The sequence below is a fragment of the Saccharopolyspora halophila genome, from assembly GCF_039531955.1.
Classification (GTDB): domain Bacteria; phylum Actinomycetota; class Actinomycetes; order Mycobacteriales; family Pseudonocardiaceae; genus Saccharopolyspora; species Saccharopolyspora halophila.
Genome location: NZ_BAAARA010000003.1, coordinates 398,285 through 480,723, shown reverse-complemented (window position 1 = coordinate 480,723; position 82,439 = coordinate 398,285). Strand labels below are relative to the sequence as shown.

General features: G+C 70.8%; 74 protein-coding genes and 1 pseudogene. 31 read left to right on the top strand and 44 right to left on the bottom strand.

The window, feature by feature from the left end:
* Positions 1-242: 242 nt before the first annotated feature.
* Entirely contained in the window at positions 243-668 is a 426-nt protein-coding gene (locus ABD289_RS07490) for an HAD-IA family hydrolase (protein ID WP_425564598.1), read from the bottom strand.
* A gap of 99 nt (positions 669-767) precedes the next feature.
* Between ABD289_RS07490 and ABD289_RS07485 the strand changes: the two genes are divergently transcribed.
* Positions 768-1,127 carry an Rv3235 family protein gene (locus tag ABD289_RS07485; RefSeq protein ID WP_344128048.1) on the top strand — a complete coding sequence of 120 codons (360 nt, stop codon included), beginning with the start codon at positions 768-770 and terminating at the stop codon, positions 1,125-1,127.
* 1 nt (position 1,128) lies between these two features.
* On the opposite strand, the gene secA is transcribed toward ABD289_RS07485, so the two are convergent.
* From secA to ABD289_RS07450, 7 genes are all read right to left on the bottom strand, one after another.
* Entirely contained in the window at positions 1,129-3,993 is a 2,865-nt protein-coding gene (secA, locus tag ABD289_RS07480) for a preprotein translocase subunit SecA (protein ID WP_344128046.1), read from the bottom strand.
* A 290-nt stretch (positions 3,994-4,283) separates the two neighbouring features.
* Positions 4,284-4,961, bottom strand: a complete 678-nt coding sequence (gene hpf, locus ABD289_RS07475) for a ribosome hibernation-promoting factor, HPF/YfiA family (RefSeq protein WP_344128043.1) — start codon at positions 4,959-4,961, stop codon at positions 4,284-4,286.
* A gap of 415 nt (positions 4,962-5,376) precedes the next feature.
* Positions 5,377-6,060 carry a ComF family protein gene (locus tag ABD289_RS07470; protein ID WP_344128041.1) on the bottom strand — a complete coding sequence of 228 codons (684 nt, stop codon included), beginning with the start codon at positions 6,058-6,060 and terminating at the stop codon, positions 5,377-5,379.
* Between the two features lie 53 nt (positions 6,061-6,113).
* Complete coding sequence (locus ABD289_RS07465; protein ID WP_344128039.1) at positions 6,114-7,832, bottom strand: LpqB family beta-propeller domain-containing protein; 1,719 nt, start codon at positions 7,830-7,832, stop codon at positions 6,114-6,116.
* Positions 7,832-9,529: an MtrAB system histidine kinase MtrB gene (mtrB, locus tag ABD289_RS07460; protein ID WP_344128107.1), complete on the bottom strand. Its 1,698-nt coding sequence runs from the start codon at positions 9,527-9,529 to the stop codon at positions 7,832-7,834. Before mtrB ends, ABD289_RS07465 begins: the two co-directional genes overlap by 1 nt.
* Before the next feature lie 212 nt (positions 9,530-9,741).
* Complete coding sequence (mtrA, locus tag ABD289_RS07455) at positions 9,742-10,419, bottom strand: MtrAB system response regulator MtrA (protein ID WP_344128037.1); 678 nt, start codon at positions 10,417-10,419, stop codon at positions 9,742-9,744.
* A gap of 132 nt (positions 10,420-10,551) precedes the next feature.
* Positions 10,552-11,193, bottom strand: coding sequence for a dTMP kinase (locus ABD289_RS07450; RefSeq protein ID WP_344128035.1), 642 nt, complete (start codon positions 11,191-11,193; stop codon positions 10,552-10,554).
* Between the two features lie 139 nt (positions 11,194-11,332).
* Here ABD289_RS07450 and ABD289_RS07445 point away from each other — a divergent pair, with 139 nt between their 5' ends.
* Together ABD289_RS07445 and ABD289_RS07440 are read left to right on the top strand one after the other, a co-directional pair.
* Positions 11,333-11,803: an OsmC family protein gene (locus ABD289_RS07445; protein WP_344128032.1), complete on the top strand. Its 471-nt coding sequence runs from the start codon at positions 11,333-11,335 to the stop codon at positions 11,801-11,803.
* Between the two features lie 178 nt (positions 11,804-11,981).
* Positions 11,982-14,600, top strand: coding sequence for a hypothetical protein (locus tag ABD289_RS07440; RefSeq protein ID WP_344128030.1), 2,619 nt, complete (start codon positions 11,982-11,984; stop codon positions 14,598-14,600).
* An 80-nt stretch (positions 14,601-14,680) separates the two neighbouring features.
* On the opposite strand, the gene ABD289_RS07435 is transcribed toward ABD289_RS07440, so the two are convergent.
* The 6 genes from ABD289_RS07435 to ABD289_RS07410 all read right to left on the bottom strand — a co-directional run bounded on the left by ABD289_RS07435 (position 14,681) and on the right by ABD289_RS07410 (position 21,057).
* Entirely contained in the window at positions 14,681-16,195 is a 1,515-nt protein-coding gene (locus ABD289_RS07435) for an amino acid permease (protein WP_344128027.1), read from the bottom strand.
* Between the two features lie 355 nt (positions 16,196-16,550).
* Positions 16,551-17,795 carry a mannose-6-phosphate isomerase, class I gene (gene manA, locus ABD289_RS07430; protein ID WP_344128025.1) on the bottom strand — a complete coding sequence of 415 codons (1,245 nt, stop codon included), beginning with the start codon at positions 17,793-17,795 and terminating at the stop codon, positions 16,551-16,553.
* A 100-nt stretch (positions 17,796-17,895) separates the two neighbouring features.
* Complete coding sequence (locus ABD289_RS07425; RefSeq protein ID WP_344128022.1) at positions 17,896-18,975, bottom strand: hypothetical protein; 1,080 nt, start codon at positions 18,973-18,975, stop codon at positions 17,896-17,898.
* Positions 18,976-18,982: 7 nt separating this feature from the next.
* Complete coding sequence (locus tag ABD289_RS07420) at positions 18,983-19,198, bottom strand: Trm112 family protein (protein ID WP_344128020.1); 216 nt, start codon at positions 19,196-19,198, stop codon at positions 18,983-18,985.
* A gap of 48 nt (positions 19,199-19,246) precedes the next feature.
* Positions 19,247-20,596, bottom strand: a complete 1,350-nt coding sequence (locus tag ABD289_RS07415) for a phosphomannomutase/phosphoglucomutase (RefSeq protein ID WP_344128017.1) — start codon at positions 20,594-20,596, stop codon at positions 19,247-19,249.
* A 101-nt stretch (positions 20,597-20,697) separates the two neighbouring features.
* The gene (locus ABD289_RS07410; protein WP_344128015.1) at positions 20,698-21,057 is read right to left on the bottom strand and encodes a DUF3499 domain-containing protein; all 360 of its coding nucleotides are present in this window, start codon (positions 21,055-21,057) and stop codon (positions 20,698-20,700) included.
* A 206-nt stretch (positions 21,058-21,263) separates the two neighbouring features.
* Here ABD289_RS07410 and ABD289_RS07405 point away from each other — a divergent pair, with 206 nt between their 5' ends.
* Positions 21,264-21,737, top strand: coding sequence for a metallopeptidase family protein (locus tag ABD289_RS07405; RefSeq protein WP_344128013.1), 474 nt, complete (start codon positions 21,264-21,266; stop codon positions 21,735-21,737).
* A 35-nt stretch (positions 21,738-21,772) separates the two neighbouring features.
* On the opposite strand, the gene ABD289_RS07400 is transcribed toward ABD289_RS07405, so the two are convergent.
* Positions 21,773-23,767, bottom strand: a complete 1,995-nt coding sequence (locus ABD289_RS07400) for a hypothetical protein (protein WP_344128010.1) — start codon at positions 23,765-23,767, stop codon at positions 21,773-21,775.
* 242 nt (positions 23,768-24,009) lie between these two features.
* Positions 24,010-24,240 (bottom strand): WhiB family transcriptional regulator, encoded by a 231-nt coding sequence (locus ABD289_RS07395; protein WP_344128105.1) that lies wholly within the window; start codon positions 24,238-24,240, stop codon positions 24,010-24,012.
* A gap of 575 nt (positions 24,241-24,815) precedes the next feature.
* Here ABD289_RS07395 and ABD289_RS07390 point away from each other — a divergent pair.
* From ABD289_RS07390 to ABD289_RS07375, 4 genes are all read left to right on the top strand, one after another.
* The gene (locus ABD289_RS07390; RefSeq protein WP_344128007.1) at positions 24,816-25,571 is read left to right on the top strand and encodes a site-2 protease family protein; all 756 of its coding nucleotides are present in this window, start codon (positions 24,816-24,818) and stop codon (positions 25,569-25,571) included.
* Between the two features lie 70 nt (positions 25,572-25,641).
* Positions 25,642-26,631, top strand: coding sequence for a 2-phospho-L-lactate transferase (cofD, locus tag ABD289_RS07385; protein ID WP_344128004.1), 990 nt, complete (start codon positions 25,642-25,644; stop codon positions 26,629-26,631).
* Positions 26,628-27,971 carry a coenzyme F420-0:L-glutamate ligase gene (locus tag ABD289_RS07380; RefSeq protein WP_344128002.1) on the top strand — a complete coding sequence of 448 codons (1,344 nt, stop codon included), beginning with the start codon at positions 26,628-26,630 and terminating at the stop codon, positions 27,969-27,971. Before cofD ends, ABD289_RS07380 begins: the two co-directional genes overlap by 4 nt.
* Positions 27,968-28,513 (top strand): NUDIX hydrolase, encoded by a 546-nt coding sequence (locus tag ABD289_RS07375; RefSeq protein ID WP_425564595.1) that lies wholly within the window; start codon positions 27,968-27,970, stop codon positions 28,511-28,513. Before ABD289_RS07380 ends, ABD289_RS07375 begins: the two co-directional genes overlap by 4 nt.
* A gap of 212 nt (positions 28,514-28,725) precedes the next feature.
* Here the strand turns inward: ABD289_RS07375 and ABD289_RS07370 are convergent, their stop codons facing one another.
* Both ABD289_RS07370 and manB read right to left on the bottom strand, forming a co-directional pair.
* A complete protein-coding gene (locus ABD289_RS07370; protein WP_344128000.1) occupies positions 28,726-29,631 on the bottom strand; it encodes a DNA-3-methyladenine glycosylase family protein in 906 nt (301 codons plus the stop codon).
* A 5-nt stretch (positions 29,632-29,636) separates the two neighbouring features.
* Positions 29,637-30,734: a mannose-1-phosphate guanylyltransferase gene (gene manB, locus ABD289_RS07365; protein WP_344127998.1), complete on the bottom strand. Its 1,098-nt coding sequence runs from the start codon at positions 30,732-30,734 to the stop codon at positions 29,637-29,639.
* Positions 30,735-30,921: 187 nt separating this feature from the next.
* Here manB and ABD289_RS07360 point away from each other — a divergent pair, with 187 nt between their 5' ends.
* Positions 30,922-31,260: a hypothetical protein gene (locus tag ABD289_RS07360; RefSeq protein WP_344128111.1), complete on the top strand. Its 339-nt coding sequence runs from the start codon at positions 30,922-30,924 to the stop codon at positions 31,258-31,260.
* A gap of 358 nt (positions 31,261-31,618) precedes the next feature.
* On the opposite strand, the gene ABD289_RS07355 is transcribed toward ABD289_RS07360, so the two are convergent.
* The 3 genes from ABD289_RS07355 to ABD289_RS07345 form a co-directional block, all read right to left on the bottom strand.
* Positions 31,619-32,482 (bottom strand): glycosyltransferase family 2 protein, encoded by an 864-nt coding sequence (locus tag ABD289_RS07355; protein WP_344127996.1) that lies wholly within the window; start codon positions 32,480-32,482, stop codon positions 31,619-31,621.
* A 90-nt stretch (positions 32,483-32,572) separates the two neighbouring features.
* The gene (locus tag ABD289_RS07350; protein WP_344128101.1) at positions 32,573-33,694 is read right to left on the bottom strand and encodes a glycosyltransferase family 4 protein; all 1,122 of its coding nucleotides are present in this window, start codon (positions 33,692-33,694) and stop codon (positions 32,573-32,575) included.
* Positions 33,695-33,769: 75 nt separating this feature from the next.
* The gene (locus ABD289_RS07345) at positions 33,770-34,873 is read right to left on the bottom strand and encodes a glycosyltransferase family 4 protein (RefSeq protein ID WP_344127994.1); all 1,104 of its coding nucleotides are present in this window, start codon (positions 34,871-34,873) and stop codon (positions 33,770-33,772) included.
* A 42-nt stretch (positions 34,874-34,915) separates the two neighbouring features.
* Between ABD289_RS07345 and ABD289_RS25325 the strand changes: the two are divergent.
* From ABD289_RS25325 to ABD289_RS07330, 3 genes and pseudogenes are all read left to right on the top strand, one after another.
* Positions 34,916-35,455 (top strand): annotated as a pseudogene (locus tag ABD289_RS25325) (glycosyltransferase family 2 protein); the annotation flags it as partial.
* A 414-nt stretch (positions 35,456-35,869) separates the two neighbouring features.
* Positions 35,870-38,386, top strand: coding sequence for a glycosyltransferase (locus ABD289_RS07335; protein ID WP_344128099.1), 2,517 nt, complete (start codon positions 35,870-35,872; stop codon positions 38,384-38,386).
* Positions 38,376-39,422 (top strand): glycosyltransferase family 4 protein, encoded by a 1,047-nt coding sequence (locus tag ABD289_RS07330; protein ID WP_344127992.1) that lies wholly within the window; start codon positions 38,376-38,378, stop codon positions 39,420-39,422. Before ABD289_RS07335 ends, ABD289_RS07330 begins: the two co-directional genes overlap by 11 nt.
* 11 nt (positions 39,423-39,433) lie before the next feature.
* On the opposite strand, the gene rfbD is transcribed toward ABD289_RS07330, so the two are convergent.
* A complete protein-coding gene (gene rfbD / locus ABD289_RS07325) occupies positions 39,434-40,351 on the bottom strand; it encodes a dTDP-4-dehydrorhamnose reductase (RefSeq protein WP_344127990.1) in 918 nt (305 codons plus the stop codon).
* Entirely contained in the window at positions 40,348-41,340 is a 993-nt protein-coding gene (rfbB, locus tag ABD289_RS07320; RefSeq protein ID WP_344127988.1) for a dTDP-glucose 4,6-dehydratase, read from the bottom strand. Before rfbB ends, rfbD begins: the two co-directional genes overlap by 4 nt.
* Positions 41,341-41,719: 379 nt before the next feature.
* On the opposite strand from rfbB, the gene ABD289_RS07315 reads away from it, so the two are divergent.
* From ABD289_RS07315 to ABD289_RS07300, 4 genes are all read left to right on the top strand, one after another.
* The gene (locus ABD289_RS07315) at positions 41,720-43,285 is read left to right on the top strand and encodes an LCP family protein (RefSeq protein WP_344127986.1); all 1,566 of its coding nucleotides are present in this window, start codon (positions 41,720-41,722) and stop codon (positions 43,283-43,285) included.
* 103 nt (positions 43,286-43,388) lie between these two features.
* Entirely contained in the window at positions 43,389-44,603 is a 1,215-nt protein-coding gene (locus ABD289_RS07310; protein ID WP_344127984.1) for an LCP family protein, read from the top strand.
* 108 nt (positions 44,604-44,711) lie between these two features.
* Positions 44,712-45,419, top strand: coding sequence for a TIGR03089 family protein (locus ABD289_RS07305; protein WP_344127982.1), 708 nt, complete (start codon positions 44,712-44,714; stop codon positions 45,417-45,419).
* A gap of 81 nt (positions 45,420-45,500) precedes the next feature.
* Complete coding sequence (locus ABD289_RS07300) at positions 45,501-46,283, top strand: thioesterase family protein (protein ID WP_344127979.1); 783 nt, start codon at positions 45,501-45,503, stop codon at positions 46,281-46,283.
* Positions 46,284-46,393: 110 nt separating this feature from the next.
* On the opposite strand, the gene purE is transcribed toward ABD289_RS07300, so the two are convergent.
* The 3 genes from purE to ABD289_RS07285 all read right to left on the bottom strand — a co-directional run bounded on the left by purE (position 46,394) and on the right by ABD289_RS07285 (position 48,989).
* On the bottom strand, positions 46,394-46,882 hold the full coding sequence (gene purE / locus ABD289_RS07295; protein WP_344128097.1) for a 5-(carboxyamino)imidazole ribonucleotide mutase: 489 nt from the start codon (positions 46,880-46,882) through the stop codon (positions 46,394-46,396).
* Positions 46,883-47,054: 172 nt separating this feature from the next.
* Entirely contained in the window at positions 47,055-48,239 is a 1,185-nt protein-coding gene (locus ABD289_RS07290) for a 5-(carboxyamino)imidazole ribonucleotide synthase (RefSeq protein WP_344127976.1), read from the bottom strand.
* 75 nt (positions 48,240-48,314) lie between these two features.
* Complete coding sequence (locus ABD289_RS07285; RefSeq protein WP_344127973.1) at positions 48,315-48,989, bottom strand: hypothetical protein; 675 nt, start codon at positions 48,987-48,989, stop codon at positions 48,315-48,317.
* Between the two features lie 325 nt (positions 48,990-49,314).
* Here ABD289_RS07285 and ABD289_RS07280 point away from each other — a divergent pair, with 325 nt between their 5' ends.
* Together ABD289_RS07280 and ABD289_RS07275 are read left to right on the top strand one after the other, a co-directional pair.
* Positions 49,315-51,882, top strand: a complete 2,568-nt coding sequence (locus ABD289_RS07280) for a sigma-70 family RNA polymerase sigma factor (RefSeq protein WP_344127970.1) — start codon at positions 49,315-49,317, stop codon at positions 51,880-51,882.
* Between the two features lie 137 nt (positions 51,883-52,019).
* Positions 52,020-52,556 (top strand): GtrA family protein, encoded by a 537-nt coding sequence (locus ABD289_RS07275; protein WP_344127967.1) that lies wholly within the window; start codon positions 52,020-52,022, stop codon positions 52,554-52,556.
* Here ABD289_RS07275 and ABD289_RS07270 read toward each other — a convergent pair whose 3' ends face one another.
* Together ABD289_RS07270 and ABD289_RS07265 are read right to left on the bottom strand one after the other, a co-directional pair.
* Positions 52,557-53,831 carry an ATP-binding protein gene (locus ABD289_RS07270; RefSeq protein WP_344127964.1) on the bottom strand — a complete coding sequence of 425 codons (1,275 nt, stop codon included), beginning with the start codon at positions 53,829-53,831 and terminating at the stop codon, positions 52,557-52,559.
* A 6-nt stretch (positions 53,832-53,837) separates the two neighbouring features.
* Positions 53,838-54,512 carry a response regulator transcription factor gene (locus ABD289_RS07265; RefSeq protein ID WP_344127962.1) on the bottom strand — a complete coding sequence of 225 codons (675 nt, stop codon included), beginning with the start codon at positions 54,510-54,512 and terminating at the stop codon, positions 53,838-53,840.
* 122 nt (positions 54,513-54,634) lie between these two features.
* Between ABD289_RS07265 and hisN the strand changes: the two genes are divergently transcribed.
* Entirely contained in the window at positions 54,635-55,408 is a 774-nt protein-coding gene (hisN, locus tag ABD289_RS07260; RefSeq protein WP_344127960.1) for a histidinol-phosphatase, read from the top strand.
* A gap of 23 nt (positions 55,409-55,431) precedes the next feature.
* Here hisN and ABD289_RS07255 read toward each other — a convergent pair whose 3' ends face one another.
* The 5 genes from ABD289_RS07255 to ABD289_RS07235 all read right to left on the bottom strand — a co-directional run bounded on the left by ABD289_RS07255 (position 55,432) and on the right by ABD289_RS07235 (position 60,458).
* Positions 55,432-57,243: a DUF2339 domain-containing protein gene (locus ABD289_RS07255; RefSeq protein WP_344127958.1), complete on the bottom strand. Its 1,812-nt coding sequence runs from the start codon at positions 57,241-57,243 to the stop codon at positions 55,432-55,434.
* A gap of 68 nt (positions 57,244-57,311) precedes the next feature.
* On the bottom strand, positions 57,312-57,611 hold the full coding sequence (locus ABD289_RS07250) for a hypothetical protein (RefSeq protein ID WP_344127955.1): 300 nt from the start codon (positions 57,609-57,611) through the stop codon (positions 57,312-57,314).
* Complete coding sequence (locus ABD289_RS07245) at positions 57,608-59,662, bottom strand: glycohydrolase toxin TNT-related protein (RefSeq protein ID WP_344127953.1); 2,055 nt, start codon at positions 59,660-59,662, stop codon at positions 57,608-57,610. Before ABD289_RS07245 ends, ABD289_RS07250 begins: the two co-directional genes overlap by 4 nt.
* A gap of 2 nt (positions 59,663-59,664) precedes the next feature.
* Positions 59,665-59,994, bottom strand: a complete 330-nt coding sequence (locus tag ABD289_RS07240) for a hypothetical protein (RefSeq protein ID WP_425564591.1) — start codon at positions 59,992-59,994, stop codon at positions 59,665-59,667.
* Positions 59,991-60,458 (bottom strand): YbaB/EbfC family nucleoid-associated protein, encoded by a 468-nt coding sequence (locus tag ABD289_RS07235; RefSeq protein WP_344127951.1) that lies wholly within the window; start codon positions 60,456-60,458, stop codon positions 59,991-59,993. Before ABD289_RS07235 ends, ABD289_RS07240 begins: the two co-directional genes overlap by 4 nt.
* 185 nt (positions 60,459-60,643) lie before the next feature.
* Here ABD289_RS07235 and ABD289_RS07230 point away from each other — a divergent pair, with 185 nt between their 5' ends.
* Positions 60,644-61,093 (top strand): MaoC family dehydratase, encoded by a 450-nt coding sequence (locus tag ABD289_RS07230; protein ID WP_344127949.1) that lies wholly within the window; start codon positions 60,644-60,646, stop codon positions 61,091-61,093.
* Here the strand turns inward: ABD289_RS07230 and ABD289_RS07225 are convergent, their stop codons facing one another.
* From ABD289_RS07225 to ABD289_RS07215, 3 genes are all read right to left on the bottom strand, one after another.
* Positions 61,094-62,014, bottom strand: coding sequence for a hydroxymethylglutaryl-CoA lyase (locus ABD289_RS07225; protein WP_344128093.1), 921 nt, complete (start codon positions 62,012-62,014; stop codon positions 61,094-61,096). It lies immediately after the preceding gene.
* Between the two features lie 20 nt (positions 62,015-62,034).
* Entirely contained in the window at positions 62,035-62,556 is a 522-nt protein-coding gene (locus ABD289_RS07220; protein WP_344127947.1) for a PH domain-containing protein, read from the bottom strand.
* Between the two features lie 72 nt (positions 62,557-62,628).
* Positions 62,629-63,459, bottom strand: a complete 831-nt coding sequence (locus ABD289_RS07215) for a biotin--[acetyl-CoA-carboxylase] ligase (protein ID WP_344127945.1) — start codon at positions 63,457-63,459, stop codon at positions 62,629-62,631.
* 101 nt (positions 63,460-63,560) lie between these two features.
* On the opposite strand from ABD289_RS07215, the gene ABD289_RS07210 reads away from it, so the two are divergent.
* From ABD289_RS07210 to ABD289_RS07180, 8 genes are all read left to right on the top strand, one after another.
* Positions 63,561-64,193 carry a Maf family protein gene (locus tag ABD289_RS07210; RefSeq protein ID WP_344127943.1) on the top strand — a complete coding sequence of 211 codons (633 nt, stop codon included), beginning with the start codon at positions 63,561-63,563 and terminating at the stop codon, positions 64,191-64,193.
* Positions 64,194-64,312: 119 nt separating this feature from the next.
* On the top strand, positions 64,313-64,393 hold the full coding sequence (locus ABD289_RS25320; RefSeq protein ID WP_425564601.1) for a putative leader peptide: 81 nt from the start codon (positions 64,313-64,315) through the stop codon (positions 64,391-64,393).
* Between the two features lie 184 nt (positions 64,394-64,577).
* Complete coding sequence (locus tag ABD289_RS07205) at positions 64,578-65,879, top strand: dicarboxylate/amino acid:cation symporter (RefSeq protein WP_344128091.1); 1,302 nt, start codon at positions 64,578-64,580, stop codon at positions 65,877-65,879.
* Positions 65,880-65,980: 101 nt separating this feature from the next.
* Positions 65,981-66,367 carry a DUF1707 SHOCT-like domain-containing protein gene (locus ABD289_RS07200; protein WP_344127941.1) on the top strand — a complete coding sequence of 129 codons (387 nt, stop codon included), beginning with the start codon at positions 65,981-65,983 and terminating at the stop codon, positions 66,365-66,367.
* Positions 66,368-66,412: 45 nt separating this feature from the next.
* The gene (locus ABD289_RS07195; protein ID WP_344127938.1) at positions 66,413-67,096 is read left to right on the top strand and encodes a DUF3558 domain-containing protein; all 684 of its coding nucleotides are present in this window, start codon (positions 66,413-66,415) and stop codon (positions 67,094-67,096) included.
* A gap of 172 nt (positions 67,097-67,268) precedes the next feature.
* A complete protein-coding gene (locus ABD289_RS07190; protein WP_344127936.1) occupies positions 67,269-67,643 on the top strand; it encodes a hypothetical protein in 375 nt (124 codons plus the stop codon).
* Between the two features lie 5 nt (positions 67,644-67,648).
* A complete protein-coding gene (locus ABD289_RS07185) occupies positions 67,649-68,485 on the top strand; it encodes a PPE domain-containing protein (protein ID WP_344127934.1) in 837 nt (278 codons plus the stop codon).
* Entirely contained in the window at positions 68,482-69,291 is an 810-nt protein-coding gene (locus ABD289_RS07180) for an ESX secretion-associated protein EspG (protein ID WP_344127932.1), read from the top strand. The genes ABD289_RS07185 and ABD289_RS07180 overlap by 4 nt, the downstream gene beginning before the upstream one ends.
* On the opposite strand, the gene glpD is transcribed toward ABD289_RS07180, so the two are convergent.
* Together glpD and ABD289_RS07170 are read right to left on the bottom strand one after the other, a co-directional pair.
* Positions 69,264-71,000: a glycerol-3-phosphate dehydrogenase gene (glpD, locus tag ABD289_RS07175; RefSeq protein WP_344127930.1), complete on the bottom strand. Its 1,737-nt coding sequence runs from the start codon at positions 70,998-71,000 to the stop codon at positions 69,264-69,266. The two genes, ABD289_RS07180 and glpD, sit on opposite strands and share 28 nt — an antisense overlap.
* An 88-nt stretch (positions 71,001-71,088) precedes the next feature.
* Positions 71,089-71,907, bottom strand: coding sequence for a DeoR/GlpR family DNA-binding transcription regulator (locus ABD289_RS07170; RefSeq protein ID WP_344127928.1), 819 nt, complete (start codon positions 71,905-71,907; stop codon positions 71,089-71,091).
* 403 nt (positions 71,908-72,310) lie between these two features.
* Between ABD289_RS07170 and ABD289_RS07165 the strand changes: the two genes are divergently transcribed.
* A complete protein-coding gene (locus ABD289_RS07165; RefSeq protein ID WP_344127926.1) occupies positions 72,311-73,060 on the top strand; it encodes an MIP/aquaporin family protein in 750 nt (249 codons plus the stop codon).
* A gap of 24 nt (positions 73,061-73,084) precedes the next feature.
* Positions 73,085-74,587 carry a glycerol kinase GlpK gene (gene glpK / locus ABD289_RS07160; protein WP_344127924.1) on the top strand — a complete coding sequence of 501 codons (1,503 nt, stop codon included), beginning with the start codon at positions 73,085-73,087 and terminating at the stop codon, positions 74,585-74,587.
* A gap of 289 nt (positions 74,588-74,876) precedes the next feature.
* Here glpK and ABD289_RS07155 read toward each other — a convergent pair whose 3' ends face one another.
* The 3 genes from ABD289_RS07155 to ABD289_RS07145 form a co-directional block, all read right to left on the bottom strand.
* Positions 74,877-76,073: a macrolide family glycosyltransferase gene (locus ABD289_RS07155; protein ID WP_344127921.1), complete on the bottom strand. Its 1,197-nt coding sequence runs from the start codon at positions 76,071-76,073 to the stop codon at positions 74,877-74,879.
* An 893-nt stretch (positions 76,074-76,966) separates the two neighbouring features.
* Positions 76,967-77,374: a thiol-disulfide oxidoreductase DCC family protein gene (locus tag ABD289_RS07150; protein ID WP_344127919.1), complete on the bottom strand. Its 408-nt coding sequence runs from the start codon at positions 77,372-77,374 to the stop codon at positions 76,967-76,969.
* Positions 77,375-77,396: 22 nt separating this feature from the next.
* Positions 77,397-78,800: an NAD(P)H-quinone dehydrogenase gene (locus ABD289_RS07145; protein WP_344127917.1), complete on the bottom strand. Its 1,404-nt coding sequence runs from the start codon at positions 78,798-78,800 to the stop codon at positions 77,397-77,399.
* Between the two features lie 282 nt (positions 78,801-79,082).
* Between ABD289_RS07145 and ABD289_RS07140 the strand changes: the two genes are divergently transcribed.
* Entirely contained in the window at positions 79,083-79,553 is a 471-nt protein-coding gene (locus tag ABD289_RS07140; protein ID WP_344127915.1) for a gamma-glutamylcyclotransferase family protein, read from the top strand.
* On the opposite strand, the gene ABD289_RS07135 is transcribed toward ABD289_RS07140, so the two are convergent.
* From ABD289_RS07135 to ABD289_RS07125, 3 genes are all read right to left on the bottom strand, one after another.
* Positions 79,550-80,974: an FGGY-family carbohydrate kinase gene (locus ABD289_RS07135; RefSeq protein ID WP_344127913.1), complete on the bottom strand. Its 1,425-nt coding sequence runs from the start codon at positions 80,972-80,974 to the stop codon at positions 79,550-79,552. The two genes, ABD289_RS07140 and ABD289_RS07135, sit on opposite strands and share 4 nt — an antisense overlap.
* The gene (locus ABD289_RS07130; protein WP_344127911.1) at positions 80,971-81,663 is read right to left on the bottom strand and encodes an HAD family hydrolase; all 693 of its coding nucleotides are present in this window, start codon (positions 81,661-81,663) and stop codon (positions 80,971-80,973) included. The genes ABD289_RS07135 and ABD289_RS07130 overlap by 4 nt, the downstream gene beginning before the upstream one ends.
* Before the next feature lie 88 nt (positions 81,664-81,751).
* A complete protein-coding gene (locus ABD289_RS07125) occupies positions 81,752-82,399 on the bottom strand; it encodes a hypothetical protein (protein WP_344127909.1) in 648 nt (215 codons plus the stop codon).
* Positions 82,400-82,439: the final 40 nt, after the last annotated feature.

The following is an 82,439-nucleotide window of genomic DNA, read 5'->3' as shown; positions in this document are numbered from 1 at the left end:
CCAGACGCTTAAGTTCTTCAAAGAGCAGGAGGAAAACCCGTCCGCACCCCGCAGGCACAAAGCCCGCCGAAGCACTTTCCCGATTTCCTCGCCGGTCCACTCAGACTAACACCCGAAGGAAGAAGTCCGAAGGTGGGGCCCGCATCAGGCCCGGCCCGGTTTTTCCCGGTCCGCATCGCGCTGACCTGTAATACTTTACAGACCGCCACAACCCCTTGTTCACCCACCCCCCAATTAAAGGATCAACCCAGGTCAGGCGGGATTTCGAGGCCGAACAACGCGACCAGCTCGGTAACCGTGGATTCGACGTCCCGGTGGTGCACCCCGACCATTCCCGCCTCGACGGCGCCGTCGACGTTGCGACGCAGGTCGTCGACCATCACGCAGTCGCCCGTTTCGAGCTCCAGCCGCCGGGCGGTCAGCCGATAGATCTCGGGACTCGGTTTCGCGACCCCGACAACACCGGACAGCACTACGGCGTCGAAGAGCTCCGGCAAGCCCGGATCGATGAGCCCCTCGGCATTGGACACCAGCGCGGTGCGCAATCCCGCTTTCCGCGCGGACCGGGCGACCACGAGCATCGGCGGTTCTCCACCAGCCCCGCGTCCCGGGTCGTCGAGCACTCCGGCGTAGTCCAGCAACAGCCCCTTGAGTTCCACGGAAGGCACGGTAATGCACACCTTCGAGTGGAGGGGCGCCCGAAACTGACCGGATTCGCGGGCTCAGTTCCTCTGTCACCACAAGACCCCACGACACCGGAGGGACCGATGACCGCAAGCCTCACCGACCCGGTCCGCGCAGCGGACTCCACCGAACCGCAGAAGAGCTCGGCGACCGCGGTGGCGACGTTCCTCGGCGAGCACGTCTTCGCGGTGCTCGCGGGACGCGTTTCCCCGCTGGCGATACGAGAGCACCTCTCCGGACCCGTCCTGAGCTCGATGCTCGGGATCCGGCCGCACGGAGCACAAAGCCCGGACTACCGGCTGCGCTCCGTGCACGCGTGCCCGATCACCCCATCCAGGGTGGAGGCCTGCCTGCTGGTCGGAGCGCACCGGGTCCGGGCCCTGGTGCTGCGTGCCGAGTGGGTCGCCGGGCGCTGGATCTGCACCCGGCTGTCCCTCGTCTAGCTCAGCGCTTGCGCTTCTTCTGCTCGGCGCGTGCGGCGGCGCGGCGCTCGCGGCGAGTACCGCCGCGAGCCTCCGGCCCCTGCTCGTCGCGGGTCGTCTCCGCCTCGCCGGTCTCGTTCGGACCGGAGTAGTTCATCGGCCGCCGGCCGGGGGCCTCGAGTCCCTGACCGCGCAGCGCCGCGGGAACCTCGTTCTGGTCGGTCCCCGGACCACCGGCGAGCTGGCTCAGAGCGGGGCCCGCCGAGGCGGGCTGCGCCCGCCGGCGCTGAGTCGCCTGCTGCCCCTGCGGCTGCGACGACACGTCCGGGGTTCCGGACGAGGCCTGGCTGACCGACACCGGTACCGCGGGTTCTTCCTGAGCCGCCTCCGGCTCGGCAGCCTCCACCTGGACGCTGAACAGGAACCCGATCGACTCCTCCTTGAGCGCCTCGAGCATGGCTCCGAACATGTCGTAGCCCTCGCGGCGGTACTCGATCAGCGGGTCGCGCTGCGCCATGGCGCGCAGCCCGATGCCCTCCTTGAGGTAGTCCATCTCGTAGAGGTGCTCACGCCACTTGCGGTCGAGCACGCTGAGCACCACGCGACGCTCGAGCTCGCGCATCGCTCCGGGGCCGACCTTCCCGTCGACCTCGGCCTCGCGCTTGGCGTAGGCCTCCTTGGCGTCCTCGAGGACGAGCTCGCGCAGCCGATCGCGGCTGAGGTCGTCCTCCTCCTCGAGCACGGTCTCCCAGTCGATCGACACCGGGTAGAGGGACTTGAGCGCCTTCCACAGCTTGTCGAAGTCCCAGTCCTCGGCGTAGCCGGAGGCGGTCTCGGCGTCGACGTAGGCAGTGGTGACGTCGTCGAGCATGTGCATGACCTGCTCGTGCAGATCCTCGCCCTCCAGCACGCGGCGGCGCTCGCCGTAGATGACGGTCCGCTGCTGGTTCATGACCTCGTCGTACTTGAGGACGTTCTTGCGGATCTCCATGTTCTGCTGCTCGACCTGGGTCTGCGCGCTGCGGATGGCGCGGGTGACCATCTTGTGCTCGATCGGCACGTCGTCGGGCACCTTCAAGCGGTTCATCACGGACTCGACCATGACCGCGTTGAACCGCCGCATGAGCTCGTCGCCCAGCGACAGGTAGAAGCGGGACTCGCCCGGGTCGCCCTGACGACCGGAACGGCCGCGCAGCTGGTTGTCGATGCGGCGGGATTCGTGGCGCTCGGTGCCGAGCACGTAGAGGCCGCCGGCGGCGCGGACCTCGTCGGCCTCGGCCTCGGCCTGCGCCTTGATCTTCTCGACGATCTTGGGCCACTCGGCCTCGTACTGCTCGCGGTGCTGGACCGGGTCCAGGCCGCGGCCGCGCAGCTCGTCGTCGGCGAGGTGGTCGACGTTGCCGCCGAGCACGATGTCGGTACCACGACCGGCCATGTTGGTGGCGACGGTGACCGCGCCTCGCCTACCGGCCTCGGCGATGATCGAGGCTTCCTTCTGGTGGTTCTTCGCGTTGAGCACGCTGTGCGGGATGCCGCGCTTGGTCAGCAGCTTCGACAGGTACTCGGAGCGCTCGACGTTGGTGGTACCGACCAGCACCGGCTGGCCGTTGGCGTTGCGCTCTTGGATGTCCTCGGCGACGGCCTCGAACTTGCCGGGCTCGTCCTTGTAGACCAGGTCGGGCTGGTCCTTGCGGATCATCGGCTCGTTGGTCGGGATCGTGACCACGCCGAGCTTGTAGGTCGCGTGGAACTCCGCGGCCTCGGTCTCGGCGGTACCGGTCATACCGCTGAGCCGGTCGTAGAGCCGGAAGTAGTTCTGCAGCGTGATCGTGGCCAGCGTCTGGTTCTCGGCCTTGATCTCGACGCCTTCCTTGGCCTCGATCGCCTGGTGCATGCCCTCGTTGAAGCGGCGGCCGGCCAGGATTCGCCCGGTGAACTCGTCGACGATCATGACATCGCCGTCGCGGACGATGTATTCCTTGTCGCGCGCGTAGAGCTCCTTGGCCTTCAGCGCGTTGTTGAGGTAGCCGACCAGCGGCGTGTTGGCGGCCTCGTAGAGGTTCTCGATGCCGAGCTGGTCCTCGATGATCTCGACGCCCTCTTCGGTGACGCCGACGGTGCGCTTGCGCTCGTCGACCTCGTAGTGCTCGTCGCGCTTGAGCATCGGCGCGAGGCGCGCGAACTCCTGGTACCAGCGCGAGGACTGGTCGGCCGGACCGGAGATGATCAGCGGGGTTCTGGCCTCGTCGATCAGAATGGAGTCCACCTCGTCGACCACGGCGAAGCCGTGCCCGCGCTGCACGCAGTCGGACAAGCTCCAGGCCATGTTGTCGCGCAGGTAGTCGAAACCGAACTCGTTGTTCGTGCCGTAGGTGATGTCGGCGTTGTAGGCCTCGAGGCGCTGCTGCGGGGTCATGTCGGCGAGGATCGAGCCGACCTCGAGCCCCAGGAAGCGGTGCACTCGGCCCATCCACTCGGCGTCGCGCTTGGCCAGGTAGTCGTTCACCGTGACCACGTGCACGCTCTTGCCGCTGAGGGCGTTGAGGTAGGCGGGGAGCACGCAGGTGAGGGTCTTGCCCTCACCGGTCTTCATCTCGGCGATGTTGCCGAGGTGCAGCGCGGCGCCACCCATCAGCTGAACATCGAAGTGCCGTTGGCCGAGCGTGCGCTTGGCGCCCTCGCGAGCGACGGCGAAGGCTTCGGGCAGCATCTCGTCGAGCGACTCGCCGTCGGCGTACCGGCGTTTGAACTCGTCGGTCTTGCCCCGCAGCTCGGCATCGGACAAGCCGACGACGGAGTCTTCGAGCTCGTTGATGTGCGCTGCGATGTGCCGCAGGCGCTTGAGCAACTTGCCCTCGCCGGCGCGGAGCAGTCGGGACAGGACCATCCGGTCGACCTCGCTAGCTGATCGTGACGCGTCCGTCACGGACGCTTTGTGGCCATCGTATTACTGGTGACGGCGGGGACGAGCCGTCCGGTGCGCTCCGCGCGGCGCGGAGCCCAGCACATGGCTGTCCCCCACGCACCACGGTACGCGGGGGACAGCCGTCCGAGTCGGCGTTGGCGCAGACTCGCCCAGTTCGTAATCTTCTGTCATCGCAATCACGGGTCGGTGACCGCGACGTTCGAGCTACTCACCTCCGGAAAGCTCGCGCGGCGGCGGAGCCGCTCGGCACGTCACGCCTCGACGTTGTCGGCGAGTCGGATGACGCCGTAGTCGAATCCCTTTCTGCGGTAAACGACACTGGGACGGCCGCTGTCGGCGTCGGAGAAAAGGTAGAAGTCGTGTCCGACCAGTTCCATTTGGTAGAGGGCCTGGTCGACCGTCATCGGTTTGGCCGAATGTTCCTTTTCGCGCATGATCTGGCCCGGCGCGTACCCGTCGGCCTCGACCATGCGCGGTTCGGGAACTTCGGCGGTGTTCTCAGGAGCTTCCTGGGGCGCTTCGAGCAGCGCGGTGCGGCCTTCTGCCGCTGCCGAACCGGTGATCACGGCCCGGTCGGCGTTCGCTGCGGTCGCCTCTGCCACGGAAGTGGGGTTTCGCTGTCCGTAGTGCACCTTTCTACGGTCATGCATACGACGGAGCCTGTTCTCCATCTTGGTCGCGGCGGCATCGAGAGCGGCGTAGAAGTCGCCTGCGCTGGCTTCCGCCCGGATGGGCGTTCCCTTGCCAACCAATGTCATCTCGACTCGCTGGCAGTTCTTGGCCTGTCGGGGGTTCTTCTCGTGGAACAGTTCCACTTCCGCCCGGATGGCCTTCTTGTTGTACCGCTCCAGTCGGGTCAGCTTCGCATCGACGTGCTCCCGGTAGTGCTCGGGAACCTCGACGTTGCGGCCCTTGACGACGATATCCATTCACGACCTCCGTTCCTTGCAAGCTCCGTAGGCGAGGTGTGCACGGTGGGCGCCCGAAAGGAGATCAGCTCAATTCCGGCGCCAGGGACATGGTTCTCGCTCCTTCCCTCCGCCTTGGTTGGCTGGATTGGTTGGCCACGTTAGCTCGGTTTACTGATTCGTGACACCCCCACAGAAGAGGGAAGTCAAGGGACCACCGAGAGTGATAGACGCAGCCGAACGACCTCGTAGCCGACCACGTGCGAGGCGTGGCCGATCTTGGCCGTCGCGCGGGCAGTTCACCCGTTCGGACGGGTAGCGCAGTAGCTCTGCGCAATGTGGCAACCGGCCTGTTTGAACTGCTCACACCCGCACAACGCGTGCCGGAGCGGTTGAGTTCCTGCTCTCTTCGGGAAACGCACTTCACCCGAGGAGATCAGCCGGCCGTGGCGGTCAGGACGAGCACCGCCGTGACCTCGCGGCCAGCCCCGCCCAGCGCTGCGACGGAGCTCGCGACGGTCGCCGCAGTGGTCACCACGTCGTCCAGCAGCACGATCCGGGCGCCGGCAGGCGGCAACCGATCGGCGCGGACCAGCACCCGCCCGGCGAGGTTGTCCACGCGCTGCTGCGGTTCCAGCCCGGCCGAGTCCGCGGCGCCCGGCGAGATCACCAGGCAGTCCGCGACGCACGCCCGCGGACCCGGTCCGGTGAGCGCGGTGGCCATCCGGCGCGCGATGCGCGACATGTGCGCACCACCGCGCCGCCGCGAAGCGATCGCGCGCGAGGGAGCCGGCACCAACCACCAGTCCCCCGGGCCCTGCTCGGCGGTGATGGCGCGCAGCGCGGTGCACAGCTGTCGCGCCAGCGGTGCCGCGAGCTCACGACGCCCGGCCTCCTTGTAGGCCAGCACCGCGCGCCGTGCCGTACCTCGGTAGGCGCCGAGCGCGTAGACCGGTGGCGCACCGGCCAGCAGGGGTCTGCGCACCCGGTGCAGCCCGCCCAGCCGACCGGCGCATTCCACGCACCAGATGGCGCCCTCGAGCTCGCAACCGACGCAGTGCTGCGGCAGCACCAGGTCGATCAGCCCGGACACCGCGGTGCTCAGTCGTGCCAACCACATGCCGGTGATGGTGGCGCAATCACCGGCCCGACTCACCGGGGCGCGTCGGGGCGTCAGCCCGGGTAGAACGGGATCGAGGCACCGCCGATCGGAACCGGCATCAGCGCCCAGACGTCGTCGGTGTCGCTGGATTCCCAGATGGCGGTGCCGTCGGCCACGACGACCTTGCCGCCCGGGGCGACGGCGACGGTGTTGACCGGTTGCCCCAGGTTGGATGCGGTGTAGGGCTGCCAGCGGAAACCGTCGGCCGAGACGTCGTAGATCGGGACCGTGTTGCTGTCGGTGGCCACGGCCAGCGCTTCGTTGGTCCGCCACTCCAGGGTGGTGACGTTGAGCCGCTGCGGTGCGGGCAGCGCGACGGGGTTCTTCAGCGTCGCGCGTCCGTTCTGCTCGGTCACGCCCGCGACCACGATGGTTCCGTCCACGATCGCGGCGGCCCGGGTTCCGTCGTTGGACAACCGCAGGTCGCTGATCGGCTTGCCCTGGCCGAGCGCACCGGCGTCTACCCGCTGCTGCTGCCACTGGCCCTCGCGTTCGACCAGCCGCACCACGTCGCGACTGTCCACCACGGTCCAGACCTCGGACTCGTCGCTCCAGGTCGGTTTGCTCATGTAGGCACCCGCGACGGCGGTCTCGGGCATGGTCTCGCCGAAGTCGCCGACCCGCAGCACCACACCACCGGGCCTGCGGGTGACCGCGGCCAGCCGGTCGCCTCGCGGCGACTGCCCGGCGCGAACCACGTCGTACTCCCCGGAGCCCGCTGGACCGGGGATCGGGCTGGCGCGCTGGTCGAGGGTCACCAGGCGTTCGGAGACGACGGCCAGGCCTGGCAGATCCGTGCGGGGCTGGTTGTCCAGCTCGTACTGGGCCAGGTCGGTCGGCCGCAGGTCCTTGCCGTCGGCCAGCAGCGGCATGCCCTCCTCCTTCAGCCGCACACGCGCGTTGCTGACGCTCTGCAGAGAGAACACGACCTGCGCGGCGATGAGCCTGCGGGTCTCCGGCGGGACCTCGCCCAGCTGGCTGAGGTTGACCTCCAGCGCGCCGTCGCGGGCTTCGCTGGTGTTGGTCTTGGGTTGCACGCCGCGCGGGATCGCGGTGCGCAGCGAGTCCCGCATCGAGACGGACGGACCGGTGGTGAGCAGGTCGATCACTCGCCGCGGCAACGTGCTGGACGGCTGCGCGACGACGTAGCGCAGATCGGGCGCCACGCCGGTGAGGTCGTGGTCGAGGAAGTACACCGGAACCGGCCGGTAGACCTTGGTGAAGGAGTTCTTGCTGGCCACCAGCTGCGGAGGTGGCGTCACGATGCGCCAGTCGCCGTCGGCCCGGCGCTCCACCCGGACCTGCATGCTGAACTCGCCGTGCTCGGGGATGAACGAGGAATCGGCGAGCAGCCTGCCGACCTTGTCCGCCTGCACGGTCACCAGCTGCACGCCGTCCGGCAGCGGTGCGGGCTGCGCGGTGGGGATGGTGTCGACGTTCTCCACGATGAGCAGCCCGGAAGGCGGGCTCCAGCTGCCGTAGTGCCGTTGGTCGAGGTGCAGGCGGGCGGCTTCGTGGCCGCTCTCCGGGTAGGCGGCCGAGTCGACGAAGCTGCGCACCAGGGCCAGCGGGTCGCTGCCGTTGGGCTTCGGGCTCTGCTGGCGCGTGGTGTTGCCGCCGCCGACGTCCTTGACCGCCCGCGGCTCGGAGCTCTCCGGGATCGACGCGCACGCCGACACCGACAGCAGCAGGACCAGCAGGGCGGCCAGCCGGCTCGCGTTGCGGGTCATCAGGTCTCCTCCCAGGTCTCCTCGGACAGCCGGGCGGGTCCCTGATCCCGGGATTCGGGCTCGTCCGCGTCGTCGGACTGCCGTTCCGCCGAGGTGGCCAGCAACGCCTCGGGTGCGGCGATGCGGCGCGTGCTGGGCAGCGACAGCGGGCTGGCCTCGTACTCCTTGTGCGGGCTGCGCGGCAGGGTCAGCCGGAAGCAGGTCCCCTCCCCCGGCTCGCCCCAGGCGTCGAGGTCACCGCCGTGCAGCCGGGCGTCCTCCTGGCTGATCGACAGACCGAGGCCGGTGCCGCCGGTGCGCCGGTTCCGGGACGGGTCGGCGCGCCAGAACCGGGTGAAAACCAGCTCGGCCTCACCACTGCGCAGCCCGACGCCGTAGTCCCGCACGGTCACCGCGACGGCCTGCTCGTTGCCCGCGAACCGGATCTCGACCGGGCCGCCCTCGGCGTGGTCGATCGCGTTGGCGACCAGGTTGCGCATCACGCGTTCGACCCGGCGGGTGTCGGCGACGATCTCCAGCTGCTCCGACGGGGCGCCCACGCGCAGCTCGACGCCGCTGCTGTCGGCGATGGCGCGCAGTCCCTCCACCGTGCGCTCGACCAGTTCGACCAGGTCCAGCTTCTCCGAGGAGAGGTCGGCCACCCCGGCGTCCAGCCGGGAGATCTCCAGCAGGTCGGCCAGCAGCAGCTCGAAGCGGTCCAGCTCGTCGACGAGCAGCTCGGTGGAGCGCGACAGGCCGAGCGGGAACTCGTCGCGGGAGGCGTGCAGCACGTCGGCGGCCATCCGCACGGTGGTCAGCGGGGTGCGCAGCTCGTGCGAGACGTCCGAGGTGAACCGCTTCTGCAGCTGGCCGAACTCCTCGAGCTGGGTGATCTGGTCCTTGAGGTTGTCGGCCATCTCGTTGAACGACTCGGCCAGCCGAGCCACGTCGTCCTCGCCGATGACCCGCATCCGCTTGTCCAGGTCGCCTTCGGAGAGCTCCTCGGCGATCTGCGCCGCCTGGCGAACCGGGCGGACGACCTGCCTGGTCACCAGGTTGGTGATCGCGCCCAGCAGCGCCAGCAGCACGATGCCGCTGATCAGCAGCGTGCGCTGCACGACGGCGAGGGTGTTCACCTCGGAGGTCAGCGGGAACAGCAGGTAGATCTGCAGCGGACGGGTCGCGCTGGAGACCGGCGTGCCGACGATCACCATCGTGACCGGGTTCGGCGAGCGCTGCACCGTGTGGATCTTGGTGGCCAACTGGCCCCGCTCGACGAAGCGGCGCAGGTCCTGCGGCACGTCCTGGATCGGGCCCGCGGCGGGTTTGCGATCACCGGGGGCGTGCCCGTCCACCAGAACCGGGGTGAACGCGCCCGCGACGGAATCGCTGGTGGACTGCCCGGACGAGGAGGTGGTCAGCCGGTTGAGCGCGGCCTGCAGCTGTTCGGTGACGTTGTCGGAGTTCGGGTCGACCGCGGTGAGCTCGCGCTCCAGGATCGGCAGGCTGGATTCGGCCTGCGCGATCGCGCCCTCCTCCTTGGAGGCCAGCAACCGCGAGGTGATCTGCCACTGCAGGACCATGCCCAGCACGATCACCACCGCCAGCGACAGCGCGAGCGTGGAGACGACCACGCGCAGCTGCATCGAGCGCCGCCACACCGTCTCGAACATGTGCCAGCGGTTGCGGACCTCTTCCCGGACGCGCTCGACCGCCATCCGCACCCAGCGGCTCTGGCGTGTGAACGCACTCACGGCAACCGTCCTTCGGGCGGCGTCTCGACTCGCACCCGGCAACCAACTGTGTCAATCCCCGGGCACCGCGCAACGCCCGGGGTACCCGTTACCTGCACGAGCGAGCGGCGCCACCGACGGTGCGGCGGGTTCGGCCACCCGCGCCGCCGGGCGAAGAGTTCGTCAGGCGAAGCCGGTCACGGCGGGCCCGCCTTGTAACCGACGCCGCGCACGGTCAGGACCACCTCGGGACGTTCCGGATCGCGCTCGACCTTGGAGCGCAGACGCTGGACGTGGACGTTGACCAGGCGGGTGTCGGCGGCGTGCCGGTAACCCCAGACCTGCTCGAGCAGCACCTCGCGGGTGAAGACCTGGCGCGGCTTGCGGGCGAGCGCGACCAGCAGGTCGAACTCGAGCGGGGTCAGCGAGATCGGCTCACCTTCGCGGGTGACCTCGTGGCCGGGCACGTCGATGCTGACGTCGCCGATGGCCAGCACCTCGGCGGGTTCGGCGTCGGTGCGGCGCAGCCGGGCACGCAGCCGGGCGACCAGTTCCTTGGGCTTGAACGGCTTGACGATGTAGTCGTCGGCGCCGGACTCCAACCCCAGGACCACGTCGACCGTGTCGCTCTTGGCGGTGAGCATGACGATCGGCACCACGGACTCGGTGCGGATCGCCTTGCAGACGTCGATGCCGTTCATGCCGGGCAGCATCAGGTCCAGCAGGACCAGGTCGGGCTTGAGCTCGCGCAAGGCCGGCATGGCCTTGGTGCCATCGCTGACGACGGCGGTCTCGAACCCTTCTCCCCGGAGCACGATGGTCAGCATTTCGGCCAGGGCCGGATCATCGTCCACCACGAGCACGCGTGCCTTCATGGACCACATCGTTGCACTAGACACTTGGCGTCCATGCATCCACCCGGCGGGTGTCATCGCAGGTAGCGCCATTCGGACCGGATCGGACCAGTTGATACCGCCGAATGACGCAGCGTGATTGTGGCGTGCGCCTCAGTTGAGGATTCGGTCGGCGAGAGCGCCGAAATCGGCCTCGGCAGCACCATCGACGACCAGCCACGGCGACCACCAGCCCGCGGCGGCGAGCTCGACGTAGACCTCGGCGCACCGCTGCTGCAGCGACTCGTCGGACTCGAAGCGGTCCCGCTTCCGATCGGACTCGGTGCGCTCGCGGTGCTGCGCGCGGCCGGCGGCCAGCTCGGTCGAGACCCGCAGCAGCAACTGCAGGTCCGGCCGGGGCAGGCCGAACCGGTCGATCTCCAGCTCGCGCACCCAGGAGACGAACTCGCCGTCCGAGTGCTCGCGCAGCCGCGCGGCACCGTAGGCGGCGTTGGAGGCGACGTAGCGATCCAGCAGGACGACGTCGTGCGCGGCGATGTCGGCGCGCAGCCGTTCGGCGGCGCCGCGCCGGTCCAGCGCGTAGAGGATCGCCATGCCGTGCACCGAGGACCCCAGGTCGCCGTGACTCCCGTTGAGCGCTTCGGCGACGAGTTCGGCGTGCACGTCGTCGGTGTAGCGCGGGAACGCCGCGGTCGTCACCGTCGCGCCGCGCGCGGTCAGCTCGCTGGTGAGCCCGCCGGTGAGCGTGCGCTTGCCCGCGCCGTCCAGTCCCTCGATGACGATCAGCCGTCCCACGTGGACGACAGTAGCCGAGGACGTTTCCGGGCCGGCGGCGGGAGGAAGGTTCCCCTGCGGCACGTGACAGGAAGGTTCCCTTGCTCGCGTCATCGATATTTCGGTCGCTGCTGAGGTTTCGGCGCTCTATACCGGAGGCATGACCGATCAGCACAGCTACTTGGCGACCGTGACCTGGACCGGCAACACCGGTGCGGGGACCGCTTCCTACCGGTCCTACAGCCGGGAACATCTCGTCGACATCGAGGGCAAAGCACGGCTGCGGGCGTCGGCGGACCCGGCGTTCCTCGGCGATCCGGAGCTGCACAACCCGGAGGAACTGCTGGTGGCGGCGTTGTCGGAGTGCCACATGCTCTGGTACCTGGGCCTGTGCGCGAACTCGGGTGTCGTGGTCACCGCCTACCGGGACCGGGCGCGCGGCTCGATGAGCGAGACACCCGCGACTGGCGGCTGGTTCACCGAGGTCGTGCTGCGCCCGGAGGTGACCGTGGCCGAGCCGGGCATGGTGGCCGCCGCCGAGGAGCTGCACGGGAAGGCTCATCGCCGCTGCTTCATCGCCAACTCGGTGAACTTCCCGGTGCACCACGAGCCCGAGATCGGCACCGGCTGAGCCCGCCGCGTCGCGGTGCCGGGATTTCGCCCGAAACCAGGACAGCCTGGGCGGAGGCGATCAGAATCATCGTCGCAGCGGTCGCCAGACGTCGAACGGCGATGGACAATCACTCCGGCGTCCGATGATCACCAACGCTCGGGAGGATCCTGTGCAAATACCCGGGCCCGACACTCGCGTGGTCGAGGTGCGAGTGCACGGCATCCTCGGCACCACGGGTGAGGACCTGACCGATTCGGTGGCGTCGGTGGACGTGGCCGGCGACGGCATCGGGCGCATCGTGCGTCCGGCCGACCGGCTGCTGCGCCCGGTCCCGGGACCGCAGCTGACCGCGGGCGAGCGGTCGGTGCCGCGCATCGTCGAGGGCTACCTGTGGGGCGCGATGACTTCCGGGGGTCTGGCGAAAGCCGCTTGGGCGCTGCTGTTCCCGTTCGCGCTGGCCAACATGGCGCACTGGATGCTGCCGCCGCGTCCGGCCAACTCCGCCGGCCGCGCGCTGTCCGGGACGCTGCGGGCGCTGCTGCGGGTGTCGGCGCTGTTGCTGACGATGCTGTTCGTCGCGCAGTTGACGGTGATCACGCTGGACCTGGTGGCCGCGCAGTGCCTGCGGCCGGGCGCGCAGTGCATGACCGCGGTACCGGAGGTGGTTCGCGGGTTGGACGTGCTGCGCTCGTCGGTCGCGTTGCTGCCGGTGGCGCTGGTGATCGGGCTGATGTACTGGCTGTCCACTTCGTCCTGGGAGGTCTCGGCGCCGAAGACCGAAGGGGCCAAGCCCTCCGGGCTGGCGCCGGTGCTGCCAGGCGAGAACGTGGTGTCCGATCCGGACACTCCCGCGCTGCGCGTGCTGCACGTGGCCGCGGCCCTGTCCACTGTGGCGCTGCTGGTGCTCGGCGGGCCGTTCGCGGCGGGGCCTGACCCGCGCTGGCTGCTGGCCGCGGCGCTGACGGCCGCGGCGCTCGTCGGCGCGGCGGCGCTGGACGATCCTTCGGGTATGCGGTCGAACCGCACGCTGCGGGCGCTGCTCGGCAGGAAGGTGCGGCGGGCGCTGCTGATCGTCTCCGCGGTGCTGCTCGCGTCGGTCGCGCTGGTCCCGCCGCGGCTCGCGGGCGAGTTGCCGGGTTCCGGCCCCACGATCGACACGATCACCGGCCTGCTCGTGGCCGTCTGCCTGGCCGTGGGCGTGCTGCTGGTTCCGGCCATCCTGCTGGCGCGCTCCGGGTGGAAGTCCAGTCCGCGCGAGCTGCGCCCGTGGGCGGGTGGCTGGATGGCCGCACCGGTGCTGATGCTGGCGGCCATGCTCGGCAACGGCTTCGGAGCAGGGCTGGCGCTGAGCGTGCGCCAGACGCTGGGAGTCTCGAGTTCGCGGGGCACGTCGCTGGTGCTGCCGCGCGCCTTCGACGATGTGACGATCTTCTGGGGAACCGCCGCGCTGCTGCTGGCGGTCACCGCTGCGGTGGCCGTGCCGTGGACCTTGTTCCGGCGCTGGCGGCACGGTGAGCGGGCCCGGTCGGTTCCCGACGAGGTCGAGCTGCTGCACGCCGGTCGCAAGGAGGACCAGCAGGCGGCAGGCTCCGCGTGGACCTGGGCCGATCTGCAGCGCCGCTACTCCCACCAGATGTTCCTGGTGCTCGCCGGGGTCCTGACCGCGAGCACTGCGCTGACCTTGGCGGCGCGCTTCGCGGGCCTGGAGTTCTACGGCTGGCGCAGCGCCCTGGGCGTGGTGGTGCTGGCCGGGCTCGCGGTCGGGCTGATGCGGATCGTCTTCCTCGCCGCGACCAAGCGCAACCGGTCGCGGCAGCTCGGCGTGCTGGGCGATCTCTCGCTGTTCTGGCCACGCGAGGCGCACCCGGTGGTGCCGCCCTGCTACGCGCTGAAGGTGATTCCCGAGCTGGTGGATCGGGTCACCGAGCACCTGTCCGAGCCGAACACCCGAGTGGTGCTGGTCGGGCATAGCCAGGGCAGCCTGTTGGCCGCCGTGACGGCGGCGCGGCTGGTGGACGCGCTGCCGGAGCAGGACCTGGAACGCGTCGGGCTGGTGACGGCGGGCTCGCAGCTGCAGTGGGCCTACCCGAGGGCCTTCCCGGGCGCGGTGCCGCACCAATCGCTGTTGAAGCTCTCCGGTGACCTCGGTGGCCGGTGGCGATCGTTGTGCCGGGGCACCGACCCGCTCGGTGGCGGGGTGACCACCTGGAACCGGCAGGTCTACGGCGGGATGCTCATCGGCGTCGGGTTCAAGGCCGACGGGACCGAAGGGCCCCTCCCGGCCGCGACCCGCGGGCCCACCGGGGCGCTGGTACTGGGCGGCGATCACTGGTTGCCCGATCCGCAGCGCGGCCCGTTCTCCTGCCGTCGCTGGGTGCCCGGCGTGATGGGGCACTCCGAGTACAGCGGGGATCCGGAATGGGACCGGGCCGTGGCGATGGCAGCCGGGTTGGAGACCCCGGTTCGCGGGGCCGCGCTGCCGTTGCAGCCCGAAACCCCCGCCCCGACGCAGATCCCGTCCGCACCGGACTTGGACAAGCGCCCGCTGCCCGTCCGGGGAACCGATGGCGGTTCGCTGGACGAGGAGGTCCCGCACGACCGGGAGCAGCCGCGGTCCGAGGAATCCGAGCGACCGGAACCCGACGAGCCGACGGCCGAGCCCTCCGCGGACGAGTCCGGCGCGGAATCGCTGGTGCCGGAGCAGGACGCGCCGGTGGAACGCTCCGAACCCGCCGTGCTGCCGGAGATCACCGAACCGCGCGGGCGGATCGCCCCGTGGGAGCGCGGCAGCGCGTTGCGGTCCTCGGAGCACTGACCGGTCGACCGAGCCCATCCACGAAAACGGCGCCACCCCGAAGCGCGACGGGGTGGCGCCGTTCTTTGGATCTCGGGCGGTCAGACCTGGCCGCCGTCGCCGATCTCTCCGCGCTCGCGACGGCCGAGCTTGGAGTGCGAACGGCTGTAGAGGAAGTAGATGACCACGCCGGCGGCCATCCAGATCACGAACCGGATCCAGGTGAGTGCGGTCAGGTTCAGCATCAGCCACAGGCAGGACAGGATCGCCAGGATCGGCACCAGCGGGACCAGCGGGGCGCGGAAACCGCGGGGCAGATCCGGGCGGGTGCGACGCAGCACGATCACGCCCAGCGAGACCAGGATGAAGGCGAACAGCGTGCCGACGTTGACCATCTCTTCGAGCTTGTCAGCCGGGAAGAAGCCCGCCGCCAGCAGCACCACGACGCCGACCAGCAGGGTCGCGCGCATCGGGGTGCCGCGGGTCGGGTGGGTCTTGGCCAGGGCGGTCGGCACCAGGCCGTCCCGGGACATGGCGAACAGCACGCGGGTCTGACCCAGCAGCAGCACCATGACCACGGTGGTCAGACCCACCAGCGCGCCGAGCGAGATGATGGTCGCCGCCCAGGTCACACCGTTCAGCTGGAACGCGGTGGCCAGCGTGGCGCGGTCGCCGCCCTCGGGTGTGGTCAGGTCGGTGTAGGGCACCATGCCGGTGACCACCAGCGCGACCGCGACGTAGAGCACGGTGACGATGACGATCGTGCCGAGGATGCCGCGCGGCGCGTTCTTCTGCGGGTTCTTGGTCTCCTCCGCGGTGGTGGCGACGATGTCGAAGCCGATGAACGCGAAGAACACCAGCGAGGCACCGGCCAGCAGGCCGAAGACGCCGAAGGTGCTGGTCTCACCGCCGAGAATCAGGGAGAACAGGGACTGCTCGATCTTCGGGCTGTCCTCGACCGCCGACTGGGCCGGCGGGATGAACGGCGTGTAGTTCTTGGCGTTGATATAGGCCAGGCCGACCACGATCACCAGCAACACCACGGCCACCTTGATCACGGTGATCACCAGGGAGAACCGGGCGGAGAGCTTGGTTCCCAGCGCCAGCAGCGTCACCAGCACGGTCACCAGCAGCACTGCGCCCCAGTCCAGCTGCAGCGGTCCCGCCTGGAACGACGTCGGCAGGTCCACCCCGAACAGTCCCAGGGTCTGCTGCAGGTACACCGACCAGCCCTTGGCCACCGCCGCGGCGGCGACGGCGAACTCCAGGACCAGGTCCCACCCGATGATCCAGGCGATGAATTCGCCGAACGTCGCGTACGAGTAGGTGTAGGCACTGCCGGCGACCGGAACGGTGGATGCGAATTCGGCGTAGCACAGCGCGGCCAGACCGCAGGCGATCGCGGCGAGCACGAACGCCAGCGAGACCGAGGGGCCGGACATGTCGCCTGCGGTGCGCGCCGCCAGGGTGAAGATGCCGGCACCGATCACCACGGACACACCGAAGACGATCAAGTCCCAGGTGCCGAGATTCTTGCGTAGTTTGGTGTCCGGCTCGTCGGTATCCAAAATGGATTGTTCGACCGACTTGGTCCGCCACAGCCCAGTGCCTGGCACTGTCGCCTCCTAAAACTTCTGGTTGAGCGGGGTGGACCCGCACTTTAATCCCTAAGGATCACAGCCATATCCGGCCGCCCACACTTGGCGAGCGGATTCGTTAGCCCGGTGTGACCGGAACACGCCCCACGGCGATCTCCGCTGGTCACCGATCGGCCTGCGGAGTGCCCCGATCGAGCTCCGGTTCCGGGTGGATCAGCCGAGGGGCGGGCGTCTGCTCAGGGACCCGCTGTTCGGCAGCATCGATCTCAGCGGCCGACCGCGCAAACCGGCGGCTCGGCGCAGCGGCCGGACGGAAGCGGGACCGGGCGTCAGCGCCCGGCGGGGAGCGCGGTTTCCGCGCCTGCTCGGCCGGTCAGAACGCTCCGGCGGCGGCCCGGAAGATCTGGGCCTGTCCCTCGCCGTCGAGCTCGGCTGGACGCACGTCGACGGCCGGGTCGGAAGCCGCGAGCCAGACCGATCCGCCGCGGGGCACGTGGACCTCGCGGGTGGGATCACCGGTCGAGCAGCTCAGCCGGACGGTGCCCTTGGTGCACAGCAATATCTGCGGACCGGGCGAATCCACCCGCACGGTTCCGGACTCGGCGGGCGTCCAGTCCAGCCTGGACAGCTCGAACTCCTCGGCGGGGACGCGGTAGGCGGTGCGGTTGGCGTCCAGCGACTCGCCCTTGAGCACGCGCATGTCGCCGCACGAGAAGTCCAGCACCTTCAGCAGCTCCGGCACGTTCACGTGCTTCGGCGTCAGGCCGCAGCGCAGGATGTTGTCCGAGTTGGCCAGGATCTCGATGCCGGTGCCGTGCAGGTAGGCGTGCAGGTTGCCCGCGGGCAGGAAGATCGCCTCGCCGGGCTGCAGCACCAGCCGGTTGAGCAGCAGGCTGGCCAGCACCCCGGCGTCGTTCGGGTACGCCTCGCCGAGCTCGAGCACGGTGCGGCATTCCAGGGCGAACTCACCGCGCTCGCGCACGTGCGCCACGCAGGCGTCCAGCAGCTCCGGCAGCACCTCGCGAAGGTAGTGCTCGGGCAGCGTGATCCAGGTGGTGAACAGCGCCCGCAGCCCGTCGGCGTCCGGCTGGCCCGCCAGGAGTTCGCGATGCGCGCGCAGGCTAGGGACCTGCAGGGCGTCCAGCAGCCGCACGGTGCGCTGGGCGTCGCGGAACCCGGCCAGCGCGTGGAACTCGGTGAGCGCGCACAGCAGCTCGGGCTTGGCCATCGGGTCCGGGTAGTTGCGATTCGGGGCGTTGCGCGGGATGCCCGCGCGCTCCTCCCGCGCGAAGCCCTCGGCGGCCTGCTCCGGGGACGGATGGGCCTGCAGGCTCAGCGGTTCGTCGGCGGCGAGCACCTTGAGCAGGAACGGCAGCCTGCCGCCCCAGCGGCGCACGCACTCCGCACCGAGGTGGTGCGACGGTTGGTCGTCCAGCAGGGACAGCAGCGACATCTCGTCCCCGTCGGGGCCCAGCACCCGGGACGGGTCGCCGGGGTGGGCGCCCATCCACAGCTCGGCTTCCGGATGCGGCGTGGGGACGGGCCGACCGAGCAGATCCGCAATAGCGGTGCGCGAGCCCCAGGCGTAGGGGCGCACCGCGTTGCGCAGTAGCTCCACAGTCGAATCTCGCTTCCTCGTTCTCGCTTGCTCGTCCGCGTCCACCCCAGCACACCGCATGCCTCCGGCGGGTGACATCAGGGTTTTCCTGGAAGTTTCCTCAGTGCATCGCCAGGGCCGGCCAGCCAGGGCCGTTGAGCATGCCCGCGGCCAGCCCGAGGTAGACGGCGGCCAGGTCGAACCGGACGACGAGCACGGCGGCGCGCAGCACCGGGTCGGCGCGCACCGTGTCGCCGGGTGTGACCACGTCGGCGCCGGGCAGGTCGCGAGCGGCGGCGCGCTCGTGAACCTCGCCCTGGTTGTCGTAGTGCGCGTTCACCAGGAACACGCGCAACGCGGCGGCGGTGTTGTCCTCGGGGTCGGCGAAGATGTCGGCTTCCGAACCGACCGAGGAGGCGGCCCGGTGCAGTCCGCGCTGCGCGACGGCCTGCCGGTAGTCGGCGACGTGGCTCGGAACTCCCGCGTGCGCGCCGAGCGCGTAGGCGCCGTGGACGGCGACCGCGGTCGAGACCGGCTCCAGCCCCCACAGCAGCGGGGTGTGATCGGCCAGCCGCAGCGCCAGCGATTTCGCCGGGTTGCTCAGCGATTCATGACCGGGGTGGGCGCGCTCGGCCTCCCGGTCTAGCTGCTCGGCGAGCTCGTCGGAGTCGAAATCGAGCAGTCCCAGGGAGCGCAGCGTGCACAGGCCCGCGGCGAAGACGTAGGCGAAGGACAGCGCGGGCGGCACCGGTACGCGCGGTGGCAGCACCTTGGCGCGGCCCGCTCCGGCGGCGGCGACCGGGCCTTCGTCGGGCACCGCGAGCACGACGCTGGCTCCGCGGCGGCAGGCGGTGGCCACGGATTCGGCGAGGGGCACGTCGCCGACGTCGTCGGTGTGCGCGAAGACCGCGTCCAGCGCACCCACCCAGGACGGCAGTTCCTCGGAGATCACCAGCGGTACCGGGCAGCGCGGGCCGGTGAGCGCGGCCAGCAGCCCGGCGACGCCCGGGCCGATGCCGGGCCGGGTGAGCAGCACGACCGCGCGCGGGCGGTCCTCGGCGAGATCGTCCAGCCCGATCTCGGCGGCGGTCTCGGCGCAGGAGCGCACCTGCGCGCCCGCCAGCGCGGCCAGCCTCAGCAGACCTGCCGAATCGGTGTCGGCCAACCTGGCCGGATCGTCGAAGAGACTGTCGTCCAGCATCCGAGCGTCACCCCTCCCCGACGGCGTCGGGGGTGGGTCCCCCGACCGCCTCTTCCAGCAACAGCACCGGAATACCGTCCTGCACCGGGAAGGCGCGACCGCAGGAAGTGCAGGTCAGGTAATCGGCCTGCGCGTCATCACCACGACCCGGCCGCAATCGGCCGTGCTGCTCGCACGGGCAGGCCAGGATCTCCAGCAACTGCGCTTCCAGGTCAACGGCCACGTTTCCTCCCAAACTCGCCGGGCCCTCCGGTCACCTCGCGCGGCGAGGTCACCCTCGGACGACCGCGAGCACCTCGTCGCGCAACGCGGCCACGGCTTCAGTGTCCCTGGCCTCCACGTTGAGCCGGAGCAGCGGTTCGGTGTTGGACGGCCGCAGGTTGAACCACGACCCGTCCGCGAGTTCCACGGTAAGCCCGTCGAGCTCGTCGACACGAGCACCATTTCGGTCACCGAAGGCCTCCGCGACGGCACGCATCCGGCCCTGCTGGTCGTCGACCGTGGAGTTGATCTCGCCGCTGGCGGTGTAGCGGGAGTACTCGGCCATCAGCTGCGACAGCGGCCGGTCCTGACCGCCCAGGGCGGCCAGCACGTGCAGCGCGGCCAGCATGCCGGAGTCGGCGCGCCAGAAGTCCCGGAAGTAGTAGTGCGCCGAGTGTTCGCCACCGAAGATCGCACCGGTCTCGGCCATCGTCTGCTTGATGAACGAGTGCCCGACCCGGGTGCGCATCGGCTTGCCACCGCGCTCGGCGACGATCTCCGGAACCGCCTTCGAGGTGATCAGGTTGTGGATGATCGTCGATCCCGGCTCCTTGGCCAGCTCGCGGGTCGCCACCAGCGCGGTGATCGCGCTCGGCGAAACCGGATCGGCGTTCTCGTCGACCACGAAGCAGCGGTCGGCGTCGCCGTCGAAGGCCAGGCCCATGTCGGCGCCGACCTCGCGGACCTTGGCCTGCAGGTCGACGATGTTGGCCGGGTCCAGCGGATTGGCCTCGTGGTTCGGGAAGGTCCCGTCGAGCTCGAAGTACATCGGCACCAGCTCGACCGGCAGGTCCGCGAAGACGGTGGGCACCGTGTGCCCGCCCATGCCGTTGCCCGCGTCCACGACGATCTTGAGCGGCCGGATGTCGCGCAGCTTGACCAGGTCGAGCAGGAAGGCCGAGTAGGCGCCGACCATCTCCCGCTCGGAGACCGAGCCCTTGGCGCCGAGGAACTCGGGCACGCCGTGGGCGACCAGCTCCTGGATCTCGGACAGCCCGCTGTCCTGGCCGACCGGGGCTGCACCGGACCGGCACAGCTTGATGCCGTTGTACTGGGCCGGGTTGTGGCTGGCGGTGAACATCGCGCCCGGCAGCTCCAGCTTGCCGGAGGCGAAGTAGAGCATGTCCGTACTGGCCAGGCCGATGTTGATGACATCGACGCCCTGACCGGCTACGCCTTCGGCGAAGGCCTCGGCCAGCCCCGGCGAGGACTCCCGCATGTCATGCCCGATCACCACGGCCGGTCCACCGACCAGCCTGGTGAAGGCGGCTCCGATCTCCCGCACCACGTCGGCGTCCAGGCCTTCCCCGACCACCCCGCGGATGTCGTACGCCTTGACGATCCCCGACAGGTCCCGCACGCTGCACCCTCCCGCTCGCTGTAGAACTGCTGGCAGCCTACCGGCGATCGCGCGGGTGTTGGCAGCAGCGGGAGCGACCCGAGCCGTTCGTCACGATCTCTTCACTCGTCCACGGGGTCGGGCAAGGCCCGCAGGTGCGACCGGCGGCCGGATCCGGAACCGCTGCTCGGCGGGTCCATGGGCCGGTCGGGCCTGCCCGCCTCGCGCACGGCCTCGGCCAGCGCGGTGAGGTCGTCGTCCGACGGCGTCGGTGGCGCGAAGTCGCCTTCGTGCCGGACGACCTCCCAGCCCTTGGGCACGGTCAGCCGCAGCGCGTGCGCTTCACACAGGTCGTAGCTGTGTGGCTCGGAATACGTCGCCAGCGGCCCGACCACAGCGGTCGAGTCCGAATAGGCATACGTGAGCGTGGCAACGGCCGGGTTGGCACACCCGGTCCGCGAGCACCGCCTCACGCTCCGCACGGCAAGCACGATAGCGCCCCCTGTCCACCTCGCGGCGCAGGCACGCGGAATCGGTTTCGCGAACCGCGCCGAACACCAGTTTTCCACCCTCCCACCGACGGTGACGACACCGTGTCCGCTTCCGGCGAACGGCCCGGGGCGATCACCACCGGAAATCCGGGTGGCGGTTGTCCCGAACCGGGGGGCCGGAGGCGTACCCTCGCCACGTGGTTACCGCACGTGGATCTCGGAGTCGTTCCCGCATTCGGCGGGACCGGCGCGGCCGTGGCCTGCGCGGACCGCTGTACCCGTCCTCGGTCCCGGTCTCGCGCAGCCGCGCGCAGCGCTTCGACGCGCTGGTGCTGCAAGCGCTCGAGCCGATCGAGCAGCGCTGGCACGCCGAACTGACCCAGCTGGACGTCGCCGTCGACGAAGTGCCCGAGGTGGGCACCACCCGGCCGGACAAGGTGGTCTGGGACGACGACGTGGTCGTCGACGCGAACGTCCCGCTCGCCCGCCTGGTGCCCGCGGGTGTGGACCGCCGCGGGCTGCCCACCCAAGCTCGGATCGTCCTGTACCGCAGGCCCCTGGAGGCCCGCGCCCGCGACGGCACCGACATGGCCGACCTCCTGCACGACGTGCTGGTCGAGCAGGTGGCCACCTACCTGGGGCTCGACCCGGACGTCATCGAGGGCCAGTAGGCCACCGGGGCGGCTCCGCCCGGAGACCACCGCCGTCATGCCTGCTGCGGCCGGTCCTTGCGCCGCCGACCGGGGATCGAGGCGACCAGGGTGAACAGGACCACGGCCGCCTGCACGACCAGCAGCGTGGTTCGCGGCAGCTCGGTGTAGCCGACCTGCACCTCGGCGGGGCGGTCCGGCAGCTGGACGGCCACCTGGTGGTTCCAGGCCGTGGCCAGCGGCACCTCCCGGCCGTCGATGCGGGCGTACCAGCCGGGCTCGTTCTCCGCGCCCAGCACCAGCGCCCTGCCCACGCCGCCCGCGGACACGCGGACGGTGAAATCGGGCAGGCTCGCGGCCACCGGCAGCGGCCGGGCCTCCGGTGAGGGACCCGCCTCGGTCTGCGCGCGGCGGGCCAGGTCGGGGCCGACCAGGTTGACCGGGGCGCTGGGCAGCAGCAGGCGCAGCGCTCGGCGGCCATCGGGCAACCGCCCCTCCTCGGCGACCAGCCCGGCGCCGAGGTCGGCCAGCCGGGAATCAGCGGGGGCGATGATGCGCCCGGAGCCGCGCGCGGCGACCGCGGCCAGGGCACCGCGGACCCGGTCGCGATCACCGGATCGCAGATCCGCGTCGACCCGGGCGAGCCAGCTGGCCGCCTCACCCGCCGGGGCGAGGGCGTCATCGCCGAAGCGCGGGCCGTTGCCGGTGACCAGGCGGGCCGGTTGCGGCCCCGGATCGAGCAGCAGTCGGGTGCCGGTCTGCTCGGTTCCGGTCTGCTCGGTGTCCGCCGCGACGCGCAGCGGGCCGGTGTTGAGGGCGAACGCGGAGCCCGCGGCCAGCGCTGCGAGCGCGACGCCGAGAACCGGCGCGGCGATCTTGGCGGGCACGGCGGGAACGCGAGCCGACAGCAGGATCCAGGCGCAGCCCGCCGCGACCAGGATCAGAGGTCCACCGGTCCAGCCGGGAGAGGCCGCGCCGCCGATCATCGGCTCGGCGCTGACGGTGCCGACGATCGCGGCCAGCGCCCACCCGAACGTGGCGACGCCCGCGCCGAGCAGCATGCGGCGCCGCCAGCACACGACGAGCGCCACGACGGCGGCCAGCACCAGCAGGCCCCCGGGCAGGCCTGCGAGCGAACCGTCCGGGCTCAGCGCCGAGATCAGCACGGTCGCCGGGTCCTCGATCACGCGGGCGCCGAGCCCGTGCAGCAGCAGCTCGGGATGGCGCAGCCAGGTCACCGGCCACGGCAGCAGGCAGGCCACGGATAGCAGCACCAGGGCGACGAGCCCGGCGGCGCGGCGGCGACCGCGCAGCTGACTGCTGCCCGGGACCAGCACGTAGCCGAGCAGCGCGAGGACGATCAGCGCGAGTTGCACCAGCGGCGCGAAGGCGCCGAGGGTCGCGAGACCGAGCGCGGTCAGGCAGGCGGTGCCGAGCCATTGGCCGTCGGAGCGGCGGATCACCGCGGCGATGCCGCTCAGCAGCGGTGGCACCAGGACGTGCGCCACCACCACGTCCAGGCGTCCCTGTCCCGCCGCGAGCGAGGCCACCGGGACCAGGGCGTAGGCGGCGACCAGCACCCGCCGCAGCGGCGCGCCGGTGATCGCTCGGCTGGCGAGGTAAGCGCTCAGCCCGGCCAGCGGGACGCCGAACAGCAGCAGGATCCAGACCACCACCGCCGGTCCACCGAGGACGGAGCCCAGCAGCGCCAGCACCGCCAGCGACGGTGGCGCCATGGCTCCGGTTCCTCCGGCCACCGGGCGCCAGGACCCCAGGTAGTCCGACCAAGTCGTGCCCAGGTCCGCGACCGGGTGCAACCGGCCGCCGACCAGGTTCGTGCCGAATCGCCCTGCGAACCAGGCGTTCCCGGCGGCGAAGATCGCCAGCGCCAGCACCAGCAGTGCGGGCGGTACGACCTCGCCGCGCAGATCACGCCGGGCGCGCGGTTCGGAATCCGGCTCCCGCGGAGTGGGTTTCGGACGATCCGATCGGGTCCGCTGAACGCGGCGCCGCACCGGCCGCAACCACGCTTTCGACAGCCGTTCGTTCACCAGCGCCGGTCCTCCCGCTAGGCCAGATCGCTACCGCCGAAGACGGTAGTGCACTGGCCTGGACCAACGACTCCCCCGCTCGCCGGGTTCGCGGAACCCGCGGCCGAGTTGTCGCGCGCGGCAAGACGGCCTCGACGGAGGCGGTTTCCCGCCGTGCCGGGTGCCGCACGAGCAACGATCGCAGTGCCGGGCGGCGGATCGGGCGTTACCTGGCCACCGCTGCGCGCAGAGCGGCCGAGAGCTCAGACCGCGCGACGCTTGAGCTTGCGACGCTCCCTTTCGGACAGACCGCCCCAGATTCCGAAGCGCTCATCGTGCTGCAGGGCGTATTCCAGACATTCCGATCGAACTTCGCACCCCGCGCAGATGCGCTTGGCCTCGCGGGTGGATCCGCCCTTTTCTGGGAAGAACGCCTCCGGATCGGTTTGCGCGCACAACGCGCGCTCCTGCCATTCCTGTTCTTCTTCGGGCATTTCGAACAGTTCGGCCAGGACGTCGATCTCGGCCACGGCCGCGTCGCCACGCTCCGCGATCTTGCTATCTGCCGTTTCCCACATGTCTCCCCCGATTTCTCCCCGTTTCCCGCCGGCCCTCCCCAGGGCCGGAGCGGGAGGCACTCCTGTGCTCGCAGGTCGCGGACTTCCCGCCGGAATTCCGCGGTTTCGACGGCATCGCCGTCGCCGATCGGCAGCGCCGCCCTCGCTCTACCCGGCACTGCCCGAATCGACCGTGTCCGACCGGGGTCTCCCGCACCCGACCGTTCGCCACCGATCGCCCGCCTCGCGGAACGATCCTTTCAGCAGCGAATAACACAACTGTGATTACACCCGTGTAGCTCCCCGCGGTCAAGCGGAGACCTTCCGTAGGGGGACATCCGGATCAGCGGAGCCCCGTACCATCCGGAGCCATCTTTCATTCGCGTTCGGCACAACGATCATGCTCCTTACGGCGGAGCGTACTGGGCCATGATCATGCTTACCACCGCAAGGTCATCTCCGCACCGCGAAGCCGATCTACCCGGCCCGATCGCGTCGGGGAGACTGGGGGCGTGAGTTCTGCGCTACGAATCAGCCCGCTGTTTCTCGGCATGATCGCGGTGACGGTGTTCGGCGGCGTGCTGACGACGATGACCAATCAGGTCGCGCTGACGGCGGGCGTCGTGCTCGTCGTCCTCGGCGGCTGGGCGGTGTCGCTGTGCCTGCACGAGTTCGGGCACGCCATCACCGCCTATCGCGGCGGTGACTGGACGGTCCGCGAGAAGGGCTACCTGACGCTGGACCCGCGCCGCTACACCGATCCGGTGCTGAGCATCGTGCTGCCGCTGATCTTCGTCGCCATCGGCGGCATCCCGCTGCCGGGCGGAGCCGTGTGGATCAACCACGCAGCGCTGCGCACGCGCCGCACCGAATCGATGGTGTCGTTGGCCGGCCCGTCGACGAACCTGATCGCGGGCATGCTGCTGGCCGGGGCGATCGCGCTGATCCCGATGCCCATCGGCCTCGCGGCGGCGCTGTCCTACCTGGCTTTCCTGCAGGTCATCGCCTTCGTGCTGAACATCCTCCCGATCCCCGGCCTGGACGGCTACGGCGTCATCGAGCCCTGGTTGTCCCATCCGGCGCGCCGCTTCGGCGAGAAGGCGCGCCCGTGGGCCCCGCTGGCGCTGTTCGTCGTGCTCATCGGCATCCCGGTGGTGGGCAGGTTGTTCTTCTCGTTCGCCTACTTCGTGTTCGACGTGCTCGGCGGCGACCCGACGCTGACCTCGTTCGGCAACAGCCTCTTCCGCAGCATCTTCGGCGGGCTGTGACGCACCGCCCCCGCCGACGGCGTTCGGGTTCACATCCTCGTCGCGCCGGGGACGTGCGAGGATCGGAGTCGTGAAGGTCGTAGTTCTGGTCGGCGGAGTCGGCGGTGCGAGGTTCCTGCTCGGAGTCAAAGCAGCGCTGGGGCTACCCGCCATCGGTGAAGCAGAGTCCGAGCACGAGGTCACCGCGGTGGTCAACGTGGGTGACGACGTGTGGATGCACGGGTTGCGGGTCTGCCCGGACCTGGATACCTGCATGTACACCCTCGCCGACGCCATCGACACCGAGAAGGGCTGGGGCCGGGTCGGCGAGACCTGGTCGGCCAAGGAGGAGCTGGCCGCCTACGGCGCCGAGCCCACCTGGTTCGGTCTCGGGGACCGCGACATCGCCACCCACCTGGTGCGCTCGCGGATGCTGCGGGCCGGCTACTCGCTGACCTCGGTGACCGAGGCGCTGTGCGCGCGGTGGAAGCCGGGCGTGCGGCTGCTGCCGGTGACCGACGACCGGGTGGAGACCCACGTCGCCATCGACGACCCGGAGACCGGCGAGGGCCGCGCGGTGCACTTCCAGGAGTGGTGGGTGCGGCACCGGGCCGAGCCGAAGGCGCACGCGATCGCCCCGGTCGGCGCGGACGACGCCAAGGTCAGCCAGGAGACCCGCGACGCCGTCGAGCAGGCCGACGTGGTGCTGGTCGCGCCGTCGAACCCGGTGGTCAGCATCGGCACGCTGCTGGCGGTGCCGGGCTTCCGGGACGCGCTGCGCAGCACCTCGGCACCGGTGGTGGGGCTGTCGCCGATCGTGGGCGGCAAACCGCTGCGCGGGATGGCCGACGCGTGCCTGACCGCGATCGGCGTGGACAGCACGGCCGAGGCCGTCGGCGCGCACTACGGTTCGCGCGAGGACGACGGGATCCTGGACGGCTGGATGGTGCACACCGGCGACGACGCGGAGATCGCGGGCGTCGAGACCCGCGCCGTCCCGCTGCTGATGTCCGATGTGGACGCCACGGCGGCGATGGCGCAGGAGGCGTTCGAGCTGGCTTCGGCGGTGAAGAAGCCATGAGGGATCACGCCGCCACCGCTGGCCTGCAGATATTCCCGGTCACCGGGTTACCCGAGTTCGGCCCGGGTGACGACCTGGCGGCCTCGATCGCCGCCGCCGCTCCGTGGTTGTCCGACGGCGACACCGTCGTGGTCACCAGCAAGGTGTTCTCCAAGACCGAGGGCCGGATGGTGACCGCGCCCAGCGACCCCGAGGAGCGCGACGCGCTGCGCCGCAGGCTGGTGCTCGAGGAGGCGGATCACGTGCTCGCCCGGCGCGGGCGCACGCTGATCACGCAGAACAAGCTGGGCATCGTGCAGGCCGCGTCCGGCGTGGACGCCTCCAACGTGGCGGCCGATCAGATCGCGCTGCTCCCCGAGGACCCCGACGCCTCCGCGCAGCGGTTGCGCGACGGGATCGCGCAGCGGCTCGGCGTGCGGGTCGGCGTCGTGGTCACCGACACGATGGGCAGGACCTGGCGGATGGGCCAGACCGACGTGGCCATCGGCGCGGCGGGTCTGCGCGTGCTGCACCAGTACGCGGGCAGCACCGACGCGCAGGGCAACGAGCTGGCGGTCACCGAGATCGCGGTCGCCGACGAGATCGCCGCGGCTGCGGACCTGGTCAAGGGCAAGCTCGGCGGCGTCCCGGTCGCCGTGGCGCGCGGTTTGACCCCCGTGGAGGACGGTTCGAACGCGCGGACCCTGGTCCGCACCGTCGACGACGACCTGTTCTACCTGGGAACCCGGGAAGCACTGGCCCAGGGCCGCCAGGAGGCGGTGCTGATGCGCCGGTCGATCCGGGAGTTCAGCGGCGAGCCGGTCGACGAGCGGGCGGTGCGGCGCGCGACCGGGGCCGCGCTGACCGCGCCGGCACCGCACCACACCCGCCCGGTTCGCTTCGTCTGGCTGCGCGACCGTCCATTGCGGACCAAGCTGCTGGACGCGATGCGGGCCGCTTGGCTCGAGGACCTCAAGGCCGACGGCATGTCCTCGGAGGCCGCCCAGCGGCGGGTGACCCGCGGGAACCTGCTGTACGACGCGCCGGAGGTCGTGCTGCCGTTCCTGGTGCGCGCGGGCGCGCACGACTACCCGGACGAAGCGCGCAGCGATGCCGAGCGGCGGATGTTCACCGTCGCGGGCGGTGCCGCCGTGCAGGGTCTGCTGGTGTCGCTGGCCGCCGAGGAACTCGGTTCGTGCTGGGTGTCCTCGACGATGTTCTGCCCGGACGTGGTGCGTTCGGCGCTGGACCTGCCGCAGGACTGGGAACCCCTGGGCGCGGTGGCCATCGGCCACCCGGCCGAGCCCGCGAGCGGGCCGCGGCCTCCCCGGGACCTCGACGGCGGATTGGTCGAGTTGTGAACGGACCGCGCGCCGATGCCCGGCGGGTGCTGGACGGTTGGCGCCCGGCCGACCCGCAGCAGGAGGCCCTGCGCCAATCCTTCCTGACGCTGCTGGACGCCCGCACCGACGCGTGCCTTCGCGAGTGCGCGCCCGGTCACGTGACCTCCTCGGCGGTGCTGCTCGACGCGACCGGTGAGAACGTGCTGCTCACGCTGCATCCCCGCGTGGGCAGGTGGCTCCAGCTCGGTGGTCACTGCGAGCCGGGGGACGCGACGCTGGCCGGTGCGGCGCTGCGCGAGGCGACCGAGGAGTCCGGCATGACCGGGCTGGTCGTCGATCCGGAACCGGTGCACCTCGACGTCCACCCGATCACGTGCTCGCTGGGCGAGCCCACCCGGCACTTCGACGTTCGGTTCATCGTCCGCGCACCGACCGGTGCGGAACCGGTGCGCAGCGACGAGTCGCTGGACCTGCGCTGGTGGCCGGTCGTGCGTCCGCCCGCGAACACCGATCTCGGTCCGCTGCTGACCGCGGCGGGGGCCGGAGCCGCGCGGGGCTAGGAGCCGTTTTTGAGTGCGGCGGCAGCCGCTGCTTCAGGTGCAGGACTCAGCTCGCACCGCCGCAGGTTCTGGCCGACTTCGCGGCGAGTGCGCCGGGAAGCCGTGCATCGGCACACATCAGGAGCGGCGCGCGGAGCCGCGGAGCCGACCAGGTTCTGCTACCCGCCCCGCCGAGCAGAACACTTCCCAAGCACGCTCTAGGAGCCGTTCGCCTAGAAGGCCCGGTAGTCGCGGGCAGGCAAGCGCGGGCCGTACCGCGGGCGTCGCACACCCGCGGCGGACAGGTAGCGGACCGCGCGGTGGCGGTGACCGGCGTAGGGCGCCAGGGCTTCGAGCATCTCCGCGTCGTCGGCCGGGCGGCCGAGCAGCGCGGTGCCCACGATGGTCGGCAGGTGGTAGTCGCCGACGCTGACCGCGTCCGGATCACCCCAGGCGCGCTGGGCCACCTCGGCGGCCGTCCAGGGGCCGATCCCGGGGATCTTGCACAGGAGCTCGCGACCCTGCTCGCCACCGAGCCGCACCGCGCGTTCCAGGCTGCTCGCCCGCGAGGCAGCGGCGATGAGCGTGCGGCGCCGGGCGCCGTCGATGCCCGCCTCGTGCCACTCCCAATCCCGGATCTCGCGGACCCGCTGCGGGTCAGGCGCGGTCCAGAGGTGCTCCACGGGACCCGGGGCGGGCGCACCGAAGCGGCGGCAGAGCTCTCGCCAGGAGCGCCAGGCCTCGCGGTTGGTGACCTTCTGCTCCAGGATCGCGGCGACCAGCACGTCCCACACGCGACCCGTCGCGCACAGTCGAACCCCGTGCGAGGCGCGGCGGCCGCGATCGATGACGTCGTGGGCGGGCACGAAACCGGTGTCGTCGTCGGCGGCGCCGAGCAGCTCCGGGACGCGTTCGAGCAGCACCGCCGCGCCCGGTCCCCAGGCCTCGGCGCGCACCTCGGCGTTCCCGGCGGTCAGCCGCAGCGTCGCCGGGCCGTCGGCGGTGGTGCTGGCCCACCACATCTCGTTCGCCGCAACCCGGGTGGTGGGGTCGCCGGATCCGCGCCGCAGCGGTGCGAGCACCCGCACCAGGTCCAGCGGATAGGGCGGTCGCCAGTCTCGAACTAGAGGTTGGTCCATGCGCGTCAACTCGCCGAGAACCGTACTCCGTTCGGCGGTAGATCGACTTCCGGCCACACCCGGACGCCGTCGAGGAGCTCGCAGCACCCGCCGACGTGGGCGCCGTCGCCGATCACCGCTCCGGACAGCACCGCGTCCTCCCCGATCACCGCGCCTGCGCCGACCACGGACCGCTCCACCACCGCGCCCGGGCCGATCCGCACGCCTTCGAACAGCACCGATCCGGACACCTTCGCCCCGGATTCCACGACGCTGCCCGCGCCGATGGTGCTGCCGCCGGTGACCTCCGCCCCCTCGGCGATCTCGGCGTCGCCGAGCACCAGCGCCCGCCCGGTCGGGCCGGGCAGCGCGCCGGACGGGGCGTTGCCGAGCACCAGATCGGCACTGCCGCGCACGAACGCCGCGGGCGTGCCCATGTCGAGCCAGTACGAGCTGTCCACGTGCCCCTGCACGCGCGCCCCGGCAGCCAGCAGGCCCGGGAAGGTTTCCCGCTCCACCGACACCGGCCGGTCGGCCGGGATCGACTCGATCACCTCGCGGCGGAAGACGTAGCAACCGGCGTTGATCTGGTTCACCGGCGGGGCGTCGGTCTTCTCCAGGAACGCGGTGACCCGCCCGTCGGCGTCGGTGGGCACGCAACCGAACCGGTGCGGCTCGTCGACCTCGACCAGGTGCAGCGTCACGTCGGCGGCGCTGGAACGGTGCTCGTCGAGCAGGCCCTGCAGGTCCACCCCGGAGAGGATGTCGCCGTTGAACACCACGACGTCGTCGCAACTGAGCCGGTCGGCGACGTTGCGGATCGCTCCCGCGGTGTCGAGCGGCTCGGACTCGACCACGTACTCGATGTGCAGCCCGAGGTCGGCTCCGTCACCGAAGTGCTCCTCGAACACCTCCGCCTTGTAGGAGGTCCCGAGCACGACGTGCTCGATACCAATCGCCCGGATCCGCGAGAGCAGATGACGCAGGAACGGGACCCCTGCCGTCGGCAGCATCGGTTTGGGCGCCGACAGGGTGAGCGGCCGGAGCCGGACGCCCTGACCGCCCACCAGCACGACGGCTTCCGCTTTGGGAGGCGCGGCCGGTTCCTGCGTATCAGCGGTCATGTGACGTCGTCCTCCTCTAACCCGGTGCACTTCGATGACGAGACCCCATTGGGGGGAATACTCTGGCAGTGGCAACGGCATAATGACATCGGGCCGGACATCGATAGCCGTACCCGGCTCAACGCCACACCCGAATCCGGCCCGGGGGCCGCGAGCCACCGACTGCGAACGACTGAGAGGCATCCACATGGACCCGCGCCTCCGAGCCGACGAAGCACTTGCTAACGCGCGGGCGCGTGGGGCGTTCGTCGTCACACCGGACAACGCCACCTCGCCTATGGACGCGGACAACACGGTCCGGATCCCGCGCGAGATCGTCGAGCAAGTCGACGACGAAACCACGCAGACGTTGCCGACCCCGGGCCAGGCGATACCTCAGCCACCGGAGTGGCCGACCCCGCAAGACGCGCAGGGATGGCCGACCGAGGACTTCCAGCAGCCGCTACCGCCCAATCCGTACCCGGATCACCGCCCAGCCAACGAGCCCGGCCCGATCGGCTCCCAGCAGCCGTTCTCCTGGTACTAGGCCCGCCGCGAAGCGGTGCGGGGAGGACCCAACCCGCACCGCAAGAGATTTCGCAGCACCCCGAGCCCTCCCCGGACCAACCGCAGCGGCAAAGCCGCAAGCCGGATCCCCACCCGAGCAACCCGCACCGCCGCAGGTTCTCAGCGACCCGCCCGGCGAGGGAGGGCAACCGCCGGACCCAGCGCAAGCGGCGAAGCCGCGAGCCGAAACCCCACCCGAGCAACCCGCACCGCCGCGGGTTCTCAGCGGCCCGCTGGCGAGGACAGCCGCGACGCCGCGTAGGGCCGCTACTCAAGGAGCGGATCCCAGCCAGCGGGCCGCTGAGGTTCCGCCACCCACACCGCCACGCAGCGCAGCGCTAGCGGCGGCTCTGCAGGCGGGCCCGAGCGGTTAGTCCGACGCGCAGCGCGATCCGCAGCGGAGCCCACTTGATGCCGCGGTAGCGATCGGCCAGGTAGCGGTAGGCGCTGCGGTGGTGCTCGGTGAGCATCCACTTGGGCGCCTGGGCGGTCGAGTGCCCGCCGATGTGCATGACCCGCGCGCCGGGCACGTAGACGTTGAGCCATCCCGTCCTGGCGAGCCGATCGCCGAGGTCGACGTCCTCGAAGTACATGAAGTAGCGGGGATCGAAGCCGTTGATCGAATCCCACGCCTCGCGCCGCAGCAGCAGGCAGGATCCGGACAGCCAGCCCGCGGTGCGCTCGGTGATCGCCGCCTCGGACTGGCGGTAGGCGCGGGTGAACGGGTTGGTCGGCCAGATCTTGCAGAGCAGCGCGTGCCCGATGCCGCGGCCGATGGACGGCAGCAGCCGGGCGGACGGGTAGACCTCACCCGTCGGCTCGGTGATCAGCGGCCCGAACGCGCCACCGCGCGGCCAGCGCTTCGCGGCGTCGAGGAGTTCGTCGAGGCTGCCCGCGCCCCACTCCAGGTCCGGATTGGCGATCACGACCCAGCCGTACTGGTCCCCCAGCTCGGCCACGCCCCGATTCGCGCCACCGCCGTAGCCGAGGTTGCCGCCGGTGGGCGCGTGCACGATGTGGGCGTGCTCGGCGGCGGCCCGTTCCGGCGCCCCGTCCGTCGAGCCGTTGTCCGCGAGGATCACCCGGACCGGCCGCTGCGTGGCCTCGTCCAGGGTCTCGATGAATCGCCGCAGCGTCTCACCCGGCGAAAAGGTCACGGTGACGACGGCGAGCTCGTCGCCGTAGGAGCGCGTGTCTGTCACGCCAGCACATTCTGCCGAACACCGCGCCACGCACCGGAACCGGTCTCCACCGGCCGGCGCCCCGGGAACCGGCGGACTCCGGTCGGGTCGTCAGCGGTGCGCGTGCTGGGCGCGGGCGTAGGCCTCGCGGTGCTGGGTTGCGCAGGAATCCCAGCTGAACTCCTTGGCCCGCAGCTGCGCGGCGGCGGCCAGCGCCGAGCGGCGGGCGGGGTCGTCGAGCAGGCCGTGCAGTCCCCTGGCGATGCCCGCGGGATGGATGCCGTCGTAGGCGACGGCGTCGCCGCCGACCTCGGGAAGGCTCAACTGCCTCGTGGTCAGGACCGCGGCACCGCAAGCCATGGCCTCCAGTACCGGTAGGCCGAAGCCCTCGCCGATGCTGGGGTAGGCCACCACCCGAGCGCCGCCGAGGAAGCCCGCGAGCTGGTCGAAGGGCAGGTAGCCCGCGCGGATCACCCGGATCTTGTGCGGGACCTCGTGCAGCGCGCGCTCCACCCGGGTGTCCCAGCCGGGCTGCCCGGCGAGCACCAGTGCCGGGTCGTCGTCGCGGTCGCGACAGGCCAGGGTGAAGCCGCGGATGAGCGCGGGCACGTTCTTGCGCGGTTCGAGCGCGCCGAGGAAAGCCACGTAGGGCTGGTCGAACAGCGCGAGCCGGTCGCGCACCGCGCGGATCTCCTCGGGCGCCGGCGGATGGAACCGGTCGGGGTCGACACCGTGGTAGGCCACCGCGATCCGCGCGGGGTCCGCGCCCGCGGCGGCGGTGAGCTCGCCCGCGGTCGCCCTGCTGGGCGCGATGCACAACTCGGCGCGGCGCAGTGCAGCACGGGTCCAGGCGCGGAAGAAGCGGGCCTTGACCGGGTTGTGCACGCCGGGGTTGGTGAAGAACGTGGCGTCGTGCAGCGTCACCACCGAAGCGGCCGGGTTGGCCAGCGGCGTGGTGTAGTGCGGCGAGTGCAGCACGTCGATGCCCAGCCGCTTGATCAGCCGGGGCAGCGTGATCTGCTCCCAGGACAGCCGCGCGGTCCTGGTCGCGACGGCCTCGGGCACCGGGATGACGCCGCTGCCGGGGGCGATGCGCGCGTAGAGCGCGGCGTCGCGGGGCTGGCAGACCACCGAGAGCCGGGTGCCGTCCGCGTCGAGGGCGGCCACCAGCGAATCGACGTACCTGCCCACGCCGCCCCGGTCCGCCGGTACTGCGGTGGCGTCGATCAGGATGTGGGGATCGGCTCTGCGCACCAGTGCAGAGTAGTGCGCTCGCTGACCGTTTCGTGGCTTTTTGCGAAAACGGGGTCATCCCGATCGCGCGGCCAGCTCGAGGTGCACCGACCAGACCTCGCGGGCGGTGCGCTCCCAGCTGAACTCCCGCGCACGCCGACTGCCCGCCTCCCGCAGCGCGTCGCGGCGCCCGATGTCATCCACCGCGGTGCGCAGCGCGGTGGCCAGCGCGCGCGGGTCGGCGCGGGGCACCTGCAGCCCGGCTCCCGCTGCGACCTCGACCAGCGCGGGCGCGTCGGAGTGCACCACGGGGATCCCCGCCGCCATGCCTTCCAGCAGCGGCAGGCCGAAGCCCTCGGCGAGGCTGGGCACGGCCAGCGCGCTCGCCCCGCGCAGCACCGCTCCGAGCTGCCGATCGGTCAGCCCGGACAGCATCCGGAGTCGCGTTCCGCACTCCTCGGCGAGCCGCGGCAGGTCGAGACCGCCCCAGCCGGGCCGGCCGACGATCACCAGCGACGCCTCCGGGGCGTGCTGCTCGGCCATCGCGCGGACGAGGTGGTCGAAGCCCTTCCTCGGCTCGACCGTCCCGATCGCCAGGACATATCGCTCGGGCAGCACCGCCGGCAGCAGCTCCGGGGCGGCTCGGTGATCCGTCGCGAGGTCCGGGCCGACGCCCTCGCCGATCGTGCTGATCGGGGCGGTCCCTCCGATGCGGCGGGTGAGGTCGGTGGCCACGGCACGGGTGGGCACGACCAGGGCGTCGGCGGTGCGGGCCGCTCGGGCGATGGCGCGCCGGTGCCAGCCCACGCCGCGCGGGGTGAGGGTTTCCGGGTGGGTCCACGGGACCGTGTCGTGCACGGTGACCACCAGGTTGCGCCCGCGACGAGCGGGCGGGGCCAGCGGGGTCATGGCGTGCACCGCGTCGCCACCCGGCCAGGGCGGCAGGCCGCGTTCCCAGGCGGCGATGAGCGCCCGGCGGGGCAACGGCAGCACGCGCGGGCCGTCGACCCCGGGAACTCGGGCGCGGCCGGGGTCGCCGCTGCGGCTGACGACGCTGCGGACCGCCCAACCGTCGGGGGCGGTGGCGGCCAGGGCCCGGAGGAGCTCGCGGGTGTAGCGGCCGGTGCCGCCCGGCACCGGGGCCAGCAACTGCTCGGCGATGGCAACCAGCTCGGGCACCCGAACAGCTTCGCACGCCACCGCCCTATAGCGTGGCGCGTCGTGACGAACGAGCCGCGGAGCACGGTGCTCGTGGTGACCTGGCGGGGCAGCGGGCACCTGGGCGCCTGCCTGGACGCGCTCGCCGCGCAGGATCGTGCGCACCGACTCCTCGTGGTGGACAACGCCTCCGACGACGGCACCGCCGAGCTGCTCGCGCGGCGCCCCGTCGACGTGCTGCGGCTGCCGCGCAACCGCGGTTACGCGGGCGGGATCGCCGCGGCGCTGCCGCGCGTCGAGACCCCGTACCTGGCCTGGCTCAACGACGACGCGGCACCGGAACCGGGCTGGCTCGCCGAGCTCGAGGCAGCGCTGGACGAGGGCGCGGCCGCGGCGAGCTCGGTGCTGCGCGCCCCGGACGGCCGGGTGCAGTCGACCGGGGTGCGGCTGACCGCCGACGGGCACGGCGCCGACGCCACCGGCGGGGCGAACTTCGGCTTCTGCGGCGGCGCGGCGCTGCTGCGCACCGACGCGCTGCGCGATGTGGGCGGGGTGCCGTCGCGGTTCTTCTGCTACTACGAGGACACCGACACCGCGTGGCGCCTGCGGCTGGCGGGTCTCGACGTGGTGCAGACCTCGGCCACGGTCGCTCACCTGCACGGCGCCAGCAGCAGGCCCGGCTCGCCGCGCTTCCACCGCTGGAACGAGCGCAACCGCCTGCTCGCGCTGCTGCGCTGCGCCCCGTGCGGGGTCGCGGTGCGAGAACTGGCCCGCTTCGCGGCGATCACCGCGGTGCTGCCGCTGAGGCGGTTGGACGCGCCGGGGGCGAACTTCCGCGTGCCGCTGCGCCTGCGGGTCCTCGTCGAGGTCGCCGCGCTGCTGCCGGAAACCCTGCGGGCCAGGCGCCGGATCGGCCGCGCGGCGCGGGTTTCCCGCCGAGACGTCTGGCGCGCTGGGCCGGTCGCTGACCGCTCGCCGCGGCCGATTTGCCCGATCCCCCGTCGCGACGATCGGGCGATGAGGCAGGCTTGGGTCGTGGTCGCAACCAATCTGCCCGTCGTGTCGGTGATCCTGGTCAACTACCGAGGAGCCGAGGACACCCTCACCTGCCTGCGCGCATTGCGCGAGGAACTCGACTACCCGGCCGACCGGATGGAGGTGATCTGCGTCGACAACGCCTCCGGCGACGGTTCGGCCGATCGCCTGCGGCGGGCCGCGCCGTGGGCGCGGTTGATCGAATCCGAGTCCAACCTGGGGTTCGCGGGTGGTTGCAACCTCGCCGCTCGGGAGGCCACCGGGCAGGTGCTGGCGCTGCTCAACAACGACGCCCGCCCGGACCGCTCGTGGGTGCGGGCCGCGGTCGAGGTGCTGCGCGCCGAACCGACCGTGGGCGCGGTGGCCAGCAAGGTCCTGGACTGGGAAGGCGAGCACATCGACTTCGTCGATGGCGGGCTGACCTGGTTCGGCATGGGCTACAAGCGCCACGCGGGCCAGGTCGACGACGGGTCGCACGACGCGCCGCGCGACGTGCTGTTCGGAACCGGGTCCGCGCTGTTCGTGCGCACCGACCTGTTCACCGCGCTGGGCGGTTTCGACGAGCGGTTCTTCATGTTCTACGAGGACGTGGACCTGGGCTGGCGGTTGAACCTGCGCGGATGGCGGGTCCGCTACGAACCCCGCTCGTTGACCTATCACCGCCATCACTCCTCGATGTCCGGCATCGCCGGTTCGCGCGAGCACTACCTGCTCGAGCGCAACGCGCTGGCCGCGCTGTACAAGAACGTCTCCGACGAGACGCTGGCCAAGGCGCTGCCCGCGGCGATGGGCCTGGCGGTTCGGCGGGCCACCGCGCGCGGCGAGATCGACCCCGCTCAGCTGGAGATCACCCGGCGCGGCGAGGTCGAGGACGACTCGCCGGTGCCGATCGATCGCTCCGCGCTCGCCGGGATGCTGGCCATCGACCAGTTCGTCGAGCTGCTGCCTTCGCTGAAGGAGTCCCGCGAGCAGGAGCAGCAGGCGCGGGTGCGCACCGACGCCGATCTCGTGCCGCTGATGCGCAAGGCGATGGAACCGGCCTATCCGCTCCCGCGCTACCTCGCCGCGCACGACGCCCTGGTGGAGGCGTTCGATCTGCACGAGGTCTTCGGCCGTCCGCGCAAGGTCGTGGTGATCACCGGTGATGCCGTCACCGCGCGGATGGCCGGGCCCGCGATCCGCGCGTGGCACATGTCCGAGGTGCTCTCCACCGAGCACGACGTGCGGCTGGTCAGCGTCAACGACCGGGTCGACCCGCCGGACTCGGCTTTCGACGTGGTCGCGGCGACCCGCCGGGAACTGGGCGGGCACGTCGACTGGGCCGACATCGTGGTGCTGCAGGGGCACGTGCTGGAGATGGTGCCCGCGCTCAAGCGGGTGGACTCGACCAAGATCGTGGTCTGCGACATCTACGATCCGATGCACCTCGAACTGCTGGAGCAGGGCCGCGACACCGATGACGAACGGCGCGCGAAGGACCTGACCGGCGTCACCGAGGTGCTCAACTCCCAGCTGCAGCGCGGTGACTTCTTCCTGTGCGCCTCCGAACGCCAGCGCCACTTCTGGCTCGGTCACCTCGCTTCGCTGGGCAGGCTGACCCCGGGGCTCTACGACAGCGACCCGACCGTGCGGTCGTTGCTCTCGGTGGTGCCGTTCGGGTTGTCCTCGGTGGCGCCGCAGCGCACCGCCCCGGCGATCAAGGGCACCCGCTCCGGGATCTCCGCCGGGGACAAGGTGATCCTGTGGGCCGGTGGGGTCTACAGCTGGTTCGACCCGCTGACGCTGCTGCACGCCGTGCACCGGTTGTCCGCCGAGCACAGCGACATCCGGCTGTTCTTCCTGGGCATGAAGCACCCCAACCCGGACGTGCCGGAGATGGTGATGGCCGGGCAGACCCGTGCGCTGGCGAACCGGCTCGGGCTGACCGACAAGTTCGCCTTCTTCAACGAGACCTGGGTGCCCTACGGCGAGCGCCAGAACTACCTCTTGGACGCCGACTGCGGCGTGACCAGCCATTTCGAGCACGTCGAGACGACTTTCGCGTTCCGCACGCGGGTGCTGGACTACCTCTGGTCGGGACTGCCGGTGGTCACCACCGATGGCGACTCGTTCGCTGACCTGGTGCGCAGCGAGGGCATCGGTGTCGTGGTCCCGCCCGAAGATCCCGAGGCCTTGGCCGCCGCGCTGGAGAAGGTGCTCTACGACGAGGACTTCGCCGCCGAGTGCAGGCGCCGCATCGAGCCGGTTCGCGAACGCTTCACGTGGGAATCGGTGCTGGCTCCGCTGACCGAGTTCTGCCGCGACCCGCGACCGGCGGCCGATCGGCTGTCGGCTTCGGCGCCGCTGTCGCGCACGCCGCGGCCCGGCGCGGGCGAAACCGTGCGGCGGGACCTGGCGCTGCTGCGCGAGTATCTCGACGCGGGCGGTCCGGTTGAGGTCGCCAAGCGCGCGACCGGCCGGCTGCGCCGGCTCGCCGGGGAACGACTTCGTGGCCGCTGAGCCGCGCGTCCTGCTCGACGGCACGCCGCTGCTGGGGGCGCGCACCGGGATCGGCCGCTACACCGCGTCCCTGGCCGATCGGCTCGCGTCCGATGTGGACCTGCGGCTGATCGGGTTCTCCGCCCGCGGTGCGCGGCGCCTGCGCGCGCTCGCGCCCCGGGGCGCCCGCGCGGTGGGCCCGCCCGTCCCGGCCCGCGCGCTGCGGAAGGCGTGGCTGCGCGGGCGGTTTCCCCCAGTGGAGCTGCTGGGCGGTTCCGCCGACGTGGTGCACGGGACGAACTTCGTGCTGCCGCCGTCGCGCGCTGCCGGTGTGCTGACGGTGCACGACCTGGCCTTCCTCGACGACGCCCGGCTGGCCGAACCGGAGCTGCCCGCGCTGGTGCGGGCTTCGGCCCGGCGGGCGCGGGTGGTGTGCACACCGACGGCGGCGGTGGCCGATCAGGTCGCTGCGCGGCTGGAGGTCGAGCGGGAGCGGATCGTCGTGACACCGCTCGGGGTGGACCCGGAATGGTTCACCGCGGCTCCGCTGGATGCCGCGGGACGCGCGCGGTGCGGAATCCCGCCGGAGTACCTGCTCTTCGTCGGTGATGCGGGAGACCGCAAAGGCCTGCCGAGCCTGCTGGCCGCGCACGATCCCGCGCTGCCACCGCTGGTCCTGGCCGGTCCCGGCAGACCGGGGGACTCCGATGGCGTGCTGCGCACCGGCTACCTTCCGGACGCCGAGCTGCGCCGCCTGGTCGCCGGCGCGAGCGCCCTCGTGCTGCCCTCCCGCGACGAAGGCTTCGGGCTTCCCGTCCTGGAAGCGCTGGCCTGCGGAGTCCCGGTGGTCTGCTCCGATCTCGCGGCGCTGCGCGAGGTCGCCGGTGACCAGGCGATCTTCGCACCTTCCGGAGATCCGGACGGATTGCGCGCGGCGCTGCACGAAGCCCTCGGCACGCCACCGGATCCGGCGGCCGGGCGGTCCCGGGCCGCGACCTTCACGTGGGAAGCCTGCGCGGCGTCCACGCTGACCGCGTACCACCGGGCCACCGGCTGACCGCGAGTTCGTCAGCCGCTCGCGAAGGCCTCGCCGTCGGATTCGAAGGCGCCGCGGAGGGCTTCCCGCCACGGTCGCAGCGGCGTCAGCCCCGCCTCGGCCCAGGCATCGCCGGAGAGCACCGAGTAGGCCGGGCGAGGTGTCGCGACCGGGTATTCCTCCGTGGTGCACGGATCGACCCGCTCCGGGTCCAGGCCGAGTTCGGTGAACACGGCGCGGGCGAACTCGAACCACGTGGTCGTGCCCGCGTTGGTGCAGTGCAGGATCCGGCGCTTCGGGCCGGAACCTGCGGCCACGCGTTCGGCGAGCTGCAGGAGTCCGCGAGCGAGGTCGGCCGCCCAGGTCGGCGACCCGAACTGGTCGTCGACGACCTTCAGCCTGTCCCGCTGGGCGGCCACCCGGGCCATGGTCTTCACGAAGTTGCCGCCATGGGCCCCGTAGACCCAGGCGGTGCGCACCACCCAGGCGCGAGCACCGGAGTCCAGCACTGCGTTCTCGCCGTCGAGCTTGGTCCGGCCGTAGGCGGTTCGCGGATCGGGCTCGTCCGCAGGCTGGTAGGGCCGGGAACCGTCGCCGCGGAAGACGTAGTCGGTGGAGACGTGCAGCAGCGGGAGACCGGCCGCGGCGCACGCCTTGGCGAGCGTTCCCGGGCCCGCGGCGTTGATCCGGGCGGCCGTTTCCGGATCGGATTCGGCGGCGTCCACGGCGGTGTAGGCGGCCGCGTTGATCACCACCGGGCGCAGGTCGGCGTCCTGCGCGGCTTCGGCGAACGAGTCCACCGCGTCGTGCACCGCGCCGGCGTCGGTGATGTCCAGCTCGGAGGATCCGGGAGCGTGCACCAGCGCCCCGGGGGCGGCCTCGAGCAGCGCCGCCAGTTCGGAGCCGACCTGCCCGCGCCCGCCGGGCACGAGCACGGCCAGCCGGGTCACCGGGCCACCGCCGCGCGCTCCTTGAGCGGCTCCCACCAGGACCGGTTCTCCCGGTACCAGCGCACCGTCTCGCGCAGCCCGGTCGTGAAGTCGACCGCAGGTTCGTAGCCGAGCTGGGTGACGATCTTGTTGTGGTCCACCGAGTAGCGGCGGTCGTGGCCCTTGCGGTCGGTGACGTGCTCGATCATCTCGCGCCCCGCGCCGAACTCGGCCAGCAGGCGTTCGGTGAGCTCGGCGTTGGTCAGCTCGGTGCCGCCGCCGATGTTGTAGATCTCGCCGGCCAGGCCGGCCTCCGCGACCAGCTGGATACCGCGGCAGTGGTCGTCGACGTGCAGCCAGTCGCGCACGTTCATCCCGTCGCCGTAGAGCGGCACCGGCTTGCCGTCCATCAGATTCGTGATGAACAGCGGCAGCACCTTCTCCGGGAACTGGTACGGCCCGTAGTTGTTCGAGCAGCGGGTGATGCACACCGGTAGCCCGTGCGTGCGGTAGTAGGCGCGGGCCAGCATGTCCGACCCCGCCTTGGCCGCCGAGTACGGCGAGTTCGGCTCCAGCGCGTGCTCCTCCGGCCAGGAGCCGGACTCGATCGAGCCGTAGACCTCGTCGGTGGACACGTGCACGAACTTGCCGACCCCGTTCTCGGCGGCGGCCTGCAGCAGCGCGTTGGTTCCCACCACGTTGGTGGTCACGAAGGCGTCCGAGCCGTTGATCGAGCGGTCCACGTGGGTCTCGGCGGCGAAGTGCAGAACGACGTCGATGCCGCGCAGCAGGCCGGTGACCAGCTCGCGGTCGCAGATGTCGCCGCGGACGAACTTCAACCGCGGGTCCTCGGCGACCGGCGCCAGGTTCGCCTCGTTGCCCGCGTAGGTCAACTTGTCAAGCACGATCACCTCGGCGACTTCGGCGAAGGCCGGGTAGGCGCCGCCGAGCAGTTGCCGAACGTAGTGCGAGCCGATGAACCCGGCTCCGCCGGTGACCAGAATGCGCATGCCGCCTCTTCCTCGTGGTTCACAGCCGACCGCTACCGGGTCCGCGTGCGCAGTCTGACATGGGCGTGCCCGCCCCGACCCGGCTCCCGTACTACTCACAGTTATCCCATTGCGTGTCGTCCGTATGAGTGAAATCACCCACTACAGAGGGAGGTGAATCGGTTCCTTACGATCACGGTTAGCCTGCCGCATACAGCCGAGCTGATTCACTCGTTAGTGGCGTAAGGCTCGACCCGCAGGCCAAGGAGGATTCGGCGTGGAGGACCGACCGAGGCGGTCCGGGAGCCCTGCCGGGCGCCCCGAAAAACCGGTTCCACCCCGCAGCCCTGCGGGAAGACGACCTCGCTCGAGCGCCGCAGGCCCGCCGCCTGCCGACGGCATGCCGGACGACGCCCCCACCGAGGTGGTCCGGCCGGGTCAGCGCTCCGCTCGCGGCGCCGCCGCGGAAGTGCCACCCGACGACGTGTGGGACCGGCCCCGCCGCAGCCGCGCGGTCGCGCGCAACGCCGGCCGGACCGTGACGGCCCTACTGTCGGTGATCGTGCTGTGCGCCACCGGCTTCGCCTGGTCGATCTTCGGCGGCTCGGCCAACACCGGCACCGCGGACGTGATCGGCAAGGGCTTCGACGCCCCCGACGGCGCCACCGACATCCTGCTGATCGGCAACGACAGCCGCACCGACTCGCACGGCAACCCGCTGCCCGACAGCGTCCTGCGGCAGCTGCACACGACCGATGACGGCGGCGACCTCACCGACGCGATGATCCTCGTGCGCATCCCGAACGACGGCAAGAGCGCCGCGGCGATGTCCTTCCCCCGCGACACCATGGTCGACACGGGGATGAGCGACGAGAAGCACAAGCTCACCGAGACGTTGAACCGCGGCAAGGCCCAGGAGCGCGCCAAGCTGCAGGAAGAAGGCGGCCACTCCGAGCAGGAGATCGAGGAGAAGTCGCAGAAGGCCGGCAAGAAGCTGCTGCTCAAGACGATCGAGAAGCTCAGCGGCGTCTCCATCGACCACTACGCCGAGGTCAACCTGCTCGGCTTCTACGAGATCACCAAGGCCGTCGGCGGCGTCGAGGTCTGCCTCAAGGACGCCACCTCCGACCCCTACTCCGGCGCGGACTTCAAGGCGGGCGTGCAGACCATCCAGGGGGCCGACGCCCTGGCCTTCGTGCGGCAGCGGCACGGACTGCTCAACGAGCTCTCCCGAGGCAAGCGCCAGCAGGTGTTCATGTCCGCGCTGGCGGGCAAGATCCTCTCCTCGGGCACGCTGTCCAATCCGAGCAAGCTCAACAACCTGATCGACGCGATCAACAAGTCGGTCACCCTCGACCCCAAGCTGGCCAACGACATCCTCGGCTTCGCCCAGCAGATGAGCGGGATCGGGGCTGGCAACATCCAGTTCTACAGCGCTCCGGTGCACCTGGTCGGCGAGTCCGGCGAGGAGAAGGTCGCGATCAACATCCCGGAGACCAAGCGCTTCGCCTCCGACCTGCTGCTGCCCCCGCAGCAGCGCGCGCAGAAGATGGCCACCCAGCAGGACCCGACCAAGTTCACCGTCAACGTCTACAACGCCTCCAGCGTCAGCGGCCTGGCGGGCAACGTGTCGGAGGAGCTGGCCAGCCAGGGCTTCGAGCAGGGCGAGGCGGCCAATGCCGACTCCCGGCAGGACACCGTCGTCTACCACGCCCAGGGCGACGAGTCCGGCGCGAAGCTGGTCGCCGAGGCGCTCGGCGGCGTGCGCACCGAGATGAAGCCGGACCTGGAATCCAGTGAGGTGGACGTCTACCTCGGCCAGGACTACAAGGGCCCGGGCAAGCAGACCTTCGCGGGTCCGGCGAAGGTCCGCCTCGACGGCTTCAGCGGTGCGGCGCCGCTGAAGACCCAGCAGGACGTCAACGACCAGCAGATCACCGCCGAAGGCGTGCCCTGCGTGGAGTGATCCTCCCGTCGGTGCGCCCGGGCGGGCCGTCCGGAATCGCAGCGGTTCCGTCGGTCACCTAGGTGATCCGGACGTGGCGGACATACGGCTAATCTGTGTCGCGATGCGACAGCGGCAGGGGGAGGCCGAGTTGGTCGAGCAGTCCGAGACCGAGCACGAGGAGCCCGCCGCCCGGCGCCGGTCGCGGGCGCGGATCGCCGGGCGCGCGCTGCTGGCGCTGAGCTCGGCGGCCGTGCTCGCGCTGACCGCGGGCGGCTGGTTCCTGGTCGATCGGCTCGACGACGTCAGCTCGTCCAAGGTCCTGGACCAGCTGGATGAGCAGGACGCACCGCAGGCGCCACCGGACGACGACGGCGCCACCGACGTGCTCCTGGTCGGCAGCGACAGCCGGACCGACGCGCAGGGCGACCCGCTGCCGCTGCGGGTGCTCAAGCAGTTGCGCACCGAGGCGACCAACGGGCTCAACACCGACACCCTGGTGCTGATGCGGATCCCGCACGACGCCGAGCCGCCCACCGCGGTGTCCATCCCGCGCGACACCTACGCCGAGACGCCCGGCGGCGAGCACCGCAAGATCAACTCGGTCTACGGGTTGACCAAGAAGGACACCGAGGACGCGCTGCTGGCCGAGGGCGTGGCCGACGACCGGGCGGAACAGGACGCGAAGGCGGCCGGGCAGCGGGCTCTGGTGCAGACCGTGCAGCGACTGACCGGGGTGCGCGTGGACCACTACGCCGAGCTCAACCTCCTCGGGTTCTTCGAGCTCACCGAGGCCGTCGGCGGCGTCGAGGTCTGCCTCGACTCGGCGACCAGCGACAAGGACTCCGGCGCCGAGTTCACCGCGGGCAGGCAGACCATCTCCGGTGCCGACGCGCTGTCGTTCGTCCGGCAGCGGCACGGACTCCCGCGCGGCGACCTGGACCGGATCGTGCGCCAGCAGGTGTTCATGGCCGCTCTGGCGAACAAGGTGCTCTCCACCGGCACGCTCACCGACCCGGCGCGGATCAACGAGCTCACGGCGGCCACCCGGCGCGCCGTCGAGCTCGACGAGGACTGGGACGCGCTGGGGTTCGTGCAGCAGATGCAGCGGGTCGCCACCGGCGCGGTCAACTTCGTGACGCTTCCGGTGGCCGATGACAACGCCCGCGGCGAGCAGGGGCGCAGCATCGTCCGCGTCGATCCGCCGACCGCGCGGCGATTCATGGCCGGCCTGGCCGAAAGCGCGCCGCGACTGGCGCCGGCTCCCGCGCTGCGACTGGACGGGACCGCCCGGGACGCACCGATCACCTCCGGCGACGAGGTCCCGTGCGTGAACTGACGGGCTCCGCTGCTCCCCCGCCGGTTACGGGGCCGCGCGCCGATGCGCCGTCACCGGCCGCGCCGCCACGCGGAACCAGCGCGACGGCGGAAAGCTAGGCTGCCCGCCATGAGCGTTACCCAGGCACTTCTCGGACCGTTGCTGGACAGTGCCGCCAAGCCGTTGATCACGCACTACGACGACGCCACCGGGGCGCGCATCGAGCTGTCCCGCGCCACCACCGCGAACTGGGCGGCCAAGACGGCGAACTGGCTGGTCGACGAGTTCGACCTGGAACCGGGCACACCGGTGGCGGTGTCGTTGCCCGCGCACTGGCAGACCGCCGGCGTGCTGCTGGGCGCCTGGTGGTGCGGCGCCCACGTGACCGACCAGGCCGAAGGCGCGGAGGTAGCCTTCGTCCCGGCCGCCGCACCGGAACGCGCCGAGGGCGCCTACGTCAAGGCCGCGCTCGGACTGGACCCGATGGGCGCGCCGGTGCGCGAGCTGCCGGACGGATTCGTCGACTACATCTCCGACGTCCGCGTGCACGGCGATGACTTCAGCCCGATCTCCCCGGTGTCCGGGAGCGCGCCCGCGCTGCTGGACCGGTCCGTCGACGATCTGATCGCCGCGGCGCGAAAGCGCGCGGTAGAGCTGGGCATCGGCCGCGGCGATCGAGTCCTGTCCACGCTGGACTGGTCGTTCCCGGACGGCGTGGTCGACGGTCTGCTCGCGGTGCTGGCCGGCGAGGGCGCACTGGTGCACTGCTCCAACCTCGACCCCGCGCAGCTGGACAAGCGCCGCGCCGACGAGCGCACCACCGTCGAACTCGGCTGATCGCCGGGGTAACCACCGTCACAACGGATTCGCTACTCAGGACGCTGGTTCAGCTTATCTACCCGTGAGTAGCATCCGGGTATGCGCAACACCGACGCCCTCTTCCGGCGCGAAGGCGACCTCTTCGTGCCGAACGAGGCTTCCGGCAATCCCTGGGGCGAGCTGACCGGGGGTGGACCGGTCGCGGGCCTGCTGGCCCGGGCGATCGAACGAGCCGCCGACGAGCCGGACCTGTTCTGCGCCAGGCTGACGGTGGATCTGATGCGGCCGGTGCCGCGCAACCCCGTGGCCGTGGACGTGCAGCCGCTGCGCACCGGCAAGCGGCTGCACGTGCTGCGCGCCACCCTCAGCAGCGGTGACCAGCTGCTCACCAACGCCACCGCGCACCTGCTCCGCAGGTCCGACGTGGACGGTCCGGAAGCGCGGGGCGCGGCGCCGTTCCCGGGACCGGAGGGCATCGAGACCCGGCACCTGCTGCCTCCGGGGCTCGGACTCCGCTGGGGCGTGCACGACGTGATGGAGGTGCGCTGGGTGGCCGATCAGTCGGCGACCGAGCGCGGCCAGGCGTGGATGCGGATGCCGCTGCCCCTGGTGCCCGGCGAGGAGCTCAGCCCGCTGGCGCACGTGGCGATCCTGGCCGACGCCATCAGCGCGGCCAGCCCGGTCGGCGAGATCTTCGGCCCGTGGATCAACACCGACATCTCGCTCTACCTGCATCGCGAGATGCGCGGCGAGTGGCTGGGCGTGGAGACCCGCAGGGAAACCCAGCCGACCGGCATCGGCATGGCCACGGCCAAGCTCTACGACATCGACGGGCCGATCGGCACCGCGCACGAAGCCGTGATGGTGCACCAGCTCGGCTAGGAACTTCGTTCACCGAGGTTCCGCTACCCGGTGGTGCTGGCAGCGGAACCTGATCGGCTCCCCGGACATCTGCCGCGGCCCCGACCGCGTCCCGCACTACGAAGCGGGACCTAGTCCTGTGCGGCCTTCTCCTGCAGGGCGGCGTGCTTGTCGTGGACCAGGCTCTCGAGGCCGTCCTGGAACTCGGCCATCCGGGTGCGCAGCCCGGCGGCGAACTCGCCGTCACCGGCCGCGAGGGTGCGGACCGCGAGCAGGCCCGCGTTGCGGGCGCCGCCGACCGAGACCGTGGCGACCGGGACCCCCGCGGGCATCTGCACGATCGACAGCAGCGAGTCCATGCCGTCGAGGTACTTCAGCGGAACCGGAACTCCGATCACCGGCAGCACGGTCGCCGAGGCCACCATCCCCGGAAGGTGCGCGGCGCCGCCTGCTCCGGCGATAATCACGCGCACGCCCCGGTCGGCGGCCGCGCGCGCGTAGTCCAGCATCCGCTGCGGGGTGCGGTGCGCGGAGTAGACGCCGACCTCGAATGGCACGTCGAACTCGGTGAGCGCGTCACCTGCCGCCTGCATCACCGGCCAGTCGGAGTCGCTGCCCATGATCACGCCGACCAGCGGGTTCCGCTCGCTCACGCCGATGCCTCCCTGTCGTTGGACCGGCACCGCGCCGGTGCCGACAATGGAAAAATCTACCGCCCGGCCGGCTCACCGGAGCCGAGCGGCGCGCCGCCGCCCGCACCACCGGGCACGACGCACCGCAGCTGCGCGGAGATCAGTGGCTCTCGTAGCCGTCCAGCCACTCGGCGTGCGAGAGCCAGTGCGCGGCCAACCTGGCCTGCTCCCGGATCTCGTCCATGTCCTCGCCGAGGACGTTGATGTGGCCGAGCTTGCGGCCGGGCCGCTCGCCCTTGCCGTAGAGGTGCACCTTGGCGTGCGGATAGCGGGCGAACAGGTGGTGCAACCGCTCGTCGACACCCATCTCCGGCTTGACCGGCGCACCCAGCAAGTTGGCCATCACCACCGCCGGCGCGGTCTGCTCGGTGCTGCCGAGCGGGTAGTCCAGCACGGCGCGCACGTGCTGCTCGAACTGCGAGGTGCGGGCGCCCTCGATGGTCCAGTGCCCGGAGTTGTGCGGGCGCATCGCGAGCTCGTTGATCACGAGCCCCTCATCCGTCTCGAAGAGCTCGACCGCCAGCACCCCGGTCACGCCGAGCTGCTCCGCCACGGTCAGCGCGATGTTCTGCGCCTGCTCGACCAGTTCCGCCGAAGCGTCCGGGGCCGGAGACAACACCTGCACGCAGATGCCGTCCTGCTGGACGGTCTCCACCAGCGGCCACACCGCGCCCTGCCCGAACGGCGAACGCGCGACCAGCGCGGCCAGCTCGCGGCGCAGCGGCACGGCCTGCTCGACCAGCAGCGGCGCGCCGCCCGCCAACAGCTCGGCGACGGTCGCCTCCGCCTCGGCGGCGTCGTGGAGCATCCAGACGCCGCGGCCGTCGTAGCCGCCGCGGGCGGTTTTGAGAACGCACGGCCAGCCGTGTTCGGAACCGAAGCTCAGCACCTCGGCGACCTCGGTGACCTCGGCGAACGCCGGGACCGGCAGACCGAGCGCCGCGAGCTCGCGGCGCATCACGAGCTTGTCCTGGGCGTGCAGCAGCGCATCGGGGCGCGGCTGCACGGAAACGCCTGCGGACTCCAGAGCCCGCAGGTGCTCGCCGGGCACGTGCTCGTGGTCGAAGGTCACCACGTCGCAGCCCTGAGCGAACGTCTGCAATGCCTCGAGGTCAGCGTGGTGGCCGATCTCCACGTTCGGCGCGACGAGCGCGGCCGAATCCTCCTCGGATGTGGCCAGCACCTTCAGCGACTGCCCGAGCGGGATAGCCGCCTGGTGGGTCATCCGGGCCAGTTGGCCACCACCGATCATGCCTACGACTGGGGTTCCGGTGCGCTGGTCCACGACCTCAGCCTAAAGCTGCGGGGGTCGCGGACCAGCGGCAGGATCGGCGAACGCGACCTGCTTCACAACGTGTCGTCACAAGGCCGCGAGGAGTTCGCAGGCCGACGCGTGATCGGCGGGCAGCGGTTCCTCGCGCACCCGCACCCGGCCGCAATCGCGCAGCGACGGGTCGGCGGCAAGGCGGTTCTCGATCATCCAGCGCACCTGCACGCACCGGTCCTGCAGATCCGGCGTGCGCGAGGTGAGCACCCCGGCAGTGGCCGAGCGCAGCACGGCGACCGTCTCGCCCGCGTCGAAGACGGTGCGCAGCGCGTCGGCGATGAGCACCATCGCCACCATCCGCGGATAACCGCCGTCGGAGACCCCCAGGGTGACGGTCAGCAAGGCGTACTGCTCCCCGACCGGGAACCCGCCCGCCCTGGCTTCCCGGTACACCTCGTGCAGCCGGGTTCGCAGGTAGCCCGCTGTGTTCATACCGGTCAGCGGGTCCTCGACCTCCCGGCCCACCGACATGCGGTTCACCACGTCGGCCCAGCCCAGCGCGGTGATGCGCAGCAACGGCGCGGGAACCGCGTCCGGGTCGGCGAAAACGAGCCCATCGGAATCGGACTCGGTGACCGCGTGCAACGCGGCCAGGTCCTGCAACGTGCCCGCGAGCTCCACACCGGACTCGGCGCGCGCCGCTCCCAGCTCCGCGAGCGGATCGCGCAGGTCAGAACCGGCGATCACCGCAGCGCACACCGTGTCCACGGCCGATACCTCCCAATCGCTGGGAAACGGCCACCCCGCTGCTAGGCTCGCGGTCCTCCAGCGAGCCCGCAACGCCCGCTGAAGTGACCGCGCGCCGGACGCATCACATTCCAGTGGCCAGTCCCGCATGCCTGGGATCCCTCCTATCGCGTCTGCACGACATGAGACGCGCGAACCACTCACCCATGACGGTGGATTCGATGGCTTTCGCAATACGATCCGGTTCAGAATTGTTCGGCGGATTCCCCACCAGGAGGTCTTCGCCGGCTCCGGCGCCCAGGTAGGACTACAGAGGACACGCCCCTGCGGGGAGGAAGGTGCTGGCGTGGCGACCGTTTCAACGGATGTGCAGGGCCCCAGCGATGGGGAGCTGCTGGAGGAAGTGCGCAGCGGCTCGTCGCGGGCCTACGCGCAGCTCTACGAGCGGCACGTGGCCTCGGCCTACAACATGGCTCGTCAGGTCGCCAAGTCACCTGCCGAGGCCGACGACCTGGTCTCGGAGGCCTTCGCGAAGGTCCTCGACACGCTGCGCGACGGGCGCGGTCCCACCTCGGCCTTCCGCGCCTACCTGCTGACCTCGCTGCGGCACGCCGCCTACGACCGCACCCGCCGGGACCGCAAGGTCCAGCTGGCCGACGACGTCGCCGAGGTGTCCGGCGCCGACGTCAGCGTGCCGTTTCACGACACGGCGACCGCCGGGCTCGAGCGCACGCTGGCCGCGCAGGCTTTCGCGCGGCTGCCCGAGCGCTGGCAGACCGTGCTCTGGCACATCGAGGTCGAGGGGCAGTCACCCGCCGAGGTCGCACCGCTGCTCGGCCTGACCTCCAACGGCGTGTCCGCGCTGGCCTACCGGGCCCGCGAAGGGCTGCGCCAGGCCTACCTGCAAGTGCACCTCGGACAGCTCGACGCCTCCGATGCCGACGTGCAGCACTGCCGGGCCGCGGCCGACCGACTCGGCGCCTGGACTCGCGGAGGGCTGTCCAAGCGGGAGACCGCACAGGTCGAGACCCATTTGGACAGTTGCGACCGGTGTCGCGCGCTGGCCGCCGAACTCGCCGATGTCAACGGCGCGCTGCGCGTCGTCATCGCGCCCCTGGTGCTGGGCGGCTCGGTCGCGGGCTACCTGGCCACCACCGCCTCGGGCGGGACCGCCGCAGGCGCTGCCGTCTCCGCGGGCGGAGCCGGCGCTGCTGGCGGAGCCGCCGCAGGTGACGCCGCCAGCTCCGGACCGCGCCAAGCGGTCACCGCCGGAGCGGCGACCGCCGTGCTGGCCGCAGCCGTGGCGATCGCGATGACCTCGGGTGGCGGCCAGTCCATCCCGGCCGCGCAGTCCCCGCCCGAGCCGCGACCACCGGTCGTTCCCGCGCCTCCGCCACCGGTGCCGCAACCGCCCGCACCGCAGCCACCGGCAGCGCCCCCACCAGCACCGCAACCGCCGGCAGCGCCCCCGCCCGCACCGCAGCCGCCGGCACCACAACCACCACCGGCGCAGGCACCGCCGCCCGCACCGGCCCCGGCGCCAGCGCCTCCGGCGCCCGGAGCTCCCTCGTTAAGCGCCTCCGGTCCGTCTCAGCCGCTGCGGCTGATCGCCGGCGGTGATCCGCTGGCCGTTCCGATCACCCTGGCCAACAACGGGACGGCCGACTCGCAGCCGATCACCTCGACGATGCGCACGCCCGAGGGCGTGAGCGCCCGGATGCCCAACGCGGCCTCCAGCGGCCCCGCGACCACCGCGCCGCAGAGCGTCAGCGCGCAGGTGACGCCCGTGCGCGCGCAGGCGCCCGGGGCGCCGAACGTCACCTGCTCGAACCAGGGCGATCTGCTGACCTGCACGACCGATCGCGGCCTGCGCCCGGGTGAGTCGATGGCCTTCGACTACCTGGTGCAGGCCGGTCGGGAAGCCACCGACGGCACGATCGACGTGAGCATCAGCGCGGGCACGCAGATCGACCTGAGCCTTCCCGCGGTACACGTGATCGTCGAAGATCCACCACCGCCGCCACCGCCCAACCCGATCGACGGTGTGGACCTCACGGCCACCGCGCAGCATGCGCCGTGGCTTCCGCTTCCGCACAGAGTCACGATGACGGTGGCGAACACCGGCACGAGCACCCGCCGGGCTCAGGCAAGAGCAGAACTGCCCGACGGCGCTGAGCTGCACCTCCCGTCGCTGGGCCAGGACTGCGCAGCAGACCGGGGCGAGACCGCGGTGACCTGCTCGAAGGAACTGCGGCCGAACAGCAGCGCGACCTGGGAGCTGTGGGTCGCGCACGACGGCTCGCGCCCGTGGTGGCCCATGTCCGTTCAGAACGGCGAGCACTACGGACGCGACCTGGTCGTGCCGATCACCGCCACGCTCGGCAAGGCCACCGACCACCAGGTCGTTCAGCTGGACCCGTGGTGGCCGGACCTTCCGCCCGGGCCCGAATGCCCGCCCTGGTGGACGCCCCCGCACTGGTGGAAGCCGGGACCGAACGGCGAGGGCGACCGCAAGCATGTCCAGCACGGCGACGAGCACTGGGACGTGTGGCGGGACTGGGACAGCTGGCACTGCGTGCGCTCGGACCTGGACGAGAACCCGGCGCGTCCGTACCGGCTCCCAGCACACCCGCCCGCGCCGCCGGAACAGACCGGCTCGTCCTCGTCCCCGGATCCGACTCCGAGCCCGATCCCGAGCGAACCGGTGCCGTCGACGACCCAGCCGCGTCCGTCGACGACCCAGCCGCGTCCGACGACGAGCTCGCCGCCTGCGCCGACGACCAGCTCGGAGCCCTCCGGCTCATCGCCGTCCCCGGAACCGTCCACGACGTCGCCGCCCTCGAGCACGTCCGCTCCGTCGACGACCAGCGACACGCAGTCGCCGACATCGAGCTCGACGCGACCGGGTTCGTGATCGAGCGCTGTGGGCCGTGACCAAGGCCACGGCCCACAGCGCTCGGACGACTGGGACGAACGTGAGCGGCCCTACACACTGAGCGGCCCTACACACATAGCGCTGACCCGCTCGAGCACGCTCCGTAGACTCGGGGCGTGTCCGTCCCTGATTCCGTGCTCGCACGACTGCCGCGCACAGTGCAGGTGCTGTTGCTGCGACACCGCGAACTGCTCAAGTTCGGCACCGTCGGTGCGATCACGTTCATCATCGACACGGGCATCTTCTACGCGCTCAAGCTGACCGTGCTGTCGCCGAAACCGGTGACCTCGAAGGTCATCGCCGTGCTGGTGGCCACCCTGGTGTCCTACCTGCTGAACCGGGACTGGTCGTTCCGCACCCGCGGCGGCCACCGCAGACATCACGAGGCGACGCTGTACTTCCTGATCAGCGGCATCGGGGTCGCGCTGTACTCGGCGCCGCTGTGGGTCTCCCGCTACGTGCTGCACCTGCAGATGCCCTACACCAGCCGACTGGTCGAGGAGGTCGCCGACTTCACCGCGGGCCAGATCATCGGCCTGCTGCTCGGGATGGCGTTCCGCTGGTGGGCTTTCCGGAAGTGGGTGTTCCCCGCCGACCAGCAGCAAGTCGGCCCGATCGATCCGCCGCAGCAGGACCGCGCGCTGATCCGCTGATCAGCGCGGCGTCGACTCCGGTTTCCACGGCAGTCCCAGCACGTCGTCCGCGCGCGCTATCGGCAGGAAGACCTCGAACATGGCGGGGCGCGCCTGACTGAGTTCGAGACGGCCACCGTCGGCCTCGACCAGGGCGCGGGCGAGGGCCAACCCGACACCCGTGGATCCGTGCCCGGAGAAGCCGCGCTCGAAGACGTGCGGAACCAGGGCGTCGGGCACGCCCGGGCCCGCGTCGGAGACCTCGATGATCACGGTTCCACCGCCCTGCTTGGCGACGAGCGAGACCGCGCCCTGGCCGTGCCGCAGAGCGTTGTCGAGGAGCACGCCGATCGCCTCGCGCAGCCTGCCGGGGGTGGCGCGAGCCAGCAGCTCGTCGTCGATCTTGACGCGCAACGGCCGCCCCTCGGCGCGCAACGGCTCCCGCCACTCCTCGGTGACCCTGAAGAGCAGAGTGGTCACGTCCAACGGCTCGGCATCGCGAGCACGCGCGGCGGTGGCGGCCGCCAGCAGATCGTCCAGCACCTCGGAGAGCAGCTCGGCCTGCTCCAGCGCAGCCCTGGCCTCCTCGGCCATGTCCTCATCACCGGAGGCCGCCAGGACCTCCAGCCGCAGGTTCAGCGCGGTGAGCCTGCTGCGCAGCTGGTGCGAGACATCGCCGACCAGCTCGCGTTCCCGCTGCACCAGCTGGGACAGCGCAGCACCGGAAGCGTCCAGCGCCTCGGCCACCCGATCCAGCTCCGGGACCTGATGCCTGCGCTGGTCGGGCCGGAAATCACCGGCGCCCAGGCGAGCGGCGCGCGCGGCGACGTGCCGCAACGGGTCGGCCAGTCTGCGCGCGGTCAACGAGGCGACGACCATCCCGGTGCCCGCCGAGATGACCACCAGCATCAGCACCAGCCCCGCGACCTGCAGCTGCTGGGTGCGCACCGGGTCGATGGGCGTGGCGATGGTGACCGTGCCGCTGCGCACCATGGGCACGCTCTGCATCAGCGGCCGCTCACCGGGATCGGGACCGTACCGGTAGTACTCGCCCTGGGTTTGCACGATCAGCCGGGCGCCCTTCGGCACCGCGACGCGGACCACCTTCAGGTTGATCGGCTGGCCGGAGGCCACCTGCTCGTCGAGCGCCGTCGCGATCTGCTGAGCGCGTTGGGACAACTCCTGCTTGGTGATGTCCTCGACGAGCTTGAGAGCGCTGAATCCCAAGGGCAGGCCCAGCACGACGACCGCCACCGCGACCGCGAGGAGCGTGGCCTGCAGGATACGACGACGCATGGCGGCTCAGTCCGCGTTGAACCGGAAACCGACGCCGCGCACCGTGGCGATCCGGGTCTCGTCCAGGCGCCCGTCCCGACCGCTGAGCTTGCGGCGCAACCAGGAGATGTGCATGTCGAGCGTCTTGCTGCCCTTGCGGTCGGACTCCGGCCAGACCTGCTCGAGGATCTCCTCCCGGGTCACGACCTGGCCGAGGTGCTGCATCAGCACCCGCAGCAGCTCGTACTCCTTGTTGGCCAGCTGGACCTCTTGCTCGTCGACCAGCACCCGCCGCGCCGTCAGCTCCAGCCGCACGCCGGATGCCTCGAGGGTTTCCGGAGCGCCGCGGCGCAGCAGGGCCCGGATCCGGGCCATCAGCTCGGCCAGCCGGAAGGGCTTCGCGACGTAGTCGTCGGCACCGGCGTCGAGGCCGACCACGAAGTCGACCTCGTCGGTTCTGGCGGTGAGCATCAGCACAGGCAGTCCGCGGCCCTGCGCGCGGAGCCGGCGGCACACCTCCAACCCGTCCATCTCGGGCAGTCCCAGATCCAGGACGAGCAGATCAACACCTCCCGCCGCGGCGATGCGCAGCGCGGAGGGACCGTCCTCGATCACCTGCACCGAGTAGCCCTCGCGCTGCAGCGCCCGGGACAACGGCACAGCGATGGCCGGATCGTCTTCTGCCAGCAACACCACGCTCACACCGTCCAGAGTAGTTGCCGGTCGAGATCGCGTCCGCCTCGCGCCCGAGGCTCGGCGGACGTGCGGGTTCTCACCTCCGCCCTCGACGCGGGCCGGATTCACCGCGGGCTAGGCTCGGACGCGTGACCAGCGATCTCGTTCTCGCCCAGCAGCTGGCCGATGTTGCCGACTCGATCACCGCGACCCGTTTTCGGGCGCGCGATCTCAGCGTCGACCGCAAGCCCGACCGCACGCCGGTGACCGACGCGGACCTCGCGGTGGAGGACGCCGTGCGCGAGGTGCTCGCCGAGCACCGCCCGAGCGATGTCGTGGCCGGGGAGGAACGCGGCGGCGACGTCGGCGCGGGCCGCGCGTGGGTGCTGGACCCGATCGACGGCACCAAGAACTTCCTGCGCGGCATGCCGGCCTGGGCGACGCTGATCGCGCTCGTCGACCGGGGACGCCCCGTCCTGGGCATGGTCAGCGCTCCGGCGCTGGGCAAGCGCTGGTGGGCCGCCACCGGTGCGGGCGCGTGGTGCCGGACGGGTGCGGCCGAGCCGGAACCGATTTCGGCCTCCGGCGTGCGGAACCTGTCCGATTCGTACGTTTCCACCACCCATCTCGGCACCTGGGTCGAGCACCACTCGCGCGATGCCTACCTGCGGCTGGTCGACGCCTGCTGGGAGAACCGGGCCTTCGGCGACTTCTGGCAGCACTGCCTGGTCGCCGAGGGCGTGATCGACATCGCGGCGGAGCCGATCGTCAACCCGTGGGACGTGGCAGCGGCGCAGGTGCTCGTGGAGGAGGCCGGCGGCAGGTTCACCGACCTCTCCGGCGAAGCCCGCTACGACGGCGGCAACGCGCTGTCCACCAACGGCCACCTGCACTCCGAGGCTCTGCGGCTGCTCGAGCGCTGAGCAGCCGCCCGCAGGGCAGCTGCTCAGCTCGACCGGGCTTCGCGGCCCAGCAGCCGGGCGTAGCCCACTCCCGCGGTGAGCAGGAACAGACCCGCGCAGAGGAACGCGATCACGCGGGCGAAGCCGTCCAGCGTGGCCAGGTCGAACAGCAGCAGTTTGGCCAGGGCCACCGCGGTCAGCACCATGCCCCCGATGCGCAGGTGCTTGATCCGCACGCCGCGCAACAGCATCGCGATCGCGGCGATCACCCAGCAGAGCGTGATCAGGATGTGCCCGGCGAGGAACGCGCCGCGCGCCTCGGACACCAGCAGGCAGGCGGCCATGATGGCGCTGGCCGTGCCGTAGAGCGCGGCGATCAGCGCCACCGCCCACGCCGCCATCGAGCCGGGCAACCTGCCGAGCTTGCCGATCCCCGCCCCGGCAACCGGCAATGCCACCGCGACAGCGGTGATCAGCAGCCCGGCGACCAGGCCCGGAACTCCGGTCCCCTCGCGGAACCACAGCATCGCCGAGATCGGCGCCTCGTTGGCGACGGCGATCCAGAAACCGACCAACGCGTACACGGCAGAGCCCAGCAGGATCCCACCGCGACGCAGCGAGTACCCCGCGATGGCCAGCACCAGGGCTTCGCACAGCAGCGCCGTCGCCCAGCTCGAGGAGTCCAAGGCGCTCGCGGTGGCCTGCGCGGCGGCGACCAGCGCCATCGCGCCGGTGGCGGTCAAGAACCGCCCGGACAGCCACTCGGTGAACGCCGGGAAGTAGCGGCCGACCGCCCAGATCGCGGCCAGCAACAACGTCATCCCCGCCCCGGTCGCGGTCGCCTCGACGCGTTCCAGCAGCAGCGGACCGGCGAGGAACGCCGGTGCCGGGGAAGCCACGAGCAGGCCGATGTTGGTGCGCTCGGCATCCGGCCGGGCCCCGGCGGTGATCGCGGCTACCACCACGCCGAGCACCGAGGCGGCGAAGATCGAGAGAGTCAGCGCATCGTTCGGGAAGCCGAGGGAGTAGATCGTGCCGATCAGCGCGGCAAGGACCGCGGGGAAGCCCGCCACCAGGGCGAGACCGTTCCAGCCCCGGCGCACCTGAACGGGCGTTGCCGCGACCTGCAGGAGCAGCAGGAACGCGACCAGCGGAGCGGTCGGCGCGGTGGTGATCAGGGGAGCGCAGATCGCGGAGCCGAGCACGACGCCGACCGCGAGCACCTGAGCTCGCCAGCGGTCGGCGAGGAGCAGCCCGCCCAGCGCAATCGCCAGGCCCGCGCCGAGCCCCACGGCTACCGGCAGGAACCGGTACAGCGCGGTCGCGGCGACCGCATCCAGGAACAGCGCGGCGAATCCCGTGCTGGCCAGCGCGATCCCGGCGATGCGCTGCTCAGCGGCCTTGTGATGCACCCACCAGCCCGCCGCGATCAGCAGCGCGGCCAGCGCCGCACCACCACCGACCCGGGCCACCGGCCCGATCCAGTCCTGCTGCACGGCCAGGACGAGCAGGAACACCACACCGAGCAGGGTGATCCCGCCACCGCCCCAGGCCAGCACGCGGCCGGGTTCGAAGTCTGCGCGCAGCCGCCGTCGCGGGACGGCCTTGGCCGTGTCCTGCTTCGGGTACGGCGGCAACTGCGATTTCGGCTGCGCATCCGCTGCTTCGGCTGCGGTGGGATCCCCCGCAGCCGGTTCGGCTGCCGGTTGCGGAGCCGCGGGCTGCGGTGCCTGCTGCTGAGCCTGGGCGGCCGCATGCGTCTGCAACACGCTGCCGAGGTAGGACAGGCGCTGCCCGATTGCGTTCAACTCACCTGCGACGAGCTGCAGGGGGTCGTCGGTCTGCGGTTGCGACATGGGGACATGCTCCGCACCGCGCCTGGAGCAGACATCCGTAGCACTACTCAGATCCCGTCACGGCCCGGTCAAGGCCGGGGGATGCCCTGCGGCGGCGTGCTGGTCACGTCGACCTGACCGACCACGCCGCGCAACGCCTGGGTCCAGGTGAGCCTGCCGAACAGGTAGAAGCAGGCTACCTGCTCGTCGCTGAACCTGGCCCAGTCGTAGCGGTTGCCCTGCTCGCGCCAGAAGACCTCCCACGCGGTCGTGCCATCGGCCTCATCGCGGATCAGGCACCAGGCGTCGTCCACCTCGCCGCCGATGGAGACCAGTTCCTCGGGCACTCCCATCGCCAGGAGCCAGCCCAGCACGGACTCGCTGTTCATTCGGCCTCCTGCTCGTCACCGGCTGCCGGTTCGGCTCCGCCGGACATTCTGATGCGCACTGTCGAGGCCTCCGAGTTGCGGCGGACCCGGGTCAATTCCACCAGGTATCCCAGGCCGACCAGGTCGACCGCCGAATAGGTGGCGCGATAGCGCACACCGCCGCCGGGCTGCTCGAACCACGGCGCGACCACCGACCACCACATCGGAAGTGGCCGGATCACCCGATAGCTGCGGTGCTCGCGCTCGGCGTGCTCGGCGGGCAGGGACCGGTGCGCGAACGGTGTCGCCGCGGCGAAGAAGAACCTCCCCGTTCCGTCGCCGAGCAGATCCAGCACGGTCTCCGGTTCGAGCACCACGGGCTGCCCGGATTCCCGACCGCCCTCCGGGAAGTCCGCGGCGGGAGGCCACACGTAGGCGCTGTTCGCGCCATCACCGGTGCTGTAGCGGTGTTCCCAGTCGAGCTCGCTGAGTTCGCCGAGCGGATCGTGCCCGGAGAGCAGACTCTCGGGCAGAGCCGCCGGTTCGGCTCGTTCCAGGCGTTCCTGCCGCGCCGCCGGGTAGAGCTCGCCCGAGCGAACACGACCGAGGGCCTCGGCATCGTCGACCAGCCGGGATTCCGGGTGGTCCTGCGGCGGGAAGTTCAGCCCCGGGCGCGGGTTTTCGACCTCCGGTGGCGGGAGCTGCCTGCTCGCGCCGTGCGAAGCGACGGGGAGGTTCCCGATCGGGAACTGGTGCAGGACGATCGCGACGGCGTCGGGGTTGCGCGGGCCGTTGCGCAGCCCTCGTTGCGGGGACTCCGGTCCCTGCGCCTGCACCTGCTGCGGCGGGCTCTGCGGAGGCATCAGCGGAGCGCGTCGCACCTGCTGCCCGTTGGGCTGCTGCCCGTTGGGCTGCTGCTGGTTGGGCTGCTGCTGGTTGGGCTGCTGCTGGTTGGGCCCTGGAGCCTGCGGACCGGCGCCAGGGCGCGCGGGCGGAGCCGGCGGGCCTGCCTGGCCGTACGCACCCGGAGCCTGCGCGGGTGGGCGGGACGCGCCCGCGCCGGGCTGCGGTGCGGGCGCAGCGGCACCACCCGCGTTCGAACCCGCGAACCCGCCCGGTGATGCGGCGTAGCCGCCCTGCTGCGCGGCCGACGGACCGAACGCCTGCGGCGGCTGTCCTGCCGGCTGCGCAGGCTGCGGCGGCCCGGCGGCCCAGGCCGGCTGCACCGCGTGCGGGGCCGTCATCGATGCCGGATCCGTACCGGAAGGCCAGTTCGCGGAATTCGTCCCGCCGGTCACCGGGATCGGCCCGGTGCTGGAAGCCGCGACGTCCCGGCCAATCTCGCCAGGTTCCGCACCCACCGGGCCGCCCTCGCCGACCCGCCCCGGCGGGATGTCCTCGCTCGCCTGCTGTGCACCTGTTGCCACTCCCCCAACGCTCTCCTGCGCGCCGAACGCGGCGGCACCGGCCGCATCCGGCGCTTCCTGGCGCGCACCTGCGGCCACATCCTCCACTGTGGACGCCGCCAACCCGGTGGCCGCCCCCTCGGGGCGGTTTCCACCATCCACGACTGCACCCGCTTCCGGACCGACAGCGGCGGCGAGGCCGTCGTGCAGCCTGGCGGCGTTGGCCGCCGCACCGCGCACCGTCGAGTCGAGGGCCGCCAAGGCCTGCGGATGTCCGGACTTCGCCGCCTGTTCCGCGACGTCGGTCTGCTTGGCCAGTTCGGTGAGTTCGCGCACCAGCTGCACCTTTGTCTCACCGATCCGGTCCGCCGCGTGGTCGAGCCGGTCGGCTGCGGCCGTGCACTCCCGCGCCGAAACCGGAATGATGCCGTCCTGGTCGACGAAGCCGTCCCATTCCCGGGCAGCCGCTCGCGCAGCAGGCCCGTCGAAGGACCGCAACGCGTTCTGCGCGGTGGCGTCCGCGCTACCGGCCAGGGTCTCGATCGATTTTGCGGCATCGCGCCAGGCGGCGGCCGACTCGCGCATTCGGTCCTCATCCGCTGCGGGCCAGCGCACGCCCGCCTTCGCGGCGACCCCGGCGAGTTCCGCGGGAAGTTCAATGCCCATGGTCACTCACCTCTGTCCGCGAGTCGGTCTAGCTCTGCGGCATTGGCCGAATCGGTGCGGCGGCTCGTCTCCGCGGTGGCGGCAAACTCGTCCCCCACCTCGCGAAGCCGCTCCGGGAGCTCCTCGACGGCGGCCAAGGCCGCCTCGGCGGGGCCGCGGTGGGTGGCCGAAAAGCGCTCGCCGATCTCGTCGTCGCCCCAGCAGGCACCCGCCGATTCGACCGCTTCCCGCAGGGTCGCGGCGATGCGCCGGGCATGGCTCGCGTGATCGGCGAATTCACCCGCGTGCTCGGTCAGGCGCGTGAAGTCGTTGCGGAAACCACCCATGGTCACGTCCGTTTCACCGGTCCCGACTGCAGCCAGCTCGACTGCGAGAGGTCCTCCTCGGTGGTGTCGTACGCGGGCCGGGATCGCTGATCCGGCTCGGCCTCCGGTTCCGGAGCGGCGACCTCGCCCAGCAGCAGCTCCGGATCGGTGCCCGCGGGCAACACGGCGGCCAGGACCTCGGCGGCACGCGCGGCGGCCGTGGCCGCAGCTTGGCCGGTCAACCACACGATCGTCGCGGCGAGCTCCGCGGGGCGCAGCCGGCGGTAGACGTCGTCGGCCAGCACCACCTCGCGCAGCACGCCCCGATGGCCGACCACGACGCGCACGGTGCCGTCGGAGTTGGAAGCCTCCGCCGTGACGGCCGCGAGTTCGCGGTGGGTCTGCTCCAGGCGATCCCGGCTGTGCCGGTAGTCCGCCAGCAACTCCTCCACCTCAGCGCGGTGGTCCTGGGCGCTTCGGTCCGTTGGCACTGCCGCTCCCTCCGTGCTCGCGGGCGGCTCTCGGGCTTGGCGCACGCGCTTACCCGCCGATGGTTCCATGCCGAGGCCGCGATTTCACCGCCCGCACGAAGGTTCGAACGAAGCTCACAGCCCCGATCACCTGGTGTGATCGGACTCGCAGCCTCCACAACGGGCCCGGCTGGGACGATGAGCGCATGGGCGGCATCGCATACGAGGACCTGACTCCGGGCACGACGTTCGACCTCGGCGAGGTCACGGTCGATCACGCGGAGATGCTGGCTTTCAACGAGCGCTTCGACCCGCAGCCGTTCCACCTCGACGAGGAAGCCGGCCGGAACTCGGTGCTGGGCGGGCTGTGCGCCTCGGGCTGGTTCACCGCGTCGCTGTGGATGCGCACCTACGTCGACCACGTGCTCAACGGGTCGACCTCGCAAGGCTCTCCCGGTGGCAACGAGCTGGCGTGGCCGGCACCGGTGTACCCCGGCGACGTGCTCCGGTTCGGCATGGAGGTCACCGGGCAGCGGCGTTCGCGCAGCAAGCCGAACCTCGGCCTGGTGGAGATCACCGGAACCGCCGACCGCGACGGCGAGCGCGTCCTGCGCTTCAGCTTCGTCGGCATGTTCGGCACGCGCGAGCAGGGCTAGCTACGCGGCGAGGGCCTTGACCACCCGGGACGGGCTCGGGCGCCCGAGCTTGCCGGACATCCAGACGCTGGTGTCCACCAGGGCACCGAGATCCACCCCGTGGCCGATGCCGAGGCCGTCGAGCATCCACACGAGGTCTTCGGTGGCGAGGTTGCCGGTGGCCGACTTCGCGTACGGACACCCGCCGAGGCCACCGGCCGAGGAGTCGACCGTGGACACGCCGAGCCGCAGCGCGGCGTAGGTGTTGGCCAGGGCCTGGCCGTAGGTGTCGTGGAAGTGCACCGCGATCCGGTCCATCCCGACCCCGGCGGCCGCGAAGGCGCCGAGCAGGGACTCGACCTGCCCCGGAGTGGCGACCCCGATGGTGTCGCCCAGTGACAGCTGGTTGCAGCCCATCTCGAGCAGGCGCTTGCCGACCCCGACGACCTGTTCGGCGGGCACCGGCCCTTCCCACGGGTCGCCGAAGCACATCGACAGGTAGCCGCGCACGGACAGCCCTTCCCGCACGGCGCGGTGCACGACCGGGTCGAACATGGCGAACTGCTCGTCCAAGCTGCGGTTGAGGTTGCGACTGCTGAACGCCTCGGTGGCTGCGGCGAAGATCGCGATCTCGGCCACCCGGGAATCCAGCGCGCGGTCCAGACCGCGCTCGTTGGGCACCAGCACCGGGTAGCGCACGCCGGGAGCCCGCTCGAGCTGCGCGAGGAGTTCGGTCGCGTCGGCCAGCTGCGGAACCCACTTCGGGTGCACGAAGCTGGTCGCCTCCAACACGCCGAGCCCGGCATCGGCCAAGCGCCGCAGGAACTCGATCTTGACCTCCAGCGGCACGGTGTCCTGCTCGTTCTGCAGCCCGTCGCGCGCGCCGACCTCCCAGATCGTCACCTCGCGCGGCAGCTCCGCCTGCGGCGACGGAATCTGCATCGGCAGCCCGAGTTCACGTGTCACCGGCCCTCCTCGAGGTGCGGGTCGAAATCGTCGTGCGGGTCGTCGTTGACCTCGCGGTAGAGCAGCGTGTGCACGTGCTCGACCTTCGGGATGTCGTCGAACTCCAGCGGCTCGTCGGATGCCGATTCGACGACGAGGGTGCCGCAACCGAGCATCCGGTCCAGCAGGCCGTGCCGGAAGCGCACCGAGTTGATCCGCGACATCGGGATGTCGATGCCGGTGCGGGTGAACACGCCCTCACGCACCATCAGCCGATGCGTGGTGACCACGAAATGCGTGGTGCGCCAACGCACGAGCGGTGCCAGGGTGCACCAGATGATCAGCACGGCGCCGAGTGCGCCGAGCCCGATCCAGATCGGCAACCGCCAGGCCATGCCCGCTACGAGCGCTGCGAGGTAGGAGCCGCCACCGACCACCACGAGCAGCACCAGCACGGGAAGCACCAGCATCTTCCAATGCGGATGCTTGTGCACGACCACGTACTCGTCCGCACCGAGCAGGCCGTCCGGGTAGGCCACCGCGTCCCCTTCCTCGAGCGAATCGCCGACCGACGATCACGTTACCGCCCGCCGCGCGGGCCGTATCGCCGCTCACGCCCGGCGCACGTGCACGACGTCACCAGCCGCTACCGGAGTCCTCCCACCGTCAGCGGATTGCACCACCAGCCGTCCGGAGGTGTCGACGTCGACGGCCGTTCCGCGCAGCGTGCTGTCACCACCGAGTTCCACCCGCACCTGCTGCCCGATGGTCCAGCACAACCGGCGGTAGCGCGCCAGCAGACCGCTCGCCTCCACGTCCCCCGCGCAAGCGCGCCACTGCGAGTCGACCGCGGCCAACGCGGTGAGCAACGCCACTGCGAACTCCTCGCGATCGACGTCGGCACCCTCCGCCGCCAGAGAGGTGGTCGGCAGGCCACCCGTGCCTCCGGGGAGCTCGTCCCGCTGCTGCAGGACGTTGACCCCCATGCCCAGCACGATCGCCATGCCGTCCTGGCCGGCGACCATCTCGGAGAGGATCCCGGCGCCCTTGGACCACTCGCCTCCCGAACCGAGCAGCAGGTCGTTCGGCCACTTCATACCGGCCGCAACGCCGGTGGTGCCCTCGACGGTCTCGGCGAGCGCGATTCCGGCGAGCAGCGGCACCCAGGCGAGCTCCGAGGGCGGCACCTGCGGACGAAGCAGCACGCTCACGAACAAGCCCTGGCCGCGCGGGGAGACCCATTGCCGCTGCAAGCGGCCGCGTCCGTCCCGTTGCTCCTCGGCGAACAGGACCGTGCGGTCGGCGGCGCCACGCCCGGCCGCCGCGGCCAGATCGGTGTTGGTCGACCCGGTCACGTCCACCACGTCCAACGCCGCGTACGTACCGTCGTCGACCAGCTGCTCGCGCAACCGCCCAGCGTCCAGCCCGGCCCCACTACTCATGAGGACCAGCCTAGGCCAGGGACTGATCCGCTCCGCCATCGCGAGCCGCAGGCGGTTCCTGGCGAGCGCGGTCGGCGGAGGCGGTCGGCTAGGATCGCGGCGTGCGTTTCGTGCTTGCTTCGGCTTCTCCCGCCAGGTTGTCCGTGCTGCGTTCGGCCGGGATCGAACCCCTCGTGCGGGTTTCCGGAGTCGATGAGGAAGCGGTGACCAGGGCGGTGCCCGAAGCCGGCCCCGCCGAACTGGTCACCGCGCTGGCCACCGCCAAGGCCGATTCGGTCGTGGCCGAGGTCGCCGCCGAGGTACCGGAGGCGGTGGTGGTCGGCTGCGACTCGATGTTGCTGATGTCCGACGGGGAGATCGTCGGCAAACCCGGCACGACCGAGGCCGCTGCCGAGCGCTGGACGCACAACTCGGGCACCGAAGGACAGCTGATCACCGGGCACTCGATCGTCCGCCTGCAGCGGGGCGAGGTCACCGCGCGCACCGAAGGCAGCCTCGGCACCACCGTCCGCTTCGGCACCCCGACCGCTGCCGAGCTCGAGGCCTATCTGGCCACCGGGGAACCGCTGCACGTCGCCGGGGGTTTCACGCTGGAGGGCTTCGGCGGTTGGTTCATCGAGGGCGTCGACGGCGACCCGTCGAGCGTGCTGGGCATCAGCCTTCCGCTGACTCGCAAGTTGCTCACCGAGGTCGGCGTCAGCGTCGTGGACCTGTGGAAATCTGACGCGGAGTGACACCGCACTGACGCGCTGAATAATTCGCCCCCGTTCGCTGAGCCGACGGGGTGAACGCAGCCACAATTCATGCCCACCCGGGACTTTATGCCCCGTTCGAGTGGTTATGAATATTCGCGATGAGCACCCTGCGACCGCTCTACCTGACTTCTCGCCTGCACGTCGATCTGCGACGGCAGGCCAGCTGCGTCTGTCGCTGAACCCATCGAGCCCGCCCTGACCAGGTTGTCAGCGCGCCGGGCCTTCGACCTGCTGCGGTCCTTTCGCCGTCGGCGCCGACTCGCGTCGTCCCGGCACCCATCTCTTTAGCGACTTCGGGAGATCCCTGTGTCCACTTCCGCCGGCTCGGCTGACGCCGGATCCACCACCTCCGGGCCAAAGCGCCTGCGGTTCAACCCCAAGCTATTCGCCATCGCCGTCGTGGCCTCGCTGGTGCTCGGTGCGCTGCTCGGCTGGATCGCCAAGCAGACCGGGGCCGACTGGCTGGTCACCGTGCTCGACACCATTGGCTCGACGTTCACCAACCTGCTCAGCTTCACGGTCCTGCCGCTGATCTTCACCGCGATCGTGGTGGGCATCAACAGCCTGCGGGAAGTCGGCGGCGGACGCACCGCCGCGAGGCTGGGCGGTAAGACGGCGCTGTGGTTCGCCATCACCTCGTTGATCGCGGTGACCATCGGACTGGTCGTCGGCAGGCTGTTCAACCCCGGCCGCGGACTGGTCATCGAGCCGGACCCGGACAAGCTCCAGGCGATCGGCGAGAAGACCCAGGGATCCTGGCTGGATCTGATCAACGGCCTCGTCCCGGACAACCTGATCAGCGCCTTCTCCGAGGGCGAGACGCTGCAGGTGGTGTTCATTTCGCTGATCATCGGCGCGGCCACCTACAGCCTGGGTGAAAAGGCGGCTCCGTTCGTCGAGTTCAACAAGGCCGCTTTCGAGGTCATCCAGCGCGTGCTCGGCTGGATCATCCGGATCGCGCCGCTGGGCACCCTCGGCCTGATCGGCAACGCGGTGGCCAGCTACGGCAACGAGTTCTTCATGCCGCTGCTGAAGCTGATCGGATCGACCTACGCGGCCTGCGCACTCGTGCTGTTCGCGGTGTACCCGCTGCTGCTGGCGCTGGTGGCCCGGGTCAGCCCGTTGCAGTTCTTCGCCAAGGCGTGGACCACGCTGCAGTTCGCGTTCGTCTCCCGCTCCTCCGGCGCCAGCGTGCCGCTGAGCAAGCAGACCGCCGAGAGCCTGGGAGTGCCCTCCTCCTACGCGAGCTTCGCGGTACCGCTCGGCAGCACCACCAAGATGGACGGCTGCGCGGCGATCTACCCCGCCGTGGGGTCGATCTTCATCGCGAATCTCTTCGGCATCCACCTGGGCCCGGCCCAGTACCTGACGATCGTGGCCGTGGCCGTGTTCGGTTCGATCGCGACCGCCGGCGTGACCGGTTGGTTCACCATGCTGACCCTGACCGTCGGCGCGTTGGGCTTCCCGCCCGCGGCGGTGGCCACCGGTATCGCCATCGCCTACGCGGTCGACCCGATCATGGACATGATGCGAACCATGACCAACGTCGCCGGCCAGATCACGGTGCCCGTCGTGGTCTCCCGCACCGAGGGACTCCTCGACGACGAGGTCCGGAACCAGCCCGCCAATCCGGTGCTGCCCAGCCGCGAGCTGGCGAGCGCCTGAGCCGGTCGGCCCGGTGAACGCGCGGCTCCGACGCGTTCACCGGGCCGAAAATCCGGGCCGCACCGCTCCTGAATCAGGCCCGCGCTCCGTAGGATGAAGGCGTGGACAACGGTCGGCAGGGCAGAAACCTCCGCATCGGCGATCCCGAGCGGGAGCAGGCGATGCGACTGCTCGGCGAGCACTTCTCCGCCGGGCGGTTGGAGATCCACGAGTACGACGAGCGCTGCAGGCAGATCGCGCAGGCGCGCTTCGGCTCGGAACTGGACGTCCTGTTCAACGACCTCCCGTCACCGCGCCCGAACGATCGCGCGGCCTCGTCGACTCCGGCGCCGCAGAACCCCGGGATCCCGTCGAGGGCCGGGAAGATCGTCCTCGCGGTGGGCGCGGTGGTCCTGCTGCTCTTCCTGGTGGTCGTCGCCCGGCAATTCGGCCTGGTGCTACTGCTCCCGCTGGTGGCGATCTTCTTCTTCACCCGGCGGCGCGGCTGACGACCTACCGTCACCCGACGGGTACATTTCGTTACGGTGAGAGCTATGCATAGCTCGCGGTCCACTGGGGCGCGGCGCCTGAGCGCGTTGCTCGGCCTCAGCGCGCTCACCCTCACCGGATGCGGCCTCTGGCAGTCCTCCCCCACGGCGGCCACCGCACCCCCGCATCCACCATCGGCTCCGCCGACCACCAGCGAGGCAGCACCGTTACCGCCGCGGCCGTTCGAACTGAACTTGCAGGACAGGGACCCGTGCCAGCTGCTGACCCAGGGACAGCGAAGCGAGCTCGGGTTCGACCGCGAGCCGCAACCCGACTCGGAAGCCGGGTTCGGAAACGCCGCCACCTGCAGCTACCGCAACACGACCGCGAAGGTGGGAGCACGGCTGGCGCTGATCACCACCGAGGGCATGAGCGTGTGGACCGACGACACCGCCCAGGTGGACGCCACCCCGATCTCGGTCGACGGCTTCCCCGGGCTCGTGATCAAAACACCCGGCCTGGACCTGACCTGCAACGTCGCGGTGGACACCGCGGAAGGCCAGCATCTCGACGTGCTCTACCGCGACGACGGCGGGGAGCCGCCGCCACCGGTGGACCAGCTCTGCGAGGGCGCCAAGCGAGTCGCCGAGGAAGCGGTGCGCTCGCTGAAGGCACCGCCGACCTCGGCCACGGCGCCATCCGAATCCGCCCCGGAGGAGATGTCGCCGAAGAGCGATTCGGGGGAATAGCGCCCCCTCCATTCACACCCCAGCTGTGGACACACCACGCGCATGGAGCACTCCCGGGCGTGATCAATCCTGATTAGGGTGTTGGTCGAACGCTTGCCGGTGACGCCGGCGCTGGGCGCCCGTCTGGGGGCAGTACGGGCCGCCGATGTTTGGGACCCGTACCTGTGGAGGGATGGCTGTGCCGCTGCCCGGTTCCTCGGACGATGGTTCGACTCAGGGATTGCCCGGATTACCGGGTGGTTCGATGCAGGTCGAGCCGTCCACGATTCCACGACTGGTCGACGCGTTGCAGGATTCGTTGGATCAGGTGGGCGTGCAGATCGAGCACGCCATCACCGAACTGCGGATTCGCCCGTGGGCGGGCGACCCGGTCAGTTCCGAGGCCGCCGAGCGGTTCAACGAACGATCGGTCGGCAGTGGTGAGGACGCGCTGACCGCGTTGTGCGGGTACCGCGACCAGCTGCAGGCGGCCGCCGATGCGCTGGCGCGAGCCGGCCGGGAGTACGGCCGGATCGACCACAGCAGCGCCTCCGAGTTGGGCGGCTGAGCGACATGGGCGACCACCGTTGGCAGGGCTACCGGCACGCGGAGTTGTACGAGCAGATCCACCGGGGACCCGGTCCGGACTCCTCCACTGCGAGCGTGCACCGCTGGAACGAGTTGACCCGGGCACTGCAGCAAATCGACGACGGTCTGGCGGCAGCCGCGACAGCCGCGGCGAGCGAGTGGCGGGGCCTCGCGGCGGACAGCGCGCGCTCGGGTCTGCGCCCGTTGGGCGAATGGGCGGCGCTGGCCGGGCAGGCCGCCGAGGTGATGCGGGAACGAGCCCGGCAACAGGCGGAGTTCATCGAGAAGGCGCGCAGGGACATGCCGCCACCGGTGCAGGTGACCAGCGAGGATCCGGGCGCTGCCGTGTCCGCGCTGACCCACCTGTTCGGTGGGCAGACCGACTACGAGGTACAGGAAGCAGCCCAGCACGCCGCCGAACAGCGAGCGTTCGACGTGATGGCCACCTACGAGACCTCCACGCGGGCCAACCTCACGTCACTGGCCTCCTTCTCGCCCCCACCGCAGGTGGTGGTCGAAGCGCCGGGCACTGGACCGCCCGGCGGGAGCGGCGGTTCCGCCCAGGTGACGATCAGCTGGAAGGCCACCGGCACTCCAGCCGCGCCGATCGCTCCCGCCCCGCGTGCACCAGCGGATGCCCGGCAGCTCGAACGCGCCGAGCACCACGGCCCGGCGCGTTCGAGCGCGGACCGCAAGCAGGTCAAGCACCACGACGAACCCCCGGACAGCTCGGTCACCGAGCGGCTGGGACGACGGGGCGGCTTCTTCGACGAGCCGCAGATGTCGGCCCGACCGGTCATCGGTGGTGAACCTGGTCGATGAACGCCCTCGACACCGCCGAGACGGGCCTGTCGACGCTGGAGTTCGACGTGCTGACCGAGCACCTGGGCATCCCGCGGGTACCGCTCGTGCTGAAAGTGCCGTCACCCGGCCGCACCCGCTCCGAACGCGCAGGACTGGTGGAAGCCGCGTGGCGATCGCTCGGCCAGCGAGGGTTGGGCGATCCGGGCGGTCTCGATCCGGAGCTGGAGCGGATGCTGCGGTTGCTGACCGACAACGAGCGCGAGGTCGACGGACGGCTCTGGCTGCAACGCAGCATCCGGGTCTTCGCGGCCGCCGATTCCGAGCGGGCCGTGCTGGTGACCAAGGACGAGACGCTGAACCTCCGCCCGATCTCGCCCGCCGGGCTGCCGCGCGAGGCGGTCGCGGTGCTGCCGCAGCTACCGCCCGGTCCGGGTCGCTCGGTCTCGGTGCGCAGCGCCGATCTCGACGCGGCAGCAGCGGAGGCCGGGGCGAGCCCGGAACGGCTGCCCGGCGAACTGCGCCGGCTCGGCGTTCGCGCGGACGACGCCGAGGCCCTGGCCGAGATGGTTGCCGGAGCCACCTCTCGCGGCCAGTTCGGCGCTGCCAAATGGAGACGCGGCCGCCGGGAACGCGCCGAGCGGGTCATCGGTTTCTTCGACACCGCGCACGGACGCTACGTCCAGCTGCGTCGGCGATCCCCCTCCGGGGAGGAGTGGAGCACGATCACGCCGGCGGAGCACCTCCGGCTGGCCGGTCACCTCGCCGAGCTCCTCGACGAGGTGACCGAGAACCGGAATCACTCCACGGGGTCGAGCAGCTCCTGACGAGCCTCCGGCGCGGCGGTGCGCCTGGCCACCGCGGTCTGGTCGTCCGGCTCGTTCTGCGAGGCCCGCTCGGCCTCGACCCGCTTGGTGTAGACGTCGATCTCGCGCGCGATCGTCGCCTCGTCCCAACCGAGGACCTCGGCCATCAGGCGAGCCACCGGCTCGGCGCACTCGACACCGCGGTGCGGGTACTCGATGGAGATCCGGGTGCGCCGGGTGAGCACATCTTCCAGGTGCAGAGCGCCCTCGTGGGTGCAGGCGTAGTAGACCTCGGCCTGCAGGTAGTCCGGTGCGGCCGGAACGGGCTTGAGCAGCTCGGGACGGTCATCGCCCGCCGCCAGCACGTCGTGGATCTGCGAACCGTAGCGGTCGAGCAGGTGCCGGATCCGGTACGGGTGCACGCCGTGCTGGGCCGCGAGCTGGTCGGCCTGGTTGACCAGCGCGTGGTAGCCATCGGCTCCGAGCAGCGGCACCTGGTCGGTGATCGACGAAGCCACCCGGGCGGGGATGTCCGAGGAGACGGCGTCGACCGCATCGGCGGCCATCACCCGGTAGGTCGTGTACTTGCCACCCGCGATGGCCACGAGACCCGGTGCGACGCGGGCGACCGCGTGCTCGCGGGAGAGCTTCGAGGTCTCCTCGCTCTCGCCGGCGAGCAACGGCCGGAGGCCGGCGTAGACGCCCTCGATGTCGTTGTGCGTCAACGGTGTCGCGAGCACCGAGTTGACGTGCTCCAGCAGGTAGTCGATATCGGACTTGGTGGCTGCCGGGTGCGCGAGATCGAGGTGCCAGTCGGTGTCCGTGGTGCCGATGATCCAGTGGTTGTCCCACGGGATCACGAACAGCACGGATTTCTCGGTGCGCAGGATCATGCCGCTCTCGGCGACGATCCGGTCCCGGGGAACCACGATGTGCACGCCCTTGCTGGACCGAACGCGGAAGCGGCCCCGTCCACCGGAGAGGCTCTGCAGTTCGTCGGTCCACACACCGGTCGCGTTGATCACCGCGTTCGCGCGGATCTCCACCTCCTCGGTGGACTCCACGTCGCGCACCTTCACGCCCGCGACCCGATCCGCCTCCCGGACGAACCCGGTGACCTGGGTGGAGGTCATGACCACTGCGCCGTAGCGAGCGGCCGTGCGGGCCACGGTCATGGTGTGCCGGGCGTCGTCGGCCTGCGCGTCGTAGTAGCGGATACCGCCGATCATCGCGCTGCGCTTGAGCGCGGGCACCATCCGCAGCGCGCCCGCACGCGAGAGGTGCTTCTGCCCCGGCACCGAACTCGAGCCGCCCATGGTGTCGTACATCAGCAGGCCGGCTGCGGTGTAGGGGCGCTCCCAGAAGCGCTTGGTCAGCGGGTACAGGAACGGCACCGGTTTGACCAGGTGCGGAGCGATGCGGGTGAGCATCAGTTCGCGTTCCCGCAGAGCCTCGCGCACCAGGGAGAACTCCAGCTGCTCGAGGTAGCGCAGTCCACCGTGGAAGAGCTTGCTGGAACGGCTGGAGGTGCCCGCCGCCAGGTCGCGCGCTTCCACCAGCGCCACCCGAAGCCCTCGCGTGGCCGCGTCCAGCGCGGCACCGGCACCGGTGACACCGCCGCCGATCACCACCACGTCGAACTCCTCGGAGCCCAGGCGGCGCCAATTCTCGGCGCGCTCAGCGGGCCCCAGCGCGCCATTAATCCGGTTGTCGGTCTTGTCCTTGGACACCGCGTCCTCCTCGCTCGAATCGAGTCCCACCGTTAACCCCACCGCCGACGCGGAACGACTACTGGCACCCGCAGCGCCCCGGTGGTCATCATGCCCGACCAGTACTCTCCGTGCTCGACGCAGCAGGCCCCACCCGTTCGACCAACGCACCCCGGTCCCGCAGGACTTCGACTTCCCCGTTGGGGGTCTTCGAGTCCACGATCACGATGTCGAAGTCCTCGACGGGCGCGACCGCGTGCAGTGCGCGCCGTTGGAACTTGGTGTGGTCGACGTAGAGCACCTTGCGCTGCGCTGCGGCGAGCATCGCCTTCTTGATCTGCACCATCTCCTGCTGCGGATAGCAGCCGATGCCGTCGGTGACCGCCGAGACCGACATGATCGCCAAGTCGACGCGCAGGTTGCGCAGCGAGTCCAGGGCCATGCCACCGACGAAGGCGTCCGCCCACGCCAGGTAGTCGCCGCCGATGCAGATCAAGCTGATCCCGGGGGCGTTGGCCAGCTCGTTGAACACGCCGCGGTGGTTGGTCACCACCGTCAGCGGCGCCTTCTCCGGCAACAGCCGGGCCAGGTGCACGCCCGTCGTGGAGTCGTCGAGCACCAGCGCCTGGCCGGGTTCGACGAGTTCGGCGGCCTCGCGGGCGATCTCTTCCTTCTCCGCCTCGTTCTGCTGCAGCCGGTATTCCGAAGCGGCCTCGTACAGCAGGGACGACGCCGCCGAGACGTTCCCGCGGTTGCGGTGCACCAATCCCTGCGACTCGAGTTCGGCTAGATCGCGGTACACCGTCATCGCGCTGGCCCCGAGCGTGGCGACCAGGTCATCGATGCGCAACGTGCCCGCCTCCATCACCAGCTCGGTGATCTTGCGGCGGCGGTCCTGCTGCTTGCCGGACGGTCGGCGGCCGGACATGGGCGTTTCCTCGCTCCCGATGATCAGTTGATCCCGCGGCGCGCGGCGCCGCGTGGGATCACCATACAACTTGATAAAAACACCATCTTCATCGATGTGCAACGCTTCAAATCACACTCACTATGTGATTAAGTATCGCTAGGTAGCCGGGATCACCGCGGATCCACCCGCTCCCTCATCGGTGTCGCCCGCTGACGGAGTCGCTCGCGGACCTTCGGCGCTTCCGCGCTACCGACGGGCGAGCTCCGGATCCGGCGGTACAGCGCAGCGCCTCGCGGGCGACTGGCGGTACGCATCGTCACGTGTTGACATGCGGCAGTAGCGCCCCGACTCGCCCCAAGTCGGACATCAACCGAACGCCCGCCTGTGCCAACGGCGGCATGACGAGGGGAACGGGAAACAAATGCACAGTGTTGGCGATATCTTCTTCTGGGAGTTGTGCGGGACCGCGCTACTCACCCTGATGGGCTGCGGCGTCGTCGCCAACGTGACCCTGAACAAGAGCCTCGGCACCGGCGGCGGTTGGTTGCTCGTCAACTTCGGCTGGGGCTTCGCGGTTTTCACCGGTGCGAGCGTGGCTGCGCCTTCGGGTGCGCACATCAACCCGGCGGTCACGGTCGGCCTCGCGGTCTACGGCGAACTGCCCTGGGCGCAGGTGCCCACCTATCTCATCGCGCAAGTGACCGGCGCGACCCTCGGCGCGATCGTATGCTGGCTGGCCTACAAGCTGCAGTTCGACGAGCACGACGATCCGGCCAACACCCGCGGGATCTTCTGCACCGGTCCGACCGTGCCGAACAAGCCGTGGAACCTGGTCACCGAGATCATCGGCACCTTCGTGCTGGTGCTGTGGGTCATCACCAATCCGTCCGCCACCGCTGGAGAGGCCGGCGTACCGGACTTCGGCAACGCGGCGCTCGGCTACGCGGGCGTTGCATTCGTGGTCATCGGTATCGGTAACTCGCTCGGCGGGCCCACCGGGTACGCCATCAACCCGGCACGTGACCTCGGTCCGCGCATCGCCTACGCGATCCTGCCGATCCGCGGCAAGGGCTCTGCGGAGTGGGGCTACTCCTGGGTCCCGATCGCCGGACCGATCCTCGGTGGAGCGTTGGCGGCCCTCGTCGCACTCGCCCTGCCCGCCGCCAGCTGACCTGACAAGGAAGGTACAAGACCAATGGCCTCGTACGTCGCCGCGATCGATCAGGGAACGACCTCGACGCGCTGCATGATCTTCGACCACTCCGGCCGGGTCGTGTCCGTCGACCAGAAGGAACACCGCCAGATCTTCCCGCAGGCGGGCTGGGTCGAGCACGACCCCGAAGAGATCTGGAACAACACCCGCCAGGTGTGCGCGGGTGCGCTGGCCAAGGCCGATCTCGTGTCCTCCGAGATCGCGGCCTGCGGTATCACCAACCAGCGCGAGACGACCGTGGTGTGGGAGAAGGCCACCGGCAAGCCGGTGTACAACGCGATCGTCTGGCAGGACACCCGCACCGACGAGATCGTCAGCGAGCTGGCCCAGAACGGTGGCCAGAGCCGCTTCCAGGCCAAGACCGGGTTGCCACTGGCGACCTACTTCTCCGGCCCCAAGATCAAGTGGATGCTCGACAACGTCGAGGGCCTGCGGAAGCGCGCCGACAACGGCGAGCTTCTGTTCGGCAACATGGACACCTGGGTGCTCTGGAACAGCACGGGCGGCACCGACGGCGGGGTGCACGTCACCGACCCGACCAACGCCTCCCGCACGATGCTGATGGACCTGGAGACCCTGCAGTGGGATCCGGAGATCTGCGCCGAGATGGGCATTCCGATGTCCATGCTGCCGGAAATCCGCTCCTCCTCCGAGGAATACGGCAAGTTCCGCGCACGCGGGGTGTTCGCCGGGATCCCGATCACGGGCATCCTCGGTGATCAGCAGGCAGCCACCTTCGGGCAAGCCTGCCTGACGCCGGGCGAGGCGAAGAACACCTACGGAACCGGCAACTTCGTCCTGCTCAACACCGGCACCGAGCGGGTCATCAGCGAGAACGGACTGCTGACCACGGTCGGCTACAAGATCGGCAACAACGACACGATCTACTGCCTCGAGGGGTCGATCGCGGTCACCGGTTCGCTCGTGCAGTGGCTGCGCGACAACCTCGGCATCCTGGACAGCGCTCCGGAGGTCGAGGAAGTCGCCCGAACCGTCGAGGACAACGGCGGCGCCTACTTCGTGCCCGCGTTCTCCGGGCTGTTCGCCCCGCACTGGCGCTCGGACGCTCGCGGCGCGATCGTCGGCCTGACCCGCTTCATCAACCGCGGCCACCTGGCCCGCGCGGTGCTGGAGGCCACGGCCTTCCAGACCCGCGAGGTCATCGAGGCGATGAACGCCGACTCCGGTGTTCCGCTCAAGGCGCTGAAGGTCGACGGCGGCATGGTCGTCAACGAACTGCTCATGCAGTTCCAGGCCGACATCCTCGACGTCCCGGTGATCCGCCCGATGATCAACGAAACCACCGCGCTCGGCGCCGCCTACGCAGCCGGTCTCGCGGTCGGCTTCTGGGCTAGCGAGGACGACATTCGCAACAACTGGGCCCAGGACAAGCAGTGGGACCCGACCATGTCCGAGGAAGAGCGCGAGCGGCAGTACAAGCAGTGGCAGAAGGCGGTCACGAAGACCTTCGACTGGGTCGAGTGAGAGTCGACTGCCCGGGCGCCCCGGTACCAACCTTTCTGGTTGGTGCCGGGGCGCTTTTGGGTCTGGCCGAGGAAAGCACTCGGTCTGCGGCGGTTGCGGCTGTCGGCCGTGCGGGCTTCGAGCATCGTGCGGGTTTTGCGCGTGCCTGCGCAGGCTTCGCAGGTGAGGCTGGGGCGGGTGGCGCGTGCCGTGCGCGCCACCCGCCTATGCGGCCGCCGGACGGCGGCCGAGGGGGAAGCCGTCGCTGATTCCGGCGGCGTGGTCTCGGCTTTCGCCCGTGGTGCATCGGTCAATCCGGGAGATGGGACTCGATGATCTCGACGGCCTTGTGCACGCCGCCGGATTCCCGGACCTCCTGCCGGATCTGGTGAACGGAACGCTGGATGGACGGGTCCGTTGCGACGCGTTCCAACGCCGCGCGGAGCTCCTCCGCCGTGACCGTGTTCGCGTCGACCTGAACACCGAGCTGGAGCTCCTCGATCCGGGCCGCGTTGGCGAACTGCTCAGCCGCCTGCGGTGCTGCGATCAGCGGAACCCCGTGGTGCAAGCCCTCCATGACGCCGCCCATGCCCGCGTGCGTCAGGAAGGCCGATGCCCTGGAGAGCATCCGCAGTTGCGGAATCCACTGATGTGCCTCGACGTTCGGGGGAAGATCGCCGAGATCGGCCGGGTCGATGCTCTTGCCGGTGGACAGCACGACGTGCCAGTCGAGGCCGGCGTACGCCTGCAGGCACCGCCGGTAGAAGTCCAAGCGATCGGTGTAGGCCGAGCCCAGCGAGATCACCAGCACCGGCTCGTCGTCCGGTGCCTGCCAATCGCCTTGGAACGCGCGTTCGGAGAGCATCGGGCCGACGAAGGTGAACCGATCATCGACGCGATCGCCGAAGTACTGGAAGGAACGTGGAATCGTGACGATGGATCGCACCGGCCACCCGACGTCCTGGAAGGTCAGGTCGGTGCCCTGGCCGGCGAAGAACTCGTCGTAGCGGGCCCGGACCGCGGACTTCTCCGGCGTCATCTCCTGAACGCCGAAGACCTCCTCGAGCCCCTCGAAGTACACGTGCGTCGGGGACAGTTGTATTCGCGGGATGTCCCACTTCTCCGAGAGCACCAGGGCGGGGAACGCCGCGATGTCGTAGACGATCAGGTCCGGACGATCGGCCGAAAAGGCCCGTTCGACCTGCGGTAGGACCTCCTCGGTCTCGGCTAGGAACAGTTCCTGCGCCTCGGCCTCGTCCTCCGGCCACTCGTCCCGGGTCACGCCCGCCGATCCGGGCAGCAGCGATCGGTAGTGGACCGGGTTCGCGCCGGCTTCGGACACCTGCGGTGCGAAGTCCTCCGTGGTCGCGTAGCTGACGCGGTGCCCGTGCGCAACGAGCTCGGCGACCAGGCCCAAGCCGGGATTGACGTGCCCGTGGGCGGGAATGGCGAAGAAGGCGATGTGCGCCTTCTCGGTGCGGTAGAAGTTCTGCGCTGATGTGGACATGCGTCTACTCCCTGATCATCGCTCGAACGTCGAGCGGGTACGAATGACCGCCGCGCGGCGGGCTCGTGCACTCCGCGGCGCGGTAACTCGGTGCCGTCCATGACGGACTTGATCAGAGGTAAATCAGCGACTGCATGTCTCTAGGGCGATCTTTCAGCTTGGGGTTTGCGTGACGGAGCCGGTAGCGGAACCTCAGACGCCGCCGCGCTCCGGGATCCGCGACTTGAGTACGTCCAATACACGGCGCTGTGGCCGACGACGTCTGCGAACCCGCAGCGGTACGGGCTGCGCCCCACACCGCATGCGGCTAGCGCCGCATGCTGAAGGACACCCCAAGCTAATCGGAGGGACCGCCGGATGTCGCCTGAATTTCTCGATGACCACGACTCGATGACCACGAGGCTCGTCGGCGCCAGGTCGCTGGTCGACCCGACGCCGACGGCCCGTGACCGCCGAGCCTGCCTGGAATCCACTCTCGAATTGTCAAAGAGCAGTGACGGCTCGTCCCGAACGGGCGCCGGTCTTAGGAGACATTTCAGTTTGCGGTTTGCGTGGCGGTGCCGGGAGCGGAACCTCAGACGCCGCCGGGCTGCGGGATCCGCTGCTTGAGTAGCCACGGACCCCTTAGTCGGGGAAAACCGGCGCGGGGAACTGCGGAGAAAGATGCGCAGTGGCGCTATCGATCACGGTGGAGGCCGCGCGGGAAGCATGCCGTCGTTTGGCCACCGCAGGCGGAATTGGATGCGCCCATCACGGCGCGGAAAGATCGAACAACGCTGGGAACGAAGGAAGTTGAGCATGGCCGGTCACCTGCCGGTTGCCGAGTCGGTCGCGCTGACATCGACAACGCTACGACCGGAACGCACCGGGCGGTATTGGCCGTTCGGCCATTCTTACCGGGAGCGACCGCCTCGGTCGGTGCGCGGGCGCTGCTCCGGCGGGAGCTGGCAGGCCGGAGTGGCTCCCGGGAGGCGGTAGCGGTTGTCGGCCACCCACCGGTACGCGCGATCGGCGAGACCGCGCACCAGCGGGGCCGACATCAGGCGGCCGAGCAGTGGCCAGGGCACGCGGCAGGCCTTGAGGAGGTCGGCGACCGCCGCGGCACCACCGGAGATGCGGCCCGAGGTGGCCACCCACAGCACCTCGGCGCGGGCGCGCTCCTCGTTGGTGCCGAGTTCTGCCAGGTCCGCCTCCTGCCAGGGCAGCACGCGCATCCGCACCGGCAGGCGAGTCGCTGCCCGGACGCTGCGGGTGCAGAACCCGCAGTCGCCGTCGTAGATCAGCAGGGGACGTTCGGTCATGGCCACTCCCCCTCCGGGATGATCAGTCCAAGTCGTCGTGGCGCATCAGCAGCCTGCCCGCCTCGGTGAGCGAGCCGGACAGCGACGGGTACACCGAGAACGTGTTCGCCAGGTTGTCCACGGTCACCTGGTTCTGCACCGCCAGCGCGATCGGCAGGATCAGTTCGCTGGCGTTCGGGCCGACGACCACCCCGCCGACGACCACGCCGGTCTGCGGGCGGCAGAAGACCTTGAGGAAACCGCGCCGGAGACCTTCCATCTTCGCACGCGGGTTCGTCGCCAGCGGCATCGTCACCGTGCGCGCGGGCACCTCGCCGCTGTCGATCGCCTGCTGGCTGATCCCGACGGTGGCGATCTCCGGGTGGGTGAAGACGTTGGCGGCGACGGTCTTGAGCTTGATCGGCGTGACGCCCTCGCCCAGCGCGTGCCACATCGCGATGCGGCCCTGCATCCCGGCCACCGAGGCCAGCAGCAGCAGGCCGGTGCAGTCCCCGGCGGCGTAGATCCCGGGGACGTTCGTGCGCGAGACGCGGTCGACCGGGATGTAGCCGCTGCGGTCGACCTCGATGCCGACCCGGTCCAGGCCGAGCTCGTCGGTGTTGGGCACCGACCCGACGGTCAGCAGGGCGTGGCTGGCCTCCACCTTGCGCCCGTCGGCCAGGTGGATCAGCACGCCGTCGTCGGTGCGCTCCACCTTCTCGGCACGAGCGTGCTTGACGACCTCGGTGCCGCGCTCGGCGAAGACCTCTTCCAGCACGGCCGCGGCGTCGGCGTCCTCGTGCGGCAGCACGCGGTCCCGGCTGGAGATCATGCTGACCTTCACGCCCATCTCGGTGTAGGCGGAGGCGAACTCCACACCGGTGACACCGGAGCCGATCACGGCCAGGTGCCTGGGCAGCTCGGGCAGGTCGTAGAGCTGGCGCCAGGTCAGGATGCGCTCTCCGTCGGGCTCGGCGCCCTTGAGGATGCGCGGCGTGGCTCCGGTGGCGATGAGCACGACGTCAGCGGCGAGTTCCTCGAAACCGCCATCGGCGAGATCGACGCCGATCTGGTGGACGGCCATGCCCTTGGTGGAGTTGGCGAACCGCGCGCGCCCCGGCAGGATCCGCACACCTTCGCGGCGGACCCGGGAGCGGATGTCGGCGGACTGCGCCAGGGCCAGTCCCTTGACCCGGCCGTGCACGACCGCGACCTCGACGTCGGAGTCGTCGTTGTTGGCCCGGATGCCGAGCTCGGCGGCGTCACGGATGGATGAGCGAGCGCCCGCCGAGGCGATGAAGGTCTTGGACGGAACGCAGTCGTAGAGCACGCAGGCCCCGCCGAGCCCTTCCGGCTCGACCAGGGTGACGTCCGCCCCGTTGGATGCTGCGACCAGAGCCGCCTCGTAGCCGGCCGGGCCGCCTCCCATGATCACGATGCGGGTCACTTCGTTGTCCTCCCCTGTACCACCTTGTGGGCGCCGGACCTACCGTACGCTGCGCGGAGGCCGGGCAAACCGGGTGGTGACGAGAGTGGTGAAGGACACTCCCGCACCGGGCACCGTGCGTAATCGCGCCCGAGGCCTTGATCGCGCCGAGTGGCATCCGGGCGCTCGACCCGGAGGGCGGACGCCACCGCTTCCGGCAGCGGCGAACGAATTCGCAACCAACCCCCGTTCGTGCCGTGGTCCGTTCCACCTTCTCCGCGAACGATCGTTACCCTGGTGCACGTGCCTCTGTACGCCGCGTACGGATCCAACATGGATCCGGCCCAGATGTTGAAGCGCGCACCGCATTCCCCGATGGCGGGAACCGGGTGGCTGATGGATTGGCGCCTGACCTTCGGTGGTGAGGACTACGGTTGGGAAGGCGCCCTCGCCACGATCGTCGAGCAGCCCGGCTCGCAGGTCTTCACGGTGCTCTACGACGTGAGCCCCGAAGATGAGCGGAACCTGGACAGCTGGGAGGGCGGCGAGCTCGGGATGCACAAGAAGCTGCGGCTTCGGGTGCAGACGCTCGACGGCCCGGTGCTGGCGTGGTTGTACGTGCTCGACGCCTACGAGGGCGGCCTGCCGTCGGCTCGCTACCTCGGAGTGCTCGCCGACGCGGCCGAGGCCGCCGGGGCTCCCGAGGACTACGTGGAGAAGCTGCGGATCCGTCCCTGCCACAACGTGGGGCCGGGCACGCCGCGCGACCTCTAGATCCAGCCGCGGTCGCGCAGTTCGCTGCGGAACCGCTGGTAGTTGATCTCGAGCCGCTCGTCCGGTGCCGGTTCGACGGATTCCGCGGCCGGGACCATGCTTCGCGCCGCCGTGCTCAGGTCCGGGTGCACCGTGCCGGCTGCGGCCAGCAACGCCGCGCCCAGCGCGGTTCCCGCCTCCCGCACGCGCAGCACCGGTCTGCCGAGCACGGACGCGCGGATCCCGCACCAGACCGCGCTGCGAGCGCCGCCGCCCGCGGTCCGGATCGGCCCGACGGCCGTCGCACCGAGTTCGTCCAGCCGCTCCAGCGCCAGGCGTTCGCAGAAGGCGACGCCCTCCAAACGCGCCCGGTGCTCCTCGACTCGATCTACCGGGGTGCCGAGCCGGAACGCCTCGGCGCTCGGTGCCAGGAACGGGAAGCGCTCACCGCGACCGCGCAACGGGTAGTCGACGATGTCCGCCGGTCCGCGGGCGGCGGCCGCGGCGTCCAGCTCGGGCAGCTCATCGACGGCCGCATCGGCCAGCGCTGCACCCCCGACACCGGCGGCGCCGCCCGGCAACCATCCGCCTTCGGGGTGCAGATGGCTGTAGACCGCACCCGCCGGATCGTGCACGAGCTCGCGGGCGACGCCCTTGAGCACCATGGTCGTGCCCAGCACCGTGACGAACCGGCCGACATCGACCGCGCCTGCGGCCAGCTGACCCGCGCACCCGTCGGTCATGCCCGCGCGAACCTCGCATCCGCGCGGGAGCCCGGTCGACGCGGCTGCCTCGGCGGAGACCCGTCCGAGCGGCGTCGTGGGACGCACGACCGCTGGTAGCAGGCGTTCGGGCACTTCCAAGGCCACGAAGACCTCGCTCGCCCACTCCTCGGCGACGACGTCATAACCGCTCTTGAGCGCGTGACTGGTGTCGGCCGGGACCGGGTGTCCAACCAGCTCGCGGCCGATCACCTCCGGGGTGTGGCACACCCGCTCCGTCTCGGGATGCGCGTGGGCCAGGTGGGCGATCCGGGTCAGGCCGGAACCGGCGGAGGGCGTGATGCCGGAACGCCGCCAGCGCGACTCGCCCGCCCGTCGCGCGATGCGCGCTTCGTGCTCGGCGCGCCGGTCGTCGTACATCAGCGCGGGCCCCAGCGGCCGTCCCGAGCGGTCCACCGCCACGACCGTGCCGGAGGTGGCCGCAACGGCCAGCGCCGTGATCTCCGCGCTGCGCGAGCCGAGGCCCGCGGTGCATTCGGCCAGGCAGTCGCGGACGGCGGGCCACCAGCTCCGGGCGTCCTGCTCGGATCGGGCGCCCGATCGCTCGGGTGCGGGCAGCGACCGCGAAGCCGCGGCGAGCAGATTGCCCGCCGGGTCGTGGATCTGAACCCGCGCGTTCGCGGTGGCGATGTCGACGCCTGCGACGAGCTCGCTCGTCACGAAGCCAGCCTCTCCAGCGCCTCGGGGAGTTCGGCCAGCGAGGGCACGGCCAGGTCGGGTTCGGCGAGCTGCTCCGGCGTGGGGTTCGGCGGGGCCTCGCCGCGCAGCACCCACACGGTGCGCAGCCCGACCGCCTTGGCACCGCGCACATCGGAGTCGAGCCGGTTGCCGACGTGCACCGCGCGAGCGGCGTCGACGCCGGCCTCGCGCAGGGCGTGGCGGAAGATCCGCGGGTCCGGCTTCTCCACGCCCAGCGACTCCGAGATCGCCCAGACGTCGACGTGCTCGGCGATGCCGTCCCTGCGCAGGGCCCGGACCACCGCGGTGCGCTGGTTGGCCACCAGCGCGATCCGGTAGGACGCGGCGAGCTTGCCCAGCGCGGGCAGCACGTCGTCGAACAGGCACGAAGGCGGGTACTCCCAGCGCCGGTGGGCCAGTTCGGACAGGCTCTGCCGGTGTTCCGGGGTGAAGAACCGCTGCGCGATCTTGGATCGCAGCGAGCCGCCCTGCTGCTGCCGGTGCTCGTCGTAGACGCGCTGGAACTCGTCCTCGTCCACGGTGCGACCGTCCTGCTCGGCGAGCTCCTGCGCGGCGCGCAGCAAAGCGTCCCGGTAGGCGATGTCGTCGTAGATCGGGCCGCCGACGTCGAGCAGCACCAGTTCGATCGGCTCGGATGGAGTCGTGGGCACGGGGCGTCCTTCCGCTCGATATCCGCAGTCAAAATAACATGATCGATGATCTGGTTAACAGGAATCGATGTGAAAGATACCGTTTCCATCAGGCGTCCCCGGCAGTCGCGGCGAGCGCGGGATCGACCCAGGCCAGCTCGAGCAATCCGAGTGCCCGCCGGGTACCGCGGCGATCGACGCGGCGGGCCAGTCGCTGCCCGACCAGAGCTCGGAACCGCTCGGCGCGATCACCGAGCCCGGCCAACGCCCGTTCCAAGCAATCGAGGGCTCGGCGCTCCGGGCCGGTGCACAGCAGCTCGGCGAGCGCGATGTCGAGCGCGTGCACCCGGAGCCCATCGAGCACGTCGACATCCGCCTCCCGGATCCACGACTGCCGCACCACCAGACCGGCCTGGGTGCGCAGCTCGCAGCCGTATGGAACGGTCAGGTGCACCTCGTCCGGGATCGGAGCGCAGCCGTGGAAGGCCACCGCCGTGGCCCCGGAGAGCACCGAGCGCTGGTCGGCGCGCAGCGTCGCTGCGGCCGCGCGGGCCAGCGGTTCCTCGGCCAGCGGCGCCGGGATGAGAACCCCGCGCCAGGGCTGCACCCACTCGCCCTCGCGCAGGGCCTCGGCCACGTGCTCCACGCCGAGCAGCCGTTCGGCATCACCGCGCAGCAGCGCGCCGTGCCGGGTCGGCAACGGGCTCTGCGGATCGAGAGCGGGCGGAAGCTGCGGGCAGGTTGTTCTGGTTCGCATATCCGTAAAGAGGAGCTGGAACCGCCCACAGATACACCTG

Excerpts from the sequence above, each read along its gene's own strand:
- ABD289_RS07485 (WP_344128048.1), top strand. The coding sequence starts at position 768 with ATGACCGCAAGCCTCACCGACCCGGTCCGCGCAGCGGACTCCACCGAA.
- secA (WP_344128046.1), bottom strand. The coding sequence starts at position 3,993 with ATGGTCCTGTCCCGACTGCTCCGCGCCGGCGAGGGCAAGTTGCTCAAG.
- hpf (WP_344128043.1), bottom strand. The coding sequence starts at position 4,961 with ATGGATATCGTCGTCAAGGGCCGCAACGTCGAGGTTCCCGAGCACTAC.
- ABD289_RS07470 (WP_344128041.1), bottom strand. The coding sequence starts at position 6,060 with ATGTGGTTGGCACGACTGAGCACCGCGGTGTCCGGGCTGATCGACCTG.
- ABD289_RS07465 (WP_344128039.1), bottom strand. The coding sequence starts at position 7,832 with ATGACCCGCAACGCGAGCCGGCTGGCCGCCCTGCTGGTCCTGCTGCTG.
- mtrB (WP_344128107.1), bottom strand. The coding sequence starts at position 9,529 with ATGGCGGTCGAGCGCGTCCGGGAAGAGGTCCGCAACCGCTGGCACATG.
- mtrA (WP_344128037.1), bottom strand. The coding sequence starts at position 10,419 with ATGAAGGCACGCGTGCTCGTGGTGGACGATGATCCGGCCCTGGCCGAA.
- ABD289_RS07445 (WP_344128032.1), top strand. The coding sequence starts at position 11,333 with ATGACCGATCAGCACAGCTACTTGGCGACCGTGACCTGGACCGGCAAC.
- ABD289_RS07425 (WP_344128022.1), bottom strand. The coding sequence starts at position 18,975 with ATGCTGGACGACAGTCTCTTCGACGATCCGGCCAGGTTGGCCGACACC.
- ABD289_RS07395 (WP_344128105.1), bottom strand. The coding sequence starts at position 24,240 with ATGCCCGAAGAAGAACAGGAATGGCAGGAGCGCGCGTTGTGCGCGCAA.
- ABD289_RS07380 (WP_344128002.1), top strand. The coding sequence starts at position 26,628 with ATGAGGGATCACGCCGCCACCGCTGGCCTGCAGATATTCCCGGTCACC.
- ABD289_RS07370 (WP_344128000.1), bottom strand. The coding sequence starts at position 29,631 with ATGGACCAACCTCTAGTTCGAGACTGGCGACCGCCCTATCCGCTGGAC.
- manB (WP_344127998.1), bottom strand. The coding sequence starts at position 30,734 with ATGACCGCTGATACGCAGGAACCGGCCGCGCCTCCCAAAGCGGAAGCC.
- ABD289_RS07360 (WP_344128111.1), top strand. The coding sequence starts at position 30,922 with ATGGACCCGCGCCTCCGAGCCGACGAAGCACTTGCTAACGCGCGGGCG.
- ABD289_RS07335 (WP_344128099.1), top strand. The coding sequence starts at position 35,870 with ATGAGGCAGGCTTGGGTCGTGGTCGCAACCAATCTGCCCGTCGTGTCG.
- rfbB (WP_344127988.1), bottom strand. The coding sequence starts at position 41,340 with ATGCGCATTCTGGTCACCGGCGGAGCCGGGTTCATCGGCTCGCACTAC.
- ABD289_RS07315 (WP_344127986.1), top strand. The coding sequence starts at position 41,720 with ATGCCGGACGACGCCCCCACCGAGGTGGTCCGGCCGGGTCAGCGCTCC.
- ABD289_RS07310 (WP_344127984.1), top strand. The coding sequence starts at position 43,389 with ATGCGACAGCGGCAGGGGGAGGCCGAGTTGGTCGAGCAGTCCGAGACC.
- ABD289_RS07305 (WP_344127982.1), top strand. The coding sequence starts at position 44,712 with ATGAGCGTTACCCAGGCACTTCTCGGACCGTTGCTGGACAGTGCCGCC.
- ABD289_RS07300 (WP_344127979.1), top strand. The coding sequence starts at position 45,501 with ATGCGCAACACCGACGCCCTCTTCCGGCGCGAAGGCGACCTCTTCGTG.
- purE (WP_344128097.1), bottom strand. The coding sequence starts at position 46,882 with ATGGGCAGCGACTCCGACTGGCCGGTGATGCAGGCGGCAGGTGACGCG.
- ABD289_RS07270 (WP_344127964.1), bottom strand. The coding sequence starts at position 53,831 with ATGCGTCGTCGTATCCTGCAGGCCACGCTCCTCGCGGTCGCGGTGGCG.
- ABD289_RS07255 (WP_344127958.1), bottom strand. The coding sequence starts at position 57,243 with ATGTCGCAACCGCAGACCGACGACCCCCTGCAGCTCGTCGCAGGTGAG.
- ABD289_RS07250 (WP_344127955.1), bottom strand. The coding sequence starts at position 57,611 with ATGAACAGCGAGTCCGTGCTGGGCTGGCTCCTGGCGATGGGAGTGCCC.
- ABD289_RS07245 (WP_344127953.1), bottom strand. The coding sequence starts at position 59,662 with ATGGGCATTGAACTTCCCGCGGAACTCGCCGGGGTCGCCGCGAAGGCG.
- ABD289_RS07230 (WP_344127949.1), top strand. The coding sequence starts at position 60,644 with ATGGGCGGCATCGCATACGAGGACCTGACTCCGGGCACGACGTTCGAC.
- ABD289_RS07225 (WP_344128093.1), bottom strand. The coding sequence starts at position 62,014 with ATGCAGATTCCGTCGCCGCAGGCGGAGCTGCCGCGCGAGGTGACGATC.
- ABD289_RS07215 (WP_344127945.1), bottom strand. The coding sequence starts at position 63,459 with ATGAGTAGTGGGGCCGGGCTGGACGCTGGGCGGTTGCGCGAGCAGCTG.
- ABD289_RS25320 (WP_425564601.1), top strand. The coding sequence starts at position 64,313 with ATGAGCACCCTGCGACCGCTCTACCTGACTTCTCGCCTGCACGTCGAT.
- ABD289_RS07195 (WP_344127938.1), top strand. The coding sequence starts at position 66,413 with ATGCATAGCTCGCGGTCCACTGGGGCGCGGCGCCTGAGCGCGTTGCTC.
- ABD289_RS07190 (WP_344127936.1), top strand. The coding sequence starts at position 67,269 with ATGGCTGTGCCGCTGCCCGGTTCCTCGGACGATGGTTCGACTCAGGGA.
- ABD289_RS07185 (WP_344127934.1), top strand. The coding sequence starts at position 67,649 with ATGGGCGACCACCGTTGGCAGGGCTACCGGCACGCGGAGTTGTACGAG.
- ABD289_RS07180 (WP_344127932.1), top strand. The coding sequence starts at position 68,482 with ATGAACGCCCTCGACACCGCCGAGACGGGCCTGTCGACGCTGGAGTTC.
- ABD289_RS07170 (WP_344127928.1), bottom strand. The coding sequence starts at position 71,907 with ATGTCCGGCCGCCGACCGTCCGGCAAGCAGCAGGACCGCCGCCGCAAG.
- ABD289_RS07165 (WP_344127926.1), top strand. The coding sequence starts at position 72,311 with ATGCACAGTGTTGGCGATATCTTCTTCTGGGAGTTGTGCGGGACCGCG.
- glpK (WP_344127924.1), top strand. The coding sequence starts at position 73,085 with ATGGCCTCGTACGTCGCCGCGATCGATCAGGGAACGACCTCGACGCGC.
- ABD289_RS07155 (WP_344127921.1), bottom strand. The coding sequence starts at position 76,073 with ATGTCCACATCAGCGCAGAACTTCTACCGCACCGAGAAGGCGCACATC.
- ABD289_RS07150 (WP_344127919.1), bottom strand. The coding sequence starts at position 77,374 with ATGACCGAACGTCCCCTGCTGATCTACGACGGCGACTGCGGGTTCTGC.
- ABD289_RS07125 (WP_344127909.1), bottom strand. The coding sequence starts at position 82,399 with ATGCGAACCAGAACAACCTGCCCGCAGCTTCCGCCCGCTCTCGATCCG.